Below are 112,347 nucleotides of genomic sequence, written 5' to 3' on the forward strand. Positions count from 1 at the left end.
AGGTGTCGGCATGCTTGCCGGCGACCTCGATCGCCGCATCCGAAGCGCCGCCGAAATAGATCCGGATGCCCTCGGGACGATACGGCTTCACCTGCGAGAACCCGTTCTCGACCTGGTAGTGCCTGCCCTTGTAGGTGAACGGCTTGTCGCTGGTCCATTCCAGCTTGAGGACATCGAGGAACTCGGAGGTCCGGGCATAACGCTCGTCCTTGTCGTCGAGCGTGTTGCCGTCCTGCCGAAGCTCGGTCGCATTGCCGCCGGTGATGACATGCAGCGCGACCCTGCCGCGCGAAAGCTGGTCGAGCACGGCGAACTGGCGCGCCAGCAGCGTCGGCGCGGTGAACCCGGGCCGCTGCGCGATCAGCACATTGAGACGGTCGGTGACGCCCAGCACGTGCTGGGCGATTTGGAGCGCATCCGGCGTCGTCGAATGAAACGCCAGCAGCGCGCGGTCGAAGCCGGCATTCTCGTGCGCCTTGGCCACCGTTTCGATGTGGGTGGGGTTGAGGACCGGCCCCTCGCGGACGACGGTCTCGGACGAATTGTTGTTGCTGATGAAGCCGATGAACTCGATCGACATGATCGTCTCCCTGTTTGTTGTCCTGAAAGCTAAAGGCCCAATGCGGCGCGGCCGAGGCCGGTGCGGGTGGCATCGTCCTGCGGCGTGTGCACGCGGCCGCACAGCACGTCGCGATAGTGCCGCTCCAGCGGATTGGTGCGGGACAGGCCGTGATTGCCGGTCAGCGACAGTGCATCCTCGACCACTGCGACGGCGTTGTTGGTCACCGTCAGCTTGATCACGTTGGATTCGCCGGTGGAGAGATCGACGCCGTCGTCGAAGTCGCGGGCGAACGTCTCGATCAGCCGCGCGTTGACTGCGAGCCTGGCCTCGATGGCACCGAGGATCTCCTGCGCCCGCGGCAAGGTCGCAAGCGGCGCGCGAAGGCTGGCGGGGACGCGCTGCTTCAGGAACGAGACGAACCAGTCGCGCGCGGCACGGGCAATTCCGTCATAGATCGCGGCGACGAACACCGTGTGGACGGTCGCTTGCGCAACGTCGGGCGCACGCCACCCCTGGGGCTTGCGGACATCGACCTCGGCATCGAGCGGGATCACGACGTCGTCGAAGATGACGTCGTGACTGCCGCTGGCGCGCAGGCCGTGATGATCCCAGGTCTCGACGATGCGGGTGCCCGGCAGTCCCGCCGGCACCAGGAACTGCCCGACGCGCGGCTCGGCTTCGTCTGTCCGCGCCCAGACAAGATACCATTTCAGGATCGGCGATCCCGTCGAATAGATCTTGTGACCGGTCAGGCGCCAGCCGGTTTCGGTGCGGCGCGCGATCGTCGCCGGCAGGCCGCCGCGCGAGGGCGAGCCGAGCTCTGGCTCGACGCGGAGCGCGTTGACGAGCGCGAGGCCCTCGACGCTCTCGCGCGCAAGCTGGCGCGAGTGCCGTAACGGCCAGGTCGGGCTGCGCCCCATCACCAGATGGTTGATGTAGTGCATCGACAGCACCAGCGCGGTCGAGGAATCGGCCTTGCCGATGATGCCGATGACCCGCGCGGCGTATCGTGCGCCCGCCCCGGCCCCGCCATGAACGGCCGGAACCGTCAGCGACAGCAGGCCCGCATCGGACAGCTCGCGAAAATTCTCGAACGGAAAGCTGCCGGTCCGATCATGTTCGGCCGCGCGCGCGGCGAAGCGCTCTGCCAGCGCCTCTGCACGCGCGATGTAATCGGGTTCGCCATGGGCCGCCCGGCCCTGGGCTACAGAGGTCACCATGTGGCGTCCAGCCCCAACAAGCCGAGAATCTGGCGGCGCAGATCCGCAAGATATGGATCGCCACGATGGCGCGGATAGGGCCGGTCGACACGGATGTCGGCCTTCACCCGCGCCGGGCGGTCGCTGAACACGATGACGCGGTTGGCGAGCACCAGCGCCTCCTCGGCGTCGTGCGTCACCAGCAGCGTGGTAAAGCCCTTGCGCTGCCAGAGCGAGACGAGCTCGGCCTGCATGGTGATGCGGGTCAGCGAGTCGAGCTTGCCGAGCGGCTCGTCGAGGATCAGGATTTTTGGATCATTCACGAGCGCGCGGGCGAGCGCGACGCGCTGCGCCATGCCGCCGGAGAGCTGATGGGGATAGGCGTTGCGGAAGGACGCAAGGCCGACGAGATCGAGCGCAGCATCGACGCGGCGACGCTGGCTCTTCAAAATGCCCTGGGCCTCGAGGCCCAGGGCGACGTTGTCCCAGACCGACCGCCAGGGAAAAAGGGTCGGATCCTGGAACACGACGACGCGCGAGGGATGCGGAGCCCTAATGCGGCTCTCGTCCTCACGCAGCGTTCCGGCCCTGGGCTTGTCGAGGCCGGCGACGAGCCTCAGGAGCGTGGACTTGCCGCAGCCCGACGGGCCAAGCAACGCGACGAACTCGCCCGGCTCCACGGAGATGCTGACGTCGCTGAGAACAGGCAGCTCAGTGCCATCGATGTCGAAGGCGTGGCTGACCTGCTCGATGTCGAGCGCGGCGCCGGCGGCCGACGGGGGCGCGATTTCGGCCAGTGCGGTTGCGGCTACCATTTCACGGTCCCCTTCTGCCAGACCAGCAGGCGATCGCGGATGGCGAACAGCAGCGTGATGGCGCCGGAGCAGAGCAGCGACATCACGATCAGCGCTGCATACATGTTGGCGTAGGCGGCCCAGCCCTGCGCCCATTGCAGGTACCAGCCGAGCCCGGCCTTCACGCCGATCATCTCGGCCACGACGAGCACGGCGAAGGACGAGCCGAGTCCCATGAACAGGCCGACGAAGACGTGCGGGAGTGCCGCGGGAATCGCGACCTTCAGCACCAGGAAGGACGGCTTTGCGCCCAGCGTACGTGCGACGTCGTAATAGGCGTTGCTGACGCTCGCGACACCGGACCAGGTCAGCACAGTGACCGGGAAGCCGGTCGCCAGCGCGATCAGGAAGGTCGAGGCGCTCCAGCTCGACGGAAACGTGAAGAAGGCAATCGGCAGCCAGGCGGTTGCCGGCAGCGGGCCGATGAAGCGCAGCACCGGATGCACCCAATAGCCGACCGCGCGCGACCAGCCGATCGAAACGCCGGTCAGGAAGCCGACCGTGGCGCCGATCAGATAGCCGCCAAGCTGCAGCTTGACCGAGGCGAAAACGCTGTCGAGCAGCTTTGGCAGATCGTCGGTATAGACCTCGATGATCGACTGCGGCGGCGGGAAGAACGGCAGCGGCAGCCAGGCGAATTTTGCGGTGGCAACTTCCCACAACGTCAGGAATACGCCGAGCGCCACCAGCCAGGGCGCGCGCTGGCGCAAGGCCTTACCCGCGGTACCCAGATAATCGGCGCCGACGGTGCCGAACAAGGCGATTGCGGCAACGATGAAGGCGGCGATGCCTAGCGAGTGCGTCCGCGACCAGTCGCCGACATCCTCCCACCACAGGCAGGACAGGCCGAACGCGATCCACGCGACGCTGGCGAGAATGCCGACGCCGGATTCCCGGACCCAGTTCGCAAAGACCGGCGCGCGCGAGAGGCGCGGCGCGCCGGAGGCGAGGCCGTCAGACAGCGAATACGTCGACATAGATGCGCTCCGCGAATTTGGCCGTATCGGTGCTCTGCTTGAAGACCTGGACGCTCTTCAAATCGTCGGCATAGGACTTCAGCTCGCGCTTGAGCACTTCACCCACGGGATGATGATGGTGGGTGTGGTAGCGCACCATGCCCTCGATATCGGCGAGCGACGCCGTCTTCGGCGCGTAAGGCTGGAACGACTTCGCCGTCACGGCCGGATTCTGCGCGGTGAACATCGCGGCATCGAGCAGCGCCTGCGTCAGGGCGCGCGCGACCTGCGGCTCCTCGCGCACCAGGCTGCCGCGCAGGCCGAGGATGCAGCAGCTCTTGTCGCGATATTCGCCGTCAAGGTTGGAAGCGACTTCCTTGTACTGGCTGTCCTTGAGCCAGAGATAGCCGAGCGGATCGGACGACAGGAAGGCCTGCACCTCGCCCTTCTCGACGGCGACGTTGAGCAGGTTGCCGGGATAGGCGCGCCAGTCGACATCCTTGTTGGGATCGATACCGAGCTTGGCGAGCTGGACGGAGAAGAAGTTCTTGTCGGGACCACCGAGATCGCCGACCGCGACGATCTTGCCCTTGAGGTCGGCGAGCTTGCTCACGCTGGAATCGGCGCGGGTCAGGACGCGCATGCAGCCGCCATGGGTGCCGGCGGCGATCTTGACGTCAAAGCCCTGCTCCAACGGCTTCAGCCAACGCAGCGCCATGCCGAGCCCCGCATCGCTTTTTCCCGTCGCGATCGCCTCGAGCAGCTGGTCGGTCGAGCCGGAATAGTTGATGAGCTCGATGTCGAGATTGTGCTTCTGGAAGAAGCCGTGCTCGATGGCGACGGGCACCGGCGCGAGACAGACCGCGCCGGCGTTCCACGACAGTTTCAGCTTGCGCGGCGCGCCGGTGAGGACGGGGCCATCCGCGGCCGTCCGGCACAGCGGAAACTCCGAGAGATCAACGCCGGGCGCGATCGACTGTGGCGCAAAGGCCTGTGCTGCACCAAAGGCACCAAGCGGCGCGGCCAATGCCGCCGCAAGCCCCGCCTGCAGCAAATGACGCCGGTCGAGGCCCGATCCACTGCTCTTGTTGTCGTTGCCCATCAGTCCCCGCTCCTGCGCTGGCACAGCTCCGCCATGCGCGCAACGCCTCGCGTTGCGCATGTTCCGTACGGAGCTGCGTTGAGAGAATAATTTTCGCCGGCGCTTCCCGCGCCGCTTTGATGCGATGCGCAAATCATGCGGCGCGCCCGCCGCATCGTCAATGAAATGGAATTTCGAATGTGGCGCGAAGCGAGGTCATTCTCTCCATCAGCGCATGGGACAGCGATGAAACGATTTTCGTTGCTGCATCATCTTGCAAGGATGCGCCGCGACTCCGCAGCCTGCATCATTCTTGCGCATCACCCGCCGCGCACGCGGTGCGTTCTCGAAAGCGGCGCTACGCTGAAACGTCATTGCCCGACGCATCTGCAATACGGATAGCCATTTCATTGACTGCGCATTGCGCCGTCATAGACTTGATCGTCTCGCTGCATCGCTCGCTCACGCGTCGTGGGCAAAGCAACAAGACAGGCCACATGAGCATCAACTTCGACGACCATTCCATCACACGCCGGCTCGCAGCATCGCTGTTCGCCGCAGCCATCACCTTGTCGACCGCTGCCGCCTCGTTCGCGGCCGACGCCGTCGTGCTGCGCGTCGGCGACCAGAAGGGCGGCAACCGCTCGCTGCTCGAAATCTCCGGCTATGCGAAGGACCTGCCCTACAAGATCGAATGGTCGGAATTCCCCGCCGCCGCTCCAATCCTGGAAGCGCTGAACGCCGGCGCGCTCGACGTCGGCTACACCGGCGATCTCTCCTTCCTCTCGGTCTATGCGGCCGGCGCGCCGATCAAGGCAATCGGCGGCACAAAGTCGGATGCGAAGACGCAAGCGATCCTCGTGCGCCAGGATTCGCCGATCAAGTCGGCCGCCGATCTCAAGGGAAAACGCCTCGCCGGCACGCGCGGCGGCTGGGGCCAGTTCCTGATCGACGCGACGCTGGAGAAAGCGCAGATCAAGCTGGAGGACGCGACCTTCGCGCCGCTCGGGCCTGTCGACGCCAAGATCGCACTCGTCGCCGGCTCGATCGATGCCTGGGCGGTGTGGGAGCCCTATGTCTCGTTCGCGACGCTGAAGGACAAGGCCCGCGTGATCGCCGACGGCGAAGGCCTGACGCCGACCATCACCTTCATCGTGACCTCCGACAACGCCATCGCCACCAAGCGCGCGGCGGTGCAGGACCTCGTGCAGCGGCTGAACAAGGCGCGGCTGTGGTCGCTCGATCATGTTGCCGAATACGCAAAGAGCACGGCCGAACTAACAAAACTGCCGGAGGACGTGCTGCTATCGGCCTACACCGCACAGCGCACCAGCCCGATCGTGATCGACCAGAACGTGGTGAAGGAGGTGCAGGAAGCCTCCGGCCGCTCGACGCGCTACGGCATCCTGCCGAAGACGCTCGACGTGAGCAAAGCCGTGGACCGCAGCTTTACGGCCGCGGCCGCGGGGTCAAACTAGCGCGGGGCGCGGCGGGATGCGCAAGTCCAGCCTCAAGGCCGGCCCGTTGCATCTCGCCGCGATCGTGCTCGCGCATCTCGCCTGCATGAGCCTGATCGTGTGGCTCTCGCTCTAGCCGCGCAGGACCCTTACCAATATCCGCCATAGGCCCGGTACGACCGGTAGTAGCCGTAGCGAGGGCCGTAGTACGGACGATAGGCTCGATAGCCGTAGTAGCGGGGACGCGCGTAGTAGCCGCCATACCCATAGCTCGGCCCGTAGCCGCCGTAATAGGCCGGCGCATAGCCATAGGACGGAGCGTAGCCATAGCCATAGCCCGGCCCATAACCATAGCCGCCGTAATACGGGCCGCCGCCATAGTAACCATAGGGCGCGCTGCTCGCGATGGCGCCGCCGATGATTGCTCCGGCAAGGAGGCCTCCTGCGCCCCATCCCCAGCCTCCTCCGCCCCAGCCACGGCCGCGCCAATACACCGGGGTGACATCGTCACCAACGGCGGCCTTCATGGTCGCGACGTTGGTCGGCAGCGGAGCCGCCGCCGCCTGCTCGATTTGGCCGGCCATCACCGCGCCCGCCAGCGAACAGGCAATTGCCGTCTTCCAGATACTCATCGTCTTGCTCCCTGTCTGACGTTTCGCTTGGAAAAGGATCGCAAGGCCATGATCGGGCATCCTTGCCCCAAGTCAAAGCCTCCGAAAGTCACAGTCTGCATTGCGTGCACCGCACAAGAATACCCGCGCATGCCTCGATTGTGGTCCGCGCCAACGCCAGCGCCCGCACGGAAATGACACTGGTGCGACGGAGCCGGAGGCCACAGCAAAGCATTAAGCTTCCCATGCGTTCGCAACCAACAAGCACCTTCCTGATTTACTATTCGTACCGTTACTATCGGTTCCAATGTGCGCGGCCGGGAGGCTACTCGCGAAGCGCCAGAGGTGTGGGAGGATGACATGAGTGCCGCGAGACCCGAGCCGCTTGCCCGTCAGGCGCTGGCGTTCGTCCTGGCCGGCGGACGCGGCAGCCGGCTCCTGGAACTGACCGACCGGCGCGCCAAGCCCGCGGTCTATTTCGGCGGCAAGTCCCGCATCATCGATTTCGCGCTGTCCAATGCGGTGAATTCCGGCATCCGCCGGATCGCGGTCGCGACCCAGTACAAGGCGCACAGCCTGATCCGGCACCTTCAGATGGGCTGGAACTTCTTCCGCCCCGAACGCAACGAGAGTTTTGACATCCTCCCGGCCAGCCAGCGCGTGTCGGAGAACATGTGGTATGTCGGCACGGCGGATGCGATCTATCAGAACATCGACATCATCGAGTCGCACAACGCACGCTTCATCGTCGTGCTCGCCGGCGACCACATCTACAAGATGGACTACGAGGTGATGCTGCGCCAGCATGTCGACAGCGGCGCCGACGTCACGGTCGGCTGCCTCGAAATGCCGCGCCAGGAATCTTCCGGCTTCGGGATCATGCATATCGACGAGAACGGCTGGATCCAGCAGTTCCTGGAGAAGCCGGCCGATCCGCCGCCGATGCCGGGCAAGCCGGACGTCTCGCTCGCCAGCATGGGCATCTACGTGTTCGACGCGAAATTCCTGTTCGACGAGCTCAAGCGCGACGCCGAAGACCCGAACTCCAACCACGATTTCGGCAAGGACATCATTCCCCACATCGTCAAGAACGGTCGTGCGATCGCGCACCAGTTCTCGACCTCCTGCGTTCGCTCCGGCAGCGACCCCCGCTCCTACTGGCGCGACGTCGGCACGGTCGACGCCTATTGGGCGGCGAACATCGACCTCACCGACGTCGTGCCGGAGCTCGACCTGTTCGACCGCGCCTGGCCGATCTGGTCCTATGCGGAGATCACGCCGCCCGCCAAGTTCGTCCATGACGAGGAGAGCCGGCGCGGCCAGGCCGTGAGCTCGCTGGTCTCGGGCGGCTGCATCATCTCCGGCGCCTCGCTGCGTCGCTCGCTGCTGTTCACCGGCGTGCGCGTCAACTCCTACGCCACTGTCGAGAACGCCGTGATCATGCCCTACGTGAATGTCGGCCGCGGCGCTCGCTTGAAGAACGTCGTGATCGACCGCGGCGTCGAAATCCCCGAGGGGCTCGTCGTCGGCGAGGACCCCGAACTCGACGCCAAGCGCTTCCGCACCACCGAGCAGGGCATTTCGCTCATCACCCAGACAATGCTCGACAGGCTCAATACATGACGCCTGTTCGCGTCCTCGCGGTCGCCTCTGAAGTCTACCCGATCGTCAAGACCGGCGGCCTCGCGGATGTCGCCGGCGCACTGCCGCTTGCGCTGAAGGCGCACGGCGTCGAGATGCGCACGCTGATGCCGGGCTATCCCGACGTGATGCGAATGCTGAGGGGAGCCGGCGAAATCCGGTGCTGGCCGGATTATTTCGGCGGCCCCGGACGCCTGCTCGCCGGCTCGCATGACGGGCTCGATCTATTCGTGCTCGACGTGCCGCATCTCTATGCGCGGCCGGGCAATCCCTACGTCACTGCCGAGGGCGTCGACTGGCCCGACAATGGCCTGCGCTTCGCCGCACTGTCACGCATTGCCGCCGACATCGGCCACGGCCTCGTCCCCGCGTTCGTGCCCGATGTCGTGCACGCCCATGACTGGCAGGCGGGGCTTGCGCCCGCTTATCTGCACTATGACAACCGTCCGCGGCCCGGCACCGTGATGACCATCCACAACATGGCCTATCAGGGCAAGTTCGCTCCCGAGCTGATCGGTTCGATCGGCCTGCCCTGGGATTCCTTGAACGTTCACGGCCTCGAATATTTCGGCGGCATCAGCTTCCTCAAGGCGGGGCTTCAACTCGCCGATCGCATCACCACGGTATCGCCGACCTATGCGCAGGAGATCCAGAGCGATGAAGGCGGCATGGGGCTCGGCGGGCTGCTGCGCGAACGCGCCGATGTGCTGAGCGGCATCCTCAACGGCATCGACATCGACGTGTGGAATCCGCAAACCGATCCGCACATCGCCTACCGCTTCGGCGCAGAGGACCTCACGTTCCGCGCCGCGAACAAGGCGGTGCTTCAGCAACAGTTCAATCTCGATTCCTCGGACGAGGCGCCGTTGCTCGGCGTCATCAGCCGCCTGTCCTGGCAGAAGGGGCTCGATCTCCTGCTCGAGGCCATTCCGACCATTTTGGGCGACGGCATGCAGCTCGCGCTGCTCGGCAGCGGCGATCGCGATCTCCAGGATCGCTATCAGGCCGTCGCCCGCGCGAACCCCGGGCGGATCGGCGTCGTGATCGGCTATGACGAGATTTTGGCGCACCTGATCCAGGCCGGATCGGACGCCCTCATCGTGCCCTCGCGGTTCGAGCCGTGCGGCCTGACCCAGCTCTACGCGCTGCGCTACGGCGCCGTCCCGATCGTGTCGCGCGTCGGCGGCCTCGAAGACACCATCGTCGATATCGGCGAGTCCAACACATCGGACCGCGACGCGACCGGCTTCAAGTTCGCGCCCGTCACCGTAGAGGCCCTCACCGGCACGCTGCGCAAGGCCAACACCGCCTTCCGCAACAAGGCGACCTGGCGCCGGCTGCAATTGAGCGGCCTTGCGACCGACGTCTCCTGGCGCAACCGCGCCGGCGACTATGCCGTGCTCTATCGCGATCTCGTGGCGGCGCGCCGGACGTAGCGTTTTCGAGCGAAGTGGATACCGGTTCGCGTAAAGAAAACGCGTCAAAACAAGAATCCAGAGTCCCGTTCCGATTTCATCGGAACGGAAAAGGCTCTGGCCATGATCACCACCGAATCCATGCTATAGAGCCGGCATGGAACCTTTCGCGATCAAGCTGATCGGCTTTGCTGCCGCCACCTGCACCACCGTCGCCTACGCGCCGCAGTTCATCAAGGTCTGGAAGACCCGCTCGGCGCGCGACATCTCGCTCGGCATGTTCCTGGTCATGGTGCTGGGCCTGGCGCTCTGGCTCATCTACGGCCTGCTCACTGGCGACGCCCCGCTGGTCGCGGCCAACGCCATCACCATAGTGCTCGCCGGCGGCATCCTGTTCATGAAGCTGAGGTACGGGTGAGCTTGATTCTGCGTAGGGCGGATTAGCGCGTGTACCTATAAAATCCGGGATGTCCATTTTGAGGGACCCCGGAGCCGACATAGACAATCGACCATCGCGTGGTCAGTGCGGTACTTGAAAGGTAACGGTCCTTGATCCAGATCAAGTCAGACTGTTCGTAGCCCGTTGTTTAATTGCCAATATGCCGGGCCGCAGGAGCGGCCTCCGGCGCCGGAAAGATTCTTCGTCGCTCCGGCACCGCCGCAATTTGAAAGGACGGCGACAGAACCCAACGCATTCTCAACACCGATTTTGCGTTCCCGAGGGACCGCCCATGAGTAGATCAGAAGCTGACGTTCAAGATCTGCGAATGATGGAAAGATGCCTCGAACTCGCCCGGCAAGGGGTGAAGCAAGGAGAGCTGCCATTCGGCGCCGTAATCGCGTTTCGAGGACAGGTCATCGCAGAAGCGACCAACCACGTTTCATCGGAATGCGACGTGACCCGACACGCGGAACTCGTGGCTCTTTCAGAGGCGCAGAAGATTCTAAGACAAAAGCGTTTGCCGGATTGCACCTTGTATTCAATTGTCGAACCTTGCCCAATGTGTTCTTTCCCGGCACGGGAGGCGCGGATTGGTCGCGTGGTGTTCGCCATTTCATCTCCGATCATGGGCGGATTTTCGAGATGGGACGTTCTGTCGGACAACAGTTTGTCGGGCAAACTGCCTGAGGTCTTCGGACCTGCGCCGGAAATCGTCTCGGGCTTGCTATCCCAAAGGGCCGAGCAGGTTTGGCGCGACTGGAACCCGCTCGCCTGGCGATTTATGAGACGACGAGGCTGCTTCGGACGAGCGGCCGAGCAGACCTCGTGCCACGCGGGCGCGCCTCGGCCAACGTTTTCCTGGAACGCGCTGGCGGATATTTTGGCCGCGCCGGCTCTTTCGGTGAGTAACGTCTTCCTGCGCCGGCGTGCAGATTCAAACACCATCTCGGACCTGGACAAGCCTGGAGTCTGAGATCGGGAGCGCGCTGCTGCAGGATCAGGCGCGTGTGGCTATCGTTTCAAGTACGCGCGTCGGAATGGGGACTCGGTCTCGTGAACACAGGTGCGGGAAACCAAAGTGAGCTCCGAGCCGTCGCTTGGCGCTGCGCAAAGCCATCACCGCCATGACGGAGTCAACGGCGAGCCGGCTAAGACCAGGGAGTTGCCCCGGGTCTTGAACAAGCGAACGTCCAATCTTGCGCAGTTCAGGCTTACCTGCTGGCCCGATATCTATGAGCGCTGCCCTCGGAAGTTTTCGATGAGCGGGGTTTAGAACAACACGACAGACGGCAAAGGGAATTCTGAGTTCGGAAGCAATTCGAGCGACGATCTGCGACTCCATATCGGCGGCAACCGCCCCGGTGATGCCATGGAAATCCCGTCTCTCTTCAAGACTTGTCATCGGGGAAGCGACACCAGCTATCGCAGAGTAGCTGGCACCCGGGATCATCCGAAGGAGCTCCTCGGCCCAGGGAAGGTCAGCTGGATAAGCTTCATCTTTCGCGGCAAATACCGACGAGGCGATGACAATGTTACCTGGTCGGAGCTTCGGATCTAGCCCGCCGCACACCCCGAAACTGATAATGCCGCGCGCGCCATGTCTGATGGCGTCACGCAAGTAAAAGGCGGTCCGGTCACCTTCAGCGATCATCGCTGGCGCACCGGCTATTCTGGCCTCGATCGCAAGTCCAACTACGGCGATGACCGCCTTCACGTCACAGCGGGGGGCGCCAGTCTGAGCGTCGTTGGCCGTGACATGCAGCGTCATCAGAGGCGTCGATAATCCTGAAACCGAAGTATTTCCAGACTCGGACAATCAAGAGTAAGCCGGCACTAGCACTGTCCGTCTAGACAAAATCGACAGGCCTCCCGATTGGAAGCCAGTTGTTGGAGAACTGTGCCTCGGACACCACAGCTGCCGCCTGATCGCGGCGGAGACTCGCACCTTCAACGGCGCAACGAACCCAAAGCGGACTCCTCGCAAATACCGTGAATCGCTGTGCTTCAGCTATCAGGCTGCCCCCGGTTGTCCGCAACTGGCGGCCTCCCCAATGCGCGCTCGCTGAAGACCGGTTCGTTTGGCGGTTCTCTTGTTTCGAACTCGCCTGTTGGCCCGAAGCGGCTGATGGCCGACGGGCAAGGCATGTCCGCTCTGCCCTGATAATTCACACCAACTTGTTCGCCAATCGCGAGCACGTCGTCAACCTCGATGCCGAGATAGCGCACCGTGCCTTCGATCTTGGTGTGGCCGAGCGAGAGCGGTGCCATGATCGAATTTTGCCGCTGTTTTGCCCGACGTGTCAAACCCGTCGAAATACCGCTCGCGTATCCTGCCCGGCAAAAGTACTCTGCTAAGCCATTCTATTTACTGGGCCGTTCTACTGTGCATGGGGTTGTTTTCAACATATTTAGTCGGAACCCCGTAAGGTGGATTAGCCCGCGGCTGCGCGAAGCGCAGTCCGCCAGCGCAATCCACCACCTTCATTGCGGCTCGATGGTAGATTGCGCTGCGCTGATCCACCCTACGATTCATCCAAACACATACGACGCCATCGCGACGCTCGCGACCTCGTCGACGAAGACGCGCTTGCCCACGTCGCTGCCGGCGGCACCTGCCGCGACCATCAGCGGTAACAGATGGTCCTCGCGGGGATGCGCGAGACGCGCGCTCGGCGCGTTCTCCCAGTCGACCAGCATCGCGTTGCGCCGCGCCGTATCCGGATTGCTGATCGCCTCGTTCAGATAGGCCTCGAAATCATACGAGACCGGCTTAGACTCCGGCCGGTTGAAGCCGCGCATGTTGTGATAGGTGAGCCCGCTGCCGACGATCAAGATGCCCTCGTCGCGGAGCGATGCGATCGCCTGTCCGACCTTGATGTGCTCGGCCGCATCGTAGCTCGACTTCAGCGACAGCAGCACGATCGGCATGTCCGCGTTCGGATACATCAGGCCGAGCGGCACGAAGGTGCCGTGATCGAAACCCTGATTGGGATCCTCCCGGCAATCGAGGCCCGCGTGCTTGAGCAGCGCCCTCACCTCCGCGGCGAGCTCCGGCTTGCCCGGCGCCGGATATTTGAGGTGATAGGTATGCTCGGGGAAACCGTAATAGTCGTACACCATCGGCGGCTGCGGCGAGGTCGACACGGTGAAGGCTTCGGCCTCCCAATGACCGGTGATGACGAGCACGGCCTTCGGCCTCTCGGGGAGAAGCTGCGGCAGCCGGCCGAACTCCGCGGCCGTTTTGGCATATTGCACCCGCCGGTCCTCCATGAAGGGCCAGGGGCCGCCGCCATGCGACAGGAAGAGGGTTGGAGATCGCGTCATGGATGCCGGCTCGTCTCGTTGACAATATGCGCGTGCGAGCTGCCCGCGCGAACGGGCGAGCATAGGCAAACCGGTATGGTTAGCAAGTCGTTAACGATTTGCCGCCCACAATCCGGCCGTGGCCGAAGGAGTCGGCCTGAAGACAAGCGAGACGTGAGATGAAGAAGTTTGCGCTGGGGGACGTCGTCAACAGTGACAAGGGCCGCCGCGGCGTCGTTCGCGCCGCCTACAGGTCCAAGGACGGCCACCAGTTCTACGCCGTCGAGAAGGACGGCGCGATGGACCATCTGGAAGAACACCGGCTGAGCCCGGCGCCGCGCGTCGAGCTCGCGGCCTAAGCCCAACTCATTTTCTGCTCTCACTTGCAAGCCGGTCCAGGCGATCCGACCACGGGTCGTCGCCGCTCGCGATGCGATCGTTCGCGATCAGCAGCAGGCGATCGCGGTCTGCGGCCGCGTCCCAACGCGGCAGGTCCGGGCCGTTGGGATTGCCATTCCTTGCAAAGTTGATCCAGTAAGCGCGCATGCGGTTCGCGACCTCGCGATCCCCCCATGTGAGCGGTCCCGCGCCGGGCACGCCTTCCGCGCCGAAGATGAATTGCAACTCGCGCCCGTGCCCTTCGTCGGGATTTGTGCGCCGGGCCTCGGTCACGTAAGCGAAACGATAGCGAAACGTAGGCGCACCGGTTGCCGCATGGAGGCGGGCAAGCAGCCTGACCGGCTCGGAGAAAACCTTGTCGGAATAGAATTTGGCTGCGCGCTCCGAGGGCCTGGCGATATCAGGATAGAGCTGGCGCAGCTCATCGCTGCTCTCGCCCGAGGATGCCAGCGTCTCCTTGATCTCCCGCTCGCCGTCGAAACGCGTCTCGTCGTCATTCGAGCCGATGATGAGGGGAATACGGCTTTCATGTCCCGCCGCAAATCCCGCGGCCACGTCTTCGCGCACCAGGATTCCATCCATCGCAGGCGCGAAGCTGCGTTCGGATTTGGCGAGCAGTTTTTGTTCGGCAGCAAGCAGCCGCGCCGGCGCCACGACGCGCAAATCCGCCCCCTGCTGCCCAAGCGCCGCCACGAATTGCCGGCCCACGGCCTCCGCCTCCTGCACCGGGCGCTGGCGCGCGCGGCCGGGCAGCGATTGCAGAATGGCTTTCTGGAAGAGGTCGCGCGATTGCGCACACAGCATCAGCAGCGCGATCGATGTTGCGCCCGCGCCGCCGCCGAACAAGGTGACATTGTTCGGATCGCCGCCGAAGGCCGCGATGTTGTCGTGTACCCAATGCAGCGCCGCGATCTGGTCCATCAGGCCGTAATTACCGGAGCCACCTTCCGACAGCGCGGGATGAGTGAGCCAGCCGAGCACGCCGAGACGATAGTTCAGGGTGACCACGATGAGGCCGGCTTGCGCGAGCTTTGCACCGTCGAACAGCGGATCATTCGCGGTGCCGCTGACGAAGCCGCTGTCATGGATGAAGACCATCACCGGCAGCGGGCCGTCGACGCCGAAGGGACGGAATACGTTGAGCGTGAGGCAGTCCTCGCTCGTGCCCGGCACCGAGGGCTGAAGACACGGCGCGCCGTACTCATAGGCGGTGCGCATCTCGGGGTTCTCGGCCGTTGCCTGCGGTGGGCGCCAGCGCAGTGCGCCGACCGGAGCCGCCGCGTAGGCCAGCCCCTTGAACGACGCCACCTCGCCCTCGACCGCGCCGAGCATCTGTCCTTCACGCGTCAGTGCGAACGGAAACTGCCCGACCGCCTGAGCGACGGCCGCACCGTCCCAGCAAAGGAGTGAAGACGCCACAACGAGCGCAAACTGGAGCCGCATCCTGGGGGATCTCGATGCGCCAAAAGGTTCCCCGACAGCTTACGTCTGCGGCCCGCGATGAGGCAAGCTCGGCGGCGCCAGCTAGCCGCCCTTGGCGACGATCTCCGCCAGCGCGCGGCGTGCGACGATGCCGAGCTCACCAAGCGTGGAATGGCCTGATTGCGCCGCCTCGATCAGGCGCTCGGCGATGAACCTGCGGCTGTCGTGATCGCCGCCGTGCGGCAATTGGCGGCACGTCTGCTCCAGGACGACGTCCATGTTGGCTTTCGTCCGCTCGCTCAACTCTGTCATGACGTCCGGTCGGTACGCGTGGCTTGTAACCGCAAGCATACACAGAAGGATGTGGTCTGATTAGCCCGGACAATCCCGGCGGTTGTGCATCGCGGTGCGTGTATCGCCGCAACCTTCGCGCGGCCACGATGGTGCCGCAAACGACTACCGAAGATTGTACCTGTCCTGATGACAAGCAAAGCCTGCGGCGATAGCCTGCCGGCAAAACAAACGACACGGGAGGAATACCATGCCGGACGCAATGGTCGCCGCACGTGAGTCCAAGGCGGCGAATGGAACAGCCCAACAGGTCGACGTTGCCGTGGTCGGCGCCGGATTTGCCGGCCTTTATCTTCTCCATCGCCTGCGCAAGTCCGGCCTCACGGCGGTCGCCCTCGAGGAAGCCGGCGATGTCGGCGGCACCTGGTACTGGAACCGCTATCCCGGCGCGCGCTGCGATATCCAGACCATCGACTACAGCTACACTTTCGATCCCGAGCTCGATAACGCGTGGACCTGGTCGAAGAAATACGCGACCCAGCCCGAGATCCTGCGCTATCTCGGCTTCGTCGCCGACCGCTACGATCTGCGCCGCGACATCCGCTTCAAGACCAAGGTCACCGAAGCCAAATGGGATGAAGCGACTGAGCGCTGGCAGCTCACCACGAGCAGCGGCACGCCGGTCTCCTGCCGCCACTACATCATGGCCACAGGCTGCCTCTCCGCGCCGAAGCCGCCGGAAATCGACGGCGTCAAGGATTTCGAGGGCAAAGTCTATTTCACCGGGCGCTGGCCGAATGACGGCGTCGATCTCGCCGGCAAGCGCGTCGCCGTGATCGGCACGGGCTCGTCAGCCATCCAGTCGATCCCGCTGATCGCCGAGCAGGCCGCGCATCTGACCGTGTTCCAGCGCACGCCAAACTTCGCGCTGCCGGCGCATAACGGCCCCTCGCCATCCGATCGCATGGATATTTTCCAGAGCGATCGCGCCGCCTATCGCGAGCAGGCGCGACAGTCGATGACCGGCGTGCCCTATCCGCAGCAGACCGTCGTGAGCTGGCAATTGAGCGACGCCGAGCGTCGTGAGCGGTTCGAACGTGCTTGGGCAGCCGGCGACCTCGTCCACATCCTGACGCAGCTCTGGGCCGACCAGGCCGTCGACGTCGACGGCAACAAGATCGTCCAGGACCTGATCCGCGAGAAGATCCGCGCCGCCGTCAACGACCCCGAGACCGCTGCGGCGCTCACGCCGCACGATCATCCTTTCGGCGCAAAGCGCCCCTGCCTCGATACCAATTACTATGCGACCTACAACCGGCCGAACGTCACGCTGGTCAATCTGCGCCAGGAGCCGATCAAGGCGATCACCGCCAGCGGCATCACAACGGCGAAGCGCAGCGTCGATGTCGACGTCATCGTGTTCGCGACCGGCTTCGACGCCATGACCGGCGCGATCCGCGCCGTGCATCCGATCACCGGACGCGGCGGCAAGTCGCTGACCGATGTCTGGGCGCGGGGGCCGCAGACCTATCTCGGGCTGACGGTCGAGGGCTTCCCCAACTTCTTCATGATCACCGGGCCCGGCAGCCCGTCGGTGCTGTCGAACATGGCGGTGTCGATCGAGCAGCATGTCGACTGGGTCGTCGACCGCATCGCTGCGCTGCGCGACGCCGGCTTCACCACGATCGAGCCGACCGAGACGGCGCAGGCCGGCTGGAGCCGGCACATGACGGACTGTTCGATGGTGACCCTGCACCGGCTCGCCAACACCTGGTACACGGGCGCCAACGTGCCCGGCAAGGTGCAGGGCCTGATGCCTTACACCGGCGGCGTCGGCCCCTATCGCAGCATTTGCGACGAGGTCACGGCCCGCGGCATGCTCGGCTTCAAGCTGACCGGCCCCAACGGCGCCGCGCAGTGCAACGACGGCGAGGTGGTATGCCTGCAGCCGGATGTGCGGCTGGTGCTGAATCTGCTCACATCGCTGAACCTGCCGCCGATCGAGTCGATGGGCGCGCTCGGCGCACGCGCCTTCGTCAACGAGTTCAACAAGGGCCGGCCCGCGGGACGGCCGATCGGCGATATCGTCGACGGCACGCTGCCCGGCACGGACGGCCCGCTGCCTTACCGGATCTACAAGCCGGCAACGCCGGGGCCCCATCCGGTCGTGGTCTATTTCCACGGCGGCGGCTGGGTGCTCGGCGACGAGCAATCGGACGAGCCGCTCTGCCGCGATCTGGTGCGGCGGACCGGAATGATGTTCGTCAGCGTCGGCTATCGCCACGCGCCCGAGCATCGTTTCCCGACCGCGGCCGAGGACGGCTATGCGGCAACGCGCTGGATCGCCGAGCACGCGAGCGAGCTTGGCGGCAGGCCGGGCCCGGTACTGGTCGCGGGCTGGAGCGCCGGCGGCAACATCGCCGCCGTCACCTGCCAGCTTGCGCGCGATCGCGGCGGGCCTGAGATCGCCGGCCAGCTCCTGGTCTGCCCGGTCACCGACTGCACCTTCGAGCGGCCCTCCTACAACGACAACGCGACCGGCTATTTCCTGACGCGCTCGCTGATGTACTGGTTCTGGGACCTCTACTGCTCACCGGCCGACCGCACCGATCCGCGCGTCTCGCCGCTGCGCGGCAACGTCGCCGGCCTGCCGCCGGCCTTGGTCGTCACCTGTGAATTCGACCCGTTGAGCGACGAGGGCATCGCCTATGCCGAGGCAATGGCGGCCGCCGGCGTCCCGGTCGAGCAGCTCAGAGCGCGCGGCCATTTCCACTCGTCCTTTGCGATGGTCGACGTGGTGATCACCGGTGTAGCAGGCCGGGTGCAGATGGCCGAAGCCCTGCGGCGCTTCGCCGGGCTTCCGCCGGAAGTCAGCCGCGGCGATGAGGATAGCCACGATCATGCCAGCCCGGGCCACAGAATTGCGGCGGCCGCGAGCTGATTTGCGGCAAGGCGGCCGGGAACCTTTTCCCGGCTGCTGCGTTGAGCGCTCGGCATTGAGATGCAGCGATAGGTGTGGGCCCCGGCACGCAGATCCGCGTGTTGGGGCAATTTTTGTTGCGTGAGGCGGGACGATGGGCGACGTGGTTGCGGATTCAAAGGTCGATTTCGGAGCGCCTGCAGCCCTGCATAAATGGCCGTCGCTTGCGAACCGGCGCCGACCGGACAGGGATTCTTATCCGATAAGCGAAGGTACGCTCGACCAGTGCATCTCGGCCTTCATGGAGAAGCCGGCCACGATCAGGCATCTCTATGAGATTCACACGATTGCGCAGCCGCCACTGGTCACCGATATCCTCTCGCCCGAGCACGTCATCGAGCTATCGCGGTTGAGGGAATTTCTCTGATTGCGTGCAGACGCGGAAGCTGCACGCGCGCGACAAGCTTTTCACAAGACAGGAACCTTTTACCGGATTTTCCCGTTAACCGGGATCGGAAGTCGAGACGAGAGCCCAAGATGCTTGAAGCCGGCGTACCATCCGCGGTCGTGCCCTATGGTGCAGACCAGACTCTGTTCGTGGTGATTGATCGCCGCGACAAGGCGACTGAAATCCGCATCGAGCGAAGCGATCTTGAAGCCACGATCGGCGAGCTCGTCGCCGGCTGCTTCAACGATCCGATCAAGGTGATCTCGTTCAACACGCTCGAGCATTGGATGAAGGACATCTCGACGGAAATCGCCGGCGAGATCAAGGCGCGCTGCGACATCGACGGCGTCCGGCTTCCCGACTATCTCAGCGACTTCGTCGAGAGCCATAGCTGACCGCGCCTCGTCCTCGTTGATACGTTTCAAATCGCAGGCAAAAAAAGCGCCGCTTCCGCGGCGCTATTCGTGTGGCAGCATTATTGTTTGAGCATGATCTTATCGGAAAACCACTCCACGCTTTTCCGGGTCATGCTTTAGTGGTGCCAGAACAATGCCAGCAGCAGAACGATCGGCAGCGGCACGCCAAGAAGCCAAAGCAAAGCACCTCGTCCAAAACCCATGACTTCCTCCTCCACATTCATCATTGACATGACGCCAAAGACGAACGGAAGTTCCGCATCTCGCAGCGAGGGCGAATGCGTTCAGTGCATGGTTTATCAGGCGCGCCGGTACTTGCCGGCGATGACCTCGATTTCGCGGCGGCGTTCGTCAGCGAAGGTCAGGAGCTTTTCGATCGTCAGCGTATCCGTGATCCGTTTGGCGAGCCGCTCGGCGCGCGCGGCCTGATCTTCGAGATACTGGATCGTGTTCAAACGCCGCCTCCCCCGAGGACCCCAAATTGGAGCCCGATTTGTTTGGGCACTCATGGTGCGCCAGGGCGACTAACACTCGGTTAAGCGGGGCGGCTCAAGTCAATGAATCGCGCTCTATCGCACCACGTCGAGCCGGACATTGGTGATGCCCTTGTCGACCATGCCGAGCGCCTCGGCTGCCGATGGCGAGATGTCGACCACGCGTCCGCGAACATAGGGACCGCGATCGTTGACCCGGACGGTCACGAAGCGGCCGGAGGAAACGTCCGTCACGCGCAGCTTCGTGCCGAACGGCAGGCTGGGATGCGCCGCGGTCAATTCGTTCTTGTCGAACCTCTCGCCGCTCGCGGTCTCCGTATCCGAATAGAAGCTGGCAACGCCATGCGAGGCGGTTTGCTTTGCGCCACCGTCAGGAACGCGCGCCCGGCGGATCGGCCGCGGATGCAGCGCCGCCACCCTGTGCGGCCGCTCGACGGCGGCTTGCCGGCTGGTGCCGAGATCAGCCTTTTGGCGGCCGACCGGGGATTGCGCGCAGGCGGCGAGTGAAGCGGCACCGATGATGGCGAGCAGCAACCGGCACGAGGTTGCGAGGGAAATCCGGGCACTTGCGGCACGTGCAATGCGAGACATGGTACGCCCCTCCGAACTGCCGAGAGTTTCGGTCGGGAATGAGGGCAGAACCTTGTCGGAACAAAAGCAGGCCTGAGGCCGCCGCCGTTTCGCGTCAGCTGTGACGATTCCACCACAGTGAGGTGAATCGAGACAAACGTGCGAAAATCAGCCCGATACAACGCGCCAGACGATCGGGTGCGTCTCGAGCTGCGCTTCGCTCGCCTCGGTGTCACCCTTCAGGAGCCGCATCAGCTCGCGCCGATAGAGCCGCCGCCAGCCGGTTTTCAGGCTGGCGAGAAAGTCGAGCTCCCGTTGTGTCAATGTGCACATCATGGACCCGATCCGGTTGCGAAGGCTGCGCCGTCAGCCGAGGAGGCCTCCCATCGGCTTGACATCCGCGCTGCCGGGGAAGACCGCATCCGCCAGCACCTTCTCCTCGACGCGCAGATGATCCCTGAGCAGGCCCTTCAGCACGGCGCGGAGATCGGTGGTCGGCTTGAGGTCGCGATCCTCGAACAATTGCGCGGACTTCAGTCCCGGCCAGTCCGCGATCACGCGGCCGCCGGTGAGCGCGCCGCCAATGAGGAAGGCGACCGTGCCCGTGCCGTGATCAGTACCTTGGGTGCCGTTGACGCGCGCGGTGCGCCCGAACTCGGTGACGACGGCGACGACGGTCTCCCGCCAAGCCTCGCCCATGTTGGTCTCGATCGCCGCAAAGGCGCCATCGAGCGCACCGAGCAGATTGTAGAGCTGGCCCGAGGCCGCGCCTTCGGCGATATGCGTATCCCAGCCGACGAAGCCCATGGCGCCGACGCGCGGGCCGTCGGGCTTGGCGAGATAGCGCGCGGCGGTGCCGGCCGCTTCGGCGAAGTAGGCGCGCACGCGCGCAATGCCGGGCGGCACCAATGTAGGATCGTCCGACATCTGATCGCCCGTGCCGGGCGCGCCGCCGAGCGAGGCGAGCTTCATGCGCGCCTGGAGCACGGTCGCAAGCTTCGGATCGGTGTGCTGGTAGAGATCGAGCAGGCGGTTCTGCGTGTCCTCGCTCGCCGGTAACAGTTTTTGCGGCACCCATGTCATGACGGGCGCCGAGCCGCGCACCACTAACGGGGTCACCGAGCCGATGCCGAGCGCACGGCTGCCGCGCGGATCGACGCGCCCACCCGACTCCATCGCGATCAGCGCGCGGTTGAGCCATCCCGAAGCGGTCACGCCGGGCTTCGAAATGCCGCTCTCCAGCACGTCCTGGCCATCGAAATGCGAGCGCTCGCGATAGGGCGTCGCGGTGGCATGGACGATCGCGGCCTTGCCGGTCTTGTAGAGCCGATGCAGGTTCGGCATCGCCGGATTGAGCGCGAAGAAGGAATCGAGCGGCAGTGCCGGCGGCTTGCCGTCCAGCACCAGCGCGCGATCGCCGCGCAAGCCGACCCAGTCGGGATCGCCGACCGGCGCGACTGCACCGAGACCATCGAGCGCGCCGCGCAGGACGATCACGAGCAGGCGCGGATCGCGCCCTTCGGCACGTGCGATCCGCGGCATCTGGCTCCACGCGAACAGCGCACCGGAGCCGACCAGGAGCTCGCGCCGCGTGGGCAAATGATTGACGAAGCCCATGCTCACCTCCTCTGAAAATCCGCCGACATAAACAATAGCGCCAGTGCCTGTTGCCGGCTCTCGGCGCGTCCGACCGCCTGCTTCACCTCGGGCGCGATCTGCGATGCGAAGACGTCCTCGATGATGACTTGCGGATCCGCGGTGCCGGTGATGCGTTCGGCGAAATTGTTGGCGACGTCGAGCCGCCGGCCGATACCGTCGATCCAGCTCGCTTCGTCGTCCGGATAGCCCTTCGGCGCCGACGGCCGCCACAGCGCCTCGCCCAGCAGCTCCTGGCCGCCGGTGAAGCGCACGGGATCGACGACCGTGATGCCGGTCGCGCGTACCATGCCGGCGACCCATTCGCCGGGACGCTTCAGCTTTGACGGCGGCCCGCGCCACGCTTCGTCCGACGACACCATCGAAATCGCGACCTGCTTGAGATCGCCTTCGGTGTCGCGAAATGTCTTGGCCATCTGCTCGACCAGAACCGGCGGCGGCTCGTCGGCAACGAAATGGCGCGCGAGCTTGGTCGCGACATGCGTCGCTGTCGCCGGATGCGCGGCGAGGTCGCGCAGCACGGCGCGGCCCTGCTCGGCGTCTTCCTGCTCGTAGCGCTTGCCGAGCACGGTCTGCCCGCCGGGCTCGTGCAGCCGCGGATTGAAGGTGAACTCGCCGCCATGCTGGGGATCGGCGCCCGGCGGCACCAGCGTCCAGCCGGTCAACACGTTGGCGAAGCTGATCACGTCGTCCTGGGTGTAGCCGGTGCGCACGCTGAGCGTATGCAGCTCCATGATCTCGCGCGCAAAGTTCTCGTTGAGGCCACTGCTGCGATTGATGCCGGCGATCGAGTTCGCGCCCATCGAGCCGAGATTGTCGAGATAGAATAGCATCGCCGGATGGCCTTCGACGGCCAGCAAGAGATCGACGAAGCGGCCGAGCGCATTGGCGCGAACGGCTTCGCGTTCATAGGCGCCGGACATGCTCTGGATCCGGTTGGCCGAGACGCAGAAATGGTTCGACCAGAACCACACCAGCCGCTCGGCGAAGCCGATGTCGGCGGCGAGCGCGGCTTCCGTGCGCAGCTTGGCTTCCTGCAAGTAGATCGGACGGCCGGGATCGGGAACGGCATCGGCCGCCTGCTTGGCCGCCATCTCGGCGGCATCCTTCTCCTGGCCCTGTGCTGGCGCTTGCCCCTCGGTCTGCGCTTGAGCTTGACCCTGGTCACCCGGAGCAGTTGGCACCGCAGCCACCTGCTGCTTCTTGGCCTGCTGCTGCGCCTGCTTGGCGCGCGCGGCTCGCCGCGCATTGGCATCGGCCACTGTCCGATAGGCCTTCGCACTGGTGGGAAGGCTGGCGGCAGCGCTCAATGCGAGCGGCCGATCGAGCTCTGCGATCAACGCGCCGCGCGGGTCGGTCCCGACAGCCGCAAGTGATCCCGGTCGCGGCCCCATCCCGAAACGATGAAGCGCCAGCACGGCCGCGGCCTTTGCGGAATTGCTCATGGCGAACGCCCATTCTTTCGAGCCTGCCGACCAGTGTCGCGCTAGGCTACAAAACGTAATGCTACAAATCGTAGCATTACGGACATGCGCCGGCAAGCGGAGATTGAAACGCTATGGTCAAGAAGTCGGGAGCCGCGACAGACGGGCACCCGCGGCAGTCCTAGAAATTGGGCCCAAGCGCGCTCTTGGCATGCAGCTCCCAAGGCCCCGGATTCAGGATGAGCCCGGAGACTTTGCCTGCCGCGTCCCTGATGAAAGCGATCCGGGTATGATCTTCGTCGTCTACGGTGAATTCGTTGTTTGATGCCGCCACGAGCGGCGTCGCGTTGCCCTTCTCGAATTCGAGGATCGGCCAAGCCCCCGTCGCCTCCGCGATGAGCTTGCCTTGCTCGACGCGAAGTTGAAGCTGGACCGAATTGGCACGGCGGGTGGCTCTTACGACGCTGAGATCGCCTGCGCTGCGTTGACCCCTGTGGACGATTTTCATCTTGATCGTCGTGTTGGCTGGCCCTCGCAGCTTGGCCAGGACATCGGCGAGCGCGAGGCCTTTCAGCGGCGCGCCATCAATTTCAGTGACGAGGTCGCCGGCCGTCACACCGGCCTTGGTTGCGGGGCCGCCGCCAAGGTTCGGCTTGTTGATCCTCAGCCCCTCCTGCTCCATGGCGACGAAACTCCCGATTCCAAGCCATCCGGTCTTGCCATCGGCCAGGCCCTGCCTGTCACGCGAGCTCACCGTGGCGCCGAAGTCATAGGTCCCGGCAAAATCGGCGAGCGCTTCCGGGCTCAGGGTCACCGGCACAGCCGGCGGAACGGCGGACGACTCGGGAATCGTCAATGCGCCATAGACGAGGTGATTGATCCCCGAATACAGCACCGCCTGGCGCCCTTTGCTGCCGGGCGTCGCCTGGACCATCTGTACGCCGATCAATTGCTCCGCCGGATCGATCCAGAAATACGTGCTCCAATGTCCAGCCCAGGAAAAGCTTCCAACCGCTCCCGGTATCCAGCTTTGGACCGGATCGGTGCGGATGGCGAAGCCAAGCCCGAAGGTTGTTCCGGCGCGGGCGCCAACCTCGTCACCTCCGAAAATACTGACGCCCGATGGCAGCGCGTTCGTCGTCATCTGCTTCACCGCACGCGGGCTGAGCACGCGCACGCCATCGAGCTCGCCGCCATTCAGCAGCATCTGGCAGAAGCGGAGATAATCGGGCGCGGTCGATACGAGTCCGCCGTCGCCGGAATAAAACTTCGGCGGCGTCGTGACATCCCAGATCGGTGGCCGTTCCGGCATGGGAGAATCGACGAGCCGATCGAGCTTCTCCTTCGGCACAAAGAAACCGGTGTCGACCATATGCAGCGGCCCAAAGATGCGGCCCTCCAAGAACTGATCGAAGGGCTGACCGGACGCCACTTCAACAACCCGGCTCAGCACCTCGACGCTCCAGCCATATTCATGGACCTCGCCGGGCTCGTGCGCGAGCGGCAGACGGGCGAGGCTGGACACGAAATCCGCTAACGTCGTGTCGCGTCTCCGCACGCCCCTCAAGCCATAGAGCCCATGGATCATCCGGATCCCGAAGTCGGCGCCTGCGTCGGCAAGGCCCCGTTCCGGGTAGGCAAAATCGAGCTCCGGATAGATCAGGCCAGACGTATGGCGTAACAGATCGCGAACCGTCATCGGACGTTTTGGTGGTTTCGGCAGACCGAGCCCGTAGTCCATTTCGCCTGTCGCCGGGTCCGTCTTCTGGAAAGCGACCCGCATGTTCGCAAGCTCGGGCAGATATTGCGAGACGGGAGCATCGAGGTCGAGCTTGCCCTCATCCACCAGAATCATGGCGGCAACGCTGGCCACCGGCTTTGACATCGAGGCGATCCAGAAGATGGAATTCGTCTTCATCGGGACGGTCTTGGCGCGGTCCTGAAATCCGATGGCCTGCAAATAGGCGGGCTTGCCGCCCTTCGCGATGGCGACGACGGCGCCGGGCAAAAGGCCGTCCGACGGCGAGAAAGAATCGAAGCGCGCCTGATACCACGGCGCGATCCGCGCCAGACGCGCGGCCGAGAACCCCAGGCTTTTTGCATCGCCCGGCGTCGCGAGGTCATCGGCGAACGCTATCCCCGACAGGCAAAGCACAACGGGAATCGCCCACATCGATGCGACGAGTCTCATTCCGCAGTCTCCGCAGAAGCACAACAAATCTGAGCAGGCACTCCTGCGGCGGATGTGAACCGCTAGAAATTGGGTCCGAGCGCGATCTTCGTGATCGTGCCATTCCTGACGCCGATGCGCCATTCCGCCGAGCCGTTGGCGAACTGGGCGACATAGATGTCGCTGTCGAGCGCGGTGACGCCACGAAACGAAACCGCGCGCAATGCGCCGAGCCGCGCCAGGATCGCCTGGTCGAACGGAAGCTGCTGACGCGTGATGTCGGCCACCTCTGACGTCATGCGTTCGTAGTCCGGCTGGCCCTTGCCGACGCCTTCGATATAGCGGCGCAGCATCTCCTCGCCATTGGCGATCGGAACGGCGCGGCGCGCCGCGCGCCCCGGCCGCGCGCCGATGTTCGACGCTTCGACATTGTGGAAGCGTGTCTGCCGCCCCGGCAGCAGGACCTCGAGGCACCGCCCGGACTTGTCGGCAATCACCCAGGGATTGTTCACGGTGGTCGTGGACGCCCAGGACACGTTGGGCCTGACGGTGCTCTGCATCCTGCGATTGCCATCGGCGTCGAGATTGAAGACCTGGATGTCGTCGCCGATCTCGTTATAGATCATGATCCTGATCGGCGAAGTGCCGGCGCGGCCGCGCACGCGCGCTTCCTCCGAACAAGGCACGATACCGCCGAGCTCGTCATTGCCGTCCGGCCGGAAGATCACGTCGCCGGCCTTGCCGTCGGGCTCTATCATCAGGCGGAATTCGGCCGTGCCGTTCTCGAACTTCGCGCCATAGATGTCATAGCCGCCGGGGCCGACGCCGCGGAAGAAGATCGACTCGACCGCGCCGAGCGCCACGAACGTCGCCTGCGATTCACTGAGCTGCCGGTGAACCTTGGCCGCCAGCGGCGCACTCATCCGATCGTAATTCGGCGTGCCGCGACGCAGATCTTCGATCCCGCGCAGAATCATCTCCTTGCCGCCGGCAACCGGGACCTGCTCCCTGAACCTGTCAGGAACCTCCGCAAGGCGGCGCGCGAAATCCGCCTCGATCGCCTGAGCCACCGATGCATCGATCCGCGACGCCAGGCGAGCGCCAAAGACCGAATTCTGCACCAGAACCCGCGAGACCTTTGATTGCTCGTCACGCAGGAAGATCAGGAGATTCTCGCCACGGATCGAGAAGACGTCGGCACCTTCGGCGAGGAGCGTGGCCCGGCCCTGCACGGTTTCCTGTACCTGGAGACGATCACCCTCACGCCGCACCATCAGCACGCGGTTCGGAGCAATCCTGTACCAGCCGACATACTGGTTGAGCGATGCCGGATCGGCGGCCGCCGTCGGCATCTCGGCGACGCGAACCGCGCGGATATCGTGGCCGTTCATACGCAGCGTCAGCTCGGAGGAGCGGCGCTCAGCATCGAGCGGGAACGTGATCTCGCCGGACGAGGCCGCGTAGGCCGCGATGCCGTCACTGCCAACCGTCAGGCGCAACCTGCGCTGTCCGGTGAGCTGGCCGTAGAGGTCGTCGCCCTCACGGAAGATGGCGAACACCGAGGCAGGACCCATGGCGTAGAAATTGACGAAGGGGCGGTAGTGCTGGGCCGGCACCTCGCCGGTTTCCGCAGCGACGGGTGCGGGGTCCGGGGTGCGATAGGCGATCATGCCGGCGGACACGATCACAGCCGGAATGATCGCGGCCGCGATCCACAGCCGCTTGCGCCAGCCGACCGCGACGGGCATGGCGGCGGCCGCGATGATGCGCTCGACGCGTGCGCGCACGGTCGATACCCGCGCCATCGCGAGCTCCACCGGCCGCGGATTTGCGCTGGTTGCAACATCGAGCAGGATTTCGGCATAGGACCACCGGTCGTCGATGACTTCGATCGCCTCGGCGTCGCTGATGATCTCGGCGAGCTCGGCGAGACGCGCGAGCTGCCACCACGAGAACGGACTGAACCAGAACACTGCACGGTTGAGCGAGGCAAGCAGCAGGATGTAGAAATCGCGATTGGCGACATGCGCGCCCTCATGCGCGAGCACCGCGAGGCGCTTCTTCGCATCCCAGCCGGAGAACTGCGGCGGCACCAGAATGGTCGAGCCGAACGTGACGGGACCGCCGACCTCGCGGCTGACGCGCACGTCGGCGTCGATCAGCTGCGGGCCGCTCATCGGCCTTGCCGCGCGCGCCAGACGCCAGGTCAGGCAGAGACCGATGGCCAGCCGCAGCAGCAACGCGCCGGCGACGCCGGCATAGACGATGGTGGCGACCAGCCACCAATTGATCGATACAACAGCTTTTGCCGGCGCCACGACAGCCGCGCCCGGCGGAATCGGCAGCGCGGGTTGCGGGGCCTCCAGCATCGAGATGTCGGCCGGCAGGAAATCATCCGGCACGGATACCGGCAGAGGCATCCGGGTGATCGTCAGCGTCGGCCAATGCATCACGAAGGGCATCGCCAGCGATGCCAGCAGCACGACGACCCACGCCGTCATTTGGACGTGCGGATTGCGCACGCGAAACAGGTTGAGACCGAACCAGACGACGCCTCCCAGCACGAAGGAGCGTAGCGCCGCCTCAGCCAGAGTTGCGATCATTCTTTCTTCACTCCCCTCGCCTTCTTCGCCTTGGCCACCTGGTCGGCCAGTGTACGCAGCTGCTGCTGGTCGAGCATCGCATTGTCCACCATGCCGACGAGGACTTCCTCCATCGAGCCGTTGCAGAACCAGTCGACGATACGCTGCACCGCCTTGGCCGCGACCCGCGCGCGCTCTTCCGCAGCGTGGTAGACATAGGTGCGTCCGTCCACGGTGTGCCGAGCATAGCCCTTTTCTTCCAGCCGGCGCAGCACCGTGCGGACGGTGGATTCCTTCAGACGCCGCGACAGCCGCTCGCGCACGACCTCGGCCGTAACGGGACCATGGGCCCAAACCAATTGCATGACCTCGTGCTCGAGGTCGCCCAGTTCGGGCAAACGATCGTCCATGGCATCTGACCTTGCGGATTGAGTTTCTTGTAACGCTACAGATCGTCGCATATGCGGCCGCGCCGCGCAACGGCGATTCCACCTAAAATGGTGTCGTGGGCCGGCCTGACGAGACGGGTAAACTTTCGATTTTGGCCAGCAGCGTGCCTTGCCCCTCACCCGGATCGCTCACGCGATCCGACCTCTCCCCGCAAAGAGCGGGGGAGAGGTTAAGAAGCGTCACCGCGAACTATCTGGCTGCTATCGATGTAAGGGACGCGCCACTGCACTCCCTCGCCCCGTTCTTACGGGGAGAGGGTTGGGGTGAGGGCTGCCTCCACACGTTCGGCTGAAGTTGTGAGCCTCAATACTGCGGCTCGTACATCTGGGACTGGACCAGGCCCTTCACGTCGTTGGGAGCCGGTCCGTCGGCGAGACCGCGCTGGTAGGCGACGTCTGCCACCGCAACGGCGATGCGGGCCGAGACCTCGCGAATGCGAGGGAGTGCCGGATAGAGGCTGCCCTGCGCGAGGTCCTCCTTGCCAACGCAATCGGCGAGCGTATGGGCGGCCGCCATGAACATCTCGTCCGTCACCAGGCGCGAGCGGCTGGCGATGACGCCGAGGCCGACGCCGGGGAAGATGTAGGAGTTGTTGCCCTGGCGCGGCACGAAGGTGCGGCCGTTGAGCGTCACCGGATCATAGGGACTGCCGCAGGCGAACAATGCGCGGCCCTCGGTATAGCGGTAGGCGTCCTCGGCCGAGCATTCCGCCTTCGAGGTCGGGTTGGAGAGCGCGAACACGATCGGCTGCTCGTTGAGCGCGGCCATCGCCTTGAGCACCTCGGGAGTGAAGGCGCCGCCGACCGCGGCGACACCGATGATCGCCGTCGGCTTCAGCGTCTTGATCGCGGTGAGGAAATCGGCGATCGGCGCCTGGCCGGCATGGGCATAGCGCAGCTTATGGCCAGAAAGGCCGTCACGGCCGCCGACGACGAGGCCGCGGGAATCCACCAGCCAGTTGCGCCGGAGAGCTTCCGCCTCGGAAATCCCCTCCGCCATCATGGCGGAGACGACGAGATCGGCGATGCCGGTTGCCGCCTCGCCCGCACCGAGGAACAGGATGCGCTGATCCTTGAGCTTGCCGCCATTGACGCGCAGCGCCGAGAACAGGCCGGCGAGTGCCACGGCCGCGGTGCCCTGGATGTCGTCGTTGAAGACGCAGGCCTCGTCCCGATATTTGTGCAGCAGCTTGAACGCCGAGTGATTGGCGAAATCCTCGAACTGGATCAGCACGCCCGGAAACGTCTTTCGCGCAGCCTGCATGAACTCGTCGACGAAGCTGTCATAGGCCTCGCCGGTGAGCCGCCGCTCGCGCAAGCCCAGATAATAGGGATCGTTCAAGAGCTCTTCGTTGTTGGTGCCGACGTCGAGCACGATCGGCAGGCAATGCTCGGGATGCACGCCGGCGCAGGCTGAATAGAGTGAGAGCTTTCCGACCGGGATGCCCATGCCGTTGGCGCCGAGATCGCCCAGCCCGAGGATGCGTTCGCCATCGGTCACGACGATCAGCTTGGCCGGATAGGGCCAGTTCTCCAGGATCTCGGCGATCTGGCCGCGATCGCGCGATGAGATGAACATGCCGCGCGGCCGCTGGAAGATCAGGCCGTATTTCTGGCAGGCGAGCCCGACCGTCGGCGTGTAGATGATCGGCTGGATCTCGTCGATATTGTCGACGACGACGCGGAAGAACAGCGCCTCGTTGCGGTCATGCAGCGCATTCAGCGCGACGTATTTCTCCAGGTCCGTCGGCAGCGTGCGCAGATTGGTCAGCACGCGCTCGACCTGCGTCTCCATCGTCAGCACGCAAGGCGGCAGCAGCCCGCGCAAGCCAAGCGCGTCGCGCTCCGCTTCCGTGAAGGCGGTGCCCTTGTTGAGCAAGGGATCGCGCAGCAGCGTCATGCCGTGAGCGGGGTCGGATGATGTAGATTGGGCGCTGACCCGAGCAGGTCTATTCACGAATTCCCCCAGGGAGTTTCTTATTGAACTGCAAGCATTGTCGGCCAGTGCTCACCTGAGATCAAGGACGTAGAGACTCAAGGCTCGATTGTGATCTCGCACCGCAGCGAGATTTCGCGAAAAGCCGGCATTTGCGCACGAGAAGGGATTAACGTAGCAGGACTACTCGGGCTTGATGTCGGCGGCTTTCACGATCGGCCACCATTTCTCGGTCTCCGCCTTCTGGAATGCGCCGAGCGCCGAAGGCGATTGCTGGTCGACCGGCGGAATCTCCTGCCCCAATTCGGCGAAACGCTGCTTGACAAAGGGATCGGCAAGCACGGCGACGATGGCCGCGTTGAGCTTTGTGACGGTCTCCTTCGGCGTGTTCTTCGGTGCCCAGATGCCGTGCCAGTAGGAGATGTAGAGACCGGGCAGGCCCGCCTCGTCGACGGTCGGGATATCAGGCGCGGACGCGAGCCGGGTCGGCGACGTCACCGCAAACGCCTTGATCGCTCCGTTCTTGTATTGCGGCAGCGAGTTCGAGGCCTGGTCGAACATGATGTCGATCTGGCCGGCGACGAGATCGATCATGGCGGGGCCGGCGCCGCGATAAGGCACGAACTGGAAGTCGGTGCCGGTCTTCTCCTTGAAGAAGACGCCGGCTACATGCGCGCCCGTTCCCGCGCCAGCCGTCCCGGCGGTGGCCTTGCCGGGGTTGGCCTTCAGCCACGCAATCATCTCTTTCAGATTGTTGGCCTCGAGCGACTTCCGGCCAACGATCAGCTGCGTTCCCATCGCGATCGTCGCGACCGGCTCGAACTCGGCGATCACGTCATAGGGCAGCTTGAAGATCGCGCCGTTCAGCACATGCGTGCCCCAATGGCCGATCGTGATCGTCGTGCCGTCAGGCGTCGCGCGCGCGACGCGGGCGCCCGCAATGCTGCCGGAGGCACCGGCCACGTTCTCGACCACGACGGTCGTGTGCAGCTGAGCGGCGATCCGCTCGGACAGGATCCGCGCCAGTGTGTCGGTCGGGCCGCCCGCCGCGAACGGTACCACGAGGGTGATGGGGCGCGACGGGAACGGCTGGGCGCCGGCCGGCACGGCCCACGCCGCGCATCCGATCAATGCGCAAATGACGATCACATGACCGCGTAGTACAGCCCACACACCCGGCATTCCATCCACCCTTTTTCATCGCCCGCATGTTGTCAGCGGGCTGGGGCCGGAGTGAACGCTGCCGGGCGGGCAGAGGCAAGCTGGAAATTATGCCGAGCGCTAACCAGCCGCCCGCCGCGGGGCCAGATTGGCGGCGCTATCAGCCGGCGGCGCGATCTGCATCAGGATGGTCTGGACCGGGGATGCGACCTCGATGCCGTTCTGCTGGAAGCGCAGCTTCATGCGGCGGTTGAATTCGCGCTGGACCGGCCAGCGGCCGGCCTCCGTGCAGCGGATCTGGCCGACGATCGACACCATGGCACCATCGACCTTGTCGATGCCCCACAGCTCGAGGTCGCCGCGAATGGCCGCGCGAAACTCCGGCTCGCGGCGCATCTCGTCGACGATGTCCTTGAGGATCTGGCCGGCGCGGTCGGTGTCTTCCTTGTAGGCAACATTGACGCTGACGGATGCATTGCCGGCGCCGCGGCTGGCATTGGTGATGGTCGTGACCGCGCTGAACGGCACGATGTGCACCGCGCCGTCGCCTGCGCGCAGACGAATGGTGCGGATCGAGACGTTCTCGACCACGCCGGAGAGGCCGGAGACGCTGACGTTATCGCCGACCTGGACCGTGTTCTCCAGCAGCAGGAACAGGCCGGTGATGAGATCCTGCACCAGCTTTTGCGAGCCGAAGCCGATGGCAATGCCGACGATGCCGGCGCCGGCCAGCAGCGGCGCGACGTTGACGCCGATCTCGCTCAGCGCGGTGAGGCCTACGACGGTGGCGATCAGGCAGAGCAGCGCCGTTCGCAGCATCGGCTGGAAGGTGCGCAGGCGCGCCGCGCGGGCGTAGTGCCCGTCGCGTGACAGCGTATTGATCTGGCGATCCAGCAGCGCGTTGCTGGCTTCCCAGATGGCGGCAGCAATGAGCACAGCGATGCCGATGGTCGCCACCGCCGAAATCAGCCGGCTGCCGATCTGACCTCCATAGAACCAGACGATGGCGTCGACGCCCCAGACTTCGAGCACGGCCACGAAGCCGATGAACGCGATCACGCTGGATACGATCTTGCGCAGCAGCGGCAGATAGCGGTTGGCGCGGGTCTCGAGGCCCGGAAAGCGCTGGAGGATCTCCGGCTTGATGCGGAAGCCGCGGTCGATCAGACTCATCGTCACCATGATGGCGACGCGCGTGATCAGCGCCACCACGACGGTGCCGACGAAATATTGCAGCAGCAGTGAATAGCCATTGCGGATGTTGAGCGCCCACACCGCCCACAACGCGAGGTCGAGCGCGATGGCGAGATAGTGCCAACCGCCGGCAATGCGGTTGCGCAGGCGCGCCGCAATCCCCTGCCGCTCCGCCGGCGCGCGGATGGCTTCGGCGACCTGGCGGCGGCATTGCAGGATGATGACGACGACGAAGAGATGCACTACCAGCATCACCATGCGCAGCAGCGCCGCATAGCCGGCACGATGCAGGCCGAGCAGCAGCGCCACATTGGCGAAGGCGATGCCGGAGACGCCGACGCCGACGATGCGCCGCGCCCAGATCTCGATATAGGCCGCAGTCTCTGCCCGAACCGGAACGAGGCCAAACGGCCCCGCCAGCGCGCGGACGACGCAGATGAGCCCGCGCGAGAACGCATAGGCATTGACGACGGCGAGGATCACGAGGCGGACGGTTGCGGGATCGCCGATCTCCGTGCCGAGCAGTGCGGTTGCGACACCGATGAAAACGAACACGGGAAGCAGCTCGAGCAGGAGACGCCCGAGCACGAAGGGCAGCCGCAGCAGCAATTGCCAGACACGTGCGAGACTGTGGCGGCGCTTGTGCAGTTCGGGCGCGGGCGTGACATCGGCGACCGATGACGGCGGATCGGCGATGGGCAGCACCTGCGCCGGCAGACGCGCGGTTTGCGGGACGCGTCCTTCCAGGAATGCGACTGGACGCCGGATCGCGCGGAAGATCACCCACTCCGCCGCAATGGCGCAGCCGAGCACCAGCGCGAGCTTCCACGCGATCTCGATCAGGAGGTTGTAGGCGGCGGGATCGTTGGCGGTCCGTACGATCCAGTAATAGAAGGCGGGGAAATGCGTCAGCGTCCGCGCCACGTCGGCGATCTCGCGCGAGATCTCGCCGATCTCTTCCGACACCGTGAGCAGGAGCTGTGCCCCGAGGCCGTCGGCCGAGAGCGGGATCGGCGATTTCTGCTCGGGCGCGGCGGGCACTGGCTGCTGCTGACCGGGCGCATTCGCGATCACGCGCAGCGTATCGATCATCTGCGCACGCTTTTTGTCGTCCTGGAGCGTCTCCAGCGCACGCTTGGCTTGCTCCGGCGACAGTACGGCAGCACTGTTGGCGGCAGGCGGCTCGGCGCGGACGGTGGAAAGAGACGAGATCGCGATGAAGAGAACGGCGAGGAACGCCGGGGCAAGCTTGTGCGACACGAGGATTCCCTGGAAAAATGCATGCGCCGGCGGAGTCGGGACTGTCGCCGCCGAAGCACTGCGTCATGTCGTATCGACGCTATTCGCCCCGACGCTGTGTCGGAAGTTGGCCAACGAGGCGACATTCTCTTGGCATTTGCCGCAATGCAGGAACGGGAACCGTCGGCTCCGCACGAGCCGAACATCAACCGATGGGCGATGCGCACAACAAAACCCTCCCGTCATTCCGGGAGTCGGCCCGGAATGACGGCGAGGAGGAGGAGAAAGCAGGATGTCAAAGCGCCTGTCACGGCGGCCGCATCACGGCCATCCGACATGATCGGTGTGATGCAAAATACAGGCGCCGGGAAGGTAGGGGCTTTGCCTCACTGATGCAGCCCGCTAAACCTTGACCCGGCGTGCCGTTCGCGGTTTCTGCCGCTATGCGATAGTCCGAACGAGCTCCATCGCACTTAACGCGGCTGGATCTGCGGAGGTGGAGTCATAGACCTCCCCTTGCTCTGAGGTGGACGACGCGTCGCTTGTTTGCGACCAACGCCATGCTCCTCCCGTGACATAAGACTGTCAAGCAGGATCAATGGTGCCGGTATCACATTTGCGGACGTGTTCCCTCCCGCCGCGAAAGATCGGTCGCAATGGATCAGGGAATAAATTCCCTCCTGCCGCGTTTGTGTCAGACAGTCCATCCGCCTTCCGCATTCCATCCATTTCCAGAAAGCCAGACATGAAGGCATTACTTTGCATCGCCGCTGTCGCGGCCCTCCTGACTGGATCAGCCTTCGCGCAGACCCCGCCGCAGACCTCGACCAAGAAGGTCGACGGCACCTAGAACGTCTACGTCTTCCGCTATGGCGGTCATCAGTCGATGTTCATCGTGACGCCGCAGGGCGCGATCGCGACCGACCCGATCTCGTATTTGCGTCCGGCAAAGCCCTATATCGACGCCATCAAGGCCGTCACCGACAAGCCGATCAAATACGTCATTTACAGCCACCACCACTACGATCACGTCGCCGGCGGCCAGCCCTTCAAGGATCTCGATGCCACCTTCATCGCGCACCGGCGGACCAAGGAGCGCCTGCTCGAGTTGAAGAAGCAGAATTCGCTGCTCGCCGATGTCGTGATGCCGGACCAGGTGATCGACGACAAGAAGAGCATCACGCTCGGCGGAACCACGCTGGAGCTGAACTATGTCGGCCGCAACCATTCCGACAATTCGCTGGTGATGCGGCTGCCGAAGGAGAAGATCGTCTTCGTCGTCGACTTCGCGCCGATCGAGTCCGTGCAGTTCCGCAACATTCCCGAGGAGACCGCGGCAACTTACCGCTTCCCGCTCCCCTTCCCCTCGCGCTCCAGCGCCTTGCGCACCTCGTCGAATTCGCCAAGTGAGGCCTTGTCGGCGCGGGGAAAGCGCAGGTCCAGCTTTTCGAGCGCCGCGACGATCGCCGAGCCGATCACGACGCGCGCGAACCATTTGTGGTCGGCCGGCACGACATACCAGGGCGCGTGCGACGTTGCCGTATGCCGGACGATGTCCTGATAGACCGCCTGGTAGCGCGGCCACAGCGCGCGCTCCTTGATGTCGTCCATCGAGAACTTCCACTGCTTGGCCGGCTCCTCGAGCCGCTCAAGGAAGCGCTCGCGCTGTTCCTCCTTGGATAGATTGAGGAAGAATTTCAGAACCACCGTGCCGTTGCGGCTGAGATGGCGCTCGAAAGCGGAGATGTCCTCGAACCGCTCCTTCCAGATGTTCTTGGTGACGAGCCTTTGCGGCAGCTTCTGCCTGGCAAGAATCTCCGGGTGCACCCGCGTGACCAGGCACTCCTCGTAATGGGAGCGGTTGAAGATGCCGATATGGCCGCGCTCGGGCAGCGCGATCGCGTGGCGCCAGAGGAAATCGTGATCGAGTTCCTTGGTGCTCGGCGCCTTGAAAGCATGGACCTCGCAGCCCTGCGGATTGATGCCCTCGAAGATCGCCTTGATCGCACTATCCTTGCCGCCGGCGTCCATGGCCTGGAACACGATCAGCACCGACCAGCGGTCCTGGGCGTAGAGCTTCTCCTGAAACTCGATCATCCGCTTCTTGTTGGCGTCGAGAATCTCCTGCGCCTTCTCCTTGTCGAGATCGCCCTTCTCGTTGGTCTTGTAATCCTTGAGGTGAAACTTGCCCGATCCGTCGTAGCGGAACGGCGTGATGTAGCGGTCAAGTTCCTGGGCGAGCGATTTGGACGGCTTCTTGCTCATGAGCGCGGGGCACCTTGCGTTGCGGCTTCAATCGGTCGAGCAGGCTACCAAGGATGCCCTTGGGAAGGAATATGATGAAAAGGACCAGCAGCACGCCATAGACGAGGTTGTCCCAGCCGACCGCCTTGGTGCCGAAGCCGATCCGCAGGGTTTCCGCCAGCAGAATGGTGATGACAGCGCCAAAGGTCGGGCCGAGCGAGACGAACAGGCCGCCGACGATGGCCGCGAACACCATCTGGAGCGACACCGCGATGCCGCTGACGGTGTCTGGGGTGATGAACATCTGGTACTGGCAGTAGATTGCGCCGGCGAGCGCCGTCATCACGGCACTGAGTAGCGTGATCTTCAGCTTTTCGGCGGTGACGTCGACGCCTGCCGCGGCCGCGGCATCCTCGTCCTCCGAGATCGCCTCCAGCGCATAGCGGGCCATGCTGCGGTCGACCCAGTGCCAGACCACGATGCCGAAAAGCCAGACCCCGAGCGCGATCAGATACCAGGTCGTCTTGTCGTCGAATTGCAGCGCCAGCAGCTTGTTGCCGGAGGCGCGATTCGGCGTAAGGCCGAGCGAGCCGCCGGTATAGTCACGTGTCGCCGTGATGACCTGGAGCACGATGCCTGACAGCGCCAGCGTCACCAGCACGAAATAATGTCCGGTGATGCGGAAGCGGAAGCAGGGATAGCCGACGATCAGCGCCAGCGCACCCGCCGCAACCATGCTGATGGGAATGCCGATCCAGGGTGACCAGCCCAGATGATTCCACAGCAGCGCGGTGACATAGGCGCCGATCCCCATGAAGCCGCCATGGCCGAGCGAGACCAGGCCGAACCGTCCCATCATCGACCAGGACGTGTAGGCGAACGACCAGATCAGGATCAGCACCAGGATGTGCAGATGATAGGGGTCGCGATAGAGGAAGGGCAGCGCGACCAGCGCCGCCAGCCCCACCGCCCATGCTGCAAGCCGCCCCTGCCCCATCATCGGCGCCTCGCAAGCAGGCCCGCGGGCCGGATGAACATCATGACGATGAAGAAGGCGAAGGCGAGCACGTAACCCCATTCGAGATCGGAGAACAGGCCGCCGAGCGAGATGATCTCGGCGAACACGAAGGCGGCGATGAAGCCTCCGATGAAATTGCCCAGGCCCCCGAGCACGCAAATGAGGAAGGTGATTGGCCCGAAGGACAGGCCGACGAACGGATGCACGTCATATTGCAGCACAAGAAGACAAGCCGCGAGCCCGGCCAGGGCACCGCCCAACGCCGACGTGACGAGATAGATCCGCCTGGTGTCGACGCCCATCAGCGCCATGATCTGCCGGTCCTGCGAGATAGCGCGGATCGCGGTGCCGGTGAAGGTCCGCGTCATGAACAGATAGACCGCGACCATGCCGACCAGCGCCGCCAGGAAGGACAGAAGTCGCGCGTAGCTGAAATTCATGTCGCCAAAGGCGAGCACCGGCAGGCGGATGCCGAGATTGCGGAAGTCGATGCCGAAGGCGACGGTGGCAAAGCTCTGGAGCACGAACAGCACGCCGCCGGTGGCGAGCAGCTGGTTGATCGGCGGCGCCGTCAGCAATGGTGCGATCACGAGGTAATGCAGCGCCGCGCCAAGCACCGCGACCAGCAGGATGGTGAGCGGCGCGGCGACGAAATAGCTGAGGCCGTAATACTGCACCATGAAATACATGGCGTACATGCCGATCATCACCAGCTCTGCGTAGCAGATCCAGGTCACGTCGATGACGCCAAAGATCAGATTGAGCCCGAGCGCGAGCAGTGCCAGCACGCCGCCGAGCAGGATGCCGTTGATCACGGCCTCCAGCAGATAGATGTCGAAAATGTCCAAAAAAGCTTGCATGCCTGCATGAACCTCACACCCCGAGATACGCTTCCTTGACCGTGTCACTCGCCAGCATCTCGGCCGAGGTGCCGGATGCCCGGATCGTGCCGGCCTCGATCAGATAGGCGCGATCAACCACTTTCAGCACCTGCTGCACGTTCTGCTCGACGATCAGCACCGTCAGGCCGCGGGCGCGGATCCGCTTCACCAGCTCGAACACCTGCTGCACCACGACCGGCGCCAGCCCCGCCGACGGCTCGTCGAGCAGCAAAAGTTTTGGATTCGACATCAGCGCGCGGCCGATCGCGCACATCTGCTGCTCGCCGCCGGACATGGTGCCGGCCATCTGGTGGCGGCGTTCCTTCAGGCGCGGAAACAGGTCGAACACGACATCCAGCCGCTCGGCATAGTGGCCGCGCGCCTCCTTCATGAAGGCGCCCATCTTGAGATTGTCGTCGACCGTGAGCTGCGGAAACAGCCGCCGGTTCTCCGGCACATGCGCGATCCCGAGGCTGACGATCTTGTGCGGCGGCGTCGCCACGACATCGACGCCCTCCATCCTGATCGACCCGCGCGTGGGACGGATCAGGCCGGAGATGACGCGCATCAAGGTGGTCTTGCCGGCGCCGTTCGGACCGATGACGCCGACGGCCTCGCCCGCCTTCACGTCGAGATTGACGTCGAACAGCGCCTGGAACGTGCCGTAACCCGCGCTGACCGAACGAAGCTCCAGCATCGTCTAGCCTCCCGAGCGGCGGCGCGCTTCCGCCGCCGCGGCCTGCGTGGTCTCGGCATCGGTGCCGAGATAGACCTCGATAACGCGCGGGTCGCCGGCAACCGCGCTCGGCAACCCTTCCGAGATCTTCTCGCCGTGATCGAGCACCATCACGCGGTCGACGACGCGCATCAGCACGCCCATGATGTGCTCGACCCAGATGATGGTGATGCCGAGTTCGTCGCGGATGTTGCGCAGCATGTCCGCCGCCTGGTCCATCTCGGTCTCGTCGAGACCGCCGAGGCTCTCGTCGGCGAGCAGCAGTTTTGGCGCGGTGGCGAGCGCCTTCGCAAGTTCGAGCTTCTTCAGGCCGGCCGCGCCCAGGCCATCGACGCTGGCATGGCGATCGGTCGGCAAGCCCACCATCGCAAGTGACCGCTCGGCCGCCTCCTCCGCCCTGGCACGACTGTGGCGGCCCTGGCCGTAGAAGCCGGCCAGTGCGACGTTCTCGAAAATTGTCAGGCGTCGGAACGGCCGCGGAATCTGGAAGGTGCGGCCGATACCGCTATTGATGATCCGGTGCGGCGCAAGGCCCGCGATCTCCGCGCCGCCGAACAGGATCGAGCCGGATGTCGGCGCCAGCGTGCCGGAGAGCATGTTGAAGATCGTGCTCTTGCCCGAGCCGTTGGGGCCGATCAGGCCGAGGATCTCGCCCTGATCGACCCGAAACGACACGTTGTTGACGGCGGTGAAGCCACCAAACCGCTTCACCAGCCCGCTGACTTCCAGCACCGTCCTGCTCCGCCGCTACTGGTTGCTGTAGGTGGTGCCCTTCGGCAGCGGCAGCACGGCCTCGCGCTGCGCCTGACTCTTGGGCCACACCACAGAGGATTTGTCGTCGATGTACTGGATCACGACCGGGAACGAGCGCTCGTTCTGCCCGGCCATCGGCGTGCCCTCGCCGTAGAACTTGACGCCGAAGCCGAGCATCGTGCCGCCCTCGGGGATGTCGGTATCGAGCGCGGCCTTGCGCAGCGCGTCGGGATCGACGCCGCCATACTTCTTGATCGCGCGCGGCAGCACATCACTCATGAACACGTAAGTGTTGGACGCGCCGATGCCGACATGCGCCGAGCGGATGGCAACGCCGGGCCTGATCTTGTCGAACTCCTCGCCGACCATCTTGATGACGGGCGGAAGCTTGGGATCCATGGTCTTCTGGTTGGCGAGCCAGATCGATATCGGGTCGGTGTTGAAGATGTAGGTGGCGTCAGCCCCCATCCCCTCTTTCAGCTTCTCGTAGACGCCGTAGCCGGCACCATGGCCCATCAGCGCGCCGAACTTCAGCCCCTGCTCGCGGGCCTGGCGCAGCAGCAGCGTGATATCAGGGTTGTAGCCCGTGTGGAAAATGACATCGGGCTTGCCACGCTTCAGCTTGGTCACCAGCGCGGAGAGATCGGGCGCCGTCGCCGAATAGCCCTCCTTCATCACGACGTTGAAGCCCGCCTTCTTCGCGCCGGCCTCATTGCCCCTGGAGACGTCGACGCCATAGGCGCCATCCTCGTGGATGATGGCGACGCGCAGGTCCTTCGGCTCCTTGTCGAACTTCGCCTTGGCGTTCTGCGCGATGAAATCCATCGTCATCATGCCGAACTGGTCGCCGCTCGCCTGCGGGCGGAACACGTACTTGTAGCCCTTGTCGTTGAACACGGCCGACGAGATGCAGGTCGTCATCCACATGAACTTCTTGAGCTGCTCGACGCGGGCGGCGACCGGCACGCATTGCGCCGAGGAGAAGAAGCCGAGCACCATGTCCACCTTCTCCTGCTCGAGCAGGCGGACGGATTCGTTGATGGCGATGTCGGGTTTGCTCTGCGCGTCGGCATAGACCGCCTCGATCTTGTAGCCCTCGACGCCGGTCTTGGCGAAATGGTCGAGAATAATTTTTGCGCCGATATAGCCGAGCTCAGATCCACCGCCCGCGAGAGGCCCGGTCAGGTCGAAAACAACGCCGATCTTGATCTTCTTCTCTTGAGCCTGAGCCGAAGCCATCAAGCCCGTCGCTGATATCGCGACCAACAGCCCACGTACCAAGCGGGCAGCCATGCGCAGGCGCATCAAAACCTCCCTGGACGATTGTGCATTGCATTCTTGTTGCTTTTGCTTTTTGGCCCATCACATGGGCTGGGCGCAGCGATGTCAAGCCTCGCGCATCAGCGCGACGCGAACTGCTGCTCGACGAAGGCCGTGACAAATCGCGGCATGGACGGCGTGAGATCGCTCATCCCGCGCACGAGATGAATGGCCGACAGCTCCGGCTCGGCTTCGCGCGCGAGATTGGCCTCGATCCGGGCCCGGGCCACGTCACCCGGCATGTCCAGGTTGATAATTTGAATCATTGCAATCGACGGACCGGTGACGACACAGTGCCAGTCCGGCTGGGTCCGGTAGTCGGCCGCGGTCAAGCCGGTCTCTTCCCCGAGTTCGCGGATGACACTGCCGGGAATGTCGAGCGCGCCGTCCCTGACGTCGTCCAGATCGGGCGTGCCCGAGGGGAAATAGATACGGCCTGCATTGGCGGTGTGCTGCGCCATCTCGCCCAGGATGAAGGCACCATCCGAGGCGCGCAGCGCGCCCATGCCGAAGCCGTTGAACACCGCCTTGTCGGGAAAGCCCCAGTCGCGCCAGGCAAGGAAGCTCGCGAAATCCGTCTCGAAATAGGTCGCGGCGAGATGGCCGTCCGTGAATACGGCATCGCGCCCGAGCAGGACGCGGCCGTTCCACATCTTCGGCCGCTCGCGCTGCTTCTCGGCGAAATGCGCCGCGATCTCGGCGCGGCGCTGCTCGGCGAACGGCCAGGCGATCGGCCGCACGGCAAGATCAAGCGTCGTGACGCGATGAATGACCAATGACGTCATGACACCTGATTATAATGCCTTCGCGTCAGTTATTTGGCGTTCCCCGTGGTCTTCTTGGCCTGATCGACGTACTTGTTGGTAAAGGTCTTGCTGACGTCGATCTTGGCGGCGGCCACCTCGGGCGAGCCGACGCTGAACACCGCGAGCACGGCGTCCGCGCCCTTCGGGTCCATCTTGCCGGTTTCGGAGAACATCGGGATCGTGTTCTTCAGCGCGGCGAGATAAAGCTCCTTGTTCTTGCCGACCATCTCGTCCGGCATCTTCGCCATGATCTCCTCGGGCGAATGCGAATGGATCCAGCCGATCGTGGCCAGCATTGCGTTGGTGAGCGCCTGCGTTTCCTTCTCGTGGCCGTTGATCCATGCCACGGTCGAGTACAGCGCGCCGCCCGGATATTCGCCGCCGAACGTCTCGAGCGTGTCCTTCTGGGTCCGGGTGTCGCTGAGGATGCGGAGATCCTTGTGGCTGCCCTGGAGCACGGTGACGGAGGGATCAAGCATCACGGCTGCATCGAGCTGCCCCTGCTCCATCGCGGCCACGGCGGTGGCGCCGAGGCCGACGCCGATCACGGCGGTGCCGGCGGGATCGAGCCCGCTCTTTTTCAGGAGATATTTGAGGAAGAAGTCGGTGGAGGAGCCGGGCGCGCTGACGCCGACCTTCTTGCCGGCGAGATCCTTGACCGACTTGATGTCATTGGTGCGCGAGGGCGCGACCACCAGCACGAGGCCGGGATAGCGGTCATAGACCACGAAGGCCTGAAGCTCCTGCTTCTTGGCCGCGAGATTGACGCAATGGTCGAAATAGCCGGAGACGACGTCGGCGCTGCCGCCGAGCACGGCCTTGAGCGCGTCCGAGCCGCCCTTGAGGTCCACGAGTTCGACATTGAGGCCCGCCTTCTCGTATTCGCCGAGCTGCTTGGCCAGCACCGTCGGCAGATAGCACAGGCAGGCGCCACCGCCGACCGCGATGGTCACCTTGCTTTGCGCCGCGGCAAGACCGGTGGTGAGCGTCAGCGCGAGCAGCGCGCCGGCGAGCCTGGCAATCGTGTTCTTCATTGGTTTCCTCCGTTCGGCTGGCGGCACCATAGAGCAGCGGGACTGGCTTGAGAAGCACCGCTTAAGTGGCACTGGCCATTGGCCTTTCGGCGCAATAACATGCTCAGACAAGAACAATTCTTGATGGGGAGGATCATCCATGAATCGCCTTGCAATCGGCCTGTCGATCGCCGCCGCCTTTGCCGCCGGATGCGGCGCGAACCAACTGCTCCGGCCGGCGCTGGCTGCCGAGAACGTCACCGCGCAGATCATCCACACCGGCGAGATGGAGGGCGATGCACTCGGCCCCGCCAACAATGTCGGCTACCGTTCCAAGATGTTCGCCAGCGCCGACGGCGCCACCATCTCGATCCAGGTCGGCAATGTGCCCAAGCACATGCATCCCAACACCAACGAGATCCAGTACATCCTGGACGGGACCGGGACGATCTGGCTCGGCGACAAGGAGGTGACGGTGAAACCCGGCGACCTCGTCATCATCCCCAAGGGCACCCCGCATGGCGGCACCAAGCCGATCAGCGGTCAGGTCAAGGCCATCGCGATCAAGACGCCTCCGCAGGCGCCCGATGACACCAAGCTGCTGGACTAGGCTCCCCGCAGTTCGGGCCGGTTGAACGTTCGGGCTCGCACTGCCGTGCGGGCCCATTACGTCAGCTTCGAGGCTAGATCGGGCGCGTCTGCTTCCGGATCTCGTTCGCGATCGGCTTGAGCGTATCTCCGGGAAGCTGGCCGACGAGCGTGTAACCCATGCCGCCATCCGCCCACACGAAGCCCGCGACATCGCCGGTCGATTGCGGCATCATCGGCGTATCCAGATTGCGGTTGCTCATCGGACGCGTCAGCACGACAAGCCGGTCGCCGTGATCGTCATCGTACATGAACATTGCTGCCGGGCCGTGCGACGTCGCAACCAGGCGACCGCCCATCAGACGATAGCCTGAGGCGGAGAGGTCCGGCACCTTGACCGGCTGTTTCAGCCGATTCGATACCCATCGCGTGAGCTCGGCACTGTCGGACGCCCTTATCTCGACCGGCCGCACGCGGTCCGGTGCGTAAACGCCATACGAATAGGCCGCCTCCTGCGCCAGTGCAGACAATCCATTCGAGCCCTCCTGCAAGACGCCGCGCATGGTCCACCCGCCGAGACCGCCGATGCCGAGAAGCAACATCGCAGCGATCGCCCACCACGCCCGCATGGGAGACCGTCTCCGGCTCTCGATGATGTGCGATAGATTCAACTCGGCTGGTAACGGCTCGTCGGCGATCGACGCAAACGCCCCGCGCAGCTGCTCGCGCTGGGTGGCGAACGCCGCAACGCGCGCGGCGACATCCTGATGATCGTCCAGATAGGATGCGACCTCCGCGCGCCGTTCAGGCTCGAGCGCCTGGTCGACATAGGCGTGGAGATCATCCTCGGTGATCGGCCGCCTGTTCATTTCACACCCCGCAATGCCACGACGTTCCCTGGAGCCACGCCCTCCATCTCCTGCAAAAGCCTCTCCCGCGCGCGCGACAGGCGTGACATCACGGTCCCGACCGGGATCTTCAGCACTCCCGCGGCGTCCGCGTAGGATAGATCCTCAACCGCAACAAGCAACAACACGGCACGCTGCTCTTCCGGCAGTTTCGCAAGCTTTCTCAGGACATCCTGATAGATCAACCTGTGCTCCTGCGCGGCGGCACTGACAAGCTCACGCTCGCCTGCATCGTCGATCGGCATATGCCTGCCTCGCGCCGTCGCCTGGCGGAATTGCGTGACCGCCAGATTGTGGAGGATGCTGAACAGCCAGGCGCGCACGCTGCCGTCGCGCCGCTGATGCCAATGGCTGACGGCACGTTCCAGGCAATCCTGAACCAGATCATCGGCAGCCGCGCGATCGCGCAAAAGCGCGCGCGCGTAGCGGCGGAGCGCGGGGATAAGCGGCTCGACCTGAACCAGCATGTCCTTCACGAGGCGCTCCACCTGCCCTTTGCCGACGTCGGACGGCGCGTCATTGCGCCTCGATCTGGACCGCTTCACCGGGCATAGCCGCGTCGCCGGCCGTAATCACCAGGTACCGCCTTGCTTCAGCGGCAGACTGGTCGACGATCTGCCGGATCGGACCGGCCACATTGACGATGGCAGATCCAGCCGGATTGGTCATGAAGGCCGCCAACGGCTGCAACGGGCCACTTCCGTCGCCATGCTCCGCCAGGGCAAGCACATATTTCTGCTTGGGCTGAAGTCCCGTCACCGAAGCCTGCAAGATCTGAATCAGGCCCTGATCGAACAGCGACACGCTGGTCGGCGCCGTGCCGTCCTTTGCACCGTCCTTCGACGCAAGCGTGAGATGAGCGACCTGCCCGGCGACGCCGAGGGCCTGCAAATTCCGGCGGTCATCAGGGTCAGGCGCGGCATTTGGAACATACGCGATTGCCTGCGGCGCCTGGCCGATCGGAACGTTCCCGACCACTTTATTGGTCGCCGTGTCGATGGCCGCGAGCGCGTCGGCGTTCTCCAGCCCCACATAGATGCGTGTGCCGTCGCCGGACGGCCAGACGCCGTGCGGCAGATTGCCGACCGGGATCGTCGCGACCTGCGAGAAATCGTCGGTGCGGAACACCTTTACCTCGTTCAGGCCACCGATGGTGACGTAGGCGAACGTGCCCTTGGCGGTGTGCGCGAAGTTGACGTGGTTGGTGATCGGCCCGGTATCGATCGTCTTGATCGCGTTGAACGGTGGCCTGGCGTTGAATACCTGTGTCCGGCCGACGTCCTTCAGCGTGAACCACACCTGGTTTCCATCCGGCGTCGCCGCGATGTTCGGGCAGAACGGGCTCTCCTGCTTCACCGTGGCGATGATCTTGTGCTCGGCCACCGCGACGACGTCGGTCTCGGGATTGAACGACGAGCAGATGTAGCCGTATTTGCCGTCGGGTGAGAAAATCTGCATGCCCGGCCCGTTCGGGGTCGTGATCCGGGTCTTCTCCTTGAAGCTGATCGGATCGATGACGGAGATGTAGTTCTCGCCGCGAACGGTGACCCACACTTCCTTGCCGTCCGGCGTGAAGAACGCCTCGTGCGGCGATCGTCCGACGTAAGTGATATGCTTGACCGCGTTGGTTGCAGTGTCGATGAAGCTCACCGAATTGGAGCCGATCGACACCACGGCGAGCGTCTTGTGATCGGGCGAGAAGCCCATGCCATGAACGAGCACCTGCCCCCTGTAGAGCGGGCTGAAATTGCCGGGTTGCGGGTCGCCCAACCGGATCACGCCAACCAGCTTGTTGTCGACGGGATCGGTGACCGAGACCGTATTCGAGAACTGCTCTGCTGCGTAAACGCGGTCGTGGTGGCTGATCGGAATATCGGGGGCGGACAGCGCGCCCGGCGCCTGCCCTGCCCACGCGACCGAACCCGTCGCAAGCATCGTGGCCGCCAGGAAAATGGTCTTCATCATAGTGCTTCGTGACGTGGTCATCTGCGACTCCTACTTCTTCATTCCCGTGGACATATCCATCTGCATGCCCGGATGATGATGAACGGTTGTGTTGGGAGCAGAGGGCGGCTGGGTCGGGGCGGGCGTGGTGTCTGTCGCGGGTTCGCCGATCGCGAGCTTCATGGCCGCGATCTCCTGCATCTGGTCGACGATGATTTCCTGGGCGATGCGCCGCAGCTGCTCGTTCTTGCCGTAACGCAACTCGATCACCGCCATGTCGATCGCGCCCTGATGATGCGGGCTCATCATCGCGACGAAGTCGCGATCGATGTCGCCGGTCGGCTTGGCCGCCATGTCGTTCATCATCTTGGTCATCGCCGCTTCGTTTTCTTCCAGAAACGCACGCTCCTCCGTGCTCACCGCGGCCGGCGGGGCGGCCGGATGGAATTCATGCGCGAACACGAGCGGCGGGAGTGCGAACGCGACCAGAATGCGCGCGGCAAGGAACGCCGTGCCGAGGCCGGGCCTGGGCCATCGGCATCTGCTTGCGAACACCGCTACGGCGCGGTGAAACCGTGAGGGGGGCATCCTGAACTCCCATGCAGGTGGTTGCATGGGGTATGACGTATGGCCGCGCGTTCTATTCCGGGCGGTCAATCACATAAACGTCAGCAGGCAAACGAGGCAGCCTACCCCCGCCCGTCCACGGTCGGCCGCCAGACCAGCAGCCTGCGCTCAACCAGCGTCACCCCGAAATCGATCAGGATGACGAAGGCCGACAACACGAACATGCCGGCGAACACGCCGGCGACGTCGAAAATGCCTTCGGCCTGCTGGATCAGATAGCCGAGCCCCGCCGCCGATCCCAGATATTCGCCGACGACGGCGCCGACCACGGCGAAGCCGACCGAGGTGTGCAGCGAGGAGAACATCCACGACAGCGCCGACGGCCAATAGACGTGCTGCATCAATTGCCGCTCGCTCATGCCGAGCATGCGGCCATTGTCGAGCACGGTGCGGCTGACTTCCTTGACCCCCTGATAGACGTTGAAGAACACGATGAAGAACACCAGCGTCACGCCGAGCGCGACCTTGGACCAGATGCCGAGGCCCAGCCACAGCGCGAAGATCGGCGCAAGCACGACGCGGGGCAGCGCGTTGACCATCTTGACGTAGGGATCGAACACCGCGGCAACCAATGGCTGGCGCGCGAACCAGAAGCCGACCAGCACGCCGCCGAGCGATCCGATCACGAACGCCAGAATCGATTCCGTCAACGTGATGCCGAGATGCTTCCAGATCACGCCGGACGAGAACCACTTGACGATCTGGCTGAACACGTCGACCGGATTGGAGAAGAAGAACGGCGGCAACAGGATTTTTCCGAACACCGGCACGGTCGCAAAGAGCTGCCATAGTGCGAGGCAGACGACGGCGACCAGAACTTGCAGCGCAAGCAGCGTCACGCGCGACATCAGATCGCCTCCGCCGCTTGGGTCGCGTAACCCTTCATCACCTCGTCCTTGAGCACGCTCCAGATCTCGCGGTGGAGCGCATGGAACTCCTTGTCCAGCCGCACCTCGAAAATATCGCGCGGGCGCGGCAAGCTCACGCGCCAGTCGCCGATGATGCGCGAGGACGGCCCCGCCGACATGATCACGACGCGATCGGCGAGCGCGATCGCCTCTTCGAGATCATGGGTGACGAACAGCACGGCCTTACGGTCGGCATTCCAGAGGTCGAGCAGCAGATTGCCCATCACCTGGCGGGTCTGCGCATCGAGCGGCCCGAACGGCTCGTCCATCAGGAGTATCTTTGGGTCGCGGATCAGCACCTGTGCCAGCGCCACGCGCTTGCGCTGGCCGCCGGAGAGCATGTGCGGATAGCGGTTGGCGAAAGCCCCGAGGCCGACGGCCGTCAGCCATTTTTGCGCGCGTTGCAGCGCTTCGGCGCGGGGCGTACCCGCGATCTCGAGCCCGATCGCGACATTGTCGAGCGCGGTCTTCCAGGGGAACAGCGCATCGGCCTGGAACAGGTAGCCGGCGTCCCGGTTCAGCCCCGCGAGCGGCCGGTCGAATATCTTGATGCTGCCGGCGGCGGGCTTGAGCAGACCGGCTGCGACATTGAGCAGCGTCGATTTCCCGCAGCCCGTCGGCCCGACGATAGCGACGAACTCGCCCTGCGCGACCATCAGATGCGCCTTCTCCACCGCCGTATAGACCCGGTCGTCCCCCAGCCGGAACGCGACCTTGGCGTCTTCCAGCGCCACTGCCGTGGGCGTCGTCATGTGTTCCCTCCGAACTTGGCCCGATGCCTTAGCCGCTCGCGCGGTCAAGTTCAATCGAGCCGCCAAGCGTGCTACGCATGGGCCTGCCGTGCTCTTACCCTCCCCTGGAGGGGGAGGGTCGGCCCACATGAGCGCAGCGAAATGTGAGACGGGGTGGGGTGACAGTCTCTCCTTTGAGGCAGTCCCCGCGTGGAGAGGTCACCCCACCCCGCTTCGCACTCCGCTCCGCTACATGCGAAGCGACCCTCCCCCTTCAGGGGAGGGTAAGAGAGTGAGCCCCGCCCAATGCCTTCCAGGCCGATGATTGGCTATTCCCACGTCAGCAAGAACTTCGGCTCACTCAAGGCCGTCGGCGATGTGTCGCTCGACATCGCCGAGGGCGAATTTCTGGCCATCGTCGGCGGCTCCGGCTCCGGCAAGACCACGCTGCTGCGGCTCGCCAACCGCCTGATCGAGGCCGATGCCGGCACGATCACGGTCGAGGGCGAGGATGTGCAGACCGTCGATCCGGTCGCGCTGCGGCGCCGGATCGGCTACGTCTTCCAGAGCGGCGGGCTGTTTCCGCATCTGAGCGTCGCCGACAATATCGGGATCACGCCAAGCCTGCTGGGCGCACCGGCAGCGGACATCACCGCGCGGGTCGACGAGCTGCTCGAGCTCGTGCAACTCGACCGTCGCGCGCATCGCGATCGCCTGCCCGAGGCGCTCTCCGGCGGCCAGCGCCAGCGCGTCGGGGTGGCGCGGGCGCTCGCGGCACGGCCCCGCATCGTGCTGATGGACGAGCCGTTCGGCGCGCTCGATCCCCTCACCCGCGATGCGCTCGGCGAGGATTTTCGCGAACTGCATCGCAAGCTCGGCCTGACCACGGTCATGATCACCCACGACATGACGGAAGCGATCCTCCTCGCCGACCGCATCGCGGTGATGCGCAGCGGACAGCTGCTGGCGCAAGGCACGCCCGCGGAACTCTCCACGAGCGGCGACGCCTATGTGCTGGAGCTGCTGCGCACGCCGCGGCGCCAGGTCGAGCGGCTGAACGCGCTACTGCCACAGAGCGGTGCGGCATGAGCCTGTTCGCCGATCCGCGCTGGGGCGAGGCGCTCTCGCATCTGCCCGACTATCTCGGCAACCATGTTCGGGTCAGCCTCGCCGCGCTCGCGCTCGGCCTCGCCGTCAGCCTGCCGCTGGCGATCCTGACACGCAACCGCCCGGCGCCGCGCGCCGTCCTGCTCGCGCTCGCAAGCGTCGTGCAGACGGTGCCCGGCTTGGCACTGCTCGCGCTGTTCTATCCGCTGCTGTTGCTGGCCGCGTCCGTGACACTCGCCTGGTTCGGAATCACCTTCTCCGCTTTCGGCTTCCTGCCGGCGATGCTGGCGCTCGCGCTCTATTCGATGCTGCCGGTGCTGCGCAACGGCATCACGGGCCTCAACGGCATCGATCCCGCGCTGATCGAAGCCGCCAAAGGCGTCGGCATGACCGCGCGGCAGTCGCTCATCATGGTCGAGCTGCCGCTGGCGCTGCCGGTGATGATGGCCGGCATCCGCACCGCGGCGGTGTGGGTGATCGGCACCGCGACCCTGTCAACGCCGATCGGGCAGACCAGCCTCGGCAATTACATTTTCGCCGGACTTCAGACCCAGAACTGGGTATTCGTGCTGTTCGGCTGCTTTGCCTCGGCCCTGCTCGCGCTCGCCGTCGATCAGCTGCTCGGCCTGATCGAGAGCGGCTTGCGCCACCGCAGCCGCCTGCCTGCCGCGCTCGGCGGCATCGGGATCGCGGCGCTGGTCCTCGCAACGCTGGTGCCGACGATGGGACGCTCGTCGCAGAGCTATGTCGTCGGCGCCAAGACGTTCGCCGAGCAATATGTGCTGTCGGCCCTGCTGAGGGACCGCCTCCAGGCCGCCAGTCTCTCCGCGACCGCGCGGTCGGGTCTCGGCTCAAGCGTCATCTTCGAGGCGCTCAAGGCCGGCGACATCGATCTCTATGTCGATTATTCCGGCACGCTGTGGGCCAACCAGCTGCACCGCACGGACATCAAGCCGCGCGCGGAGTTGTTGGCGGAGCTCAAGACAGCGCTCGCGAAGGACAACATCACCCTGCTCGGCGAGCTCGGCTTCGAGAACGCCTATGCGCTGGTGATGCCGAAGAAGCGCGCCGAGGCGCTCGGCATCCGCACCATCGCCGATCTCGCCGCGCATGCTCCAGCGCTGTCCATCGCCGGCGACTACGAGTTCTTCTCGCGCCCCGAATGGGCGGCGCTGCAAAAATCCTATGGCCTCTCGTTCCGCGCCCAGCGCCAGATGCAGCCGGATTTCATGTATGCGGCCGTCGCCAGCGGCGAGGTCGACGTGATCGCCGGCTACACCAGCGACGGACTGATCGCGAAATACGATCTGGTCGTGCTGGACGATCCCAGGCACGCTATCCCGCCCTATGACGCAATCCTGCTGCTGGCCCCCAAGCGCGCCGCCGACGAGCGATTGCAGGCGGCCCTCAAGCCGCTGCTCGGCAAGATCGACATCGCCACCATGCGCGAGGCGAACCTGCGCGCCAGCGGCAATGACGCGAACTCATCGCCCGATGCGGTGGCGAAGTGGCTGTGGGAGAAGGTGGACCGGCGCTAGGGAATGCCTCCCCGCGGCGCCGCCCTTGCTAGGCCTTCTCGGTCGCCCCTCCGGCATCGACCCAGTCCTTGAAGCCGCCGACGTTGTAGACGTGGCCATAGCCCATGTCCTGAAGCAGCTTGCCGGCGAGCGCGGAACGGCCGCCGGAGGCGCAATAGAGGATGACGGCCTTGTCCTTGGCGAGGGTCTTATCGTGATAGGGCGAGTCCGGATCGGCCCGAAACTCCAGCATGCCGCGGGAGATATTCAGCGCGCCCGGGATCTTGCCACTCTTCTCGATTTCCGGCGCATCGCGCACGTCGAGCACGAGCGCGCCCTTCCCGATCATCTCCTCGGCCTGGGCCGGCGTGATCTTCGGCACGGCCGCGTTGGCGGCCTCGAGCATCTGTTTCACGGAAATTGCCAATGACGTCTCCTTAAGGTTCGCGGTTGATCGAGCGCCCCCACTAGCCGGCATCGCCCTCCATCGCGTCCCTCGTTCGGAGGAGGATGCCAAAGCCAAAATATCGATCGACGCGGTGGCGAATGAATGGCCGCGATGGAAACTACAGCCCCCGGATGATCCCGGCATTGATCAGCAGCCGGTTGAGCCGCCGCGCCTCGGCGCCGTCCCTGCAGCCGTAGAAGATGCCTTTGCAGCGGAGCATGATCTGCTTCTGCTCGGCAAAGGAGGGATCGAGCGGAATGCCGGCGGCTTCCTGAATCACCAGCGGGAGATAGGGGCCGTCGACCGTGTCCATCACGGCCTCGCTCTTCACCGGCTCGAAATTGATGGCGTCGATCGCGTAATAAGTCGCGTAGAGACGCGGATCGTAAGCGTCGAGCTTCTTGCCGAGCGCGCCCTCGTCGAGTCCGGGCTCGAGGAGGTTCGGCGCAAACTCGGGCTGATGATCGCCGTAGCGCACGATCAGGAAGGGCTCGCCGGGAAAATTCTTCTTCAGGCCCGCGACAAACGCTCTGTACTGCTCGGCGCTCATCGCCTGCCGACGCAGATATTCGTCGATGGACGCCGCATTGCCCGGCGCGCGCCAGTTCGGCAGCAGATCGGGGCGGAAGCGCGTCTCCCAGGGGAAATGATTGGCGCCGAGATAGATGAAGGTGAACAGCGGCTTGTTCGGCGGCTGCTGGCCCATCAGCTGGAGCGCCTTGTCGTAGAAGAAGGAGTCCGGCTCGACGTCCTTGGCACCGAGATCCTTCGAGTCGAGGAAGCGTTCGACGCCGGTCGTCACCTGAAAGCTGCGCGCGCCCATGAAGCCGCCATAGGCGGGATAGAGCGATAGCGTGTCATAGCCGCAGCGGCGCAGCGCCAGCGGCAGGCCGCGCTCGACGCGGCTTGAGGCGATGCGCGTCACGAAATAGGCGAAGCGGCCGAACGAGCGCGAGGAGAGGCCAGCGAGCACGTTGTATTCGGTGAACCAGCTCGGCCCGCCATTGCTCTCGGCCAGGAACGTGCGCTGCTTTCCGTCAAAGGATTTGAAATGATCGCCATAGCGCGGCGGCACCTTGATGCCTTGCGCGGCGCGAATGTCGAAGCTCGATTCATCATGGACCATGATGATGTTCGGCCGGCGCCCCGCGGGGTGGCAGGCATCCACCAGCGGCATGTTGAGCCGTTCGTTGGTCGAGGCGGCCGACTCCATGAAACCGTATTGCGCGAAATCGGAGACCGCGCTGACACCGGAGCGGAAGAATTTCGAGAGATAGCCGTCGTCGTAATAGCCGCGCCAGGCCTCGTCCGGATGATAGAGCGAATAGCCGACCAGTGCAGCAAGACAGGCGAGCGTGGACGCGAACGCCGGCAGGCGGCGGATGCGAAACGGATCGAGCCACCACAGCGCATACATCAGCGGCAGCGTGACGAGGCCGGCCCCGATCACCGACCAGCGCAGGTTCGGGAAGATCGTGAACAGGAACGCCACGGTGTCGCGGTCGATCATCATCAGGTCGATGAAGTTGACCGTCATCTGCACGACGTCGTGCTTGAGCCGCGACAGCAGCACCAGCACAACGACCATGGTCAGCGACAGCGCGCCCGACAGCGCCGGCCGGCGCAGCAGCGTGATCCAGAAGAAATTGAGGATGCCCCAGGCGAGCACGAAGGAGAGGCGCGAACCGAAATCGGTCTCGGTCTCGTACATCAGCGCGAGTGCTGCCAGATGCGGCGCGGCGACCGCGAGCAGCCGCCAGATGCCGAGCGCGGCGACGCTGGCCAGCACGGCGGTGGTGGCAGAAGGACCTGGATTGGGCGCGGACGCCATCGACGGCACGCAACAGCTGGTCCGGCGCAATGAATACCCAGCCGTCGGGTCGGCCTGCGGCGTTCGGCGCAGCCGGAAGCCTGCACCGTGTCATAAAACTGTAATTGAATGGTCGCGGACAAGCAACGCGTGTCGCGGTCCGACCTTCGCTTAATGTTAGCAGGCGGCGAACAGCCGCACGGCCAACTCCATCCCTCACCCTGAGGAGCCTGCGAAGCAGGCGTCTCGAAGGGAGAGGCCCGAGCGGGCCTGCATGGTTCTCGCGGCGATGCGGAGCATCGTCCGCAGACGGCGCTACGCGCCTCCTCATCATGAGGGTCCCGGCAGATCAGGCGCCGCGGGTCGGCTCGGCGATCCCGGCGATGAACAGGTCGATCACGCCTTCCGCCATCCGCTCGGTCTCGCCCTCCTCCACCCCCCAGCGCGGAAAGTGGCCGTCGAGATTCATCCGGGCAAAGCCGTAGACCAGGGCGCGGCCGGCGATCTGGATGCGCTTGAGATCGGCCGACCGCAGCAGGCCCTGCTCCGCCGCGTCTTCCAGCATCCGTTCGGTCAGAGCGATCAGCTCGGCATTGTCGCGTGTCAGCTCCGCGGAGCTGCCATGGGCGAAGTAGCGCCCCGTGGAGATGATCTCGAAATGCGCGGGGTTACGCATCGCCCAGCGCAGGTAGGCGAGCCCGAAGGCGCGGAAGCGACCGAGCGGGTCGGTGGCCGGCGCCTGGTCCAGCGCCACCTCGATCTCGGCGCGAAAGCGCCGCTGCGCCTCCCCGGCCACCGCCGCCATCAGCGCGTCGCGGTTGGGGAAGTGCCGGAACGGCGCCCCCGGCGAAACCGCGGCCCGGCGTGCGGCCTCGCGGACCGAGACCTCGGCTCCCTCCGCCGCCAGTTGCAACGCAGCATCGATCAGCACGCGGCGGAGGTCGCCGTGATGATAGGGCCGGGCTTCTGGCGTTTGGCGGCGGGCGCGCGGCTTGGACGGCTGTCGGGCAGGCATAAAGCTTCCTAGCATCACCCGAACGTGAATGTAATCATCGATTACACCGTTGACGATTTCGCCAGCCTGAAATGTAATCGATGATTACATAGGGGAGGAAATCGCCATGTCACAACGTCAAAACTGGTTCGAGGGCTGGCGGCTGCTCGCCGTTCTCTCCCTGAGCCTCATCGCGCTCAGCCTGTGGATCGCGTCGATGCGGCAGTTCGAGGTCGAGGGCGTGCGGATGGTGATCCGTTTCACGGCGCGAAGCTCGCTGCTGCTGTTCTGCGTTGCCTTCAGTGCTGCGGCACTCGCACGGCTGCGGCCTAACAGCTGGACCCGCTGGCAGCGCCGCAACCGCCGCTCTCTGGGCCTGAGCTTTGCGGCCTCCCACACCATCCACGCGGTTGCGATCATTGCCTTCGCCAAAATGGACACGGCCGGCTTTGTGGAGGCGACTTCGGCCGCCTCCTACATCTTCGGCGGCATCGGCTATGCATTCATCATCGCCATGAGCGCGACCTCGTTCGACCGCACCGCCGCGCTGCTCGGGCTGCAGGCCTGGCGCGCGCTGCACCTCGTGGGCGGCTACTATCTCTGGTTCCAGTTCATGGTGTCGTTCGGCAAGCGCGTGCCGGCGATGCCGCTCCATGCCGCCTTCCTCATTCCGCTGCTCGCCGTGATGGCGCTGCGGCTGATCGCGATGGCCGCCCACCCCCGCCGACGGACGGCCGAAGCGAGCTGAACGTCGATCAGCCCTGCGGCAGGAACCCCAGCCGTTTGGCGATGATGCGATCGACGGTCCGTTTCGGCAGCAATGCGCCAATCAGATGGCGCAGCGGGTCCGGCGTGATCTGGTAGCGCACCTTGGGGCTCGCGGCGGTCAGCGCCTCGAACACGATTTCGGCGATCCGCTCGGCCGGCAGACCCTTCGCACCCAGGTCCATCATGAACGCCATGACCTTGTTCAGCGCCGGCAGATAGGGCGAGTTCTGGTAGACGGAGAGATCGATCTCTTCGGCCTTGCTCCAGATCGGCGTCTTCACTGCGCCCGGGGCGACGATGATGACGTCGATCCCGAACAGCATCAGCTCGCGCCGCAGGCTCTCCGACAGGCCTTCGATGGCATGCTTGGAGGTGCAGTAAGGCGCCGACAGCGGATTGCCGTTCTTGCCGGCGACCGAGCTGATCATCACGATCCGCCCCTTCGGCCCCGTCAGCGACGGGTCCACGCCGAGCAGCGGCCCGAAGGCTTGCGTCGCGATGACCGGGCCGATGACGTTGATGTCCATCTGGCGGCGGAAATCGTCGACCGACAATTCCAGGACCGGCCCCGCGACCGCAATGCCGGCATTGTTGACGAGCCCCGCCAGCGTGTCGCCAGCCAGCGCCTCGCGAACCTGGCGCGCAGCGGCGAGCACGGCGGCCTCGTCGGTAACGTCGAACAGGAGCGGCGTGAAGTTCGCGCCGAACTCACCCCTGAGCCGGTCGGCGTCGGCCTGCTTGCGGACGCTGCCGAAGACGCGGTAGCCGCGCCCGATCAGAAATTTCGCAATGGCCCAGCCGATGCCGGTGGACGCGCCGGTGACGACGACAGATCGCATAGACCCCTCCCCTCAAGTTCCCGCGATCATGGAGAGAAGGATGTGTCAGCGCAATGCCACCCAACGCTCAAAGGGACGTCGCGGGTGTCGATTCTTAAGATGAAGCGGCGTGCAAGCTTCGCGACTTCAGATTGATTGCGCCCTGAAGATGCAGATGAAGATCCGAATCCTCGATCTTGAAGACGCTGGGCTTTTGGCGATCGCGAGCTTCTGGAGAAGTTATGAAAAACGACGCGAGACCAAGAATGTGGTTTAAGCGTCAGTTCTTCGCGCTCAGAGGGCATGTCAGCTCGCGAAGAATTTGAATGAAGCGGCAATGCTTCGCGCGAGATGAAAGGAGCGAGACCGCTGTTCGCGATCTCGCTCCGATGTAGTCGAGAAGGTTTAAAATTTGGTTTGGCGAGCGAAGCTTGTGTTTCGCTCGTCATTCCGGGGCGCGACGAGGTCGCGAACCCGGAATGACGGCGCAGCCGTCAGTTCTTGCTCTTGTCGACCAGCGCGCCCTTCTTGATCCAGGGCATCATGTCGCGGAGCTTCGCGCCGACTTCCTCGATCGGATGCGCGGCGAGCTTGGCGCGGGTCGCCTTGAACGAGGTCTGGTTGACCTTGTTCTCGAGCATCCAGTCGCGGGCGAACTTGCCGCCCTGGATGTCGGCGAGAACGCGCTTCATCTCGGCCTTGGTCTCCGCGGTGACGATGCGCGGACCGGTGACGTACTCGCCGTACTCCGCGGTATTGGAGATCGAGTAGTTCATGTTGGCGATGCCGCCTTCATAGATCAGGTCGACGATCAGCTTCACTTCGTGCAGGCACTCGAAATAGGCCATCTCCGGGGCGTAACCGGCTTCGACCAGGGTCTCGTAGCCGGCCTTGATCAGCTCGACCAGGCCGCCGCAGAGCACGACCTGCTCGCCGAACAGGTCGGTCTCGCACTCTTCCTTGAAGGTGGTCTCGATGATGCCGGCACGACCGCCGCCGACGGCGGAGGCGTAGGAGAGGCCGAGGTCATGGGCGTTGCCCGAGACGTCCTTGGCGATCGCGATCAGGCAGGGCACGCCGCCGCCGCGCTGATACTCCGAACGCACCGTGTGGCCGGGGCCCTTCGGCGCGATCATGAGCACGTCGAGGTCGGCGCGCGGGTCGAGCAGGTTGAAGTGGACGTTGAGGCCGTGCGCGAACACGAGGGCGGCGCCCTTCTTCATGTTGTCGTGCAGGTGCTCGCGATAGATGTCGCCCTGGAGCTCGTCCGGGGTCAGCATCATGACGAGGTCGGCCCATTTGGCGGCGTCGGCGACTTCCATCACCTTGAAGCCGGCGGCCTCCGCCTTCTTGACCGAGCCCGAGTCCTTGCGCAGCGCAATGGCGACTTCCTTGACGCCGGAGTCCTTGAGGTTGAGCGCATGGGCGTGGCCCTGGCTGCCATAGCCGACGATGGCGACCTTCTTGCCCTTGATCAGGTTCAGGTCGGCGTCGCGATCGTAATAAACACGCATAGTCGTTTCCTCGTTCAGGGCCAGAATCGGCCGATAGTCAGTGTCCGAAGGGTGAAATTTGCGGATTTCGGGGGCTGTCTAGAGCATTTTCAGCCCCTAGGGAAACCCGTTTCTGCATGGAAATCCGCGACATCATGCATCCATGAAAACGGGGTAGAGGGAGGCGAGCAGCAGGAGCGCCATCACGATATTGAAGGCGCGGACCAGCCGCTCCGAGGTCAGTACCGGTCGTAGTGCAGTGCCGAACAGGGCCCAGACCACCGTCGAGACCGTGCCGACGAGCAGGCTGATCAGGGTCTGGATCGCGATGTTCAGGGGGAATTGGGCGATGGCCGCATAAGCGGTGATGGTGCCGATCACGATCACCCAGCCCTTGGCGTTGATCCACTGGAACATCGCCGCGCCCCAGAAGGTCATCGGGCCACGGCCGTCCTCCTCGCCCGGCTTGGCCGGCCCCGAGAAGGCGATCACCGCGGCGAGGTAGATCAAGTAGGCGGCGCCGGCATATTTCAGGATGGTCTGGAGGATCGGATAGGCCAGAAACACCGTGCCGAGCCCGAGGCCGACGGCGCCGACCATGAAGGCGAAGCCGATCGTGATGCCGGCGATATGCGGGATGGTGCGGCGGAACCCGTAAGTCAGTCCCGACGACAGCAGCATGATGTTGTTCGGCCCCGGCGTGAAGAACATCACGAGGGCGAAGATGATGAAGGCATAGAGCAGCGACTGGGACATGCTCACCTCACGCGGTCTTCGGCAGCGGCTGCGGGCGTCTCGCCAGCACCATCACCGCGATGCCGCCGATGACCGTCAGCATCCCCGCCAGCCGCAACGGGCCGAACTTCTCGCCAAACACGATGCTGGAAGCGGCCGAGCCGACAAACGGCACCAGCAGCGCGAACGGCACCACTTGAGCGGCTGGATAATCACGCAGCAGCCGGCCCCACAGCCAATAGGCGATGCTGGTGGAGATGGCGCCGATCGCCAACAGGCAGACGAGGCCAGTCGGCGACATATGGATCAGCGACTGGAAGGTCGGCGCCGGCCCGTTGACGACCAGCGCCAGCGCGAACAGCGGCACGGCGGCGGTGAGGCAGAGCCAGGCGAACAGGTCGAACATCGGCGCGCCACGGGCGCCGCGCAGCAGGAGATTGCCGACGGCAAAACAAATCGGGGCGATCATCAGCACCGCGAAGGCACCAACGCTGAAATCGTAACCGACGGTACCGCAGATCAAGAGCAGGCCGACTGCGGCGACGACGATGCCAAGGGTCTGCACCGGCGTCGGCCGCTCGCCGAATGCGATCGCGGCAAAGCCGATGGTGAACAACGCCTGGCTCTGCACGACGACGCTGGTCAACCCCACCGGCACACCGTGGGCGATGCCATAGGCCTGGCTCAGGAACTGGCCGAGGAACAGCGTGAAGCTGATCGCGATCAGCAGCGACCAGGCGATCTTAGGCTTGGGAATGAACAGACACGGCACCGCGGCAATGGTGAAGCGCATCGCCGTCATCAGCTCCGGCGAAAATTCGTCGAGCGCGATCCGGCTCGCCACGAAGGCAAGCCCCCAGATGACCGCTACCAGAATGGCGATGAGGATATCGGCCGGCTTCATTGTTGTTCTCGGTTCTGCTTTGTCGTGCAGCCCTGTTTGTTGTTCTGTTCTAGCCTTGCTCGCCGGCTTTCGGTTTCCGCAGCAGATAAGTGCCGTGCATGGGCGCGTGGTAGTCGACCGAGACCAGCGTGAAGCCGACATCGGTCAGCATCCGCTCCATCACCCAGCCGAAGGTGGAATATTCGTCGCGCATGTGCGTGACGACGCTTTCGCGCGAAAAATCGTGGTTCTTGATATGGAAGTCGGCCCATTGCTCGACGTCGCGCTCGATGGCGTCCGGCATCGAGGCGTAGACGATGTCGCGCAGATAGAAGCTCGCGCCCGGCTTCAGCGCACGGTAGATCCGCGACATCGCCACCGCCTTCCAGAAATCCGGCAGATGGTGCAGCGTGAACTCGCTGACGATCAGATCGTAGGATTCCGGGCGGTAGGCGAAGCTGAGCAAGCCGGCCGACTGCGTGCGCACCGGCGCCTTGCGGTCGCGGGCGTAGATCTCGGCGAGCGCCAGCATCGCCGGCGAGATATCGATGGCGTCCACCTCGGCACCCATCAGCGCCGCTTCGGTCGCGAGCACGCCGTTGCCGCAGCCGATATCCGCGATGCGCCAGCCGCGCTGCACCCCGAGCATTTTCAGCGCGGCGCGCGCCCGCAGATCGGCATCGTCATGGGCGTCGTAAATCGAAGCCACTGCGGGCTCGATCCCCATCCGGTTGCGCTCGTTATAGTACCAGTCGCGCGCCAGCATGGCTCACATCCCCTCAGGCCCGCGGCCAATCGCGGCAACGCCGGTGCGCGACACCTCGACAAGGCCGAGCGGGCGCATCAGGTCGATAAACTGATTGATCTTGTCCGTATTGCCCGTGATCTCGAACACAAAGCTCTCGGTGGTGGCGTCGATCACGCGGGCGCGGAACGCATCCGCCAGCCGCAGCGCCTCGACGCGATGCTCGCCCTGCCCGCGCACCTTCACCATCGCAAGCTCGCGCTCGATCGAGCGCTTGGTCAGCGTCATGTCGACGACGCGGTAGACCGGGATCATGCGGTCGAGCTGGTGCTTGATCTGCTCGATCACCATCGGCGTGCCCGTGGTGACGATGGTGATGCGCGACAGATGCTTCTGGCTCTCGGTCTCCGAGACGGTGAGACTCTCGATGTTGTAGCCGCGCCCGGAGAACAGGCCGATGACGCGCGCGAGCACGCCCGGCTCGTTCTGCACGAGTACCGAGAGCGTATGCGTCTCGTTGGGATCGTGGCGGTCCTCGATGAAATAGGCGGATGCGGGCTGGTTCATGGTCGTCCCCTCTTGTCTCTCCGTCACGCCAGCGCTGGCGCCTCTGCCCCGACCCAACTGCGGAACAGATCGAAATCGATATTGCCGCCGGACAGCACGAGACCGACGCGCTTGCCTGACAGTTTAGCTTTCTCTTGAAGCGCCGCGGCGAGCGCGGCGGCACCGGCGCCTTCCGCGAGATTATGCGTGTCGGTCCAGTAGGCGCGGATCGCGGCGGCGACCTCGTCGTCGGAAACCTGCACGATGCGCGCGGCACCCTTGCGGATCAGCGCGAACGCGTCTGCATCGGGAATGCGCGTTGCCATGCCGTCGGCCAGCGTGTTGCTGGTCTTCGTCGTCACGACCTTGCCGGCCGCGAACGACAGCGCGTAGGACGGCGCTTCGGTCGACTGCACGCCGACGATCTCGGTTTTCAGGCCGAGAAGGTCGCGTGCCATGATGCAGCCGGAGATTCCTGAGCCCTGCCCGATCGGCACATAGAGAACATCGAGATCCGGCGCCGTCCGGAACAGTTCGAGCGCGTAGGTGGCGACGCCGAGCACGAGATCCGGATGAAACGACGGCACCATGTGCAGGCCGGTAAACTGGGCGCGCCGTTGCGCCTCTTCGGCGGCCGCCTGAAAGTCCTCGCCATGCTCGACGAGCTCGGCGCCAAACGCCTTCATCGCCCGGTTTTTCTCGACCGAGTTGCCGCGCGGCACGTAAATCACCGCCGGCACGCCGTGGCGGCTCGCGGCAAAGGCCAGGCTCTGGCCATGATTGCCGCGCGTCGCCGAGATGATACCCGGAATGTTCGGCCGCTCGCGCTTCAGCCGTTCAAGATAGACGAGACCGCCGCGCACCTTGAAGGCGCCGATCGGCGTGTGGTTCTCGTGCTTGACGATGACCTGCGTCCCGAGGCGCTCGGCGAGCAGCGGCCAGCCGCGTGCCGGCGTCGCCGGCACCGCCTGCCCCACGATCGCATGTGCGCGCTCGAGCTCCGTCAGGTCGAACATGACGTCACACCAGCGCCTTGCCGCCGGCGAATGCCTTTGCCGTGGCCTCGTCGTTCGCCTGCTCGGGCAACAGCATCTCGTTATGCGCCTTGCCGGAGGGGATCATCGGGAAGCAGTTTTCGAGCGCCGCGACGCGGCAGTCGAACAGCACCGGACGCTTCACCGAGATCATCTCCTGGATGGCGCCGTCGAGATCGGAGGGCTTGTGCACCTGGATGCCGACGCCGCCATAAGCTTCCGCGAGCTTGACGAAATCCGGCAACGCCTCCGAATAGGAATGCGACAGGCGATTGCCGTGCAGCAGCTGCTGCCATTGCCGCACCATGCCCATGTACTGGTTGTTCAGGATGAAGATCTTGATCGGCAATTCGTACTGAACCGCCGTCGACATCTCCTGCATCGTCATCTGCACCGAAGCATCGCCCGCGATGTCGATGACGAGGCTGTCGGGATGGGCAACCTGCACGCCGATCGCGGCCGGCAGGCCGTAGCCCATGGTGCCGAGACCGCCCGACGTCATCCAGCGATGCGGCTCCTCGAAGCCGAAGAACTGCGCCGCCCACATCTGGTGCTGGCCGACTTCCGTCGTGATGTAAGTGTCCTTGCCGCGTGTCGCCTCGAACAGGCTCTGGATCGCGTGTTGCGGCAGGATCACGTCGTTGCTCTTCTTGTAATAGAGCGAGTTGCGGGCGCGCCACTGCGCGATCTGCTGCCACCAGGCCTTGATGTCGGGCTTCTTCGCTTCCGCCTTGAACACCTGGAGGATGTCGCCGAGGATGTTGCCGCAGTCGCCGATGATCGGCACGTCGACACGGATGTTCTTGTTGATCGAGGACGGATCGATGTCGATGTGGATCTTCTTCGAGCCCGGCGAGAACGCATCGACGCGGCCGGTGATGCGGTCGTCGAAGCGCGCGCCGACGCACAGCATGACGTCGCAATCATGCATGGTCATGTTGGCTTCATAGGTGCCGTGCATGCCGAGCATGCCGAGCCAGTTCTTTCCGGACGCCGGATAGGCACCCAGCCCCATCAGCGTCGAGGTGATCGGGAAACCGGTGACCTCGACCAGCTCACGCAGGAGCTTGGTCGCCCCGGGGCCGGAATTGATCACGCCGCCACCGCTGTAGATCACAGGGCGCTTGGCGTTGGCGAGCAGCGACACGGCCTTGCGGATCTGCGTCGCGTCGCCCTTCACGCGCGGCGCATAGGAGCGGTGCACGTCCGACTTGCGCGGCGGATGATAGGTGCCGGTCGCGAACTGCACGTCCTTGGGCACGTCGACGAGCACCGGGCCGGGACGGCCGGAGGTCGCGACATAGAAGGCCTCGTGCAGCACCTTGGCGAGATCGTTGACGTCGCGCACCAGCCAATTGTGCTTGGTGCAGGGCCGCGTGATGCCGACCGTGTCGCACTCCTGGAACGCGTCGTTGCCGATCAGATGCGTCGGCACCTGGCCGGAGATGCAGACCAGCGGGATCGAGTCCATCAGCGCGTCGGTCAGCGGCGTCACCATGTTGGTGGCGCCGGGTCCGGAGGTCACCAGCGCAACGCCCGGCTTGCCGGTCGAGCGCGCATAGCCCTCGGCGGCGTGGCCCGCGCCCTGCTCGTGGCGGACCAGGATGTGCTGGACCTCGCTCTGCTGGAAGATCTCGTCATAGATCGGAAGCACGGCGCCGCCGGGATAGCCGAAAATGTCGGTCACGCCATGATCGATGAGCGCGCGGACGATCATCGCGGCGCCGGTCATCTGGTTCGGATCGTGGCTCTTGTCGCTCATTGTCTTGCTCCGGATGCGCTGTTGTCAGCGGCTTCGTTCATGTCGGGTTCGGGAAATAAAAAAGGCCCCGAAGAGGGACCCTGCACACCGCCTGTCATGTGGATGGCAGCTAGCCATCCCCGGCGGTGTGCCTGGGTACGACGGCAATAAGGAGTTTGGTAATAATGTTACGCATGGCAGGCGCCCGGCTTCCCAAAGGTTGCGCGAAACATAGCGGTCAAAGCCCGGATGTCAAGGCAATGCGGCCGTTCCCGCGCGATTTTGGCAGTGTAGCGGTGTTCCCGGGGTTGAGCGAGAGGTAAATTCGGGAACTCAGGTTCAAAAACGCGTCAGCCGGGGTCCCGGGCTGCATTCACGATGGCGGCGAGCCATCCCCGCGCCTCCTCCGGCTTGACCCATTCGAATTCGGGCAATTGGTGCCGGAACCAGGTGAATTGCCGCTTGGCGTAGTGGCGGGTGTCGGCGCGACCGATCGTGGCCGCCTCGTCCAGGCCGATCTCACCGCGCAGATGCCGGATCAGGGCCGGCACGCCATGGGCTTTCATCGCCGGCAGCAGCGGATCGAGATGTCTGGCGGCGAGCCGCTCAACCTCCCTCAACGCGCCGGCACCGAGCATGGCATCGAAACGGGCATCGATGCGGGCATAGAGCTCGTCGCGCTCGGGGGCGAGAAACACCGCGTGAAAACTATCCTTGGGCAGCAGCGGCGGCTGGCCTTCATGGTGCCAGTCGAGCAGCGAACGGCCCGTCGCTTCGACCACTTCGAGCGCGCGCGCGATCCGGGTGCGGTCGCGCAGGTTCAATCGTCCGGCGGCGCGCGGATCACGGCGTGCAAGTTCCTCGTGCAGCGCCTCGACGCCGTTCCGCTCCAGCCGCGCGCGCACGTCCTCACGTATTTCGGCGGGAATCGGCGGCACCACGGAGAGGCCCGCCGTCAGCGCCTTGAAATAAAGGCCCGTGCCGCCGATGAAGATCGGCAGGCGGCCTTCGGCTTTCGCCTCTTCCAGCGCCTTCGTCGCGTCGATCACCCAGGCGCCGGCCGAGAAATTCACGGCCGCATCGACGTGGCCGTAGAGACGGTGCGGCGCGTGTCCTTCCTCGCCATGTGTGGGGCGCGCGGTGATGATGCGGAGGTCGCGATAGACCTGCATGGAATCGGCATTGATGACGATTCCGCCCGTACTCAGGGCAAGTTCGAGCGCCAGCGCCGACTTGCCGCTGGCGGTCGGGCCTGCGATAAGCACGGCCTTGCCAACATGTCTTCTGCTGACTTGCCCCTCGCTCACGAAAACCTCAAATGTCCCTCGTCGCCACGCTGATCTGCAATCCCGACAATCCCGCGCTCGACAGCACCATCGTCGACGGCGCCCGCGCCGTGCTGCCCCAGGCGCAACCTGCGCATTGGCTGTTCGACGGGATTGCGGTCGACATCCCCTTCGGCGCGCAGGATAACCTCCAAGGCGACCGCCACGCCATCGAACACCGGTTGCGCGAGCTTCGCGGCGACCTTCCCATCGACATCGTGGTGCAGCCAGTCGGCTTCCGGCGCAAGAAGCTTTTTCTCGCCGACATGGATTCCACCATGATCGGCCAGGAATGCATCGACGAGCTCGCCGATCTCGTCGGGATGAAGGCCCACGTGGCCGCCATCACCGAACGCGCGATGCGCGGCGAGATCGAGTTCGAGCCGGCGCTGCGCGAGCGCGTCGCGCTGCTGAAGGACCTTCCCGCCGGCGTGGTCGACGAGGTGCTGGCCAAGCGCATCACGTTGACGCCGGGCGGCCGCGAACTGGTCGCGACCATGCGCGCCCACGGCGCCTATACCTGTCTCGTCTCCGGCGGCTTCACGCTGTTCACGCGCGCGGTCGCCGCCAAAATCGGCTTCCAGGAGAACCGCGCCAACGAGCTCGTCGTCCGCGACGGCAAGTTCACCGGCGAGGTCAAGGAGCCGATTTTGGGCCGCGCGGCAAAGCTTGCGACGCTGGTGGATCTGATGGAGTCGTTCGATCTCGACGACATCGACTCCGTCGTGGTCGGCGATGGCGCCAACGATCTCGCGATGATCCAGGCGGCGGGACTGGGCGTGGCGTATCACGCCAAGCCAGCGGTCGCGGCTGCGGCCGCCGCGCGGATCGACCATGGCGATCTCACCGCGCTGCTCTATGCGCAGGGGTATCGGCGGGACGAGTTCGTGGAGAGCTAGATGCCGACCGTCCTACGCTGGGGACCATATCGGGCATTCTTCTACTCAAACGAAGGCAATGAGCCACCGCATATCCACGTGCGTGCGGGCAACTACGAAGCCAAGTTTTGGCTGCACGACCTCGATGTGGCCGTCAATGCCGGATTTCAGCACACGAAATCGGCGCTATAGTGAAGCATCTGAGGTCGCACCGCGATTTTCTTGAAGGCAAGTGGCATGAGCACTTTGGAAATTGACGTCGGCGACATCCGGCCGGTCGCGGTTGCCTTCACTGCTGACGAACTGACGGTAACGCTGGCCGATGGCCGGAAGATCGCGACGCCCCTAGCTTGGTATCCGCGTCTCAGGGATGCGAGCGCGGCTGCCCGCGGTCAGTTCGAGTTGATGCCGATGGGCATTTACTGGCCTGAGCTGGACGAGGACCTCGGCATCGCCGGTATGCTGAAGGGACGGCCGGCTGCTTAGCCTTTATCTGTGCCCGCTAGCAGGCGATCCAACATTCCAGAAGCCACGACATACTCGATGCCCCGCTTTCGCGGGGCATGACCGTGACCGTCGAGCGAACAACGTACCTTACTGCACGCTCAGCGCCACAAACCGCAGCTCGCCGTCGGCGTTGGAGACGAGCAGCAGCACGGACTTCTTGCCGTCCTTCTTGAGCTGGTCGACCCGCTTCTGGACGTCGGCGCCGCTCGATACCGCTTCCTGCGCAACCTCGACGATGACGTCGCCGGCGGAGAGGCGCTTCTCGGCAGCGTCCGAATTGACCTCGACATTGGTGACGACCACGCCCTTGACGCTGTCCTTGATCTTGTAGCGCGTGCGCAAATCCTTGCTGAGCGCCGCGAGATCGAGACCGAGCGCCTTCTGCGTCACCAGCTTCTCGGGCGCAGGCTCGTCGGTCTTCACCGCGGCCTGCACCTTGTCGGGATCCTGGAGGCGGCCGAGCGTGACCTTCTTGATCTCCTCCTGGCCCTTGCGGATGATGACGACGTCGACCTCCTTGCCGACCGCCGTGTCGGCGACGACGCGGGAGAGGTCCTTGGGGTCCTTGACGTCCTTGCCGTCGAACTTGACCACGACGTCGCCGGGCTCGATGCCGGCGGGCTTGGCCGGGCCCTTGTCATCGACGCCGGCGACCAGCGCGCCGCGCGCGGGCTTGATGTTGAGGCTCTCGGCGATCTCGTCGGTGACGCTCTGGATGCGCACGCCGAGCCAGCCGCGGCGCAGTTCGCCGAACTGGCGGAGCTGGTCGACCACGGCGACAACCGTCTTCGAGGGCACGGCAAAGCCGATGCCGATCGAGCCTCCGGAGGGCGAGATGATCAGCGTGTTGACGCCGATGACGTCGCCATCGAGGTTGAACAGCGGACCGCCGGAATTGCCGCGGTTGATGGAAGCGTCGGTCTGGATATAGCTGTCATACGGTCCCGAGGAGATGTCGCGGTTCTTGGCCGAGACGATACCGGCCGTCACCGTGCCGCCGAGGCTGAACGGATTGCCGATCGCGATCACCCAGTCGCCGAGACGCAGCTTGTCGGAGTCGCCGAATTTTACGGCCACCAGCGGCTTCGGCGGCTTGAACTTCAGCACGGCGAGGTCGGTCTTCTTGTCGACGCCAACCAGGTCGGCCTTGATCTTGGTGCCGTCGTTGAGGATGACGTTGATCTCGTCGGCGTCCGCGATGACGTGGTTGTTGGTGACGACGACGCCGGCGGTGTCGATGATGAAGCCGGAGCCGAGCGAATTGGTCTTGCGGGGCGGATTGTCACCGCGCTCGCCGCCCTTGCTGCCGCCGCCGGGGCCGCGGCGGTTCTTGAAGAAGTCGTCGAAGAACTCCTCGAAGGGCGACCCGGGCGGCAGTTGCGGCATGGTGTTGCTGCCGCCGCCCTTGGCTTCGACGGTCTGCGAGGTCGAGATGTTGACGACCGCGTCGATCACCTTCTCGGCGACGTCCGCGATCCCGTCCGGGCCGCGCGCGAGGGCCGGCGTGGCGAACGCGCTGAATGCACTGACGGCGAGCGCGGCCAGCCCTAAGCGCAAGCGGGTCGGGGCAATGGTGGCAGCGGTCATTGGTATCTCCAGAGAAAAGGATCAGGCGCCAAGGATTCGCCTCCAAGACTGCGCTCGAACGGGGGGACGGCGCAAGCGCGGAGCTTAACGGGCCTCAAGACCCGGATAATACGGCGAAAACCAGTCTCTCGCCTTCACTTTGGCGTTGGCGTGACGCCTAAATCGGACGGCGCATAACCCAGATCAAGACCAGGCCGGCCACGGCCGAGCCGATCCCAACCGCCCGCAGGATATTGTCCGGCGTGGCGATGGCGCTTTTCATGGCCTTGCGCATCCAGTTGGGACTTGCCGCGAACATCAAGCCTTCCAGCACGAACAGGATGCCTAAGCCGATGAGGAAGTCGGCGAACGCAATGGACCTCATCGGAATGGAACCTCCCGTTGTGCTGTTCTTGTCTGGACGAAGGGCGGCAGAACTGCCGCCCTCTGTCTAGCTCACGGCTTCGCCGGCGTCTCGGTCGCCGTCTTGCCGGACGGGTTACCAAAGAACCGGAAGAAATCCGAGTCCGGCCGCAGCAGGAAGCGGGTGTCGTTCGCGCGCAGCCCGTTCTCATAGGCCGTCATCGACCGGTAGAAAGCGAAGAAGTCGGGGTCCTTGCCGTAGGCTTCGGCGAACAGGCGGTTGCGCTCGGCGTCGCCGACGCCGCGGGTCTGCTCGGCCTGCGATCTGGCTTCCGCCTCGATCACGGTCGCCTCGCGGTCGGCCTTGGAGCGGATCTCCTGTGCCTTCTGGCCGCCCTGCGCGCGGAACTCGGCGGCTTCGCGCTCGCGCTCGGTCTTCATGCGCTGGTAGACCGCCTGGCTGTTCTGCTCCGGCAGGTCGGCGCGGCGGATCCGGACGTCGACGACCTGGATACCGTAGCCGTCGGCCTCGCGATCGAGCTGGTCGCGGATGCGCTGCATCAGCTTCTCGCGGTCGTCGCGCACCACGTTGATGAAGGTGACCTCGCCGAGCACGCGGCGCAGCGCCGCGTTCAGGAGCGTGGTGAGCTGGATGTTGGCGGCCTGGATCGAGCCGACGCTCTGGTAGAAGCGCAGCGCGTCCTTGATGCGGTAGCGCGCGAAGGCGTCCACCACGAGCCGCTTCTGGTCGGACGCGATCGCTTCCTGCGACGGGTTCTCCAGATCGAGGATCCGCTTGTCGATGTTGATCACCGAATTCCACGGCGCCTTGAAGTGCAGGCCGGGCGCGGTGACGACATCGACGGGACGGCCGAACTGCAGCACGATGGTCTGCTCGGTCTGTTGCACCGTGAACAGCGACATGTAGCCGACGATCACGACGAGCAGGAGGGCGAGCAGCGCGACGATACCTGTGACCGGAGACCTCATCGGTTGCCTCCGCTCGAGGGCTGACCGGTGGTAGGCGGCCGCTTGGTCGTCAACTCATTGAGCGGCAGAAAGGGCACGACGCCCTGGCCCGAGGGGCCGCCGTCATAGACGAGCTTGTCGGCGCCGCCGAGCACGCGCTCCATCGTCTCCAGATAGATTCGTTCACGCGTCACGTCGGGCGCCTTCTTGTATTCCTCGTAAACCTTCAGGAAGCGGGAGCTCTGGCCCTTGGCCTCGGCGACCGTCTGCTCCCTGTAGCCTTCGGCGGCCTGCATGATCTGCGCCGCACGTCCGCGGGCCTGCGGCACGACCTGGTTGGCGTAGGTCTGCGCCTCGTTCTGCAGCTGCTCGAGATTGGCGCGCGCCGCCTGGACGTCGCGGAACGCGTCGATCACCTGCGCCGGCGGGTCGACCTTCTGCATCTGCACCTGGGTGATGAGAATACCGGCGCCGTAGCTGTCCAGAGTCCTCTGGATCAACTCCTGCACGCCCTGCTCGGTGACGTTGCGCGCACCGGTCAGGATCGGCTGGATCTGCGAGCGGCCGATCACCTCGCGCATCGCGCTCTCGGAGACCGCCTTCACGGTGCCTTCGGGATTCTGGATGTTGAAGAGGAAGTCGCCGACGCCGTCCGGCTTGATGCGCCAGAGCACGGTGAAGTCGACGTCGACGATGTTCTCGTCACCCGTCAGCATCAGGCTCTCCTCCGGCACGTCGCGAATGGAGCGGCCGCGCCGGGCCGGATCGTCGATCAGCGTCATGCCGATGGAGGTGGTGTTGACGCGCAGCGCCTTGGGCAGCAGCACGGTCTCGATCGGATAGGGCAGATGATAGTTGAGGCCCGGCTGCACGGTGCGGACATGCTTGCCGAAACGCAGCACGACGCCGAGCTCTTCGGACTGCACGCGGAAGAAGCCCGACAGCAGCCAGAACGCGACGATGAGCAGGACGATCAGCGTGATGCCGATGCCGGAGAAATAGCCGCCTGGCATGATCTGCTGGAGGCGGTCCTGGCCGCGCCGCAAAAGGTCTTCCAGATCCGGCGGCCTTGGCCCGACCGGTTGCGGGCCGTTGCCCCATGGTCCCTTCGGACCCGAGCCCCATGGGCCACCGCCCTGATTCTTCCACGGCATTCGACGCTCTCCTCGGCAGGGTGAAATTTGCCCCCGCCCGCTTTGTCCGGTCCGGCTTTATAGGGGACAGGCAAGTCCCTTACAACGCGGCCCGGGCCGTCTTTCGAGCTATGCTCGGGCACGAAAAAGTCAATGTAAACATTGACGAATGCGGTTAATTGCCCGCCCGCCGACGATATGTCACATAGGAGTAGTCGGCGCTGTCGTCGGGTCCGGCAGGATGACGGATGCGCTCGACCTCATCCCACTCTGCCTTGGCGATGTCGAAATGCGTGTCGCCTTCGGGGCGCGCATGCACCTCGGTGATTTCGAGGCGGTCGGCGCGATCGAGCCATTGCCGAAAGATCTCGGCGCCGCCGATCACCGCGATCTCGGCGACCGAACGCCGCAGGGCATCGCCGCGGGCAACCGCCTCTGCATCGGCAGCCGACGACGTGACGATGGCGCCATTGGCGCGATAATCCGCATGGCGCGTGATGACGATGTTGGTACGGCCCGGAAGCGGCCGCCGCGGCAGGGATTCGAAGGTCTTGCGGCCCATGATTACAGGCTTGCCGATCGTGAGCGCCTTGAAGCGCGCCATGTCGGATTTCAATCGCCATGGGATCGCGTTGCCGGCGCCGATGACGCCGTTCTCCGCAATCGCGACGACGAAGACGATCTCCATCAGGTCGCGCTCCCGGCAAGTCGTGTCAGTGCCGGGCCTGTGACGCGGCACAGCGTCCAGTCGTCCATCATGACGGCGCCGAGCGATTTGTAGAACGCGATCGACGGCGCGTTCCAGTCGAGCACCGACCATTGCAGGCGCGACCAGCCGTTGTCGACGCACTCCTTCGCGAGGTAGGCCAGCAGCGCCTTGCCGAGGCCCCTGCCCCGATGCGACGGCCGCACGAAGAGATCTTCGAGATAGATGCCTTGGCGGCCGCTGAAGGTGGAGAAATTCGCAAACCACACTGCAAAGCCGACCGCCTCGCCGTCCCACTCGGCGATCGCGCAATAGAGCTGCGGACGCTCGCCGAACAGCGCTTCCGCAATCATCGCCTCGGTCGCCTCGACCTCGTGCGAAAGCTTTTCGTATTCGGCAAGCTCTCGGATGAAAGCAAGAACGAGCCCGGCTTCGCCGGCGCGCGCGCGGCGGATGTTGAGCGACATTTGCGCTAGACCGCGACTTCCGCCTTGATGTGCGGATGCGGATCGTAGCCGACGAGCTCGAAATCCTCGTACCGGAAGGAGAAGATGTCCTTCACATCGGGGTTGATCCGCATCACCGGCAACGCGCGCGGCGCGCGCGTGAGCTGAAGCCGCGCCTGCTCCAGGTGGTTGGAATAGAGATGGGTGTCGCCGAGCGAATGCACGAAGTCGCCGGGCTTCAATCCCGTGACCTGCGCGACCATCAAGGTGAGCAGCGCGTAGGAGGCGATGTTGAAGGGCACGCCGAGGAACACGTCGGCCGAGCGCTGATAGAGCTGGCACGACAGTTTGCCGTTCGCGACATAGAACTGGAACAGCAGGTGGCAGGGCGGCAGCGCCATCTTCTCGACGTCGGCGGGATTCCAGGCGGTGACGATCAGCCGGCGAGAATCCGGAGTGCGCTTGATCATGTCGATGACATTGGCGATCTGGTCGATGCGGCGCCCGTCGGCCGTGGGCCAGGAACGCCACTGATGGCCATAAACCGGCCCGAGATCGCCATTGGCATCGGCCCACTCGTCCCAGATGGTGACGCCGTTGTCGCGCAGATATTTGATGTTGGTGTCGCCCTTCAGGAACCACAACAGCTCATGCACGATCGCCTTCAGCGGCAGCCGCTTGGTGGTCAGCATCGGGAAGCCGGCGGACAGGTTGAAGCGCATCTGATGGCCGAACACCGACAGCGTGCCGGTGCCGGTCCGGTCGGTCTTCTCGGCGCCGTCTGAAAGAATCCGCTCGAGCAGGTCTTGATACTGGTGCATGTGCCAAAAACCTTTGGGAAGACGGCAGCCTTTGGGGAGGCGGCGAACTTAACGGCGCGCCCCGCGCTACGACAGCTGCGATTCGCTGTTTAAACGCATTATACCCCGAAAAGTGGCTGTTCCCGGCGCAAACAACAAGGGGCGGAACTTACGTCCCGCCCCTCGCCTATCGGCTTGAAAGTGCTGGTTAAGTTGCCGGCTTGAGCACCGGGGTCCACTTCGCGATCTCGTTCTTGACGAGGGTCGCCAGCGCCTCCGGCGTCCGGTCCTTGGGACCCGGAATGACGCTGCCGAGCTCGAGCAGGCGCTTCTTCACGGTCTCGTCGTCGAGCGCCTTGATGGCGGCGGCATTCAGGCTCGCGATGATCGCGGGTGAGGTTCCCTTCGGCGCGAACATCGCGTTCCAGGCCTGGGCCTGGAATGCAGGCAGGCCGGCCTCCGCCGTCGTCGGCACGTTCGGCAGCGACGGATTGCGCTCGGCCGTCGCGATCGCATAGGCCTTGATGGTGCCGGCATTGATCTGCGGCACGGCATTGACGATCTGGTCGCACATGTAATCGACCTGTCCGGCCACCAGCGCATTCATCGCGGGGCCCGTGCCGTTGAAGGGCACGCCGACCGGCTTGACGTCGAGGATCGAGTGCAGGAGCTCGCAGGAGACGTGCGAGACCGAGCCGACGCCGGCATGCGCGGCGTTGACCTTCTCGGCGTTCGCTTTCACGTAGGTGACGAACTCCTTGAGGTCTTTCGGCGGAAAGTCCTTGCGCGCCAGGATCAGGATCGGCGTGCCCGCGAGCAGCGCGACCGGCTCAAAATCCTTTTCCGGGTGGTAGGCGAGTTTCGGATAGAGCGGCACCGAGGCGGCATGTGTGCCCATATGCCCGGTAATGAGCGTATAGCCGTCATTGGCCGCGCGCGCAGCGCGCGTGGTCGCGGTGGTGCCGCCGGCGCCAACCACGTTCTCGATGATGATGCTCTGTCCGAGCGTCTGCGCCATGTGCCCGGTGACGATGCGCGAAATCACGTCGGTCGGTCCGCCGGCCGCGAACGGCACGATCATGGTGATGCTGCGCGTCGGATAGGTCTGCGCGTCCGCCGGTGCGACAAAGGCGCACAACGATGCGAACGCCGCGGCACATGCGCCCGCAAGCGCGCGAATGGAAGTCATCTCGATCCCTCGGACGTAAAACAAAAATGCCGGCCACAGGGCCGGCATTTTCATTTCACGAAGAGGTCACACAAGTCGATTCGACTTCCGAATGCGGCGTGCCGACGCAGGACGCCGCGACGACGCAGGCGCGGTCAGTTCTCGGATTCGGTGAACACCTCGTCGCGCTTGGCGCGCAGCACCGGCAGGACCGTGAGGATCAGCAGAAACGCCGCGATCGCCAGCAGTACCGCCGACAACGGACGCGTCAGGAACACGCTCCAGTCACCGCGCGAGATCAGAAGCGCACGACGCAGGTTCTCTTCCATCAGCGGTCCGAGCACCATGCCGAGCAGCAGCGGCGCCGGCTCGAAATCGTGCTTGATCAGCCAGTAGCCGACCAGACCGAAGACGCCCGCGAGGATGACGTCGACCGGTGCGTTGTTCACCGAGTAGATGCCGATCGCGCAGAAGATCACGATCGAGGGGAACATCAGCCGGTAAGGCACCCGCAGCAGCCGCACCCAGATTCCAACGAGCGGCAGGTTGATGATGATCAGCATCAGATTGCCGATCCACATCGAGGCGATCATGCCCCAGACCAGATCCGGCTGCTTCTGCATGACCTGCGGGCCCGGCACGATGCCGTGGATGGTCATCGCGCCGACCATCAGCGCCATCACCGCGTTCGGCGGGATGCCGAGCGTCAGCAGCGGAATGAACGAGGTCTGCGCCGCAGCATTGTTGGCGCTTTCCGGCCCCGCCACGCCCTCGATCGCGCCGCGGCCGAACCGCGACGGGTTCTTGGCGAGCTTCTTCTCGAGCGTATAGGCGGCAAACGACGCGATCACCGCGCCGCCGCCCGGCAGAATGCCGAGGATCGAGCCGAGCACGGTGCCGCGCAGGATCGCAGGCGTCGAGTCGGCCAGGTCTTTCCTGGTCGGCATCAGGCCGGTGATCTTCTGCTGCACGAGATCGCGATTCATCTCGGCGCCGGCGTCGAGGTTGCGGATGATCTCGGCGAAGCCGAATACACCCATCGCCACCGTCGCGAAGCCGAGGCCGTCGGCAAGCTCCGGAATGTTGAAGGCCATGCGCGAGGCGCCGGTCTCGATGTCCGAGCCGACCATCGACAGCAGCAGGCCGAACACGATCATCGCGATCGCCTTCAGCACCGAGCCTTTGGCCAGCACCACCGCGAAGATCAGGCCGAGCACCATCAGCGAGAAATACTCGGCCGGGCCGAACGCCAGCGCGAGCTTTGTGAGTGGCGCGCCGAGCACGGCGATCAAAATGGTCGCAACGCAGCCGGCGAAGAACGAGCCGATCGCGGCGATCGCCAGCGCCGGGCCGGCGCGGCCCTGCTTGGCCATCTGGTGGCCGTCGATGGCGGTGACGACCGATGTCGCCTCACCGGGTATGTTGACCAGGATCGACGTGGTCGAGCCGCCATACTGGGCGCCGTAATAGATGCCGGCGAGCATGATCAGCGCGCCGACCGGCGGCAGGCCGAAAGTGATCGGCAGGAGCATCGCGACCGTCGCGATGGTACCGATGCCCGGCAACACGCCGACCAGCGTGCCCACGAGGGCACCGATCAGGCACATCAGCAGGTTGATCGGAGAGAACGCGACGGCAAAACCGTGAGCGAGGTTGGCAAAGAGCTCCATTACACCCTCACTGAACCAGGAAACGCGGGAACATCGGCATCGGCAACCCGAGCACATACGGGAACAGGATTGCGCAGCCGAGCGTCAGGCAGGCGCCGACGATGGCGGCCTCCAGCCAGCGCGTCTCATGCGAGCCCAGCGCTGCAATCATGAAGCTCACGAAGGCCGTGACCACGAGGCCGAGCGGCCGGATCGCCAGCGCGAAAAACAGGATCGCGACCATCACGAACAGAGGCCCGCGCCAGGAATAATGGGCCATCGCCGGCCCATTGGTCAGAAGGCCGGTCAGGGCGATGCCGGCCGACAAGGCCACCAGCAATCCACCGAACATCCGCGGTGCCGTGCCGGCGCCAAAGGAGAAGCCGCGCATGCCCTGCAGATCGCTCGACGCCCACAGCGCGAACAGGGCGAGCGCCATCAGGATGACGCCGCCGACATAGTCCTGCGCCGACCGGATCGTCATGAACAGCGTGAGGATCGCCACCGCAAACAGCGGATAGGAATAGATCAGCGCCAGCAGCACCTCGGGTGACGCCTTCTTGGTGCCGCCACCGAACGATCCGAATATGGTACTGGGCGCACCGGCGAGCAGCGCCGTCGCATGGCTGGTTACGACCTGCAGTGGGCCGCGCCCGGCACCCCAGCCGAAGATCGTCCCGATCGACCAGATGAATTCGAAAATCTGCGGCGCTATCGCCAGCAGGCAGAAGCCGAGCGCCACCGAGGTGTTTCGGGTGGCAGTCGCCGAGTGGCCCATCGTGTCGGCCATGCTTGTCTCCTCCGCGACTCCTAAGTCACGAGCACTGTTGTTCTAATCGGCTGGAAAAGGATCCCCCGCCCGGATCACTGCCTAGCGATTTTCATTACACAATGCCAGCAAAACCAAACAGGCCTCCGGCGAGCAGAAGCCAGAGTGGATTGATGCGCGAGACGGATGCGAGCACTGCAACCGCCGCGGTCAGAAGCAGCGCAGCAAAGGTGCGATCGGTCGACTGGGCCAGGATCAGGGCGCTGGCTGCCATCAATCCAATCGATAGCGGAACCAGTGCAGTCTGAATCAAGGCGGGCCAGCGCGATTGGCTGGGCCGGCTCAACAGACGGCTGACATAATAGGCAAGCAGCGCCGTCGGCAGGCACATCGCCAGCGTCGCCGCCAGCGCGCCGGGGATGCCGGCGACGGCATAGCCGATTAACGTGACGATAAGTACGTTCGGACCTGGCGAGAGCTGCGCGATCGCATAGGCGTCTGCGAACTGCTTCTCGGTCATCCAGTGATGCACGTCGACCGCGATGCGGTGCATCTCCGGCACCGCGGCCGCAGCGCCGCCGACTGCGAATAGCGACATTAGACCAAAGGTGGAGATCAGCGCCCAGATCGGGTTTTCGCTGTTCATGCTGCTACCTTCCGCCGCATCCAATATGTGACGCCGATACTGACGGGAATCGCGACCAGCAGCACCGCCTGGAGCGGCAGGCGAAGCACGCCGATCGCAACGAACACGCCGAGCATGAGAATGAGCACGACGACGTCCATCCGCTTGAGCAACGGCATCATCATGCGGAAGACCACCGCGATCAGCAGCCCGACTGCCGCGCAGGAGATGCCCGCGAGGATGCGGCGCAGCACCTCCACGTCGCCGAACCGGGCGTAGATGATCGCAAGCACGGTCATGATCACCGTCGGCGGCAGCAACAGCCCGGTAAAGGCGGCAACGCCGCCGGCGATCCCGCGCAGCCGCGACCCGAACACCATCGACAGGTTGACGATGTTGGGCCCGGGCAGGAAATGGCAGAGCGCAAAGGTCTCGTTGAACTCGTCCGCCGTCATCCAGCGGTGCTGATCGACGATGGCGTGGCGGGCAAACACCAGGACCCCGCCAAAGCCGGCCAGCGACATCCGGGCGAAGGCCAGGAACAGCGCAACGAGGCCGGGTGGAGGGGCGTGGGTAGCTGGACGGTCCGGCTCTTGGGCGGCCGGTGCTGAATCCGGGGACATGTCAGGAGCTTAGAACGCAGCCCGCCATGCGGCCAAGATCTTACCGGAGGCCGGCCGGAACCTATCCAAAGAGAACCGTGGGGTCCCCACTCGAAACCTCTGTTTTTTGAAACCTTTGCCCCCTATATTGGGGCTGCCGGTTCGCCGGCTATGGAAATAAACGGTCGTCGCAATAAACCATTCGGACCCGGGGGCGGTACCCGGCGCCTCCACCAAAGCCCACCAGCGGGCTCACCCAGAGCGGGTTTTGGCGGGGGCGAAATAGGATCGACGAGGGCGTAAAGGGCGTGCTTTTTCCCGGTATTGTTCCGCCGTTATCGGGCTACTGCAATAGTTGCCAACGACAACTTTGCTCCGGTTGCTCAGGCTGCGTAACGCAGTTTGAAAGACCATCTTAAAGTCCTAACGGGTTAAGCTCCGTTAGGCGGGGTTCGGAGGCACCTGGCAACAGAAGCCTCCACTTACCTCTTATTTCCTTCCCGGCGGGGACTCCTGCTGACCCATCAGGCGCGGTACTATTGCGACTTGGCGAGTCGGGCCGGCAGGGCTCAACTCCTGGAATGCAACAGGACCACCATGGCGACCGATCATATCCGATACGATGTGCTGGCCCGCGACGCGCTGCGCGGCGTGCTGCGGAAGGTGCTGACCGATGCCGCGTCCCATGGGCTGCCGGGCGAGCACCATTTCTTCATCACCTTCGTGTCGAAGGCCGAGGGCGTGAAGCTGTCGTCGCGGCTCTTGGCGCAATACCCGGAAGAGATGACGATCATCCTCCAGCACCAGTTCTGGGATCTGACCGTGCTCGAGGACCGTTTCGAGGTCGGCCTGTCATTCGGCGGCATTCCGGAGCGGCTGATCGTGCCGTTCAGCGCGATCAAGAGCTTCCTCGATCCGTCCGTGAAATTCGGCCTCCAGTTCGACACCTCCGATGTCGCCGAGGTCTCGCCCGAGACGTTGCCGGCCGCTCCCGCGCCGTCGGCCGTCGCAGTGCCCGCGCCTGCCAGCGAGCCGGCGGAAAGCGCCGAGGAGCCGACCGCCCCGAACCAGGGCGGCGCGGAGGTGGTGCGGCTCGATCGTTTCCGCAAGAAATGATCTAGGTTGGGCGCGAAACGGTCGCGCCCGGCCAAACTGCCGATATAGAAGAGCACATGAAGAGGCTGCACGGCATTCCGTGCCGCAGAATGGATGTGCTCATGGCCAAGACCGCTCGCTCGAAGACTGCCCGCCCCGCCAGCCGTACCGAGACCGACAGTTTCGGTCCCATCGAGGTCCCCGCCGATCGCTATTGGGGGGCACAGACCGAACGCTCGCGCCAGAATTTCCGTATCGGCATCGACCGCATGCCGATCGCGCTCGTGCATGCGCTCGGCATCGTCAAGCTCGCCGCCGCACAGTCCAACCTCGCGCTCGGCCTGCTCGACCAGCGCCGGGCCAACGCCATCATCCGCGCCGCGCGCGAGGTGATCGAGGGAAAGCTGGACGATCATTTCCCGCTTGTCGTGTGGCAGACCGGCTCGGGCACGCAGAGCAACATGAACCTCAACGAGGTCATCGCCAACCGCGCCAATGAGCTGCTCGGCGGCGAGCTCGGCGCCAAGAAGCCGGTGCATCCCAACGATCACGTCAACATGAGCCAGTCGTCGAACGACTCGTTCCCGACCGCGATGCACATCGCGGCCGCAAGCCGCATCAATGCCGATCTCGTCCCTGCCCTCGGCGAGCTGCAGCGCGCGCTCCGCAAGAAGGAGAAGGAGTTCGCAAAGATCGTCAAGATCGGGCGGACACACACCCAGGATGCGACACCGCTGACGCTCGGCCAGGAATTTTCCGGCTACGCCGCGCAGGTCGAAAGCGGCATCGCCCGCCTCAAGGTGGCGGTGAAGGACCTCTATCCGCTGGCCCAGGGCGGCACCGCCGTCGGCACCGGCCTCAACTCCAAACCGCGCTTCGCAAGACTGTTCGCAAAGCACGTTACCGGGATTACGAAGCTGCCCTTCACCAGCGCCGCGAACAAATTCGAGGCGCTGGCCTCGAACGACGCCTATGTGCTGGCGCACGGCGCCATCAATTCCGTCGCGACAGGCCTGTTCAAGATCGCCAATGACATCCGCCTGCTCGGATCGGGCCCGCGCTCGGGCCTCGGCGAACTGATCCTGCCGGAGAACGAGCCGGGCTCCTCGATCATGCCCGGCAAGGTCAACCCGACGCAGTGCGAGGCGATGACGATGGTGTGCTGCCAGGTGTTCGGCAATCACACCGCGATCACGGTCGCCGGCAGCCAGGGCCATTTCGAGCTCAACGTCTACAAGCCCGTGCTCGCCTACAACATGCTGCACTCGATCCGGCTGATGGCGGACGCCGCGCGCTCCTTCACCGAACATTGCGTCAGCGGCATCCGCGCCGACGAAAAGCGCATCAAGGAGCTGATGCAGCGCTCGCTGATGCTGGTGACCGCGCTCGCCCCGAAGATCGGCTACGACAACGCCGCCAAGGTGGCGAAGACCGCGCATGCCAACGGCACCACGCTGAAGGAGGAGGCGCTGCGGCTCGGCTTCGTCTCGGCCGACGAGTTCGACCGCCTGGTGCAGCCGGAGAAAATGACGCGGCCTGGATGAATTCCGAATTCCGATAGTCATCCGTAATGATACGGTGCCCTGGGGCTCATAAATATAAGGCTTAAGGGACGGGATTTGATTACCGTCAATGTTGTGGCGAGGCGGCGTGCTACGCGGGCCTCTCTGCCCTTGACGGGGCTAATTCATCGTTTGATGGCCCGAGAGGCCGATTGACGAGGACGAGCGAATGGCGATCAAGTCTCATAGGGCGCAACACGGCACCCAGTTTCTGAATGTTTCATCCTGCCAGAAGAGGAGCGGATGATGGAGACGCGGCATGGGGAACGTCATCAACCTGAATCGTTTCAGGAAGCGCGCCGAGCGGGAAGCCACGGCGAAGCAGGCGGACGTCAACCGGGCGAAGTTCGGCCGCACGAAGGCGGAGCGGTCGGCGGAGGAGACGCGCGCGGACAAGGCGAAGGCGCATCTGGACCAGCATCAGATCGATCGCGAGGATCAGTCATGAAATCGCCCGTGGTGAAACGGTCGATCGTGGTTGCCGGCCACAAGACCAGCGTCAGCCTGGAAGAGGCGTTCTGGAACGGCATGAAGGAGATCTCGGGCCTGCGCAACATGACGCTGTCCGAGCTGGTCGGCGAGATCGACGGCAACCGCCAGCAGGGCAATCTGTCCTCGGCGATCCGCCTGTTCGTCCTCGACTACTTCAAGAGCCGCGCCATGGCCGCCATCCAGGCGGACAAGGTCCCGGCCCAGTAGGCGTTTGGGCGTCCTCCAATGGCGCCTCCCGGTTTCTGCACTTTAAAATCACTCTAAGGTGCAGTTTCAGCCGACCCGCGCGCTTGACCTCAATGCCCTGCGTTGAAAATACAGGGCATGACCGACACCAATGACACGCGTTCGCGGATGCCGCTGGGCCTGGCCCAGCGCGGCTATATCGGCGTCATCCAACACCTTTCCGCCGGGGATGCGGGCTCGGCGCTCTCGGACATCGAGCTCGAGAGCCGGCTGATCGAGCTCGGCTTCGTCGAGGGCGCCCGGGTCGAGGTCCTGCACGAGGGCCTGGTCGGGCGCGACCCGATCGCCGTCCGTGTCGACAACATCACGATCGCGGTCCGCCGTCGTGAAGCCATGGCCATCATTGTCGCTTAGATCGCGACCGGAAATCTGATCCCATGGAAGCTCCTCTCCTGCATCTCGCCCTGGTGGGCACGCCGAACAGCGGCAAGACGTCGCTGTTCAACGCGCTGACCGGAAGCCGACAGAAGGTCGCGAACTATCCGGGCGTCACCGTCGAGCGCAAGGAAGGCTTCTTCGTCACGCCCCTGGGACGCCAGGTCTCGGTGGTCGACCTGCCCGGCACCTACTCGCTGCGCGGCCGCAGCCCGGACGAGGAGATCACCCGCGACTTCGTGCTCGGCAAGGCGTCCGGCGAGACCGTGCCCGACCTCGTGCTGTGCGTGGCCGACTCGACCAATCTGCGCCTGACCATCCGCCTGCTGCTGGAGCTGAAGCGCACCGGCCGGCCGATGATCCTCGTGCTCAACATGTTCGACATAGCGAGCCGCCGCGGCATCACCGTCGACGTGGAGCGGCTCGCCAAGGAGCTCGGCGTGCCCGTGGTCACCTCGATCGCGGTGCGCAAGAGCGGCACGGCCGATCTGTTGGCGCTGACGGACGAGATCTCGGCGAAACTCGCCGCGGAGCCGCGGGAGAACAGCTGGCGCGCGCTCAGCGTCGCCGAGCTGCGCGCCACCCAGCGCGAGGCCGATCGCATCATCGCCGACTGCGTCAGCCTGCCTGCTAGACCCGACACCTGGACCGCGCGGATCGATGCTGTGGTGCTCCATCCCGTCGGCGGCCTGATCGTGCTCGCGGCTATCCTGTTCGTGATGTTCCAGGCGGTGTTCGCCTGGGCGCAGCCGCTGATGGACCTGCTCAACAACGGCTTCGACGCGCTCGGCGAATTCGTGCACGCCACCCTGCCCGCCGGCCTGCTGCAGAGCTTCCTTCAGAACGGCGTGATATCAGGCGTCGGCAGCGTCATCGTATTCCTGCCGCAGATCATCATCATCTTCCTGTTCATCCTGCTGCTGGAAGACTTCGGCTACATGGCGCGCGCCGCGTTCCTGATGGACCGCATCATGGGCGGCGCGGGGCTACACGGCCGCGCCTTCATCCCGCTGCTGTCGAGCTTTGCCTGCGCCATTCCCGGCATCATGGCGACGCGCGTGATCGACAACAAGCGCGACCGGCTGACCACGATCCTGATCGCGCCGCTGATGACCTGCTCGGCGCGCATTCCCGTCTACACGCTGATCATCTCCGCCTTCATTCCGGCCAGGGACGTCTGGGGCTTCATCAACCTCCAGGGCCTCGTGATGTTCGGCCTCTACGCCGCCGGCATCACCAGCGCGCTGTTCGTCTCGTTCCTGATCAAATTCTTCATGCTGCGCGACTATGCGCCGGCGCCGTTCATGCTTGAGCTGCCGGACTACAAGATGCCGCGGCTGAAATCGATCGCGATCGGCGTCTACACGCGGGCCAAGATGTTTTTGCACCGCGCCGGCACCACGATCTTCTCGATGATGGTGCTGATCTGGTTTCTGGCCTCGTTCCCGCAGCCGCCCGCGGGCGCCACCGAACCCGCGATCGACTTCAGCCTGGCCGCGATCATCGGCAAGGCGCTCGAGCCCCTGCTCGCCCCCGTCGGCTTCAACTGGCAGATCGCGGTCGCGCTGATCCCGGGCATGGCGGCGCGCGAGGTCGCGGTCGCAGCCCTCGGCACCGTCTACGCGATCGAAGGCGGCAAGGAAGCCGCCGAGCAGATCGGCCAGGTGCTGGCGACGAAATGGTCGCTCGCGACCGCGCTGTCGATGCTGGCCTGGTACATCTTCGCCCCGCAATGCGCCTCCACGCTGGCCGTGATCCGGCGCGAGACCGGAAGCTGGGCCTGGATGGCCGTGACCTTCTTCTACATGCTGGTGCTGGCCTATGCGGCGAGCCTCCTGACCTACAATGTCGCGGTCGCACTCGGCGCGGGATAAGGCCCCCTCAAACCAAAACTGCGAAAACAACCCCATGCACAGCAGACGGGGTTCGTGAAATCAAGGGGTTACGCGCGTGTGCGAAAATCGCCCGCGCGACGGGCTGCGCGCGAGTTGCACCGTCGGGCAAAACACTGGCAGAATGGCATCGTCGAAGAATTGTCGGACCAGCGACAACGATCCTAGCGCGGATACCACTGCCCCCGAGGGGCACGCTGCTGCGCGAAGGCGTAGGTCGGATTGACGCCGCAATAGGCTTGAATCCCTGAAGCGGTTGCCATGCACTGCTCATAGGTCGCGAATTGGCAATTGCCCGGGTATCCCCAGATCCGCCCCTGCAAGCAGTAGAGGTCATACGGACCGCTCGGGGCGACATAGCCATGGCGATACTGGCGTTCGGCCGCGGACGAGATCGAGGCCGCCGACACCAGAATTGAGCTAACCGCTAGAATTGCGAGAAGCAGGCGAGTCATCTTCATCTCCTGATTTAAGTTTTGTCGGTTGCTGCGCGCCAACCTGCCTTCTTGCTGCGAACATCAACACAATTGGGCGCGCACGGTCCCGACCAAAGTCAACAGATCAAAAGCGGGCGGCGCGAGGCCGCCTTCGATTCGCTGATCCTATCTCTTGCTTCGGCCTTGTCGATTGAAAGCATTGAGGCTGCACACTCGGATGCGGCAACCGCCGCAGTCAGTCGTTTTGCATCCATATTCGCCTCCATAAGCTGGTGAAATCCAGCCATCGAAGCATGGAAACCGCGCGGACAATCACGTTGCGCTAGATCAAGGCGGCGCATCGTGACGCGCCAAATCCTGCATGTCCGTTGGTACAACGAACCTTAGAGCGATAGTCACCCGCCGCTTTCAAACAAGCTCGACATCACGAACAAGAGCCGCGCGATACTGTCCCCGTGTCAGCCTACGCTCCGCGACTGACAAGCCCGATCGCCATGAGATTGAGGAGTTGGTCCAATGCTGATGCACGCGATCTCAGCCTCCCTCCCCGCCCGCATTCTCTCAGGGAACTCGGAATGACCGCCGCCTCGAATCCGATGGTCAGCCCGAGCGAATCCACCTACAGGCGGCAGCGGAACTGACGCTGGCGGACATCCTCGCGTTTTCGGCTTCCCATGAAAGAGGCCCCGGTCGATGCCGGAGCCTGAGTTCACTGGGAGGACTTTGGATCAATAGCGCGGCGCGCCGTAACCGCCGAAACCGCCGAAGCGGTAATTCAACCGAACCGTGACCATGTCGATATCCTGGGTGACTCCGCTGCCGGTGAGGGTGAACCCACCGGGTGTGACAACGCCTGCGAAGGTGGTGTTGTCACGCCCCATCCAGAGATGGTCGTATTCGACACCGACCGACCAGTTCGGGGTGAAGCCATACTCCCAGCCGACACCCAGGGCACCGCCCCAACGCGTGTGACCTGCCGAGGCGAGGCCGACGCCTGTGACATTGTTGAAGATGTCAAAGCGATTGCGCGTCACGGCGGCGCCGCCCTTCACGTAGAGCAGTGAGGCGTTCCATGCCCAACCGAGCTGAGCCGTGAACAGCCCGATCGCATCGGTCTTGCCCGTGGTCGAGATCAACGGATCGATCAAACTGACGCGTGTGTTCTTGATCTCGGCCCAATCACCCTGGGCTTCCAGGCCGAGCACGAACTGATTGGTCTGCCAGCGATACCCGATCTGTCCACCGACGAGGCCTCCGGAGCGATCGGCGCAACCACTTGCGACGTTGCCTGCGGGCGTTATCAAATCGACGCAACCGTGGCTCTGCCCCCAGCCTCCGTTGGCGCCGATGTAGAACCCGGTCCAGTTGTAAACCGCCACCACCGGTGCCGGCGGCGGCGCCTTGACGGCCATATCGGCCGCCATGGCCGGAGCCGCCATGCTCAGCGCAGCGAAGCCGATCGGCGCGATCAAAAGCTTTTTCATCGTCTCGTCCCCTTTGCTCAAATCTCGTCCGTCAAAAATGCGAGCCCTTATGCAGACTGGCGTGCATAAGTGCTGCGAACAGCCTGAAGTCTATGCGCGAGGGGATTCCTGGCCCGTACCAAAATGGCAACACTCAAACGTCATCGCTATGCACGAGAAAGTGCTTAGTCGCTATTTGAAGTGCCGGGCGCCGCAGCGCTGTCCTGTCCGTCGGCAAGCCACGCGTTGATGCCGGACGCTGGAATGAGCCGTCTGGGAAGGTGAGGATTGATCGTGCCCGCAAAAACAGCGAGGCCTTCGTCGAGTTTTGCGCGCGCGAACAGCTTTGCGTCGTGCTCCGTCACAAACGTCCTTGTCTCGCGAGGACTCCGTTGTCTCGGCAGCATACCCCGCTTTTGCACTTCAAAGGTGACGTACCAGGTCGGGATCATCGCACACATCAGCTTCTCACGAACCACACAGAGGCGGTTGTGATGCGGCCATGATCCCGGCGCTTGATTCAGATCAAGTCGCTACTTGACGAGTTGATGCGGCGATTGAAACGTTGGGCTCCGGCCCGCGACCTGCTCCATCCTGCGAGTGACGATGCGATACCGTCTTCGACCTGGATCGGCGTCGTGATGCGGGTCAGACCATCCCTAAGAGCAGGGAACCCCGCGCCGATCTGAGAGTTCCTCCCCCAAGGCCTTTCGGCTTAACCGAGTGCGAGCCTTGGAGCTTGCGCAGGGGCGATGGCGCCCTTTTCGAAGCGTCAAGGGGGATCAATGAGAAGTCCATCCAGCACTGTTGCAGACAGTGCGCCCCGAGAGGTGTCCAGAATATCGACCGGCAGCGCCGGCTTGGATGACATCCTGGGAGGCGGATTCGACGCCAACCGGATGTATCTCTACGAGGGGCGGCCCGGCACGGGCAAGACCACCATCGCGCTCCAGTTCCTGCTGAGAGGGGTGCGGGACGGAGAGCGCGTGCTCTACGTTTCGCTGTCCGAAACCAAGCACGAGCTGGACCTCGTGGCGCAGCGGCACGGCTGGTCGCTGGACGGCATCGACATCTTCGAACTGGTCCCGCCGGAGACGACGCTCGATCCGGAACGCGAGCTCACGGTGTTTCATCCCGCCGAGATGGAGCTGAGCGAAACGACAAACCTTGTTTTCAAGGAGGTCGAGCGGATCAATCCCACCCGCGTCGTGCTCGACAGCCTGTCCGAGTTGCGCCTGCTTGCCCAGAACCCGCTTCGCTACAGGCGGCAGGTACTGGCGCTGAAACATTTCTTCACCAACCGCAATTGCACGGTGGTCCTGCTCGACGATCTCTCGTCATCTCAGGACGATCTGCAGCTCCATTCCATTGCGCACGGCGTGGTGATGCTCGAACAGCTCGCGATCGACTACGGCGCCGAGCGGCGCCGGCTCCGCGTGATCAAGATGCGCGGCATCAGGTTTCGCGGCGGGTACCACGATTTCACGATCGAGCAAGGCGGCTTGCGGATATTCCCCCGCCTGGTGGCGGCCGAGCATCACAAGACCTTCGTCGGCGAGTTCACCCCCAGCGGCAACGCCGAGCTCGACCAGCTCCTGGGAGGCGGCCTCGAGCGCGGCACCAATGCGCTGCTGATCGGCGCCGCCGGCGTGGGCAAATCATCGGTTGCGCTCACCTATGCCATCGCGGCGGCCGAACGTGGCGAGCACGCGGTGTTCTTCGCGTTCGATGAAGGCCGCGGCACGGTCGAGGCGCGCGCCCGGACACTCGGCCTGCACCTGCAAGAACACGTCGATTCGGGACATGTCCGGTTTCAGCAGATCGATCCCGCCGAGCTGTCGCCGGGTGAGTTCGCCGCAAACGTGCGAAAGAGCGTCGAGGCCGACAATGCCCGCCTCGTCATCATTGACAGCCTGAACGGCTATCTGGCCGCGATGCCGGACGAGCGATTTCTCATCCTGCAGATGCACGAACTCCTGAGCTACCTGGGGCAGCAGGGTGTGCTGACCATCCTGGTCCTCGCCCAGCACGGCCTCGTCGGTCCGATGGATACGCCTCTCGACATAAGCTATCTCAGCGATGCGGTGCTCATGCTGCGCTATTTCGAGGTCGGCGGAACGGTGCGGCGCGCTCTGTCTGTCGTCAAGAAGCGCAGCGGCCAACACGAGCACACTATCCGCGAATTTCGGCTCAGCCGCGCCGGCATCACGCTCGGCCCGCCCCTGAAGGAGTTCAGCGGCATCTTTTCCGGCAATCCGCGTTACACCGGGTCCCCCAAGCCCGAAGGGTCGGTTGAATGAGCGCTGAGCGAGATCACCATGTTCTCGTCTTTGCTCCGATCGGGCGCGACGGACTTGCCTCCGTCGAGCTGTTCCGGAGTTCGCACCTGGAAGCGACCAGCTGCCGCAGTCTCCCCGAACTCGTCAGCGAGATGGCAGCCGGCGTCGGCGCCGTTTTCCTTGCCGAGGAAGCGCTGTTCGGGAAAGACACGTCGCCGCTTGCGCAATGGATCGAGAGCCAGCCGCCCTGGTCCGACCTGCCCTTCGTCGTCCTGACCAGCCATCGCGAGCAGCCGGCCGTCCTCGCCTGGCGCCGCAGCATTGTCGCGCTTCTCCGTAACGTTTCGCTGCTCGAGCGGCCGGTTCAGCCGATGACGCTGACCAGTGCCATTCAATCGGCCCTGCGCGCAAGGCGGCGGCAATATGAAATCCGGGCCCTGTTCGCGGCGCGCGAACAGGCGGCTCAGGAGCTCGAAACTCTGGTGGTCGAGCGCACGCGGGCCCTCGCGGAAGCCAATGAGCAATTGCGCCTGGAAATGAACGAGCGCGCGCGGGTCGAGGAGACGCTTCGGCAAGCCCAGAAGATCGAGGCCATCGGACAGCTGACCGGCGGGGTGGCGCACGACTTCAACAATCTGCTGATGGTGATCTCCGGCGGCCTCGACATGCTCGACCGCCAGACCGATCCGGCCCGTCGCCGCCGGCTCATGGACGGGATGGTCCAGGCCGCCCAGCGCGGGGCCAGCCTGACCAGGCAGCTTCTCGCGTTCTCCCGCCGGCAGACGCTCCGGCCGGAGCCCGTCGACGTCGCCTCGCAGATGGGCGGCATGCGCGAACTGCTCGATCGAAGCCTGAGAGGCGACGTCCACGTCGAGTTCGATTTTCCGGACACGCTCTGGCCGGTGGAGGTCGATCCCGGCGAGCTCGAACTCGTGATCCTCAACCTCGCCGTCAACGCCCGCGACGCCATGCCAAATGGCGGCACGATTCTCGTGCGCGGGGAAAATCTGCCGGATCTGAATGACGAGCAGATCGCCGGCGACTACGTGCGCCTGTCCGTCGTCGATACCGGTGTCGGCATGAGTCCGGAGATCCTGTCACGCGTTTTCGAACCATTCTTCACGACCAAGGAGGTCGGAAAGGGCTCGGGGCTCGGGCTAGCCCAGGTTCATGGCTTTGCGACGCAGTCACGGGGGACGGTCCGCATTCGATCGGAGGTCGGCCGAGGCACCAGCATCGAACTCTATCTGCCGCGATCGCTCAGCATTCCTTCCAGGGAGCGACAGCTGATCGACCTCAACATGGCGCGGCCGAAAAAGAGCAATCATGGCCGAATCCTTCTGGTCGAAGACGATGACGAAGTGGCCGCACTGGTGAGCGAGATGCTGGGCCAGCTCGGTTACGAGGTCACGCACGCGGCGAGTGGCGCCGCCGCGCTCGGTGCCCTCGCCGACGGCCGCGCCGTCGACCTCGTCTTTTCCGATGTCATGATGCCCGGCGGCATGAATGGGGTCGAGCTGGCGCGGGAGATCAAGCGAAGGCGAAGCGACATACCCGTGCTTCTGACCAGCGGATACTCCGAAGCCGCCGTTCACGACGCCGAATTGGCGGGTCTGCAGATTCTGCCGAAACCCTATCATATCGACGAGCTGGCCGCGGCGCTCGGCGCGGCAAAGTCAGAACCTGGGCTCGACACGGAGTCGAAGCGGTTCAGCCGACGCTGATGTCGTTCGGTGTCGCATCGTGAAAGCGATCGACGACCGGCCTCCAAAGCGGCTATCAGCCTCCATGGACCGCTTCGGCACCGACACATTGACCGCCGAGAGGCTTCGCGAAGACCACCTCGACGACCTCGTCACGCTGCATCTCGATGCCGAAGTGTCCCGCTATCTCGGCGGCGTGCGCACGCCCGAGGTGACGAAGACCTATCTCGCCGTCAACATGGCCCATTGGGACCAGCACGGCTTCGGATTGTGGGTGCTGCGCAAAGACGGATCCTTCGCCGGGCGGGCGGGGATCCGGCATATCCTCGTCGATGGCGTGGACGAAGTCGAGATTGCCTACACGTTCAAGCGCGAATTCTGGGGTCAGGGCCTCGCGAGCGAGATCGCGACGGCGCTGACCGAGATCGGGCTGACGCAACTCGAGCTGCCGTCCCTCATCGGCCTCGTCTTTGTCGGACATGGCGCATCCCGCCGCGTGCTGGAGAAGTCGAACTACGTCCTCGAGAAGAGCACGATGCATCACGGCGAAGCCGTCGTGATCTACCGCATCCGGCGGTGAGATGCTGAACGCTCATCCGGTGCGGAGCCGGACAACCGATTGCGGCAACGAAGCGACAAACAGAACGACGCAGACACACAGCAGGACGATGTCCTTGAACAGGAACTCGCCGGCCAGATTCCACGCCATCGGATCGGTTGAAAGGCTCCATGTGACGACGCCCGGCGTCGTGAAGAAGAACGACCACGTGATCGCGAAGGTCACCATGCCCATGAATGAACCCAGCGCCGACAAGACCGGACTGAAACTGCCGGCCACGAGCAGCGCCGCAATCACGAATTCGGCGACACCGAGAACATAGGCCTCTCCCCTCAGGCCGAATACCGACAGCCAGGAGATGAACGGGCTGTTGCTGATGAACTGGGCGATGCCCTGCGCTGACTGTGGTGTGAATTTCTGCATTCCAAACGATACGAATATGATCACCATGACCCAGCGGAGAATGGCGAGCGGACGATAAGAGCCTCCACCATTCTCTGCGACGTTGAATCCCATCATGCGACGATTTCTCCCCGGAGTGCGCATCCATCTGTTGGCGAACGAAGCGTCCGCTACTGGCTATTCGGAGGGGAGCGTCCGTCGTTACTTGCGCGGCGGGGTTCCACGATCACAGCTGCGTGCAACGCGCGTGTTCGCGGACGGCAAGCCATGGCTCGCAGGATGGGTAGAGCGGAGCGAAACCCATCCTGTGGGCTACTTCACGGCTCCAGCGTGTAGGAGCGGCCGGGTTCGAGCACGTAGATGGTCAGGAAACGGAGCGGACGTTCCGGATCGCAATTGCGAAACAGGGTATGTGGGAGATCCGCTCGGTCCTGCAACGTCTCGCCCGCCCGGTATTGCCGTGGCTCGTCGGTGCCATAGGCGGACTCGGCGACACCCTCGACGATGTAGATCGCGCCCGCGACGGGATGCCGGTGCAGCGGTGCGACGCCGCCCGGCGGATAGGTGACCTCGACGACCATGAGCTCCTGATGATTGCCCGGCAACGGAAGACGTTCGAGAATCTTGCGCGTGACACCGGCAAACCCTGCTTGCTGAGCGCTTGACTGACCGTAGATACGTTCGTCCATGGGGCACCTGTCTCGTCGAGGATTGAGTCGTCGCCGCCGCACCAAATCGCGGCGAATGACGATGGGATGCTGAGCGCAAGGCAACAAAATGGCCGATCTCCGGTTCATTCGGTGCCGCAGATTGCGTCGCGACGAGGCAACATCAGCTCATAAGATCGGGAGAGCGGAGCGAAACCCATCACGCCTCGACACGCTTGGACGGAACAATAGGTTTCGCTGCGCTCTACCCATCCTACTGTCGACGGACTACCGCTCGCCCGGCCACATCGCCATGGCCGCCTTCGCTACGCCTCTCAACTCCTCAGGCGTCGCGCCGTCCTTGGCCTGGATCGCCATCCCCTGGAAGACACTCAGGTAGAACCGGCTCAGCGCATCGACGTCGGTTGCGGCAGGCAGCTCGCCGCTGCCGACCGCGCCTTCGATCCGCGCGCGCAGATTGCCGAGCATGTCGAGCCGGACCTTCCTGATTGCGCGGGCAATGGTGGCCGGCCATTCGTCGCTGACGGCGCCGAGCACGGCCATGCAGCCGGCCGGCGCGGTCCGGGATTTCGGCAGGGTCTCGGTCGCCCCGATCAGCAGGTGCTCGATGCCCTCGCGCGCGGTTTTTCCGTCCGCGAGCTTGTCCCACACCGGAGGTCCCTGGGTCTGGACGTAATGCTCGATCGCAGCGAGGTAGAGCGCCTCCTTGCTTTCGAAGGCCGCATAGAGGCTCGGCGAGCGGACGCCCATGGCGTCGCAGAGGTCGTGCATCGAGGCCGCCTCGAAACCCTTGCGCCAAAACAGGAACATGGCGGCTTCGAGGGCTGCCTCTCGATCGAATTCCCGGGGTCGTCCGGCCATCTCGCCCTTTCTGTAATGATCAACACATAATTGACTTGACGCGCCCGTTCAAGACTCCACATATTCTGTGTCGATCGTTACAGAATTGGAGAGATCAAATGAATCTGGCAGGAAAACGGGCCCTGGTGACGGGCGCAAGCAGGGGTATCGGTGCCGGCATTGCAAAAGCGCTGGCCGCGGAAGGCGCCGATGTTGCAATCACTTACGAGAAGTCCGCAGACAGCGCCGCGAAGATCGTTGACGCCATCAAGGCAAGCGGGCGCAAAGCCGTGGCGATCCAGGCCGACAGCGCCGATGTCGCTGCCGTTCAGGCCTCGGTTGCCAAGACCGTCACTGAACTGGGCGGGCTCGATATTCTGGTCAACAACGCCGGAATTCTTCGGTTGGGCGGCCTCAATGACATCTCGCTGGAAGACATCGATGCGCTGCTGAACGTCAACGTGCGCTCGCCAATGATCGCGAGCAAGGCCGCACTGCCCCATCTCGGCAAAGGCGGCCGCATCATCACCATCGGCAGCTATTTCGCCGACCGCGTGCCTGCGCCGGTGCTCGGCGTGTACGCGGCGTCGAAGTCGGCGCTTGCAGCGTTCACCAAAGCGCTGGCGCGGGAGCTCGGCCCCAGGGACGTCACGGTCAATCTGGTGCAGCCGGGATCGATCGACACCGACATGAACCCGGCAAGCGGCCCGACCGCGGAGACGCTGAAACAGTTCATGGCACTGGGCCGGTATGGTGCGACGGATGACATCGCGAATGCCGTGGCATTCCTGGCGAGCGCGAAGGCAAAATACATCACCGGCTCGACCTTGACCGTCGACGGCGGCGCGAACGCCTAGAGCATGATCCGGAAAAGTGTGAAGCGGTTTTCCGAAGAGATCGTACTCAAACAAAGAGCTGAAGCGCGGTGACGATTCGACCCAATCTCATCGCGTTTGGCCGTCCCATGGCGGACGCGAATTCCGGTCGGACCGATCCGGGAATCTGGCGACATCCGGTTGCAAGGGGCCGCCCACCAAGGCGGCCTCTTGCTTGTGGTCGGCGTCAAATCAGCTGGTATAGCCTTACTTGGTGTAACCTTGGCTCGTACACCACCACATGGCGTCAGCCGAGCTCGATCCATGTTCTATGACGTATTTCCGGCACGCTTCGTAGTTGACGGCATAACGCTTGGCACACGGGACCGGGGAAATGGTGCCGCTACTCCAGGAGCATTTGTATTGGGCATTGGCTGTCGGCATTGAAAGAGTTGCGACAGCGAGCCCGACGGCGAAGAACGCGAAGGTCTTCATGGCTATCTCTCCCGAATTCAGGGATAGCGAGCGCTATCCCTGGTGGTATGATAGCACGCTTTCGCCTGCGCCTGTTCGGCGAGTGTCCGTTCGGGGTCGTGGAGGTGCCTTAAGGAAACGGCAGCGCTCAGCCATCCCGCGGGGCGAGTCGAGCGCAGCCAACCGGTCATTCGCCGGCACGCTCAGGCGCCTAGCCTGGATGGCGTCTTAGCGGAAATAACCCAGCACGAGATCGATATCCGCGCTGCCCGCCACCGTGCCGTTCAGCTCGGCGTCGATGACGCGGCGGCAGGCTGCGATTGCGGCGTGGTCGCCGAGATCGTTGGCGGCTTCCAGCACGAGCCAGGCGGCGTCGACCGACGCCTTGTCCGGTGCTCCGCCGCCGATATCGCCGGCCGGGGCCTTGTCGAGGATCTTGTTCTTGCGAATTGCGGTGCCGAATTGAGGCAACATTGCAAATACTCCCCTCTCGCTCAATGCACCTGGAGCTCGGGCTGACGGCCCGTATCGGCACCCGCGCCGGTCTTGCGCGACTGGTAGAACTTCAGAACGCTGCGCGACGTCTCGATCTTGAGCTTGCCGAACTCGCGCTCGCTGTCATGAAGCTCGCGCGCCGTGATCAGATGATCCTTGGCGCCGAGGAACAGCAGCGACATGGTCGTGTCCCACGAGAAGTCGAGCGCCTTGCACAGCACCAGAAGTATCTCGCGATTGCGGTCCATCATCGCGCGCTCGATCACGTCGACGGGAAGCGACGACAACAGCGACAGGCCGATCTGCACCTCGTCGAAACGGTGCTGGCGCGCATAGTTCGAGATCGAGTCCTGGTTGAGGTTGCCCTGGCGGTACTGCGTCGTCACCACGCGCTTGGCGACGAAATAGCTGCGCGAGGACGGACCGAACTTGGACTGGAGATCGCCGGTGACCTCGGTCACAGAGCTCTGGATCTGCGCCATCATTTCGGGCCGCTCGTGCTCGAGGCGGCGGCGGACATCTTCCGACGCCTTGGAAATGAGCTGCTGGAAGATGTGGCGCGGCACGTCCTTGCGCAGGCCGAGCTGCTCGGCGAGGATCGAGTCACCCTCGGCGCGCCGGACCATGTGCAGCAGGCCCGAGCCGGAGAAGCGCGCGCCCTCGTTCTTGGCGACGGAGGTCACGACCGCCTGGTCGCCGCGCTTGACCAGCACGTCGGTGACGGCTTCGCCGATCGACTTGCGCTGGGCGATTGCAAGCAGATGCGCCTGGCCCTTGGTCATGGCGCTCGCGACCAGCATCTTCTCGTCGATACGGCTGGAGTCGCGCAGCACCGGACCGGCCACGTCGATCTCGTCGTCGAGGGCGAGCTTTTCGATGACATTGAGCGGAGCGTGGTCGCAGGCCGACATCAGCTCGGAGAGCTGCGCCCGCGCGGCGACCTCGATCTCGTCGGCGAGCCGCCCGATGACCTCGCCGAACATGCTGATCTCGTCGTCGCTGTAGCGGCCGGTGATCAGGATGTCGGTCGCATGCCACAACGCCTTCGCCCGGCTCTCGTCGGTGCCGCGCGCGATCGCGTCGTCCAGATCCTGCAGAAGCGATTTTGCCCCGTTCATCTCGGTACCCCAGTTCTTGGCTAGCCATCCCGCTCGTGCTGGCGCGATGCCGAATTCCTCTGGGAACAGAGACTAGGGAACAAACGCGAGAATCCGGTAAAACCGGCAGATCAGTTTTGCCGGGCAAAATTCGTTAAAATGCGCGGGAATGGGTTTACCGGAGGGCAAGGGCCTGCGCTTGCCGAATAGGCTGCTGCCCTCAAGGATTCGACGGCGTCAGTACCAGCGGCGGCTTCGGCTTGGGTTTTGCGGGCGGCGGGCCTGGCGCCGGCCTCACCTCGATCGGCGGCGGCAGCGGGGCGATCTGCTGGCTCGCGAGCGGCGGGCTTGTCAGTGGAGGACTTGGCACCGCGGGGGCGGCCTGCGGCGCCTTCGGCGTCGGCGCGGCCTTTTGCTTCGGCGGCGCGCGGCGCGGATCGCGGCCGGGCAACGGCACGTCGGTCAGCGACGGCTCGGGCACCGGGTCGGGCGAGACCAGCGTCGGCAACGCCGCAGTCGCCGGCGGCGGCTCGCCGCGCTCGATCGCGTCCAGCCGGCGCGTCTCCCGATCGATCGTGCGCACCGCGAGCCATGACGACAGCGGCGCGAGATCGACGGTGCGGTTGAGCCTGTCGGGGGGACCCGCCGCGAACAGCTGGATCTCCGGCGGCGCGCCGGAAAGCCCGGTCATGATCGGCGTCAGGCTGGCGCGGATGTCGGCCTGGTCGGCGGGAATGTCGTAGCCGCCGGAGACGATGGCGCGGGCGTTCTTGGCTTCCAGCGGTGTCGCGCCGACGCGCAGGCGACCGTCGCGGATCGTGAACGGGATCTGCGCCGAGGCGACCGCGATCGGACCTGCCGACAGCGCGGGCTCGACGAGCTGCCGCAGCCTGTTGTCGTCGGCAACCTGGCCGCCGTCGCTGGCGCGGATGGCGATCTCGAAGGCGCGCGGATTGAGGCCGCTGATTTCCGCCGCCTCGAGCATCACCGTGCCATTGCCGGCGAGCGCACCGGTCAACGCCGCAACGCTGCGGCCCTGGCTGGTCAGGGCCATCTGCACCGAGGCGCGTCCCTTGGGCAATGCGAGATCGCGGTAGCGCAGCGCCGCCGCATCGACATTGCGCAGCTCGATACGCGCATTCAGCGCAACGCCGTTGGCGCCATTGCGCGCGTCGAAGCTCGCCGACATCTCACCGCCGCCGACACCGCCCTTGAGCGCGTCAAGCGCGAGCGACTGGCCGTCGCTCCGGATCGTGCCGCCGACGGGGCGCAGCTCGATGCCGTCGGGCAAGGTGCCGCGCAAGGCCTGGAAGGCGATGCGGCCGCGCCAGCCGCCGAGCAGCCCCACACTCAGGGGATCGCCGGCATCACGTCCGGCGGCGCCGATGGCCATTGCGAGCGCGGGCGCAAGATCGAGTGCATCGAGGCCGATTTCGCCATCGACGCTCTTCTCCTGATCGAGCGTCACCGCGAGATGCCCGCGCAGATGCGAGCCGGCCGCGCTGCTGTCGAGATCGTCGAAGGTCAGGCGGTTGCCGGAGAGGCCAACGCGCGAGGACAGGTTGACGCTCTGCACCGATCTGTCGGTTGGGCTGGTCCCGAACAGCGGCGCCAGATTGGCATTGCGCACGCGCAAATTCACGCTGGCCTTCGGCTGGGACGAACTGGGGTCCGACAATTCGATGCTGCCTTGCGCATCCGCATCCAGCCCGCCGCCACTGAGCTTTGCGTTCAACTGCAGCGGCCGGCGCCACGCGCCGCTCAAGCGGCCTTCGAACTGCGAGGCGCCCTCGCCCGCGGCGGCGACGCGATCGAGGCCGAGCAGCGCCAGCAACGCGCCGGCCTTCGGCGTCGAGATTTTCGAGTCCAGCGTGAAGTCGCTGTTACGCAAGCGGTCGATGTCGATGCCGTTGACCGCCGCCACCGGCGTCTGCCCGGCCAGCGTCGCGGTGGCCTTGAGCTGCGGCGCATCGAGATCGAGCACCGCGCGCGCGTCGTTGCGATCGGCATGGTCGGCGTTCTTGTCGAGGCTGAGGTCGAGCTTCAGCCGCGTCGCGCCTGCTATTGACGGGATGGCGTCGAGCCGTGCGCGCACCGAAGGTGCAATCGGCTCGAGCAGCGCGGTGAGCTCACGGAGCGAATTGGCCGAGGATTTCAGTGCGAGCTTGCCGGTGGCATGAACGCGGTCGAAGCTGCCGCTCGCTTCGGTGGTCACCCCGCTCGCCTGGCCGAAGCGCAACTGCTCCAGCGACAGCGCCGCCGGGCCGTAGCCGAGTTTTGCCGTGAACGGCCGCAGCTCCTGTCCGGCCGACATCGCGCGACCGACATCGAGCGCGAGCTTGGCTTCCTCCGGCCATTCGCCCTGCGGCCCCGCGAGCGCGCGCACGAAGCTTGCGGCGGCATCGAGGTCGAGACGGTCGGCCTTGAGCTCGGCGTCGATCCGCGAGCCCTTGCTCGCGCCGGTCTGGACGAAGGCGATGCGGCCCTCCACCGCGCCGCCCTCGATCTCTGCCTTCAGCCTGTCGACGGCGAGATGGTTGGCAGCGATGGTGACGTCGCCGGCGAGGCGCAGCGGCCGTGTGCTGCGGCGGTTGATCTCGCTGCGGCCCTGGAGCCAGGCCACCAGCGTATCGGGATCGGACGACTCGACGCTGAGACGGCCGCTGAAGCTGTCGGCGCCGGGCGTTGCGCCGTTGAGCGAGAGCTGCGTCATGCCGGGTGCGCGCAGCTCGAGCCGCTGGAAAGTCCAGGACCTTCCGTCGGTCTGAAGCTCCGCCGTGATGTTCTGGAGCGGACGCCCGCCCAGCATGATCTGGTCGGAGTTGAACTCGATCTGCGCCGGCATCGGCGCCTGCGGGATCGCGGCAAGGCCCGCGCGCAGCGCCGGCAGGACGCGCTGCGGCTCGGCATCGTCCTTGCCCGCCAGCTTGTCGGCATCGACCTGGCGCGCCGACAGCACTGCGCGCAACAGCGGCGAAGCGCCGAACCTGACATCGCCGACACCGCCGAACTTGAGCGCATTGTCCTCGGCGCCGAAGCTCGCATCGATCTGATCGAATTTGGCGCCGGCCGGGTCGGCCTTGAGCTTTGCCGTGAGCTTCCAGGGTGTCGGCCCCGCCGTGCCCGCCTTCTTGACCGGAGGCACAGCGAGCGTCAGCGCGCCGTCGAATTTCGGCAGGCGGTTGTCGAAGGCGAGCACGCCTTCGAGATCGGCCAAGATCGCGCGCTCGCCGGGATCGATGTTGAGGTGGAGACGGGTGGCGCTGCCGTCGGCGCTGGGACCGGAGGAGACGCGGAACGGATAGCGCACCTTGTTGGCGGTGAAACTGCCGTCGCCGCGGACCGAACCGGCCAGCGAGCGCACGTCGCCCGAAAAGATGATGTCGTTCAATTCCAGCGTCGAGCGGCTGGCGGCATCGTGCAGGGCGATGCGGCCGGTGAGGTTCAGCCGTTCGATCGCAAGCGAGGCCAGGTTGAAGGTGCCGCTCGCAGTGGACGGCAAATCGACCCGGCCCTTGGCATCCAGGCCGAGATCCACGGCCATGCCGTTCACGGTCAGCTCGGTGGCGCGCCATTCGCCGCGCATCAGCGAGCTCAGGCTGAACTCGACGTCGAGCTTGTCGGCGCGCAGGCGGCCGAGATCGTTGTTGCCGCCGAAGGTGACCGAGCGCAGCCGCAGCGTCGGCGCCGGCAGCAGCCGCGCATCCAGCTCGCCCGCCACCCGCACCGGCACGCCCATGATCGCGCCCGCCTCCGCCTCGAACTGGGGCCTGAACTGGTTCCAGTCGATGAAGTAAGGCCCGATCAGCGCGGTCAGCAGCGCAATGATGAAGGCAATCGCCAATCCGAGCAGCGTCGTCTGCACGGGTCTCCCCTCGGCCAAACCGGCCCGGGCCGAACCTGAGGGCCTCAGGCGCGCCGGAACAGCCCCTTATATAAAGGGAAGTGTGGCGAAGTCACAGCGACTGTTGCGCGCGGAGGTTAACGCTGGCGGCCATCACCAGCTTGCCGGCAGGCGTTTCAGGCCGCGCAGCACGAAGGTCGGGCGCCATTCCGGGTTCTCGACGTCGTCGATGCGCAGATCCGGCAGCCGCCGCAGCAGCGTCGCGATGGCGATTTCGGCCTCGATGCGCGCCAATTGGGCGCCCAGGCAGAAATGGATGCCGCCGCCGAACGACAGCGGCTTAACGTTGGGCCGGGTAACGTCGAGTCGGTCGGGGCGATCAGGGTAGACCGCCGGATCGCGGTTGGCCGAGCCGAGCAGGCAGAGCACGGTCTCGCCCTTGGGGATGCTCTTGCCGCCGAGATCCGCGATGTCCTCCAGCGCCACGCGTCCGGTCATCTGCACCGAGGAATCGTAGCGCAGGAATTCCTCGATCGCGTTGACCATCAACTCGGGCCGCGCCTTCAGGAGTGCGAGCTGATCCGGATTGCGATGCAGCGCGAGCAGGCCGTTTCCGATCAGATTGACGGTGGTCTCGTGGCCGGCGCCGAACAGCAGGATGATGTTGGCGGTCAATTCCTCGTTGGTGAGCTTGTTGCCGTCTTCCTCGGCATGCACCAGCTGGGTGGTGAGATCGTCGCCGGGATTGCGGCGGCGCAACTCGAACAGCTGCTGGAAATACATCTGCGCCATCATGTTGCCGGCGTTGCCCTTCGCGATCTCCTCCGGCGTGAGCGGCACGGGGTCGAGCAGCCGCCCGCCATCGCGCGAGCTGTTGTAGAAGGTCTCGCGATGATCCTCGGGGATTCCGAGCATGTCGCAGATGATGGTGACCGGCAGGCGGAATGCGAAATCCTCGATCAGGTCCATGTGGCCGCGCTCGATCACGGCATCGATGGCCTGGTCGACGATCGCCTGGATCCGCGGCCGCATGTCCTCGACGCGGCGCGCGGTGAAGGCCTTCACGACGAGGCCGCGCAGGCGTGTGTGGTCGGGCGGATCGGATTGCAGCATCCAGTGGCTCATGCTGCGGAACACCGGCTCGTCCATGATGGCAGGGCTATAGCGGCGCTTGGAGCGCTCGACAAAATCCTTGCCGAAGCGCTTGTCGCGCATCACGAGGCTGACATCGGCGTGGCGGCTGGTGACGAACTGGCCGAACGGCGTCACATGGATCGGCTCGATCGTGCGCAGCCGGTCGTAATGCGGATAGGGATCGCGGATGAAGTCCGGCGACAGCGGATTGAACAGCGGTCCGCCTGCGGGTTGCACTTGCTCGTTCATGGTGACCTCGATCGGTTGCCGCATGACACGAATACGCCGGCAGCCCCCTTGCGCGCGGCGTAACCATCCCCAAGATTATCAACTGGATACATTGTTGTATCGAGTTGCATTCTGCCTTAACCTGCGCCGATGTCAAGGGTAAGAACCAGGCCGACCAGGGACGACACGCGCGACAAACTGTTCGAGGCGGCCGCACGCGTATTCGAGGCGGACGGCATCGGCGGCGCCAGCATCGAGGCGATCGCGGCCGCCGCGGGCTTCACCCGCGGCGCGTTCTATTCCAACTTCAAGAGCAAGGACGAATTGATCATCGCCATGCTCGAGGATCATGTCGAGCAGTCGATCCGGCGCAACCTCGACATCCTCGCGCAGCACGACAATCTCGACGATTTCATCGCGGCGCTGAAGACGATGGATCGCAGCCGGCAAGACCCGCTCGGCCGCTCGCCCCTCCTGCACATGGAGATGATCCTGTTCGTCGCGCGCGCCGAGAAGCGCCGCCCGGAGCTTGCCAAGCGGCTACGCGCGCGGCGCAAGCTGGTCGCCGACATCGTCGAGGCCACGTTGAAGAGCAACGGCAGGAACGACACGCTGAATCCGCCGTGGATGGCCTCCGTCGTGCTGGCGCTGGAAGACGGCTTTCGCCTGCACCGCCTGATCGATCCGGAGACGACGCCGGCCGACAGTTTTCTGCGCGCGATCACGGATCTCAGGCGCAGGACGGGATTGTCGTCGAACTAGGCCGCGTACTCATAAACCGTCGGCGATGTCCGCTGTCCTCCGATCCCGACCGCCCTTGTGCAACTGCAGCAAATGTCAGATGAGCCAGAAGCCGACATTTATTCAGATCAACTCGGGGATGCGCTTGCAAAACCAAGAATTCGACAACCTGAGCGCCGTTTGCCACGAGCATGAGATCGATCAGCTCAACGGGATGTTCTAGATCGGCAGGCTCTCGCGGCCGAGCGCGAGCGGCTGATCAAGCCGGTTGAAATGATGGCGCGGAGATAGTGTGGTGGATTGCGCCTTCGGCCATCTACACGAAAAACGACTCATTCACCGAGGAGCTTGAAAAAGCCCTTTGAGAAGGAATGAAGCGGTTCGGAACGGCGTTCGAGTTTGGCGCGAAGAACCGCGCCCTCCCAACCGATCCAGAAGAACTCGGCAAGCCAGTCGCAATCTTGGCTGGAAGAGATTGCACCAGTAGCCTGGGCAGCTCTCAAGCACTTGGCAGTGCGCTGCTGCCAGTCGATGAACACATCGAACAGCTGCTGGCGAAATGATTGTGGAAGTACGCCCATCTCCTGCCCAAGATTGCCCACCAAACAGCCTCGCACATAACGGAAGCGCTTCATCGCGGACGTAGCATCGTCGGTAAAACCTCTGAGCCTTTCGAGCGGGGGATGCTGCTCGTTCAGGAAGAAGCTGTCGAGCTTCCACGAAAAGTAGCCAGCGTAGCTGTCGATCAGCTCCGCTCCAAATGCCTCTTTGCTCGGAAAGTAGTGGTAGAACGACCCCTTTGGCACATCGACGCTCCGCAAGACTTCCTCGATCCCCGTCGCGGAATAGCCCTTCTCCGTCAGCATAACGACACCTGCACGGACCAGCGCGTCACGGGTCGCGCTGGTGCCGGCAAGTTCCTTAGGAGGTCGCCCGCGACGGCGGCGAGGCAGTGTCTTGCTCATGCAGATCGTAATAGACCGATCGTCTAGGGGAAGCAAACTGCCCGTGATGCGGCGTTCTTCAAGTGGCGGAGGCCCTCTCACTCCATCCACTAGCTCGGTGGCAGGCCTAGGCTCCGGCTTGGCTCACTCAACGTGGCTCGGCATTCGTTGGTGCGGGCGCGAACAGGTTAGTCGACGCGGCTTCCTGAACGATCACTGCCGCGTCTTCCGGCAGCAGAAACCCACGCGCCATCAGATCCTGGGCGGCGATCCGGATCCGATTCACGTAATCGTCGCGGCCGTGATAGCGCTCTTCGATCGACGGGCGGGCGTCACCGGTACGCTCTCGCTCCGCTTTCGTCGCTGCGAATGGCGAGAAGGACCCGATCAGCATGCAGGTGAATGTCTGCGGCTGGTTCTGGGCGCCATTGGTGCCGGTCGGCACCGCGACATCCGGCAGCCGCACGCCGCCGAGCGCATTGCCATCCTGATCGCGCTTCGGCACTTGTATCACTGCTGCGGAAAGCCTGGTCGGGCCGCGCAGCGCAGGTGGCTCGCCGCCCGCGGCTTCAAGCGGCATCAGTTCGCTGGCGGGCGGCTTGGTGCCGCGGCTTACCCAGGCATCAAGGTGCAGCAGGAGGGCCCGCGACAGCGGCGACCAATCGAGGCGGCCCGGCGTCAGTGTGCAGGCCGGTGACTTGGGGGCGGGTACATGCGGGCCTCCCGCAATATCATACATCCGCACATTGGCGGGCAGTGGCTGATCCGCGGTTCCGGACGCGCCCGTGCGGCCAAGCGAAGCGCGCAGCGAATAGTAGTCCGTGGTGGAGCTCACGAGTATCATCCTCGGAGGCACCTCGCCGCGCGCCTCGACCTTGGCCGTGATCTCCCCGATCGTGAGCGGTCCGTCATTCACGCCGGGAAAATCCGGGTTGTCGAATGTGGGAGCCCCCTCGGCGCTCGACATTGGTCCAAGGCCCGTCTGCAGGATCGGAAGAAGGCCGGCGGCCGAGACGAACACATGCATTCCGTCGAAGACGCGCCGGTTGCCCGTCATGTTGAAGCCGTTCAGGAGAAAGGTCTTCAGGAATCGTCCATCCTGGGACCTGCCGCTCGCGAGCACGCGGTTGATCGCTCCCTTGAGCGGGTTGGGCGTTCCACCCTTGTCGGAAGCTGCATGCGCGAAGAAGTCCGCGGCATCGCGGACGATCGCAAAGCCCGCTCCCTCGACGAAGCGTGTCTTGCCATCGGCGTCAGCGAACGAAGGCAGGTCCGCCCCCTGTCCAAGCTCCCAAAAAACCTCCGCAACCGCGAAACCATGGTCTTGAAGAAAGCCGGTGCCCTGCTCCAGCGTGCCCGGGAGAAACCGCACGTCGCGTGGCGAGTTGTAGATCGCCTCGGCCCAGACTTGCCCGCGGTTGGGTACGTCCACCAGCAACGCGCCGTTTTCCCCGCGCGGAGCCGCCGGCATCATGAGAATGATCTTCGCCGCGTAGTCGACGCGCCCGCGTTCATTGCGCGGCGCCTTGTCGATCCCAGGGATGGCCTCTTGCGGCGATAGGTCGCCGCGGATCTTGCCCTGCCAGATCACATAGTCGCCGGCGCGAAATGTGCCGTAAGGCTGCTTCGACGTGAACTCGATCCGGGTAACTTCTGCGCTCACTGGCCGCGCCGTCGAGATCAGGCTGAACAAGCAAAACAAGAACATCACAATTCGCCCGTTTCGACGGTGCGGCATGGGAATTCTCCATAGGGGATAGCGGCTTGTTTCGAGCATTTCTTGATCACGACACGCCGTATCAGAACGGACATGATGGACCGGAAACTTTTCACCGGTCCATCGCCAATCGCGAAGGCCTTCTCACTCCATCCAATAGTCGATGTCCGTCTGATTGGCATTGGTGCCGGCCTTCGGCTCGGACGGGCCATGACTGCTGATGATGCCACGCATTCTGGCGAGGCTACCCGTGCCACCGGTAATGACGCCCGATGTCATGTTCGTAAGCTTCCCATCTCCACTGCTTTGAGCGACCAGAGATGTCCTGACAAAAAACTTCTCCCCGTTCTCCAGGATCCAAACGTTGTAGATGAGAGCCGGGCCGTTGTTGTCGATGTAGTCCGACATGCCGCGCGTCCACTGCTCCTTCAACCTCGATCCGTTGATGAGGGGGGCATCGTCACCATAGGTCCGCCGAATTTCGAAGAGCCGAGCTTGATGTCCCGGAATGTCGCCAACGTCGATGACGTGTTGTTGGGTGTATACCGTCTGAGTTGCCGGCGTATCATAGCTGACGTGGTGCTTTTGCTGGGCAATGGCCACCGGCGCGGTTAGAGCCATTGCGAGAGTGATCGTCATTCCAAGCGCGATATTGTGAAACATGCGTGACCTCTCATGCTGGAATCCACCCAACCGTGAAGGTATCGGCGGACGTTGTTGAAAATTCCCTCATCAACCGGTCAGCGCTCGGTAGCGACCGAGCCCCAACCAAAGCTGATTTCACCGCGCTTTTCCGAGGTGCCATAAATTAGACCGATCGTCTAGAATTCGGCTTGGCTGCAAAGCGATTTCGCCCATCAATCTTTTTTGACAGCGCTTTGTCGGACAAGGCTTCTGCCCGCTAAGCCGGTCATTGCGGTGCCCGACGCGGAGGTCAGCTATGGCTGCGCCTTAATGAGTCCGCGTCCTAGCACTACTTTGGCAGTTTCGTCGGTTTAATGAGCCTGTCAGGATTCCCGAATCGATTTTTCAATGATTCATAGGGGGTCGGCTTTTGGAGCGCCGACCATGGGGAACGCGACGTCGGATTGGGAAGACGAACTCGAACGTTGGCTGAAGCCATTTCTGGATCGCTTGGGTCATAAGGCCCGGCGACGGATGTGTCCGCTTTACATTGCGGGGCTGATCGGCCCTGGTGAACGCAAAAGCATTCAACCGATGGCGGAGCGCTTTGCAGCGGGCGATTACGACCAGCTGCACCATTTCATTGCCGATGGCGTCTGGGACGCGACGCCGCTGGAGACAGAGTTGTTCAGTCAGGCCGACCGGCTCGTCGGCGGCGACGATGCAGTGCTGGTTATCGATGACACCGCGGTGCCGAAGAAGGGCGAACGCTCGGTCGGTGTCGCGGCTCAATATGCCTCGGCGCTTGGCAAGACGGCAAATTGCCAAACGTTGGTGTCGCTGACGCTTGCGCGCGGCGAAGTGCCGGTGATGATCGCGTTGCGTCTCTTCCTGCCAGAGAGCTGGACAAGCGACGCTGCACGCTTGAAGCGCGCCGGCGTACCGGTCGAATACCGGGCGCCGCGATCCAAGCCAGAGATTGCTCTGGCCGAGATTGATCGCGCGATGACGGCCGGCGTGCGCTTTGGTTGTGTGCTGGCGGACGCAGGATACGGCCTCAGCGCGCCGTTTCGACAAGGGCTCACGGCACGCGGGCTGGTCTGGGCCGTTGGCATCCCCCGTCACCAGAAGGTGTACCCGGTCGGCGTCAAGTTGATCTGGCCAGTCGCTATGCGCGGGCGTCCCCGCAAGCTGTACATTCCGGACATCCTGTCGAGGGCAGCCGAAGACATGCTCGCCGATGCCAAATGGCAAACTGTGAGCTGGCGAACCGGGACCAAGGGTCGATTGAAAGCGCGTTTTGCGGCCGTTCGGGTGCGGATCGCCGATGGACCACCGCAGCGGATCAAGGATAAGGGCCAGCAGCATCTTCCCGGCGAGGAGGCCTGGCTGATCGGTGAACACAGGACCTCAGGGGAGAAGAAATACTATCTCGCCAATCTGCCGGCCGCGACAGATCTGCGCACACTGGCTGCCACGATTAAGGCGCGATGGATCTGCGAACAGGCGCATCAGCAGTTGAAAGAGGAACTCGGGCTTGATCACTTCGAGGGACGATCCTGGCAAGGTCTTCATCGTCACGCACTCATGACCATGATCGCGTACGCCTTCTTGCAACACCGTCGCCTCGCACAAGCGGGGCGGAAAAAAAAGAATCAACGGACCCCCGCCTCAGCCAAGCTTGCCGGCCGTTCGTCACGCCATCGTCGATCTCATTCTTCGACCGCCATCCCAGCGATGCCCATGTTGCAGAAGACGAATCCGTGAAAATCCGCAGCGCAAATAGATCTGCCAAAGTAGTGCTAGCCTGGACCGCCGATATCAGGCGCACGACCGGACCGCGATCCGACCGGCGTTCGTTTCTCCGACAACTCGTCGTCCGCCCCCCATCGTGCGTTTGTGAAAACGCACGCCTGCTTGCAGCAGAATCGGGCAAGGCATGGCTGCTTCGGGAAATACGCCGGGACTTCGCGGCGCTAACCGGCGAGGCACCGAGCGATTGGCGCAGGCGCGTCCGTTAACAGCAATCTCTCGACAGGGACGGCAATCGCTCTGGCGCAGTCGACGATCCGGTTGGCTAAACATCGCAACGTCACATCATGGGGACGGAGACAAACGATGGACAGGAAACGGCTTGCAATCGCGCCTCGACGGAAGGCCGTCTCGACGGCGCTCATGTACGGGCTTTCGCTGACCGTGCGTTTCACCTCGCCGACGGCCGAAGAGGCGCCGCCACAGATCGCACAAGACGCCAAGGTCTCGACGTCGATCCTGATCGATCGGGGCTGGACCAACAAACCTGCGCTGCCGGTCGCCCTGCGCGGCTGGCCATCGGGCCCGCGAAGCTGCCGCGCAGGATGTGAAGGCCCTGCGCTGCTGTCCTCGCTGCCGAACTGCACCGCGCCGTAAGGGCCCGGCGGTCTCCGTCTCACCTCTTCGCGTCATCATCGCTCGCAACAGGCTCTGCTCGCATCGAGCGGCGGCGATGGCGCGCGTTTCGAACCAACAAACCCAGAACCAAATCCAGGAGTGAACCACATGCGACTGCTCATCATTGGCGCCGGCTTCGCCGGCATGTACGCCGCCCTCTCCGCCGCCCGCCTGCGCGACATTCAGGGCATCTCGCCGGACGAGCTCGAGATCGCGCTCATCGCACCGGAGCCGACGCTGGTGGTCCGCCCTCGACTCTATGAGCCGAAGCCGGAAACCCTGACGGCGCCGCTGCTCGATGTCCTCAAGGCGATCGACGTCGACTACATCCAGGGGAGCGCCGAGACCGTCAACACCGAGGCGCTGACGGTGCAGATCTCGACTCCCAAGGGCACCCGTAAGACCCTGTCCTACGACCGCCTGGTGATCGCCACCGGCAGCCGCCTCTTCCGACCCAACATTCCCGGCCTAGCCGAGCACGGCTTCAGCGTCGACTCGCTCGACGATGCGGTTGCCCTCGACAAGCATCTGCATGGCCTCGCCGACCGGCCGGCCGTCAATGGACGCGACACGGTCGTGGTCGCCGGCGGTGGCTTCACCGGCATCGAGGCGGCGACCGAGCTGCCCGCGCGCCTGCGCGCCATCTTCGGCCAAAACGCCAGGACGCGCGTGATCATCGTCGAGCGTAACGGCGCAATCGCTCCCGACATGGGCGAAGGCTCCCGCCCGGTCATCGAGCAGGCGCTGCGCAAGCTCGGCGTGGAGACAAGGCTCGGCACAGGCGTTGCCTCGCTCGACAAATCCGGCGTGACGCTGTCGACCGGCGAACACATCGAAACCGAGACGGTGATCTGGGCAGCCGGCATTCGCGCCGCGCCCCTGACGGCGCAGATTCCCGCCGAGCGCGACAATTTCGGCCGATTGCTGGTGGACCGCGATCTGCGCGTGCCCGGCGTCGCCGGCGTCTTCGCCACCGGCGATGCCGCGCGAGCCGCATGCGACGACGAGGGCAATTACGCGCTGATGTCGTGCCAGCACGCCACGCGGATGGGCGCGTTTGCCGGCAACAATGCCGCCGCTGAACTCCTGCGCGTCCCGACCAGGCCGTATCACCAGAAGGCCTACGTCACCTGCCTCGATCTCGGCGAAGCCGGCGCGCTGTTCACGCGCGGCTGGGAGCGCAAGGTCGAGATGGTCGGCGACGTCGCGAAGAAGACCAAGCAGGAGATCAACACGGTCTGGATCTACCCGCCCCGCGCCGAGCGTGCCGCAGCGCTCGCATCGGCCGATCCGGAACGTGTGACGAATCTCTAAAGGCACGAAACGATGACGGCCGCACCTCCCTGGCTGCGCGGCCTGCTCAACCAAGACCAGCTGGGAGCCCTACCTTGAAACAGGAGACCAACATGAACCTGCACAACACCTCATACCCCGCGACATCGAAGCCGGAAGAGCTCGTTCCATCGCGCTACGCGCTGAAGGTCGGCGAGATCGACGTGCTGGTAGTCAGCGACGGCGTGCTGCCGCTGCCGACTACGATGCTGGCGCACAATGCCGACCCGGCCGTCCGGGCGACCTGGCTGCACGACATGTTCCTGCCGCAGGACGCTTTCGACTGGGCGTTGAATGCGGTCGTGGTCCGCAGCGGCGACAAGACCATCCTGATCGACGCTGGACTGGGGTCAGACCCGGATCTGCACTTGCCGCGCGCCGGCCAGTTGATCAAGCGACTGGAGGCCGCTGGCATCGATCTTTCGTCCGTGACCGATCTGGTGCTGACCCACTTGCACATGGATCACATTGGCGGACTGCTCGTCGACGGGGTGAAGGAGCGGCTGCGTAAAGACCTGCGGATCCACGTCGCGGCCGCCGAGGTCAAATTCTGGGAGGCGCCCGATTTCTCCCACACCGCGATGCCGCCGGGCTTCCCGGACGCGCTTCGGGCGACCGCCAAACGGTTCGTCAAGGAGTACGGCAGTCAGCTGCGGCAGTTCGATGAGCAGCACGAGGTTGCGCCGGGCGTCGTCGTTCGTCGCACCGGCGGTCACACCCCCGGACACAGCGTGGTTCGCGTGGCGTCCGGCGGGGACGGGCTGACGTTCGCCGGCGACGCCGTGTTTGCCGTCGGGTTCGATCAACCCGACTGGCACAACGGTTTCGAACACGACCCCGAGGAGGCGGCGCGCGTTCGGGTCGGTCTGTTGCGAGAGATTGCCGCGAGCGGCGAGATGCTGGTGGCAACCCACATGCCGTTCCCGTCCGTCGGCCATGTGGCGGTCGCCGGCGACGCCTTCCGCTGGGTGCCGGTCTTCTGGGACTACTGATCGCTCGCTGATCCAACGTGAGACCAGGGCGCGCATTCATGGCGGGCCCTGGTTTCGATGCGGCGAAGCGAGCCAGCGCGGCGCGCCGCCGATATCAGATCCGATCGTTGATCAGGACGCCGGACAGCGACGGATCGTTCGCAGTGGTCGTATCGCCTGCTTTCGTCGCGCTATAGGTCGAGTCCGCAAGCGAGCTTTTCAGCTGCTGGAGAAACTGTTGCAGCAGCTCCGCCGTCGAATTGCCGCTTGACGAGTCGTCCGTGCCGTTGACCGAGGGAGGCTCGCCGGATGGCGGTGGCCCGTCCGGCGGCGGTCCACCCGCTCCGTGCGGTCCATGCGAGAGCGCCGCCTTGAAAACTCCCTGCAGCTCGGTGGCCTGCGCGTCCGTCAGCTTGCCGGCCGACACTTGCTGCTGGATGAGGCCATTAATCTTCGACTCGAAGGCGTCGGGCGAAGATGTCCCGCCGCCGGATTGATCGCTTGCGCCGGTTGACTGCAACGTGGAGCCGATGCTGCTGAGCGCGGCCGACAGCGCCGACTGATCCGACGCATCGATCGCGCCGGAACCGACTTCCGTTTGCAGTTCGTCTTGCAGCAGTTGCAACGGTGATGAGCGGTGGTGATGGGAGGAGAGCGCAGAAATCGAGGTCATGGTGGCTTTCCGTGCTTTTGGCGGACCCGAGGTGACGTTGCCCCGAGTCCCATCCAGTCCTGAGTTCGCCCTGGCGGTTGGATTTGCCCGGTTGCGCGGTGGTAGGAACGGGAGCTGGCGCGGAGCATTTGGCAGGGCGCCGCTCCGGTTGCTCGATATTGCCAATCGGCAATTAGTAATATCCAGAAACAAAAATCCGACCAGCCGATCATCAGCCGGGGCTGGAGCTACCCGGAGAAAGGGATGACTGCCGGATTGTGCGCGAACGCCCTGGAAGCGATTACGCCGAGCGCTTCACCACGTCGCGATCTACCGGCGCAACATCGAGCCGCCCTAGCATCGCCCTCGCCCGCTCGGCGCAGTGCTCGATCAGCCAGCGTTCGAACGCGACCGGCGGCAGCGCGGGCGCGTAGAGGAAGCCCTGGACGACGTCGCAGCCGAGCTCGGCCAGCGTCGTGCGCTGGCTCGCGAAAGCTGCGAAGGCAATCCGATGCGTTCGGAACCTATTCGGACGCGCTTGTGGGCTTGAGCTTGTGCAACCGGCCGGCGACCGCCCGCACCTTGCGGGGAGCGGCCTGCCAGACCGAGAGCGCCGACAGTCCGCTCACGACCATGGCGATGGCGAAGGCGAGCGTGTAGTCGCCGGTGCGATCATAGAGGAAACCCGTGAGCCAGGGACCCGCCGCGCCACCGGCCAGGGCCGCCAGCATGATCGTTCCAAAAATGCTGCCCTGGTGCCTGCCCTGGAAGATCTCGAACACCACCGCGCCCATGATCGAGGTGAGGCCGTAGCCGAGCGCGCCTTGCGCGAACACCATGATATAGACCAGCCACAGCGACGGCTGGAATTTCAGCGCCATCAGCGCCGCGAAGCAGATCGCAAAGCCCGCGCAGCTGATCGCCCACACCCATTCCCGTCCGATCCGGTCGGAGACGTGGCCGAGCAGGATCTGGCCGGGAATGCCGAGCAGGCTGACGATGCCGAGCGCCCACACCGCGACACCGGGGCTGAAGCCGATGTCGAGCAGGAATTTGGTCTGGTGCACCTGCACCGCGTACCAGATGTACAGGCCGCTGAAATAGCCGAGCGCGATCCACCAGAAGCGCGCGGTCGCAACCGCGCGCTTGAGCGTCCAGTCGGTGCCGACCCAGACGGGATCGACGATGTTGGAGACCGGTGTCGCCGCGCCCGCCGCCGGCGTGGCATCGCCGTCCGGCTGAAGGCCGATGTCTTCGGGCCGCTTGTGCAGGAACAGATTGATCGGCGCCAGCACGACGAGGATGAGCAGCCCCATCGCGGTACAGGCGGTGCGCCAGCCGGTCTCTTCGATCATGTGCTGCACCCAGGGCAGCAGCGTCACCGAGCCGATGCCGACGCCGGCAAAGGCAATCCCGATGGCGAAGCCGCGATTGCGGATGAACCAGTTCGGCAGGAACAGCGACTGGCCGGAATAGCCGAGACACACCGAGCCGGCGCCGACCATGACGCCGATGGTCACGTAGAGATGCCAGGGCGCGCTGGTGAGTGGCGCGAGCAGCAGCCCGCCGCCCATCAGCACGACACCGAGCTCCATCACCGCGCGCGGGCCGGCGCGATCCATCAGGCGGCCGATCAACGGGCTGACGATGCCCGACACGACGAAGCCGAAGGAGAACGCACCGGCAGTGACGCCGCGTTCCCAGCCGAATTCGGAGATGATGGGAGGAAAGAACAGCGAAAACGCGGTGCGCGCGTTGACGCCGATCGCCATGGTCACGAAGGTCACCGCGACCACGACCCAGCCGTAGAAGAACGGAAGCCGCATGGTGTGCTTATTTCATCCCTAGATAGTGCTACCGACCATCCGGGGCCGTCCGGGTCAAGCGATTTTCGCGGATGTATTTCTTGGCGGGGCGCAGAAGCTGCCACATCGCCATGGCGGGGCTTGTATCGGCCATCCACGTCTTCGCTACGTGGAACAAAGAACGTGGATGCCCGGGCCTTCGCCTCGCCGAAGCGGCTTCGGCCGCGCAGGCGGGACAAGCCCCGGCATGACGACCTCTCGTATATGTTCAAATGTTGCCGGGCGCGCGCTCAGGCTGCGTCGCGCTGCGAAGGCTGAGCGGTCTCGTCGAATGCGATCTGGTCGACTGGCTGCGGGCGTCCGAACAGATAACCTTGCGCGAAATTGACGCCGAGCACCGTCAGCCGCTCGAACTCCTCAGCTGTCTCGACGCCTTCGGCGGTGACCGACATATCGAGGCCGCGCGCGAGCGTCACGATCGAGGCGATGATCGCGGAGCTGCGCGGCTGATGCGTGAGGTTGCGGATAAAGGACTTGTCGATCTTGATCTTGTCGAACGGGAACGCGGTCAGATAGCTCAGCGAGGAATAGCCGGTGCCGAAATCGTCGAGCGCCAGCTCGATGCCGATGTGCTTCAGCCGCTCCATGAAGGCAAGGTTCTCGACGCCGCGCTCCAGCAGCACGGATTCGGTGATCTCGATCTCCAGCCGCTGCGGCGCCAGGCCGGAATCCGCCAGCGCCGCGCAGATCGTCTCGAACAGCTCGGCTTCCTTGAACTGGATCGGCGACAGGTTCACGGCAACCATGAGATCGCATGGCCAGGCCGCGGCGTCCGCACAGGCGCGCCGCAGCACGAATTCGCCGAGCGGCACGATCAGCCCGGTTTCCTCGGCGAGTGCGATGAACTGGTCCGGCGGGATCAGGCCGCGGCTCGGATGCCGCCACCGCACCAGCGCCTCGAAGCCGCGACGGCCACCACCGGCGACGTCGACAAAGGGCTGATAGTGCACCTCGAGCTGGCACTGCGCGATGGCATCGCGCAAATCGCCTTCCAGGGTATTGCGGGCCTCGAGCTCGGCCGACATCGCCTCGTCGTAGATGGTGAAGCAGTTGCGGCCGGCCGATTTCGAGCGGTAGAGCGCGAGATCCGCCTTCTTCAGCAGCTGCTCCTGGTCGCTGCCGTGGTCCGGTGCGATCGCGATGCCGATGCTGGTGCCGATCTCGACGCGGTGGCCGGGCAGCAGGAACGGTTCGGCGACCAGCTTCGCGATCCGCGCGGCGAGCTCGGTCGCGCAGGCCCGCTGATCGTCGCAAGCCTCCTGGATGATCGCGAACTCGTCGCCGCCGAGCCGCGCCAGCACGTCGGTGGCGCGCAGCGCAGATCTCAGCCGCAGCGCCACCTGGCGCAGCAGCGCATCGCCCGCACCGTGGCCGAGCGAGTCGTTGACGTTCTTGAAGCGGTCGAGATCGAGCATCAGGATCGCGAACGGCAGGCCCCGCACGCTCAACTGGCTGTTCATCAGGTCGAGCCGGGTCAGGAAGAAGGCGCGGTTCGGCAGCCCGGTCAGGATGTCGGTCTGGGCGAGCTCCAGCACTCGCCGGTTCGCCAGCGACAGCCGCCGCGAGTTGCGGCTTGCGAGCATGAGATAGGTTGCGAGCGACAGCGTCAGCAGCATGCCGACGACGATGACGGCAACCGCGCGGTCGTAGGCCGTCTCCAGCGAACCGCCGGCCGTCGGCATGGCGCGCACCTGCCAGTCGGTATCCCCGATCTTGAGGCTGCCCGACCAGTGCAGCGCCCGGGCGACGTCCCGCATCGACTGCGGCGACGTGGCGGTCGACGAATAATCCGGCAGGGTCTGCTCCAGGCTGACGATCTGTCCCGTGAAGGGCGGATAGACGTTCACGCTGACCGCGGGGCTTGCTCCCGTCGTCACGCGAATGGACCGGATCAGCAGCGGCAGGTCGAAGACGCCGACGACGAAGCCCGCCAGATTGCGGCGCCGGTCCACCACCGCCTCGCGGGAGGTTCCCTTGGCGTAGACGGGAATGGCCACGAGCACGTCGGGCTGCCGGCCACCCTCCTTCGGCTCGTAGAGGCGTGTGCGAATGGAGGC

Annotated in this window: 107 protein-coding genes, 1 other RNA gene and 2 pseudogenes (2 of these 110 cut by a window edge); 34 read left to right on the top strand and 76 right to left on the bottom strand. The window is 64.5% G+C overall.

Annotated elements, in window-relative coordinates; genetic code table 11:
* The 5 genes in view from ACKWRH_RS34370 to ACKWRH_RS34390 are tightly spaced (at most 29 nt apart) and all read right to left on the bottom strand, a layout consistent with a single transcriptional unit that may run on beyond the window.
* On the bottom strand, positions 1-580 hold the 5' portion of the coding sequence (locus tag ACKWRH_RS34370) for an LLM class flavin-dependent oxidoreductase (RefSeq protein ID WP_445217140.1). 521 nt of this gene lie to the left of the window's left edge; the window shows 580 of its 1,101 coding nt (coding positions 1-580); its start codon is at positions 578-580; the stop codon falls past the left edge of the window.
* Between the two features lie 29 nt (positions 581-609).
* Positions 610-1,782 carry an acyl-CoA dehydrogenase family protein gene (locus tag ACKWRH_RS34375; protein WP_445217141.1) on the bottom strand — a complete coding sequence of 391 codons (1,173 nt, stop codon included), beginning with the start codon at positions 1,780-1,782 and terminating at the stop codon, positions 610-612.
* Complete coding sequence (locus ACKWRH_RS34380; protein WP_445217142.1) at positions 1,776-2,576, bottom strand: ABC transporter ATP-binding protein; 801 nt, start codon at positions 2,574-2,576, stop codon at positions 1,776-1,778. The genes ACKWRH_RS34375 and ACKWRH_RS34380 overlap by 7 nt, the downstream gene beginning before the upstream one ends.
* Positions 2,570-3,592: an ABC transporter permease gene (locus tag ACKWRH_RS34385; RefSeq protein WP_445217143.1), complete on the bottom strand. Its 1,023-nt coding sequence runs from the start codon at positions 3,590-3,592 to the stop codon at positions 2,570-2,572. Before ACKWRH_RS34385 ends, ACKWRH_RS34380 begins: the two co-directional genes overlap by 7 nt.
* Positions 3,570-4,673, bottom strand: coding sequence for an ABC transporter substrate-binding protein (locus ACKWRH_RS34390; protein WP_445217144.1), 1,104 nt, complete (start codon positions 4,671-4,673; stop codon positions 3,570-3,572). The genes ACKWRH_RS34385 and ACKWRH_RS34390 overlap by 23 nt, the downstream gene beginning before the upstream one ends.
* Positions 4,674-5,149: 476 nt before the next feature.
* On the opposite strand from ACKWRH_RS34390, the gene ACKWRH_RS34395 reads away from it, so the two are divergent.
* Positions 5,150-6,130 carry an ABC transporter substrate-binding protein gene (locus tag ACKWRH_RS34395; protein WP_445217145.1) on the top strand — a complete coding sequence of 327 codons (981 nt, stop codon included), beginning with the start codon at positions 5,150-5,152 and terminating at the stop codon, positions 6,128-6,130.
* 128 nt (positions 6,131-6,258) lie between these two features.
* Here ACKWRH_RS34395 and ACKWRH_RS34400 read toward each other — a convergent pair whose 3' ends face one another.
* Positions 6,259-6,741, bottom strand: a complete 483-nt coding sequence (locus ACKWRH_RS34400) for a hypothetical protein (RefSeq protein ID WP_445217146.1) — start codon at positions 6,739-6,741, stop codon at positions 6,259-6,261.
* A gap of 339 nt (positions 6,742-7,080) precedes the next feature.
* On the opposite strand from ACKWRH_RS34400, the gene glgC reads away from it, so the two are divergent.
* From glgC to ACKWRH_RS34420, 4 genes are all read left to right on the top strand, one after another.
* Positions 7,081-8,343, top strand: coding sequence for a glucose-1-phosphate adenylyltransferase (gene glgC, locus ACKWRH_RS34405; RefSeq protein WP_445217147.1), 1,263 nt, complete (start codon positions 7,081-7,083; stop codon positions 8,341-8,343).
* Positions 8,340-9,797 carry a glycogen synthase GlgA gene (gene glgA, locus ACKWRH_RS34410; protein WP_445217148.1) on the top strand — a complete coding sequence of 486 codons (1,458 nt, stop codon included), beginning with the start codon at positions 8,340-8,342 and terminating at the stop codon, positions 9,795-9,797. Before glgC ends, glgA begins: the two co-directional genes overlap by 4 nt.
* 136 nt (positions 9,798-9,933) lie before the next feature.
* Positions 9,934-10,194 (top strand): SemiSWEET transporter, encoded by a 261-nt coding sequence (locus ACKWRH_RS34415; protein ID WP_445217149.1) that lies wholly within the window; start codon positions 9,934-9,936, stop codon positions 10,192-10,194.
* A 313-nt stretch (positions 10,195-10,507) separates the two neighbouring features.
* A complete protein-coding gene (locus tag ACKWRH_RS34420; protein WP_445217150.1) occupies positions 10,508-11,191 on the top strand; it encodes a nucleoside deaminase in 684 nt (227 codons plus the stop codon).
* Between the two features lie 24 nt (positions 11,192-11,215).
* Here ACKWRH_RS34420 and ACKWRH_RS34425 read toward each other — a convergent pair whose 3' ends face one another.
* From ACKWRH_RS34425 to ACKWRH_RS34435, 3 genes are all read right to left on the bottom strand, one after another.
* The gene (locus tag ACKWRH_RS34425) at positions 11,216-11,986 is read right to left on the bottom strand and encodes a phosphorylase family protein (RefSeq protein ID WP_445217151.1); all 771 of its coding nucleotides are present in this window, start codon (positions 11,984-11,986) and stop codon (positions 11,216-11,218) included.
* A 236-nt stretch (positions 11,987-12,222) separates the two neighbouring features.
* On the bottom strand, positions 12,223-12,486 hold the full coding sequence (locus tag ACKWRH_RS34430; protein WP_445217152.1) for a hypothetical protein: 264 nt from the start codon (positions 12,484-12,486) through the stop codon (positions 12,223-12,225).
* A 261-nt stretch (positions 12,487-12,747) separates the two neighbouring features.
* Complete coding sequence (locus ACKWRH_RS34435; RefSeq protein WP_445217153.1) at positions 12,748-13,542, bottom strand: DODA-type extradiol aromatic ring-opening family dioxygenase; 795 nt, start codon at positions 13,540-13,542, stop codon at positions 12,748-12,750.
* A gap of 158 nt (positions 13,543-13,700) precedes the next feature.
* On the opposite strand from ACKWRH_RS34435, the gene ACKWRH_RS34440 reads away from it, so the two are divergent.
* Positions 13,701-13,880, top strand: coding sequence for a hypothetical protein (locus ACKWRH_RS34440; protein ID WP_441256194.1), 180 nt, complete (start codon positions 13,701-13,703; stop codon positions 13,878-13,880).
* 7 nt (positions 13,881-13,887) lie between these two features.
* Here ACKWRH_RS34440 and ACKWRH_RS34445 read toward each other — a convergent pair whose 3' ends face one another.
* Together ACKWRH_RS34445 and ACKWRH_RS34450 are read right to left on the bottom strand one after the other, a co-directional pair.
* Positions 13,888-15,363 carry a carboxylesterase/lipase family protein gene (locus ACKWRH_RS34445; protein ID WP_445217154.1) on the bottom strand — a complete coding sequence of 492 codons (1,476 nt, stop codon included), beginning with the start codon at positions 15,361-15,363 and terminating at the stop codon, positions 13,888-13,890.
* Between the two features lie 81 nt (positions 15,364-15,444).
* Positions 15,445-15,693: a hypothetical protein gene (locus ACKWRH_RS34450; protein WP_014493107.1), complete on the bottom strand. Its 249-nt coding sequence runs from the start codon at positions 15,691-15,693 to the stop codon at positions 15,445-15,447.
* Positions 15,694-15,883: 190 nt separating this feature from the next.
* Here ACKWRH_RS34450 and ACKWRH_RS34455 point away from each other — a divergent pair, with 190 nt between their 5' ends.
* The 3 genes from ACKWRH_RS34455 (at position 15,884) to ACKWRH_RS34465 (ending at position 19,396) form a co-directional block, all read left to right on the top strand.
* Positions 15,884-18,574, top strand: coding sequence for a flavin-containing monooxygenase (locus ACKWRH_RS34455; protein ID WP_445217155.1), 2,691 nt, complete (start codon positions 15,884-15,886; stop codon positions 18,572-18,574).
* Positions 18,575-18,707: 133 nt separating this feature from the next.
* A complete protein-coding gene (locus tag ACKWRH_RS34460; RefSeq protein ID WP_445217156.1) occupies positions 18,708-18,980 on the top strand; it encodes a hypothetical protein in 273 nt (90 codons plus the stop codon).
* 110 nt (positions 18,981-19,090) lie between these two features.
* Complete coding sequence (locus ACKWRH_RS34465) at positions 19,091-19,396, top strand: hypothetical protein (protein ID WP_014493104.1); 306 nt, start codon at positions 19,091-19,093, stop codon at positions 19,394-19,396.
* A gap of 320 nt (positions 19,397-19,716) precedes the next feature.
* Here ACKWRH_RS34465 and ACKWRH_RS34470 read toward each other — a convergent pair whose 3' ends face one another.
* The 11 genes from ACKWRH_RS34470 to ACKWRH_RS34520 all read right to left on the bottom strand — a co-directional run bounded on the left by ACKWRH_RS34470 (position 19,717) and on the right by ACKWRH_RS34520 (position 34,313).
* Positions 19,717-19,872: a hypothetical protein gene (locus tag ACKWRH_RS34470; RefSeq protein ID WP_445217157.1), complete on the bottom strand. Its 156-nt coding sequence runs from the start codon at positions 19,870-19,872 to the stop codon at positions 19,717-19,719.
* Between the two features lie 114 nt (positions 19,873-19,986).
* Entirely contained in the window at positions 19,987-20,502 is a 516-nt protein-coding gene (locus tag ACKWRH_RS34475; protein ID WP_445217158.1) for a septal ring lytic transglycosylase RlpA family protein, read from the bottom strand.
* Between the two features lie 147 nt (positions 20,503-20,649).
* Entirely contained in the window at positions 20,650-20,817 is a 168-nt protein-coding gene (locus ACKWRH_RS34480; protein WP_445217159.1) for a hypothetical protein, read from the bottom strand.
* 30 nt (positions 20,818-20,847) lie between these two features.
* Entirely contained in the window at positions 20,848-22,098 is a 1,251-nt protein-coding gene (locus tag ACKWRH_RS34485) for a DUF1501 domain-containing protein (RefSeq protein ID WP_445217160.1), read from the bottom strand.
* Between the two features lie 2 nt (positions 22,099-22,100).
* Positions 22,101-23,582, bottom strand: a complete 1,482-nt coding sequence (locus ACKWRH_RS34490) for a DUF1800 domain-containing protein (protein ID WP_445217161.1) — start codon at positions 23,580-23,582, stop codon at positions 22,101-22,103.
* 160 nt (positions 23,583-23,742) lie between these two features.
* Positions 23,743-25,752 carry a serine hydrolase gene (locus ACKWRH_RS34495; RefSeq protein ID WP_445217162.1) on the bottom strand — a complete coding sequence of 670 codons (2,010 nt, stop codon included), beginning with the start codon at positions 25,750-25,752 and terminating at the stop codon, positions 23,743-23,745.
* 62 nt (positions 25,753-25,814) lie between these two features.
* Positions 25,815-28,334 (bottom strand): M56 family metallopeptidase, encoded by a 2,520-nt coding sequence (locus tag ACKWRH_RS34500; protein ID WP_445217163.1) that lies wholly within the window; start codon positions 28,332-28,334, stop codon positions 25,815-25,817.
* Positions 28,331-28,723, bottom strand: a complete 393-nt coding sequence (locus tag ACKWRH_RS34505) for a BlaI/MecI/CopY family transcriptional regulator (RefSeq protein ID WP_014493096.1) — start codon at positions 28,721-28,723, stop codon at positions 28,331-28,333. Before ACKWRH_RS34505 ends, ACKWRH_RS34500 begins: the two co-directional genes overlap by 4 nt.
* A gap of 343 nt (positions 28,724-29,066) precedes the next feature.
* Complete coding sequence (locus tag ACKWRH_RS34510) at positions 29,067-30,662, bottom strand: NAD-dependent malic enzyme (protein ID WP_445222526.1); 1,596 nt, start codon at positions 30,660-30,662, stop codon at positions 29,067-29,069.
* 219 nt (positions 30,663-30,881) lie between these two features.
* Positions 30,882-31,880 carry a tripartite tricarboxylate transporter substrate-binding protein gene (locus ACKWRH_RS34515; protein ID WP_445217164.1) on the bottom strand — a complete coding sequence of 333 codons (999 nt, stop codon included), beginning with the start codon at positions 31,878-31,880 and terminating at the stop codon, positions 30,882-30,884.
* 99 nt (positions 31,881-31,979) lie between these two features.
* Positions 31,980-34,313, bottom strand: coding sequence for a mechanosensitive ion channel domain-containing protein (locus tag ACKWRH_RS34520; protein ID WP_445217165.1), 2,334 nt, complete (start codon positions 34,311-34,313; stop codon positions 31,980-31,982).
* A gap of 865 nt (positions 34,314-35,178) precedes the next feature.
* On the opposite strand from ACKWRH_RS34520, the pseudogene ACKWRH_RS34525 reads away from it, so the two are divergent.
* Positions 35,179-35,586, top strand: a pseudogene (locus tag ACKWRH_RS34525) (MBL fold metallo-hydrolase); the annotation flags it as partial.
* Positions 35,587-35,633: 47 nt separating this feature from the next.
* On the opposite strand, the gene ACKWRH_RS34530 reads toward ACKWRH_RS34525, so the two are convergent.
* The 8 genes from ACKWRH_RS34530 to ACKWRH_RS34565 all read right to left on the bottom strand — a co-directional run bounded on the left by ACKWRH_RS34530 (position 35,634) and on the right by ACKWRH_RS34565 (position 43,084).
* Positions 35,634-36,557 carry a polyphosphate kinase 2 family protein gene (locus ACKWRH_RS34530; protein WP_445217166.1) on the bottom strand — a complete coding sequence of 308 codons (924 nt, stop codon included), beginning with the start codon at positions 36,555-36,557 and terminating at the stop codon, positions 35,634-35,636.
* On the bottom strand, positions 36,517-37,536 hold the full coding sequence (locus ACKWRH_RS34535; RefSeq protein ID WP_445217167.1) for a branched-chain amino acid ABC transporter permease: 1,020 nt from the start codon (positions 37,534-37,536) through the stop codon (positions 36,517-36,519). Before ACKWRH_RS34535 ends, ACKWRH_RS34530 begins: the two co-directional genes overlap by 41 nt.
* Entirely contained in the window at positions 37,533-38,414 is an 882-nt protein-coding gene (locus tag ACKWRH_RS34540; RefSeq protein ID WP_445217168.1) for a branched-chain amino acid ABC transporter permease, read from the bottom strand. The genes ACKWRH_RS34535 and ACKWRH_RS34540 overlap by 4 nt, the downstream gene beginning before the upstream one ends.
* A 13-nt stretch (positions 38,415-38,427) precedes the next feature.
* Positions 38,428-39,132 (bottom strand): ABC transporter ATP-binding protein, encoded by a 705-nt coding sequence (locus ACKWRH_RS34545; protein ID WP_028150400.1) that lies wholly within the window; start codon positions 39,130-39,132, stop codon positions 38,428-38,430.
* Between the two features lie 3 nt (positions 39,133-39,135).
* Complete coding sequence (locus ACKWRH_RS34550) at positions 39,136-39,903, bottom strand: ABC transporter ATP-binding protein (RefSeq protein ID WP_028150401.1); 768 nt, start codon at positions 39,901-39,903, stop codon at positions 39,136-39,138.
* Positions 39,904-39,918: 15 nt separating this feature from the next.
* Positions 39,919-41,229: an ABC transporter substrate-binding protein gene (locus ACKWRH_RS34555; protein WP_445217169.1), complete on the bottom strand. Its 1,311-nt coding sequence runs from the start codon at positions 41,227-41,229 to the stop codon at positions 39,919-39,921.
* A gap of 95 nt (positions 41,230-41,324) precedes the next feature.
* Positions 41,325-42,029 carry an NUDIX hydrolase gene (locus ACKWRH_RS34560; protein WP_445217170.1) on the bottom strand — a complete coding sequence of 235 codons (705 nt, stop codon included), beginning with the start codon at positions 42,027-42,029 and terminating at the stop codon, positions 41,325-41,327.
* Positions 42,030-42,058: 29 nt separating this feature from the next.
* Positions 42,059-43,084, bottom strand: a complete 1,026-nt coding sequence (locus ACKWRH_RS34565; protein ID WP_445217171.1) for an ABC transporter substrate-binding protein — start codon at positions 43,082-43,084, stop codon at positions 42,059-42,061.
* A 139-nt stretch (positions 43,085-43,223) separates the two neighbouring features.
* On the opposite strand from ACKWRH_RS34565, the gene ACKWRH_RS34570 reads away from it, so the two are divergent.
* Positions 43,224-43,673, top strand: coding sequence for a cupin domain-containing protein (locus tag ACKWRH_RS34570; protein ID WP_015684397.1), 450 nt, complete (start codon positions 43,224-43,226; stop codon positions 43,671-43,673).
* A gap of 73 nt (positions 43,674-43,746) precedes the next feature.
* Here the strand turns inward: ACKWRH_RS34570 and ACKWRH_RS34575 are convergent, their stop codons facing one another.
* The 6 genes from ACKWRH_RS34575 to ACKWRH_RS34600 all read right to left on the bottom strand — a co-directional run bounded on the left by ACKWRH_RS34575 (position 43,747) and on the right by ACKWRH_RS34600 (position 48,790).
* Positions 43,747-44,520 carry an anti-sigma factor family protein gene (locus ACKWRH_RS34575; RefSeq protein WP_445217172.1) on the bottom strand — a complete coding sequence of 258 codons (774 nt, stop codon included), beginning with the start codon at positions 44,518-44,520 and terminating at the stop codon, positions 43,747-43,749.
* Entirely contained in the window at positions 44,517-45,026 is a 510-nt protein-coding gene (locus tag ACKWRH_RS34580; protein ID WP_445222527.1) for a sigma-70 family RNA polymerase sigma factor, read from the bottom strand. Before ACKWRH_RS34580 ends, ACKWRH_RS34575 begins: the two co-directional genes overlap by 4 nt.
* 49 nt (positions 45,027-45,075) lie before the next feature.
* Positions 45,076-46,545, bottom strand: coding sequence for a YncE family protein (locus tag ACKWRH_RS34585; protein ID WP_445217173.1), 1,470 nt, complete (start codon positions 46,543-46,545; stop codon positions 45,076-45,078).
* Positions 46,546-46,554: 9 nt separating this feature from the next.
* Entirely contained in the window at positions 46,555-47,091 is a 537-nt protein-coding gene (locus tag ACKWRH_RS34590; RefSeq protein ID WP_445217174.1) for a DUF305 domain-containing protein, read from the bottom strand.
* A 101-nt stretch (positions 47,092-47,192) separates the two neighbouring features.
* On the bottom strand, positions 47,193-47,978 hold the full coding sequence (locus ACKWRH_RS34595; protein WP_063981635.1) for an ABC transporter permease: 786 nt from the start codon (positions 47,976-47,978) through the stop codon (positions 47,193-47,195).
* The gene (locus tag ACKWRH_RS34600) at positions 47,978-48,790 is read right to left on the bottom strand and encodes an ABC transporter ATP-binding protein (RefSeq protein ID WP_445217175.1); all 813 of its coding nucleotides are present in this window, start codon (positions 48,788-48,790) and stop codon (positions 47,978-47,980) included. Before ACKWRH_RS34600 ends, ACKWRH_RS34595 begins: the two co-directional genes overlap by 1 nt.
* A 285-nt stretch (positions 48,791-49,075) precedes the next feature.
* On the opposite strand from ACKWRH_RS34600, the gene ACKWRH_RS34605 reads away from it, so the two are divergent.
* The gene (locus tag ACKWRH_RS34605; RefSeq protein WP_445217176.1) at positions 49,076-49,858 is read left to right on the top strand and encodes an ATP-binding cassette domain-containing protein; all 783 of its coding nucleotides are present in this window, start codon (positions 49,076-49,078) and stop codon (positions 49,856-49,858) included.
* Positions 49,855-51,414, top strand: coding sequence for a glycine betaine ABC transporter substrate-binding protein (locus ACKWRH_RS34610; RefSeq protein ID WP_445217177.1), 1,560 nt, complete (start codon positions 49,855-49,857; stop codon positions 51,412-51,414). Before ACKWRH_RS34605 ends, ACKWRH_RS34610 begins: the two co-directional genes overlap by 4 nt.
* A gap of 28 nt (positions 51,415-51,442) precedes the next feature.
* Here ACKWRH_RS34610 and ACKWRH_RS34615 read toward each other — a convergent pair whose 3' ends face one another.
* The 3 genes from ACKWRH_RS34615 to ACKWRH_RS34625 all read right to left on the bottom strand — a co-directional run bounded on the left by ACKWRH_RS34615 (position 51,443) and on the right by ACKWRH_RS34625 (position 54,666).
* Positions 51,443-51,820 carry a rhodanese-like domain-containing protein gene (locus ACKWRH_RS34615; protein WP_445217178.1) on the bottom strand — a complete coding sequence of 126 codons (378 nt, stop codon included), beginning with the start codon at positions 51,818-51,820 and terminating at the stop codon, positions 51,443-51,445.
* Positions 51,821-51,959: 139 nt separating this feature from the next.
* Positions 51,960-53,672: a sulfatase-like hydrolase/transferase gene (locus ACKWRH_RS34620; protein WP_445217179.1), complete on the bottom strand. Its 1,713-nt coding sequence runs from the start codon at positions 53,670-53,672 to the stop codon at positions 51,960-51,962.
* Between the two features lie 328 nt (positions 53,673-54,000).
* Positions 54,001-54,666, bottom strand: coding sequence for a TetR/AcrR family transcriptional regulator (locus ACKWRH_RS34625; protein ID WP_445217180.1), 666 nt, complete (start codon positions 54,664-54,666; stop codon positions 54,001-54,003).
* A 106-nt stretch (positions 54,667-54,772) separates the two neighbouring features.
* Between ACKWRH_RS34625 and ACKWRH_RS34630 the strand changes: the two genes are divergently transcribed.
* The gene (locus ACKWRH_RS34630; protein ID WP_445217181.1) at positions 54,773-55,393 is read left to right on the top strand and encodes a hypothetical protein; all 621 of its coding nucleotides are present in this window, start codon (positions 54,773-54,775) and stop codon (positions 55,391-55,393) included.
* Between the two features lie 7 nt (positions 55,394-55,400).
* On the opposite strand, the gene ACKWRH_RS34635 is transcribed toward ACKWRH_RS34630, so the two are convergent.
* From ACKWRH_RS34635 to miaA, 9 genes are all read right to left on the bottom strand, one after another.
* Positions 55,401-56,252: an SDR family oxidoreductase gene (locus ACKWRH_RS34635; protein ID WP_445217182.1), complete on the bottom strand. Its 852-nt coding sequence runs from the start codon at positions 56,250-56,252 to the stop codon at positions 55,401-55,403.
* A gap of 473 nt (positions 56,253-56,725) precedes the next feature.
* The gene (gene ilvC / locus ACKWRH_RS34640) at positions 56,726-57,745 is read right to left on the bottom strand and encodes a ketol-acid reductoisomerase (RefSeq protein WP_063981628.1); all 1,020 of its coding nucleotides are present in this window, start codon (positions 57,743-57,745) and stop codon (positions 56,726-56,728) included.
* 132 nt (positions 57,746-57,877) lie between these two features.
* Positions 57,878-58,480 carry a LysE family translocator gene (locus ACKWRH_RS34645; RefSeq protein ID WP_212096565.1) on the bottom strand — a complete coding sequence of 201 codons (603 nt, stop codon included), beginning with the start codon at positions 58,478-58,480 and terminating at the stop codon, positions 57,878-57,880.
* A 7-nt stretch (positions 58,481-58,487) separates the two neighbouring features.
* Entirely contained in the window at positions 58,488-59,363 is an 876-nt protein-coding gene (locus tag ACKWRH_RS34650) for an EamA family transporter (protein WP_354122030.1), read from the bottom strand.
* Positions 59,364-59,412: 49 nt separating this feature from the next.
* Positions 59,413-60,108, bottom strand: coding sequence for a class I SAM-dependent methyltransferase (locus tag ACKWRH_RS34655; RefSeq protein WP_014493065.1), 696 nt, complete (start codon positions 60,106-60,108; stop codon positions 59,413-59,415).
* Positions 60,109-60,111: 3 nt separating this feature from the next.
* Positions 60,112-60,654 (bottom strand): acetolactate synthase small subunit, encoded by a 543-nt coding sequence (ilvN, locus tag ACKWRH_RS34660; protein WP_014493064.1) that lies wholly within the window; start codon positions 60,652-60,654, stop codon positions 60,112-60,114.
* Between the two features lie 23 nt (positions 60,655-60,677).
* Entirely contained in the window at positions 60,678-61,649 is a 972-nt protein-coding gene (locus tag ACKWRH_RS34665) for a threonine dehydratase (RefSeq protein ID WP_445217183.1), read from the bottom strand.
* Positions 61,650-61,653: 4 nt separating this feature from the next.
* The gene (locus ACKWRH_RS34670) at positions 61,654-63,429 is read right to left on the bottom strand and encodes an acetolactate synthase 3 large subunit (protein ID WP_445217184.1); all 1,776 of its coding nucleotides are present in this window, start codon (positions 63,427-63,429) and stop codon (positions 61,654-61,656) included.
* Between the two features lie 329 nt (positions 63,430-63,758).
* The gene (miaA, locus tag ACKWRH_RS34675) at positions 63,759-64,715 is read right to left on the bottom strand and encodes a tRNA (adenosine(37)-N6)-dimethylallyltransferase MiaA (RefSeq protein WP_445217185.1); all 957 of its coding nucleotides are present in this window, start codon (positions 64,713-64,715) and stop codon (positions 63,759-63,761) included.
* Between the two features lie 11 nt (positions 64,716-64,726).
* Here miaA and serB point away from each other — a divergent pair, with 11 nt between their 5' ends.
* From serB to ACKWRH_RS34690, 3 genes are read left to right on the top strand one after another with little or no spacing between them, the layout of a single operon-like run.
* Positions 64,727-65,632 (top strand): phosphoserine phosphatase SerB, encoded by a 906-nt coding sequence (gene serB, locus ACKWRH_RS34680; RefSeq protein WP_445217186.1) that lies wholly within the window; start codon positions 64,727-64,729, stop codon positions 65,630-65,632.
* Positions 65,633-65,803: a DUF4160 domain-containing protein gene (locus tag ACKWRH_RS34685; RefSeq protein WP_445217187.1), complete on the top strand. Its 171-nt coding sequence runs from the start codon at positions 65,633-65,635 to the stop codon at positions 65,801-65,803.
* Between the two features lie 45 nt (positions 65,804-65,848).
* Positions 65,849-66,097 carry a DUF2442 domain-containing protein gene (locus ACKWRH_RS34690; protein ID WP_445217188.1) on the top strand — a complete coding sequence of 83 codons (249 nt, stop codon included), beginning with the start codon at positions 65,849-65,851 and terminating at the stop codon, positions 66,095-66,097.
* Positions 66,098-66,205: 108 nt separating this feature from the next.
* Here ACKWRH_RS34690 and ACKWRH_RS34695 read toward each other — a convergent pair whose 3' ends face one another.
* The 12 genes from ACKWRH_RS34695 to ACKWRH_RS34750 all read right to left on the bottom strand — a co-directional run bounded on the left by ACKWRH_RS34695 (position 66,206) and on the right by ACKWRH_RS34750 (position 76,935).
* A complete protein-coding gene (locus ACKWRH_RS34695; protein WP_445217189.1) occupies positions 66,206-67,705 on the bottom strand; it encodes a Do family serine endopeptidase in 1,500 nt (499 codons plus the stop codon).
* Positions 67,706-67,862: 157 nt separating this feature from the next.
* Positions 67,863-68,069 carry a DUF2065 domain-containing protein gene (locus ACKWRH_RS34700; protein WP_025038031.1) on the bottom strand — a complete coding sequence of 69 codons (207 nt, stop codon included), beginning with the start codon at positions 68,067-68,069 and terminating at the stop codon, positions 67,863-67,865.
* A gap of 71 nt (positions 68,070-68,140) precedes the next feature.
* Entirely contained in the window at positions 68,141-69,037 is an 897-nt protein-coding gene (gene hflC, locus ACKWRH_RS34705) for a protease modulator HflC (RefSeq protein ID WP_445217190.1), read from the bottom strand.
* Complete coding sequence (hflK, locus tag ACKWRH_RS34710; RefSeq protein ID WP_445217191.1) at positions 69,034-70,170, bottom strand: FtsH protease activity modulator HflK; 1,137 nt, start codon at positions 70,168-70,170, stop codon at positions 69,034-69,036. Before hflK ends, hflC begins: the two co-directional genes overlap by 4 nt.
* 154 nt (positions 70,171-70,324) lie before the next feature.
* Positions 70,325-70,837, bottom strand: a complete 513-nt coding sequence (locus ACKWRH_RS34715) for a dihydrofolate reductase (RefSeq protein ID WP_445217192.1) — start codon at positions 70,835-70,837, stop codon at positions 70,325-70,327.
* Entirely contained in the window at positions 70,837-71,322 is a 486-nt protein-coding gene (locus ACKWRH_RS34720) for a GNAT family N-acetyltransferase (protein ID WP_445217193.1), read from the bottom strand. The genes ACKWRH_RS34715 and ACKWRH_RS34720 overlap by 1 nt, the downstream gene beginning before the upstream one ends.
* Positions 71,323-71,327: 5 nt before the next feature.
* Positions 71,328-72,122, bottom strand: coding sequence for a thymidylate synthase (locus ACKWRH_RS34725; protein WP_445217194.1), 795 nt, complete (start codon positions 72,120-72,122; stop codon positions 71,328-71,330).
* 187 nt (positions 72,123-72,309) lie between these two features.
* Complete coding sequence (locus ACKWRH_RS34730) at positions 72,310-73,290, bottom strand: tripartite tricarboxylate transporter substrate binding protein BugD (protein WP_445217195.1); 981 nt, start codon at positions 73,288-73,290, stop codon at positions 72,310-72,312.
* Between the two features lie 134 nt (positions 73,291-73,424).
* Positions 73,425-74,939 carry a tripartite tricarboxylate transporter permease gene (locus ACKWRH_RS34735; RefSeq protein WP_445217196.1) on the bottom strand — a complete coding sequence of 505 codons (1,515 nt, stop codon included), beginning with the start codon at positions 74,937-74,939 and terminating at the stop codon, positions 73,425-73,427.
* A 7-nt stretch (positions 74,940-74,946) separates the two neighbouring features.
* Positions 74,947-75,708 carry a tripartite tricarboxylate transporter TctB family protein gene (locus tag ACKWRH_RS34740; RefSeq protein WP_445217197.1) on the bottom strand — a complete coding sequence of 254 codons (762 nt, stop codon included), beginning with the start codon at positions 75,706-75,708 and terminating at the stop codon, positions 74,947-74,949.
* A 94-nt stretch (positions 75,709-75,802) separates the two neighbouring features.
* Positions 75,803-76,333 carry a chromate transporter gene (locus ACKWRH_RS34745; RefSeq protein ID WP_282520597.1) on the bottom strand — a complete coding sequence of 177 codons (531 nt, stop codon included), beginning with the start codon at positions 76,331-76,333 and terminating at the stop codon, positions 75,803-75,805.
* The gene (locus tag ACKWRH_RS34750) at positions 76,330-76,935 is read right to left on the bottom strand and encodes a chromate transporter (protein WP_445217198.1); all 606 of its coding nucleotides are present in this window, start codon (positions 76,933-76,935) and stop codon (positions 76,330-76,332) included. The genes ACKWRH_RS34745 and ACKWRH_RS34750 overlap by 4 nt, the downstream gene beginning before the upstream one ends.
* Positions 76,936-77,031: 96 nt before the next feature.
* Here ACKWRH_RS34750 and ssrA point away from each other — a divergent pair.
* The 7 genes from ssrA (at position 77,032) to feoB (ending at position 82,558) form a co-directional block, all read left to right on the top strand.
* Positions 77,032-77,397: a transfer-messenger RNA gene (gene ssrA, locus ACKWRH_RS34755) on the top strand.
* 114 nt (positions 77,398-77,511) lie between these two features.
* Positions 77,512-78,030 carry an SspB family protein gene (locus ACKWRH_RS34760; RefSeq protein WP_028147704.1) on the top strand — a complete coding sequence of 173 codons (519 nt, stop codon included), beginning with the start codon at positions 77,512-77,514 and terminating at the stop codon, positions 78,028-78,030.
* Between the two features lie 89 nt (positions 78,031-78,119).
* Positions 78,120-79,553: a class II fumarate hydratase gene (gene fumC, locus ACKWRH_RS34765; protein WP_445222528.1), complete on the top strand. Its 1,434-nt coding sequence runs from the start codon at positions 78,120-78,122 to the stop codon at positions 79,551-79,553.
* 277 nt (positions 79,554-79,830) lie between these two features.
* Entirely contained in the window at positions 79,831-80,019 is a 189-nt protein-coding gene (locus ACKWRH_RS34770; protein ID WP_028156439.1) for a DUF4169 family protein, read from the top strand.
* Positions 80,016-80,270 carry a ribbon-helix-helix domain-containing protein gene (locus tag ACKWRH_RS34775; RefSeq protein ID WP_282520594.1) on the top strand — a complete coding sequence of 85 codons (255 nt, stop codon included), beginning with the start codon at positions 80,016-80,018 and terminating at the stop codon, positions 80,268-80,270. Before ACKWRH_RS34770 ends, ACKWRH_RS34775 begins: the two co-directional genes overlap by 4 nt.
* A 117-nt stretch (positions 80,271-80,387) precedes the next feature.
* The gene (locus tag ACKWRH_RS34780; RefSeq protein WP_014493043.1) at positions 80,388-80,663 is read left to right on the top strand and encodes a FeoA family protein; all 276 of its coding nucleotides are present in this window, start codon (positions 80,388-80,390) and stop codon (positions 80,661-80,663) included.
* A 23-nt stretch (positions 80,664-80,686) separates the two neighbouring features.
* Complete coding sequence (gene feoB, locus ACKWRH_RS34785) at positions 80,687-82,558, top strand: ferrous iron transporter B (protein ID WP_445217199.1); 1,872 nt, start codon at positions 80,687-80,689, stop codon at positions 82,556-82,558.
* Positions 82,559-82,740: 182 nt separating this feature from the next.
* Here feoB and ACKWRH_RS34790 read toward each other — a convergent pair whose 3' ends face one another.
* From ACKWRH_RS34790 to ACKWRH_RS34800, 3 genes are all read right to left on the bottom strand, one after another.
* On the bottom strand, positions 82,741-83,031 hold the full coding sequence (locus ACKWRH_RS34790; RefSeq protein WP_445217200.1) for a DUF3551 domain-containing protein: 291 nt from the start codon (positions 83,029-83,031) through the stop codon (positions 82,741-82,743).
* 710 nt (positions 83,032-83,741) lie between these two features.
* On the bottom strand, positions 83,742-84,497 hold the full coding sequence (locus ACKWRH_RS34795; protein ID WP_445217201.1) for an outer membrane protein: 756 nt from the start codon (positions 84,495-84,497) through the stop codon (positions 83,742-83,744).
* 164 nt (positions 84,498-84,661) lie between these two features.
* A complete protein-coding gene (locus ACKWRH_RS34800; protein WP_445222529.1) occupies positions 84,662-84,928 on the bottom strand; it encodes a hypothetical protein in 267 nt (88 codons plus the stop codon).
* Between the two features lie 333 nt (positions 84,929-85,261).
* Between ACKWRH_RS34800 and ACKWRH_RS34805 the strand changes: the two genes are divergently transcribed.
* The 3 genes from ACKWRH_RS34805 to ACKWRH_RS34815 all read left to right on the top strand — a co-directional run bounded on the left by ACKWRH_RS34805 (position 85,262) and on the right by ACKWRH_RS34815 (position 89,038).
* Entirely contained in the window at positions 85,262-86,776 is a 1,515-nt protein-coding gene (locus ACKWRH_RS34805; RefSeq protein WP_445217202.1) for an ATPase domain-containing protein, read from the top strand.
* A complete protein-coding gene (locus ACKWRH_RS34810; RefSeq protein WP_445217203.1) occupies positions 86,773-88,479 on the top strand; it encodes an ATP-binding protein in 1,707 nt (568 codons plus the stop codon). The genes ACKWRH_RS34805 and ACKWRH_RS34810 overlap by 4 nt, the downstream gene beginning before the upstream one ends.
* A 64-nt stretch (positions 88,480-88,543) precedes the next feature.
* The gene (locus tag ACKWRH_RS34815) at positions 88,544-89,038 is read left to right on the top strand and encodes a GNAT family N-acetyltransferase (RefSeq protein ID WP_445222530.1); all 495 of its coding nucleotides are present in this window, start codon (positions 88,544-88,546) and stop codon (positions 89,036-89,038) included.
* Positions 89,039-89,050: 12 nt separating this feature from the next.
* Here ACKWRH_RS34815 and ACKWRH_RS34820 read toward each other — a convergent pair whose 3' ends face one another.
* The 3 genes from ACKWRH_RS34820 to ACKWRH_RS34830 form a co-directional block, all read right to left on the bottom strand.
* Positions 89,051-89,536 (bottom strand): YkgB family protein, encoded by a 486-nt coding sequence (locus ACKWRH_RS34820; protein WP_445217204.1) that lies wholly within the window; start codon positions 89,534-89,536, stop codon positions 89,051-89,053.
* 200 nt (positions 89,537-89,736) lie between these two features.
* Positions 89,737-90,108, bottom strand: coding sequence for a cupin domain-containing protein (locus ACKWRH_RS34825; protein ID WP_445217205.1), 372 nt, complete (start codon positions 90,106-90,108; stop codon positions 89,737-89,739).
* 246 nt (positions 90,109-90,354) lie between these two features.
* Positions 90,355-90,948, bottom strand: a complete 594-nt coding sequence (locus tag ACKWRH_RS34830) for a TetR/AcrR family transcriptional regulator (RefSeq protein WP_445217206.1) — start codon at positions 90,946-90,948, stop codon at positions 90,355-90,357.
* 98 nt (positions 90,949-91,046) lie between these two features.
* Here ACKWRH_RS34830 and ACKWRH_RS34835 point away from each other — a divergent pair, with 98 nt between their 5' ends.
* Entirely contained in the window at positions 91,047-91,784 is a 738-nt protein-coding gene (locus ACKWRH_RS34835; RefSeq protein WP_445222531.1) for a 3-oxoacyl-ACP reductase family protein, read from the top strand.
* Positions 91,785-92,444: 660 nt separating this feature from the next.
* On the opposite strand, the gene ACKWRH_RS34840 is transcribed toward ACKWRH_RS34835, so the two are convergent.
* The 4 genes from ACKWRH_RS34840 to ACKWRH_RS34855 all read right to left on the bottom strand — a co-directional run bounded on the left by ACKWRH_RS34840 (position 92,445) and on the right by ACKWRH_RS34855 (position 99,035).
* Entirely contained in the window at positions 92,445-92,690 is a 246-nt protein-coding gene (locus tag ACKWRH_RS34840; protein WP_445217207.1) for a hypothetical protein, read from the bottom strand.
* A gap of 20 nt (positions 92,691-92,710) precedes the next feature.
* Positions 92,711-93,829 (bottom strand): DUF2336 domain-containing protein, encoded by a 1,119-nt coding sequence (locus ACKWRH_RS34845; protein WP_445217208.1) that lies wholly within the window; start codon positions 93,827-93,829, stop codon positions 92,711-92,713.
* A 199-nt stretch (positions 93,830-94,028) separates the two neighbouring features.
* Positions 94,029-97,673, bottom strand: a complete 3,645-nt coding sequence (locus ACKWRH_RS34850) for an AsmA family protein (RefSeq protein WP_445217209.1) — start codon at positions 97,671-97,673, stop codon at positions 94,029-94,031.
* 132 nt (positions 97,674-97,805) lie between these two features.
* Positions 97,806-99,035: a cytochrome P450 gene (locus ACKWRH_RS34855; protein ID WP_445217210.1), complete on the bottom strand. Its 1,230-nt coding sequence runs from the start codon at positions 99,033-99,035 to the stop codon at positions 97,806-97,808.
* 129 nt (positions 99,036-99,164) lie between these two features.
* Between ACKWRH_RS34855 and ACKWRH_RS34860 the strand changes: the two genes are divergently transcribed.
* Positions 99,165-99,776 carry a TetR/AcrR family transcriptional regulator gene (locus ACKWRH_RS34860; protein ID WP_028156424.1) on the top strand — a complete coding sequence of 204 codons (612 nt, stop codon included), beginning with the start codon at positions 99,165-99,167 and terminating at the stop codon, positions 99,774-99,776.
* 127 nt (positions 99,777-99,903) lie between these two features.
* Positions 99,904-100,046: pseudogene (locus ACKWRH_RS34865) on the top strand (peptide deformylase); the annotation flags it as partial.
* 41 nt (positions 100,047-100,087) lie between these two features.
* On the opposite strand, the gene acuR reads toward ACKWRH_RS34865, so the two are convergent.
* The 3 genes from acuR to ACKWRH_RS34880 all read right to left on the bottom strand — a co-directional run bounded on the left by acuR (position 100,088) and on the right by ACKWRH_RS34880 (position 103,079).
* Positions 100,088-100,720, bottom strand: a complete 633-nt coding sequence (gene acuR, locus ACKWRH_RS34870; protein ID WP_445217211.1) for an acrylate utilization transcriptional regulator AcuR — start codon at positions 100,718-100,720, stop codon at positions 100,088-100,090.
* Positions 100,721-100,847: 127 nt separating this feature from the next.
* A complete protein-coding gene (locus ACKWRH_RS34875) occupies positions 100,848-102,290 on the bottom strand; it encodes an alpha/beta hydrolase domain-containing protein (protein WP_445217212.1) in 1,443 nt (480 codons plus the stop codon).
* A 270-nt stretch (positions 102,291-102,560) separates the two neighbouring features.
* On the bottom strand, positions 102,561-103,079 hold the full coding sequence (locus ACKWRH_RS34880; protein WP_445217213.1) for a hypothetical protein: 519 nt from the start codon (positions 103,077-103,079) through the stop codon (positions 102,561-102,563).
* A 369-nt stretch (positions 103,080-103,448) separates the two neighbouring features.
* Between ACKWRH_RS34880 and ACKWRH_RS34885 the strand changes: the two genes are divergently transcribed.
* The 4 genes from ACKWRH_RS34885 to ACKWRH_RS34900 all read left to right on the top strand — a co-directional run bounded on the left by ACKWRH_RS34885 (position 103,449) and on the right by ACKWRH_RS34900 (position 107,794).
* A complete protein-coding gene (locus tag ACKWRH_RS34885) occupies positions 103,449-104,807 on the top strand; it encodes an IS701 family transposase (protein ID WP_445217214.1) in 1,359 nt (452 codons plus the stop codon).
* 351 nt (positions 104,808-105,158) lie between these two features.
* On the top strand, positions 105,159-105,449 hold the full coding sequence (locus tag ACKWRH_RS34890; RefSeq protein ID WP_166101726.1) for a hypothetical protein: 291 nt from the start codon (positions 105,159-105,161) through the stop codon (positions 105,447-105,449).
* A 129-nt stretch (positions 105,450-105,578) separates the two neighbouring features.
* A complete protein-coding gene (locus ACKWRH_RS34895; protein WP_445217215.1) occupies positions 105,579-106,784 on the top strand; it encodes an NAD(P)/FAD-dependent oxidoreductase in 1,206 nt (401 codons plus the stop codon).
* A gap of 92 nt (positions 106,785-106,876) precedes the next feature.
* The gene (locus ACKWRH_RS34900; RefSeq protein WP_041953298.1) at positions 106,877-107,794 is read left to right on the top strand and encodes an MBL fold metallo-hydrolase; all 918 of its coding nucleotides are present in this window, start codon (positions 106,877-106,879) and stop codon (positions 107,792-107,794) included.
* A 94-nt stretch (positions 107,795-107,888) separates the two neighbouring features.
* On the opposite strand, the gene ACKWRH_RS34905 is transcribed toward ACKWRH_RS34900, so the two are convergent.
* The 3 genes from ACKWRH_RS34905 to ACKWRH_RS34915 all read right to left on the bottom strand — a co-directional run.
* Positions 107,889-108,638: a hypothetical protein gene (locus ACKWRH_RS34905; RefSeq protein ID WP_445217216.1), complete on the bottom strand. Its 750-nt coding sequence runs from the start codon at positions 108,636-108,638 to the stop codon at positions 107,889-107,891.
* Between the two features lie 311 nt (positions 108,639-108,949).
* On the bottom strand, positions 108,950-110,251 hold the full coding sequence (locus ACKWRH_RS34910; protein ID WP_445217217.1) for an MFS transporter: 1,302 nt from the start codon (positions 110,249-110,251) through the stop codon (positions 108,950-108,952).
* A gap of 269 nt (positions 110,252-110,520) precedes the next feature.
* On the bottom strand, positions 110,521-112,347 hold the 3' portion of the coding sequence (locus ACKWRH_RS34915; protein WP_445217218.1) for a bifunctional diguanylate cyclase/phosphodiesterase. The gene runs 603 nt beyond the window's last position; 1,827 of the gene's 2,430 nt are visible here — the last part of the coding sequence; its start codon lies off the right edge, out of view — the gene reads right to left on this strand; the stop codon is at positions 110,521-110,523.

The organism is Bradyrhizobium sp. Pa8, from assembly GCF_052588265.1.

Coding starts and splice junctions, on each gene's coding strand:
- ACKWRH_RS34375 (WP_445217141.1), bottom strand. CDS start 1,782: ATGGTGACCTCTGTAGCCCAGGGCCGGGCGGCCCATGGCGAACCCGAT.
- ACKWRH_RS34380 (WP_445217142.1), bottom strand. CDS start 2,576: ATGGTAGCCGCAACCGCACTGGCCGAAATCGCGCCCCCGTCGGCCGCC.
- ACKWRH_RS34385 (WP_445217143.1), bottom strand. CDS start 3,592: ATGTCGACGTATTCGCTGTCTGACGGCCTCGCCTCCGGCGCGCCGCGC.
- ACKWRH_RS34390 (WP_445217144.1), bottom strand. CDS start 4,673: ATGGGCAACGACAACAAGAGCAGTGGATCGGGCCTCGACCGGCGTCAT.
- ACKWRH_RS34395 (WP_445217145.1), top strand. CDS start 5,150: ATGAGCATCAACTTCGACGACCATTCCATCACACGCCGGCTCGCAGCA.
- ACKWRH_RS34400 (WP_445217146.1), bottom strand. CDS start 6,741: ATGAGTATCTGGAAGACGGCAATTGCCTGTTCGCTGGCGGGCGCGGTG.
- glgC (WP_445217147.1), top strand. CDS start 7,081: ATGAGTGCCGCGAGACCCGAGCCGCTTGCCCGTCAGGCGCTGGCGTTC.
- glgA (WP_445217148.1), top strand. CDS start 8,340: ATGACGCCTGTTCGCGTCCTCGCGGTCGCCTCTGAAGTCTACCCGATC.
- ACKWRH_RS34415 (WP_445217149.1), top strand. CDS start 9,934: ATGGAACCTTTCGCGATCAAGCTGATCGGCTTTGCTGCCGCCACCTGC.
- ACKWRH_RS34420 (WP_445217150.1), top strand. CDS start 10,508: ATGAGTAGATCAGAAGCTGACGTTCAAGATCTGCGAATGATGGAAAGA.
- ACKWRH_RS34425 (WP_445217151.1), bottom strand. CDS start 11,986: ATGACGCTGCATGTCACGGCCAACGACGCTCAGACTGGCGCCCCCCGC.
- ACKWRH_RS34430 (WP_445217152.1), bottom strand. CDS start 12,486: ATGGCACCGCTCTCGCTCGGCCACACCAAGATCGAAGGCACGGTGCGC.
- ACKWRH_RS34435 (WP_445217153.1), bottom strand. CDS start 13,542: ATGACGCGATCTCCAACCCTCTTCCTGTCGCATGGCGGCGGCCCCTGG.
- ACKWRH_RS34440 (WP_441256194.1), top strand. CDS start 13,701: ATGAAGAAGTTTGCGCTGGGGGACGTCGTCAACAGTGACAAGGGCCGC.
- ACKWRH_RS34445 (WP_445217154.1), bottom strand. CDS start 15,363: ATGCGGCTCCAGTTTGCGCTCGTTGTGGCGTCTTCACTCCTTTGCTGG.
- ACKWRH_RS34450 (WP_014493107.1), bottom strand. CDS start 15,693: ATGCTTGCGGTTACAAGCCACGCGTACCGACCGGACGTCATGACAGAG.
- ACKWRH_RS34455 (WP_445217155.1), top strand. CDS start 15,884: ATGCCGGACGCAATGGTCGCCGCACGTGAGTCCAAGGCGGCGAATGGA.
- ACKWRH_RS34460 (WP_445217156.1), top strand. CDS start 18,708: ATGGGCGACGTGGTTGCGGATTCAAAGGTCGATTTCGGAGCGCCTGCA.
- ACKWRH_RS34465 (WP_014493104.1), top strand. CDS start 19,091: ATGCTTGAAGCCGGCGTACCATCCGCGGTCGTGCCCTATGGTGCAGAC.
- ACKWRH_RS34475 (WP_445217158.1), bottom strand. CDS start 20,502: ATGTCTCGCATTGCACGTGCCGCAAGTGCCCGGATTTCCCTCGCAACC.
- ACKWRH_RS34480 (WP_445217159.1), bottom strand. CDS start 20,817: ATGATGTGCACATTGACACAACGGGAGCTCGACTTTCTCGCCAGCCTG.
- ACKWRH_RS34485 (WP_445217160.1), bottom strand. CDS start 22,098: ATGGGCTTCGTCAATCATTTGCCCACGCGGCGCGAGCTCCTGGTCGGC.
- ACKWRH_RS34490 (WP_445217161.1), bottom strand. CDS start 23,582: ATGAGCAATTCCGCAAAGGCCGCGGCCGTGCTGGCGCTTCATCGTTTC.
- ACKWRH_RS34495 (WP_445217162.1), bottom strand. CDS start 25,752: ATGAGACTCGTCGCATCGATGTGGGCGATTCCCGTTGTGCTTTGCCTG.
- ACKWRH_RS34500 (WP_445217163.1), bottom strand. CDS start 28,334: ATGATCGCAACTCTGGCTGAGGCGGCGCTACGCTCCTTCGTGCTGGGA.
- ACKWRH_RS34505 (WP_014493096.1), bottom strand. CDS start 28,723: ATGGACGATCGTTTGCCCGAACTGGGCGACCTCGAGCACGAGGTCATG.
- ACKWRH_RS34510 (WP_445222526.1), bottom strand. CDS start 30,662: ATGACGCTGCTGCGCGATCCCTTGCTCAACAAGGGCACCGCCTTCACG.
- ACKWRH_RS34515 (WP_445217164.1), bottom strand. CDS start 31,880: ATGCCGGGTGTGTGGGCTGTACTACGCGGTCATGTGATCGTCATTTGC.
- ACKWRH_RS34530 (WP_445217166.1), bottom strand. CDS start 36,557: ATGAGCAAGAAGCCGTCCAAATCGCTCGCCCAGGAACTTGACCGCTAC.
- ACKWRH_RS34535 (WP_445217167.1), bottom strand. CDS start 37,536: ATGATGGGGCAGGGGCGGCTTGCAGCATGGGCGGTGGGGCTGGCGGCG.
- ACKWRH_RS34540 (WP_445217168.1), bottom strand. CDS start 38,414: ATGCAAGCTTTTTTGGACATTTTCGACATCTATCTGCTGGAGGCCGTG.
- ACKWRH_RS34545 (WP_028150400.1), bottom strand. CDS start 39,132: ATGCTGGAGCTTCGTTCGGTCAGCGCGGGTTACGGCACGTTCCAGGCG.
- ACKWRH_RS34555 (WP_445217169.1), bottom strand. CDS start 41,229: ATGCGCCTGCGCATGGCTGCCCGCTTGGTACGTGGGCTGTTGGTCGCG.
- ACKWRH_RS34560 (WP_445217170.1), bottom strand. CDS start 42,029: ATGACGTCATTGGTCATTCATCGCGTCACGACGCTTGATCTTGCCGTG.
- ACKWRH_RS34565 (WP_445217171.1), bottom strand. CDS start 43,084: ATGAAGAACACGATTGCCAGGCTCGCCGGCGCGCTGCTCGCGCTGACG.
- ACKWRH_RS34570 (WP_015684397.1), top strand. CDS start 43,224: ATGAATCGCCTTGCAATCGGCCTGTCGATCGCCGCCGCCTTTGCCGCC.
- ACKWRH_RS34575 (WP_445217172.1), bottom strand. CDS start 44,520: ATGAACAGGCGGCCGATCACCGAGGATGATCTCCACGCCTATGTCGAC.
- ACKWRH_RS34580 (WP_445222527.1), bottom strand. CDS start 45,026: ATGCTGGTTCAGGTCGAGCCGCTTATCCCCGCGCTCCGCCGCTACGCG.
- ACKWRH_RS34585 (WP_445217173.1), bottom strand. CDS start 46,545: ATGACCACGTCACGAAGCACTATGATGAAGACCATTTTCCTGGCGGCC.
- ACKWRH_RS34590 (WP_445217174.1), bottom strand. CDS start 47,091: ATGCCCCCCTCACGGTTTCACCGCGCCGTAGCGGTGTTCGCAAGCAGA.
- ACKWRH_RS34595 (WP_063981635.1), bottom strand. CDS start 47,978: ATGTCGCGCGTGACGCTGCTTGCGCTGCAAGTTCTGGTCGCCGTCGTC.
- ACKWRH_RS34600 (WP_445217175.1), bottom strand. CDS start 48,790: ATGACGACGCCCACGGCAGTGGCGCTGGAAGACGCCAAGGTCGCGTTC.
- ACKWRH_RS34605 (WP_445217176.1), top strand. CDS start 49,076: ATGCCTTCCAGGCCGATGATTGGCTATTCCCACGTCAGCAAGAACTTC.
- ACKWRH_RS34610 (WP_445217177.1), top strand. CDS start 49,855: ATGAGCCTGTTCGCCGATCCGCGCTGGGGCGAGGCGCTCTCGCATCTG.
- ACKWRH_RS34620 (WP_445217179.1), bottom strand. CDS start 53,672: ATGGCGTCCGCGCCCAATCCAGGTCCTTCTGCCACCACCGCCGTGCTG.
- ACKWRH_RS34625 (WP_445217180.1), bottom strand. CDS start 54,666: ATGCCTGCCCGACAGCCGTCCAAGCCGCGCGCCCGCCGCCAAACGCCA.
- ACKWRH_RS34630 (WP_445217181.1), top strand. CDS start 54,773: ATGTCACAACGTCAAAACTGGTTCGAGGGCTGGCGGCTGCTCGCCGTT.
- ACKWRH_RS34635 (WP_445217182.1), bottom strand. CDS start 56,252: ATGCGATCTGTCGTCGTCACCGGCGCGTCCACCGGCATCGGCTGGGCC.
- ilvC (WP_063981628.1), bottom strand. CDS start 57,745: ATGCGTGTTTATTACGATCGCGACGCCGACCTGAACCTGATCAAGGGC.
- ACKWRH_RS34645 (WP_212096565.1), bottom strand. CDS start 58,480: ATGTCCCAGTCGCTGCTCTATGCCTTCATCATCTTCGCCCTCGTGATG.
- ACKWRH_RS34650 (WP_354122030.1), bottom strand. CDS start 59,363: ATGAAGCCGGCCGATATCCTCATCGCCATTCTGGTAGCGGTCATCTGG.
- ACKWRH_RS34655 (WP_014493065.1), bottom strand. CDS start 60,108: ATGCTGGCGCGCGACTGGTACTATAACGAGCGCAACCGGATGGGGATC.
- ilvN (WP_014493064.1), bottom strand. CDS start 60,654: ATGAACCAGCCCGCATCCGCCTATTTCATCGAGGACCGCCACGATCCC.
- ACKWRH_RS34665 (WP_445217183.1), bottom strand. CDS start 61,649: ATGTTCGACCTGACGGAGCTCGAGCGCGCACATGCGATCGTGGGGCAG.
- ACKWRH_RS34670 (WP_445217184.1), bottom strand. CDS start 63,429: ATGAGCGACAAGAGCCACGATCCGAACCAGATGACCGGCGCCGCGATG.
- serB (WP_445217186.1), top strand. CDS start 64,727: ATGTCCCTCGTCGCCACGCTGATCTGCAATCCCGACAATCCCGCGCTC.
- ACKWRH_RS34685 (WP_445217187.1), top strand. CDS start 65,633: ATGCCGACCGTCCTACGCTGGGGACCATATCGGGCATTCTTCTACTCA.
- ACKWRH_RS34690 (WP_445217188.1), top strand. CDS start 65,849: ATGAGCACTTTGGAAATTGACGTCGGCGACATCCGGCCGGTCGCGGTT.
- ACKWRH_RS34695 (WP_445217189.1), bottom strand. CDS start 67,705: ATGACCGCTGCCACCATTGCCCCGACCCGCTTGCGCTTAGGGCTGGCC.
- ACKWRH_RS34700 (WP_025038031.1), bottom strand. CDS start 68,069: ATGAGGTCCATTGCGTTCGCCGACTTCCTCATCGGCTTAGGCATCCTG.
- hflC (WP_445217190.1), bottom strand. CDS start 69,037: ATGAGGTCTCCGGTCACAGGTATCGTCGCGCTGCTCGCCCTCCTGCTC.
- hflK (WP_445217191.1), bottom strand. CDS start 70,170: ATGCCGTGGAAGAATCAGGGCGGTGGCCCATGGGGCTCGGGTCCGAAG.
- ACKWRH_RS34715 (WP_445217192.1), bottom strand. CDS start 70,837: ATGGAGATCGTCTTCGTCGTCGCGATTGCGGAGAACGGCGTCATCGGC.
- ACKWRH_RS34720 (WP_445217193.1), bottom strand. CDS start 71,322: ATGTCGCTCAACATCCGCCGCGCGCGCGCCGGCGAAGCCGGGCTCGTT.
- ACKWRH_RS34725 (WP_445217194.1), bottom strand. CDS start 72,122: ATGCACCAGTATCAAGACCTGCTCGAGCGGATTCTTTCAGACGGCGCC.
- ACKWRH_RS34730 (WP_445217195.1), bottom strand. CDS start 73,290: ATGACTTCCATTCGCGCGCTTGCGGGCGCATGTGCCGCGGCGTTCGCA.
- ACKWRH_RS34735 (WP_445217196.1), bottom strand. CDS start 74,939: ATGGAGCTCTTTGCCAACCTCGCTCACGGTTTTGCCGTCGCGTTCTCT.
- ACKWRH_RS34740 (WP_445217197.1), bottom strand. CDS start 75,708: ATGGCCGACACGATGGGCCACTCGGCGACTGCCACCCGAAACACCTCG.
- ACKWRH_RS34745 (WP_282520597.1), bottom strand. CDS start 76,333: ATGAACAGCGAAAACCCGATCTGGGCGCTGATCTCCACCTTTGGTCTA.
- ACKWRH_RS34750 (WP_445217198.1), bottom strand. CDS start 76,935: ATGTCCCCGGATTCAGCACCGGCCGCCCAAGAGCCGGACCGTCCAGCT.
- ACKWRH_RS34760 (WP_028147704.1), top strand. CDS start 77,512: ATGGCGACCGATCATATCCGATACGATGTGCTGGCCCGCGACGCGCTG.
- fumC (WP_445222528.1), top strand. CDS start 78,120: ATGGATGTGCTCATGGCCAAGACCGCTCGCTCGAAGACTGCCCGCCCC.
- ACKWRH_RS34770 (WP_028156439.1), top strand. CDS start 79,831: ATGGGGAACGTCATCAACCTGAATCGTTTCAGGAAGCGCGCCGAGCGG.
- ACKWRH_RS34775 (WP_282520594.1), top strand. CDS start 80,016: ATGAAATCGCCCGTGGTGAAACGGTCGATCGTGGTTGCCGGCCACAAG.
- ACKWRH_RS34780 (WP_014493043.1), top strand. CDS start 80,388: ATGACCGACACCAATGACACGCGTTCGCGGATGCCGCTGGGCCTGGCC.
- feoB (WP_445217199.1), top strand. CDS start 80,687: ATGGAAGCTCCTCTCCTGCATCTCGCCCTGGTGGGCACGCCGAACAGC.
- ACKWRH_RS34790 (WP_445217200.1), bottom strand. CDS start 83,031: ATGACTCGCCTGCTTCTCGCAATTCTAGCGGTTAGCTCAATTCTGGTG.
- ACKWRH_RS34795 (WP_445217201.1), bottom strand. CDS start 84,497: ATGAAAAAGCTTTTGATCGCGCCGATCGGCTTCGCTGCGCTGAGCATG.
- ACKWRH_RS34800 (WP_445222529.1), bottom strand. CDS start 84,928: ATGATCCCGACCTGGTACGTCACCTTTGAAGTGCAAAAGCGGGGTATG.
- ACKWRH_RS34805 (WP_445217202.1), top strand. CDS start 85,262: ATGAGAAGTCCATCCAGCACTGTTGCAGACAGTGCGCCCCGAGAGGTG.
- ACKWRH_RS34810 (WP_445217203.1), top strand. CDS start 86,773: ATGAGCGCTGAGCGAGATCACCATGTTCTCGTCTTTGCTCCGATCGGG.
- ACKWRH_RS34815 (WP_445222530.1), top strand. CDS start 88,544: ATGGACCGCTTCGGCACCGACACATTGACCGCCGAGAGGCTTCGCGAA.
- ACKWRH_RS34820 (WP_445217204.1), bottom strand. CDS start 89,536: ATGATGGGATTCAACGTCGCAGAGAATGGTGGAGGCTCTTATCGTCCG.
- ACKWRH_RS34825 (WP_445217205.1), bottom strand. CDS start 90,108: ATGGACGAACGTATCTACGGTCAGTCAAGCGCTCAGCAAGCAGGGTTT.
- ACKWRH_RS34830 (WP_445217206.1), bottom strand. CDS start 90,948: ATGGCCGGACGACCCCGGGAATTCGATCGAGAGGCAGCCCTCGAAGCC.
- ACKWRH_RS34835 (WP_445222531.1), top strand. CDS start 91,047: ATGAATCTGGCAGGAAAACGGGCCCTGGTGACGGGCGCAAGCAGGGGT.
- ACKWRH_RS34840 (WP_445217207.1), bottom strand. CDS start 92,690: ATGTTGCCTCAATTCGGCACCGCAATTCGCAAGAACAAGATCCTCGAC.
- ACKWRH_RS34845 (WP_445217208.1), bottom strand. CDS start 93,829: ATGAACGGGGCAAAATCGCTTCTGCAGGATCTGGACGACGCGATCGCG.
- ACKWRH_RS34855 (WP_445217210.1), bottom strand. CDS start 99,035: ATGAACGAGCAAGTGCAACCCGCAGGCGGACCGCTGTTCAATCCGCTG.
- ACKWRH_RS34860 (WP_028156424.1), top strand. CDS start 99,165: ATGTCAAGGGTAAGAACCAGGCCGACCAGGGACGACACGCGCGACAAA.
- acuR (WP_445217211.1), bottom strand. CDS start 100,720: ATGAGCAAGACACTGCCTCGCCGCCGTCGCGGGCGACCTCCTAAGGAA.
- ACKWRH_RS34880 (WP_445217213.1), bottom strand. CDS start 103,079: ATGTTTCACAATATCGCGCTTGGAATGACGATCACTCTCGCAATGGCT.
- ACKWRH_RS34885 (WP_445217214.1), top strand. CDS start 103,449: ATGATTCATAGGGGGTCGGCTTTTGGAGCGCCGACCATGGGGAACGCG.
- ACKWRH_RS34890 (WP_166101726.1), top strand. CDS start 105,159: ATGGACAGGAAACGGCTTGCAATCGCGCCTCGACGGAAGGCCGTCTCG.
- ACKWRH_RS34895 (WP_445217215.1), top strand. CDS start 105,579: ATGCGACTGCTCATCATTGGCGCCGGCTTCGCCGGCATGTACGCCGCC.
- ACKWRH_RS34900 (WP_041953298.1), top strand. CDS start 106,877: ATGAACCTGCACAACACCTCATACCCCGCGACATCGAAGCCGGAAGAG.
- ACKWRH_RS34910 (WP_445217217.1), bottom strand. CDS start 110,251: ATGCGGCTTCCGTTCTTCTACGGCTGGGTCGTGGTCGCGGTGACCTTC.